The organism is Caballeronia eucalypticola, from assembly GCF_047608185.1.
In the GTDB taxonomy this organism is placed as follows: Bacteria; Pseudomonadota; Gammaproteobacteria; order Burkholderiales; family Burkholderiaceae; genus Caballeronia.
In genome coordinates, this window is the sequence record NZ_JBLKRU010000010.1 from 111,907 (window position 1) to 223,147 (window position 111,241).

Consider the following 111,241-nt stretch of genomic DNA (forward strand, 5'->3'; position numbering starts at 1 on the left):
ATCGACCTCGAAAATTGGCGCGTTAATGAAGGCGTATCCGGACCGCGTGGTGAACGTCGGGATCGCTCGAAATATATGGCGAGATATAGCGAAGGTCACTGCGGAGAATCCACGTGATCGGTCCGTTGCCCGGGCAGCGCCCTCACTTCGCCTAGCCGGTCTTCAGCACCACCCTGAAGCGCGCGGCGCCGCTCATCATGCGGTCATACGCTTCGGCCGCACGGGCGAGCGGGAACTCTTCGATCATTGGTTTGATACCGGCGAGCGCGCTGAAAGCCAGCGTGTCCTGTGAATCGGCTGACGTGCCCGACGGCCAGCCCTGCACCGAATTGCGCCCCATGATGAATTGTGCGACGGGCACTTCAACAGGCTCCTCGGAAATTCCGACCATGATGAGCTTGCCATTGAGACCCAGGCCACCGGCCGCGGCGCTCATTGCCTTGCCGCTCGTGACGGTCGCGAGAATCACGCGGGCGCCTCCGAGCGCCTGCAGTGCCCCGGCCACGTTTTCAACCTTGCTGTCGATATAGTGATGCGCGCCGAGCTGCTTCGCCAGCGCCGCCTTGTCCTGGCCGCGGGCGATGGCAACGGTGCGAAAGCCCATTTTCTGCGCGAATTGCACGCCAAGATGGCCGAGGCCGCCGATGCCGAGGATCGCGGCCACGTCGCCGGCGCGCACCGCTGTTGCGCAACGCGTTGAAAGTCGTAATGCCGGCGCATAGCAGGGGCGCGGCGTCGACATCGGACAGATCGTCTGGAATACGCGCCAATGCTTCGACCGGCGCGACCATGTACTCGGCGTAGCCGCCGTCGTAGCTGATGCCGGGCACCTGTGCGCGCTGGCACGCCACGAAGTCACCCCGGCGGCAAGGTTCACACTTGCCGCAGTGTCCGCCGTGCCAGCCGACCCCTACGCGCTGGCCGGCCTGCCAACCTTCGACGCCCGCACCCAGCGAATCGATCACTCCCGCGATTTCATGTCCAGGCACCCGTGGGTATTGCAGACCCGGCCACAAGCCATCTTTCGTCAGGACGTCGCTGTGACAGATGCCGCAGGCCTGGATCTTGATGAGCACATGGCCTTCGCCCGGTTCGGGTATATCGCGCTCGACCAGTTCGAGCGGCCCGCCGGCCTGTTTCACCTCAATCGCTTTCATGGTGCGCATGGTGTCTATCCTTCCGATTAATGACGCTATATTTTTGAAAATATTACGCCGATTGGCTGGCCCCTCTTCGAATTTCTATTTTGCAGTGCAAAAATGCGGAAGCCTGCGAGGACCCGCTGAGGCCGGACCGCAGCCGCTACTTGTGAATATCGGCTCTTAGTTGGCTTACGTCGCGTGTTGTAACGGGTAATGCGTTGTTGCCCCACGTCGTCCGGATGAACGTCAGCACCTGCGCGATTTCCGTGTTGGTCAGCTTGCCGGCGTAGGCTGGCATGTTCTCGCGCGGTGGCCCTTGTTGTGTGTCGGGGGAATTGCCGCCTTCGACCATCAAGCGCATTAACGAGGTGGTATCGGCGCCCAGCACGGCAGAATTGCCCGCGAGTTTCGGATATTTTTGCGGCTTGCCTTCGCCCTCCGCACCATGGCACTTCGCGCAAAACGAAAGATAAATACCCGCGCCGGGACGTTCGATGTTGCCCGTGCGCGCGGAGGCGGAAGTCTGGCGTGCCGCGAGGGATTGCGGCACGTAAGCGCCCGATGCTCGCTGAGGCGGCAAGCTCTTCAGGTAATGGGCGATTGCGTTGAGATCGTCGTCGTTCATGTATTGCGTGCTGTCTTCCACCACCCGGACCATGCTGCCGAACGTAACCAGTCCGCCGCCATGCCCCGACTTGAGGAACGCCGCGATTTCCGTCTCGTGCACGCGGCCGAGACCCGAGCCGGTGTCGCCAGTCAGGTTCGGCGCGAACCAGTGATCGTTCACGCCGCCAGTCAGATATTTCTCCGACGACTCCGTATAACCGCGTTCCTCAAACGCGGGACCGCGCGGCGTGTGGCATGCGCCGCAGTGCCCAAGCGACTGCACGAGATAAGCACCGCGGTTCCATTGGGCGTCATGCTCCGGATGCGTTGCATACGTTTCGTCCGGTGCGAAGGCGAGGTTCCAGAACGCGAGCGCCCAGCGCTGGTTAAAAGGAAACGGCAGGCGGGTGGGCGGCGGCGCTTTCGAGACCGGTTGTACGCCATGCATGAAGTAGACGTAGAGCGCTTGCATGTCGTTGTCATCGATCTTCGAAAAGGAGGGGTATGGCATCGCTGGATACAAGTGCTTGCCGCCGCGCGCGACCCCTTTGCGCAGAGTCCGGGCGAAGTCTGCGTAGGTGTAGTCGCCAATTCCATATTGCTTGTCGGGGGTGATGTTGCTGCTGACAATCGTGCCGAACGGCGACGCCATGCCTAAGCCGCCCGCGAACGGTGCGCCGCCTTGAGGTGCGGTATGGCAACCGGCGCAATCGCCGGCGCGTGCGAGGTATTCGCCGCGTGCGATCAGGGTTTGATCGACAGTCTGTGCGTGTGCGTTCTCTGTCAATAAGACGAGGCAAGCGAGCAGGGCGGCGGCGCGTTTCATCGGCATCACCACGGTTTGCATGGCGAGACGATCAACGCTGCCATGGCGGTCACGAGCAGTCCGAGAACGAACATCGGACTCGACAGGATGGCGACGCGAAACAGGAACCTCGCAGCCCGGCGGTCAGGGTCAGTGCCTCTACCACCCTGAGGCAGACCCCGCCAGCCCCGCCACGCGGCTGTGAGGCCGCCCAGTGCGACCGCCAGACATAGCAGGCTCACCGCGCCAATGTAAGCGTTCAGCGCATGCAGGTCCGGATACGCGAGCGGATTTTGGGCCGGGTAACAAGCCTGCGCCGCGAGCGCTTCGCACGTGCAGATCTGCACGATCCACGCGAGCGGTGCACCGAGTAGCGCGTAGAGCTGCTGCAGGGCATCCAGGATGCGTTCGCGGCGTGCCGGCACGGCGTGTCTCCTAGAGAACGTAAGGGCTGATATAAAGCGTCGTAAAAATAAACAGCCAGACGATATCCACGAAATGCCAGTACATGCCGCCGATGCTCAGGACGGTATGACGGCGATCATCGAAATAACCGAGTGCGGTCCAGGCGAGCAACAGGATTAGTACGACGAGTCCGGCGACCACATGCAGCATGTGGAAACCCGTGATGGTGAAATAGAGCGAGCCATAGAGGTGCGCCGACGGTCCGTACGGATGGTCGTGCCACTCCTTGAGTTGTACGCCGACGAAGAGCACCCCCAGCACGATCGCCACGCTCATCCACAGGACCGCCACGTTGCGTCGCTCCCGCTTGACCGCACGCTCCGACAACACGACAAACACGCTGCTGGCCAGTAACACGCACGTGTTGAATAGCGCGGGTCCCATCTTCGGCAAACCGTCGGGCGGCCACTTGCCGCTGCCTTGCGAGTGCAGGTAAAGGTAGCTGAAGATCAGGTAAGCAAACAGCGCGGCCTCGGTCCCGATCAGCGTCCACATGCCCCACCAACCGCCCGCGTTGCGTCCTTGACCGCCAACCGGCAAGGGACACTCCATGTCGATGACATCAGCCAAGCGTCTCTCCTCCAGGTTGACCGGGTTCACGTTGTCGAAGCGGCGCTTCAGGCCACATCCACGCGGCTAGCGAGATGGCGAAACCCGCCAGCATCGCCAGCGCGAGCCACCACACGTGCAGCAGCATCGCGGCAAAGATCAGCGTGGAGAACAAGCCGAGCAGGAACGGCGCGTACGAGTCGCCGGGCATCTTGAGAATGGCGTCGGGACGTCCATCCAGCGCGCGGGTGGCCAGCGCTTCGCGACCGTGATCAAGAATCAAACCTTCGTCGAGTTGCGTTCGCGGCCGCGATCGATCGTCGAGAAAGAGCCGCTCCTCCCACAGCGGATGCCCGCTTTCCACGACCGGAATGGTCGCGAAGTTGTAGGGGGGCGGCGGTGACGAAACGGACCATTCAAGCGTTGGGGCATCCCACGGATTGTCACCGGCTACGGGGCCACGCTTGTAGCTCCATACGAGGTCCGCGAGAAACATCAGCACGCCGGCCGCGAACACGAACGAGCCTATCGACGTGATCATATTGACCGTGTTCCAGCCCATGTCGCCGGAATACGTATAGATGCGCCGCGGCATGCCGAGCAGCCCCGCTATGTGCATCGGAAAGAAGGCGAGGTTGAAGCCGATGAACAAGACCCAGAACGTGAGCTTGCCGAAGCGCTCGCTCATCAGGCGACCGGTGAATTTGGGAAACCAGAAAACCACGCCGCCGATCACCGGAAACACGTTGATCCCGAGCAGCACGTAATGCAGGTGCGCGACGACGAAATAAGTATCGTTGAGTTGCCAGTCCAGCGGCACGGCCGCCGTCATCACACCCGACACTCCACCAATCACGAACAGCAACACAAAACCCGCGAAATAAAGAAAGGGCACTTTGAACACGGGACGGCCGGTCCAGATCGTCGCGATCCATGCGAAGGTGGCGACCGCACTGGGGATCGCGATCACCATGCTTGCGGAGCCGAAGAACGCAAGCGCCAGCGCGGGAATGCCGGTCGCGAACATGTGATGAATCCACACGATGAAACCGATCACCATGGTGGCGACCGTCGACAGCGCGACCGGCGTGTAGCCAACAAGAGGCCGGCGGCAAAAGACGGGCAGCGCATCCGAAACAATGCCCATGGCAGGCAGGACGACGGCATAGACCCACGGATGGGCGAACATCCAGAACAGATGTTGCCAGAGCAGCGGCCGGCCGCCGTTAAGCACATCGAAGAAATGCGTGCCGAACTGGCGGTCGAGCCAGAGCAGGAAAAACGCAAGGCTCACCGCGGGTACCGCGAGCAGGTTGCCGCCGGATGCCGTGAGCGTCCCCCATACGAGCACGGGCACGCGGTCTATCGACATGCCCGGCGCGCGCATGCGGATAAGCGTAACCACGAAGTTCGCCGAGCCCACGGTGGTCGACGCGCCGAGCAAGACCATGCCGAGCGCGTAGACATCAATGTTCGGCCCGGTGTTGTATTCGAGCCCTGAGAGCGGCACGTAGTTGAACCAGCCCGCGTTGGGTGCCTGTCCAAACGGAAAACTCGAATACAGGAAGATGCCGGCGAACAGGAACAGCCAGTACGAAAGCGCATTGAGGCGCGGGAACGCCATGTCGCGCGCGCCAAGAATGAGTGGCCACAAATAATTGGAAAATCCGGACAGCACGGGCAGCGCGTAGAGGAAGATCATCGTCACGCCGTGCATGGTGAATAGCTGGCTGTATTGCTCGGGTGTGAGCACGGTGGCGTCGGGGCGCGCGAGTTGCACACGCATAATCAACGCTTCCACGCCGCCCATCAGCAGGAACACGAAGGCGGTCACCAGGTACCGCAGGCCGATGCTCTTGTGATCGACCGTCGACAGCCATCCTCGCCAGCCCGGTGGTGCTTCCCAAATCTCCGCGAGGCGCTTTTGCCGGGCGCTTCCGAAGGGCACGCGGCCGCTCTCTGGAACACGGGCGTCGGCAGGCAGGTGGCTCATGAAGCGTCGCTCCTCGATGACTATTTGAGTGTCGCGAGATACGCGGACAAACTCGCCGCCTCGTCGCGTTTCAACGCAATGGAGGGCATCAACGAGTCGGGCTTGATGCGCTGGGCTTCCGTGATCCACGTGAGCTGATTCTGTACGGTGTTTGAAAGCGTTCCGGCCGCAATCAGCCGGCGTGAGTTCAGGTGTGTCAGATCCGGCGCCTGCGCGCCTTGTGCGTCCGTGCCGCGGATCGCATGACAGCCCGCGCATTTATCGAGGAAGAGGGTTTTGCCTGCGGTCACCGCGGCATCGGCCTGCATGTCCGGTACGCGCGCTTGTTGCGCCTGTTGTGCGCTCCATGCGGCGAAATCGGCGCGGCTCTCGGCGATTACTTCAAACGCCATGTGCGCATGCTGTGCACCGCAAAACTGCGAACATTGCCCGCGATACACGCCCGGGGCATCGGCTTGTAGCCATTGCTCGTTGGTCTGGCCAGGAATCGCCTGGGTCTTGCCGGCAAGCCTGGGTACCCAGAACGTGTGGATCACGTCGGCGCTTTTGAGCTTGAACCGCACGGGCTCGCCGGTGGGGATATGGATTTCGTTAGCGGTGACGAAACGCGCGGAAGCATCGGGCGCATCGTCATAGGTTACTTTCCACCACCAATCGTAGGCGGTCACCGTGATCGTCAGCGCAGGTGTTTCCGCCGGTGATGCGACCTGGTCAAGCGTGACTAGCGCATAGACCAGCATGGCAATCAGCACGGGTACGGAGACACCTACGCCGATCACGATCCAGCGCAATCCGTTCGCGCCGTGAGCGAGTTGCTGCAAAGGGGCGTCGGGACGCCGCCGCAGGATAGCGGCGCTCAGCAAGCCGCCGACAATCACGCACACCGCCACGCAGATTGCCGTGAAAATCCAGTCGAGCCGGAGCGTGGGTCCGGCGGCAGGCCCGGCCGCGTGGATGAAATAATTGAGCGGTGCGCCATCGCTCACGGGCACCTGAGATGCCACCCCGGCGAGCGGCATCTCAACTCAGCTTGGTCATAGCTGAGGACAAAGGGACGCAAACGTGGCGGCGGGAATGTGACATCGGGTAACTCCGGGCGGCATTGTCGAGTGGGATGGATCAATCCTTTAGCAATCGACGTGCCTTGGAGAACCATGATTTTTTTAAGGTTGTTAAGGACAGGAAACTAATCTCGTCAAAGGTGCGACTCCATTGACAGGCCTTTGCCGCGTGCCTACCATGAGTCATAAAACGTTGAGGAATTACATATAAAAATAATAAGCCCACGCGTTTCAGCGCGCTCAAAGGTTGCCTGCTCGAACACGCTTGATCGAGATCGTAAGGAAAATAGCTAATGACGCAAGACTATTCCCCAAGGCGGATGCGGCGGCTGGTCCTCGCATCCATTGGCGCTGGATTCCTCGGCACCCTCTTCATGGGCACTGCGGCAAGCGCCGCCTTGTCTTCGATCCGGGCATCCGCCAGTCATACTCCGCGTCTCGAAACCGTCGCCACCTTCGGCGACGACTTCCGGCTCGTCGGTATAGGGGTTTCCAGGCACGGACGCGTCTTCGCCACCGCGCCGGCATCGGTCAAGCGTTCCCGCTATAGCATGGTCGAAGTCGATCCGGCAACCGGTGCCCTTACACCCTTTCCCGACGAAAGCTGGAACGACTTCAAACCTGATGAAGATGGCGCGCATCAATGGATTTCGGTGCAGGCGCTATGGGTCGATGAACAGGACCACGTGTGGGCACTGGATTCGTCTTTGCCGTCGGTGGACCAGAGTCGTCAACCACCCAAGCTGGTCGAATTCGATCTCGCCACGCGCAAGGTCGTCCGCCAGTTCGACTACGAACATGTCGCCACACCTAAGGATTCGCTCAACGACATTCGCATCGACCTCAAGCACGGCTATGCCTACATCAGCAACGCAGGCAATGCGGGCGGCATCGTAGTCACAGACCTGAAAAGCGGTGAATCGCGTCTTTTGCTCGCCGGAGACCGGTCGAGCGTGTCGGACCCGGCGCAGCACCTGATGTTCGGCGACCGTATTGCGCGCAAGCTCGACGGCGGTGTGCTTACACTGCAAACCGACGGCATCGCGATTTCTCCAGATCGCGAGTGGGTCTACTATCGGCCCCTGACGGACCACCATTATTGGCGCATCCCCACAGCTGCACTGATCGACAAATCGCTGTCTGCGAAAGACCTTTCCCAACGCACGCAGTTCCTCGGAGACGGCGCGCTGACTGGAGGGCTGATCATGAGCGGAGCGGGAGTGTTATACGGTGGGGACCTTGAGAATCGTACCGTGGTCGCGTTCAATGTGATCGAGCGAGACGGCAAACCGGCACTTACCCAAAGTACGTTCGTGGATAAGCATCCACAGCTTTCGTGGGCCGACGGGTTTGCCATACAAAACGGCTACTTGTACATTGCGGATTCCCATCTGCATGAACTCAATTTTTCCAACGGTTATCCCCGCAAGGGTAAGTTTGCGATTTTCCGTGTTCGATTACCGAAGCAGCCCGACCATGCGCTGGCGGGGTGAGACCGGCCGCGCCAGTTTGTGCCGCAAATGCCGCACCGTCCGCGTATGGAGATATCTCAATTGCTTCTAGATCAAAGGCGGGGCACATCAAGAAGTGCCCGCATATCAAGTGCGGAGTTTGTCGAAGCAATTGATATGCCCCAGCCCCGATGATTTGCGAGCGGTGCGAGAGGCAACGATCCGCTTAGCAACCGTCTGTGTTCTCACTGGCATTGAGACAAGAATATGGATCGACCGGCGACAGCACCGCTCTTCGCGGCGTCTGGCTTCAAGGAGCTCTGGATTGCCGGCGGTGTCGCAAAAGCGATGCTTCGGCTCGAGCAGCTGGCAGTCGCATGATGGGCTTGGTCACTGTCTGCATTGGGACGTGGTCACTTGGAACGGTCATCGCCGGTGCGATGTCGGGCCCGCTAGGGTCTTTGGGCGCACTTGGAGCTTGAGGAGGATGCGGCCTTATTTGTCTCGGCCCGATTGCCGCGGCAGCCCGTCGCCGCGCAATTCAACCCGCATGTGATCATCATGGATATCTCCATGCCGGAATTCGACGGCTATCAAGCGGCGCTCGCGTTAAGAGATGACGTGCATACGAGAGAGGTTGCCATCGTTGCATTCACCGCATTCGACGAAGCCGAGGGACAGCAACACATCGTAGGCCACGAGTTCGACGCTTATTACCAAAAGGGACAGGCACCGTTGCGGCTTGCCACCTCGGTTACGCTTTTTGCCCATTGAAGGGTTGAGGTCGCCACGCTCAACGCGAATGCACAGCGTGTGGAACGGCAGTTGCTGCAACTCCAGCGTACGAGATCCTGATAACCGATTCTGGAGAAGTAAATGAAGACAACACCATTAGCCGCGCTGCTTGCCAGCTGCCTGATCGTAGGGGAGCCCTTGGCTCAAGCCCAAAACGCTACTGAAGCGGCTTCGACCACAGCGGCCAATCCTCTTTCGGACGCCGATAAAGCCTTTGTTCAAGCGGCGTCGAGTTCCTCGTCGACCGAAATTGACGCGAGCAAGCTTGCCATGACCCGGTCCAGCGACAAGGACGTCAAGTCGTTTGCCCGTCATATGATGATGGACCATACCAAGTTGACGGTGCAGCTGAAGATGGCGGCGCCCAAGGGCGTGGTCGTACCGAAGGACAATTCCGACACAGCATTGCTCGACTCGCTCAAGCCGCTGAAGGGCAAGGATTTTGACAACGCTTACATCAGCAAGGTTGGGCTGGAAGGCCACAAGCAAGCGGTGGACGCGTTTCAGAAGGAAGTGTCGGATGGGCAGAACGCCGACCTGAAGCAGGCCGCGCAGAAGGCACTCCCGACGATCCAGAAGCACTATCAGATGGCACAGAAGCTTGCGCAACAGAAGGGCGTGGCAGCTGACTAGAAAGATTGCCGCTAACTGCATTCGCCTGAAGTCTTTAAAAGAGGACTTTCCCATGACTCCAACCAGCCCGAGATACCGGTCAAGATGGGCCACGGCGGTGTTCGATCTGCTCAACCCGATCCCTTCCGGTCTCTTCGTAGGCACCCTGATCTTCGACATTCTTTACGCAAACACTGACAATGTTTTCTGGGCGAAGGGGGCGGCGTGGCTCGTTACCGTAGGACTTTTCTTTGCGATCGTCCCACGGCTGATCAATCTTGGCCACGTCTGGATTGGACCGCGCTACTCGGTAACGCGCATAGAGAGGCTCGACTTCTGGTTGAACCTGCTGGGCATCGTCGCGGCAATTCTTAACGCATTTGTTCATAGCCGTGATGCGTACGGAATAGTTCCGGAGAGCGTGATTCTCTCGGTGATCACGGTGGTACTACTCAGCGTTGGACACATTGCGCTCGCATTCGATAAGTTCCGTTTCAAGGAGGCGGCTCGTGAATAAGGTCATCTTGTGCAGCGTTATCGCGATCACCGGCGCCACCTTGATTAGCGGATGCAGTGAACGGGCCGAATATAACGATATGGCGCAGGCCGGAGCCAATCCGCCCTTGCCGAGCGCGAAGAGCTTCTTCACGCCGCCAATGCAAGTTCCGAAGTATGTCGGTTGGCAGAACGGAGAAACGCCTAAGGTTGCGGACGGCCTGAAGATCCAGAGCATTGCCTCCGGACTCGAACATCCGCGCCAGGTCTACTGTCTCCCCAATGGCGACATCCTGGTGGCTGAATCGAACAGCCCGGATGCGGAGCCTGTTACCTCGCCGAAGCAGTTGATTGCCGGGCTGGTAACAGGGCGCTCGGGCAAAAAAGGGAAGGGCGGCAATCGCATCACGTTGCTGCGCAAGCGCACTGACGGCAGTGGAGAATGGGACAAACATGTGTTCATCGATCACTTGCATTCGCCGTTTGGCATGCAGCTGATTGGCGACACGCTTTACGTGGCCGACACGGACGTAATACTTAAGTATCCGTACAAATCTGGCGAGACCAGCATGTCGTCTCCCGGCGTTGAACTTGCCGACCTTCCGGACAAGGTCAACCATCACTGGACCAAGGCGCTGCTCGCGAGCCCCGACGGCAAGAAGCTGTATGTTGGCGTGGGCTCGAACAGCAATGTCACCGAGAATGGTCTCGACGTCGAATACCGGCGCGCAAACGTACTGGAAGTCGATGTTGCGACCGGCGCCAGCCGCATTTTTGCGGCCGGGATACGCAACCCGACCGGGCTGCAATGGGAGCCGAAAACGGGACAGCTTTGGGCAGTAGCGAATGAACGCGACGAGATCGGCGCGGATCTGGTGCCGGACTATCTGACCTCGGTGAAAGACGGTGGTTTTTACGGCTGGCCGTACAGTTACTACGGCCAGCACGTAGACCGGCGGGTCCAGCCGCAGCGCCCCGACCTGGTCGCCAAGGCGATCAAGCCGGACTATGCCATTGGGTCCCACGTCGCACCGCTCGGGCTGCTGTTCTATACCGGTAGCGACCTGCCGGCGCAGTATCGAGGCGGGGCTTTCATCGGTGAACACGGCAGCTGGAATCGTTCGCCGTTAAGCGGTTATGCGGTCACTTATGTCGCGTTCGAGAATGGCAAGCCTGTGGGTGCACCAAAGCCTGTCGTCACCGGCTTCGCGTCCGATGACGAAAAAGAATTGCACGGCGCACCGGTCGGGCTGGCGCAGGACAAAGGCGGCGCGCTCATCATTGCCGACGACGTGGGCAATACCGTCTGGCGCGTGACAAAAACCGGCGGCTAGGGCTTAGGCACGTAACCCCACGACGGGGTCACGTGCCCGGATGGTTTGCCGGGCGCGGAGTGCTATTGGTTTTTATGGCCGGTTTTTATGACCGGGAAGCACTGCGCCTAGAACCTGCTTGGCGGTATCGATGATCACGTTGCCCTGGTCCGGGTCGCCCTTCATCAATGTCGATGCGAATGCCTTGGCCTGCGCGAGCGTGATATGCGGCGGCAAAGGGGCCACGTTCGGATCGGTCTTCACTTCGATGACGACAGGGCAATCCGAGGCGAGCGCCTCGTCCCAGGCGGTGCCCATCTTGTCGGCGTCGTCTACGAAAATTCCTTTCAAGCCGATCAGCTCGGCAAACTTGTGATACGCGACAGATGGAATGGCCTGAGATGCCTCGAACTTTGGGTCGCCTTCCATGACGCGCTGTTCCCACGTCACCTGATTCAGGTCCTCGTTGTTCAGCACCATGCAAATCCAGCGCGGATTCGCCCATTGCTTCCAGTATTTCGCCACGGTGATCAGTTCGGCCATGTTATTCATCTGCATGGCGCCGTCGCCAACGATGGCGATCACGGGCCGCTCCGGATGCGCAAATTTCGCCGCGATGGCGTAGGGGACAGCAGCGCCCATCGATGCAAGTCCGCCCGATAACGAACACATCATGCCGCGCTGGACCTTCAGGTCGCGTGCATACCAGTTGGCGCACGAGCCCGAATCGCTCGTGACAATCGCATTGGAAGGTATGCGCGGCGAAAGCTCCCACACGGTGCGCTGCGGATTGACGCCGCCTTTGGCCGCTTCGTGTGCTCGCCGGTCGAGCGTTTGCCACCAGTCCGCGGTCCAGCCTTCAATCGTCTTGCGCCAGCCGCGGTCCTGCTTTTCTTCAAGAAGCGGCAATAAGGCACGCAGGGTCTCAGCATTGTCGCCCACGAGGTTCACTTCCATGGGATAACGCAGGCTCAGCATATCGGCTTTGAGATCGATCTGAACGCCACGCGCCGCGCCTTCTTTCGGCAAGAACTCTGCATAGGGAAAGCCCGAGCCGATCATGAGCAGCGTGTCGCAATGAGTCATCAACTCATAACTCGGCTTGGTACCAAGCAGTCCGATGGAACCCGTGACCCACGGCAGATCGTCCGGAAGCACGGCTTTGCCCAAGAGCGCCTTGGCGACGCCGGCCCCGAGTTTGTCCGCTACGGCGATCACTTCATCGGTCGCTTTCAATGCACCCGCACCGACGAGAATCGCCACCTTCTTGCCCGCGTTGAGTACATCCGCCGCTTGTTGCAAGTCGTCGGCATAGGGGATCGTCTTCGGGGCACGGTAGCCCACGCCTGAATGCACTGTTCCATGCTTTCGAGCGGGCGCCTCGTACTCGAGATCCTGCAAATCGTTTGGAAGGATGAGCGCGGTGACGGTACGCTCGGCAAGTGCCACGCGCACGGCGCGATCGACAAGGTGGCGGACCTGCGAAGGAACGCTCGCTTGCTGCACGAATGCGCCGGCCACGTCCTTGAATAAAGATGCGAGATCCAGTTCCTGCTGGTAGTGCCCGCCAAGCGACGCGCGGGCTTGCTGGCCTACGATTGCCAGCACTGGCATGTGATCCATTCGTGCGTCGTAAAGGCCCGTGATCAAGTGAGACGCGCCAGGTCCTGACGTCGCAATACAGACGCCGAGCTCGCCTGTAAATTTTGCGTGCGCCGCTGCCATGAATGCTGCCATTTCTTCATGACGGGCCTGGATAAATTCAATTTTTCCATCAGCGCGATTAAGTGCGCCGAACACGCCGTTGATGCCGTCCCCGGGGTAACCAAAGATGCGGCGTACGCCCCACGAATAGAGACGATCGACGAGGAAGTCGCCAACAGTTGCGGCCATGGGATGCTCCAGGGAAAAGTGGCGGATACCGTCGCTACAGCAATGCGCATTCCCCGCTCGGGCGCTGCTTCGCTCAGAGCTTTGGCAGCGGCGTTTCACCCAACGTCCTGAAGCGGATCGGTCATTTGACCGATGCCGTCAAGGAAGATCGAATGCCATCATCCCTATCACTGTCCAGACGCGGTCGACACAATCTCAAAGGAGTTTCAATGGCTACTCATTCAACTGACACCACCCGCGTTCAAGATGAGCGGTGGCTCAAGCAATACTATTTTGCCCGTGCGGCGTTTTCTGTCGTGTGGGTCGCGCTCGCGTTCACTATCGGGCAGCATGCCACGATGATCGGAGCAGCACTGCTCATCGTCTATCCCTTATGGGATGCGGCGGCCAACTACGTCGACATGTCGCGTAGCGGCGGGATGCGCAAGAACCTTACCCAAGCTTTTAACGTCTTCGTTAGCGCAGCGATAGCGGTTGCGGTGATTGTTGTATTGAACGCTGACACAAGCCTGGTCCTCGATGTATTCGGAGTCTGGGCCGTGCTGTCCGGATTACTTCAGCTTGCCACCGCCGTTCGTCGCTGGAAGCGTTTTGGTGCGCAATGGGCAATGATTTTGAGCGGCGGGCAGTCGGCGCTTGCGGGCGTGTTTTTTATCGCGCAGGCCCATGCATCGGTGCCGCCTGCAATTATCAAAGTGGCCGGATATGCAGGGGTCGGCGCGATCTATTTCCTTGTCTCCGCCGTGTGGTTATCGGTAGGCCAATTGCGGCGCAAGTCGGCATCGGCGCATTAAGGAACTGGATTGCGGCGGCTGTGATCGTGTGATGGTGTGATCGTGTGATTGCGAGCGGACTGTGCAGACGCCCTGGAAGCTGAACGCGCTCTCCGCTTACCTGGAAAATAAGGCGCGCAGCGGCGACCCATAAGGGAACCCGCGAATGCGCCAAGCGTTGCGAGAAATGTTCAGCCATCCGTTTCCTTCAATACTGCCGTCGCCGCTTCGCACGCGCCGCGCAATTGTTCGCGCATCAGGTCTTGCACGCATTTATCGCCAGTGGAAATTGCGTCCTTGATCTTCACGGCTTGTTCAAACGACGCAAGCATCCGGCCGCCACGCGCCATCGCGATTCGTCGCAGGCGGCGTACCGGACCCATCAGGCTCGCGTGCGTGACCTGAAGCGTGCGGTTATCGGCTAAGGTCATCACGATCGAATAGAAACGGTCGAGCGCATCGACGTAGGCCGCAGGGTCATTGGCGCTGACATTAGCGCGCATCTCGCCGATCACGTCTTCCAGCTGGGCGCGCCCGAGCGTCGTGATATTTTCCGCGCAAAGCTGAACCGCGAGGCACTCAAGCGCGGCGCGCACCGTATAAATCTCCGCCACGTCGCGCAGCGTCACCGACCGCACAAACGCCCCGACGCGCGCGACAACCGTCACCAGACCCTCGCGTTCAAGCTGCGCAAACGCCTCGCGCATGGGCGTGCGGCTGACGTTCAGCTGCTTCGCGACCTGTACCTCCGACAGCCGGCTTCCCGGCGCCAGCACGCCTTCCACGATCGCTTCGCGCAACGCAGGCACCACTACGCCATCGCTCAGCGAGTCGCCGGACGCGTCGATCATGCGCATTTTCGAGTGATATTTGCGGCCGATCGCTTCGAGCGCTTGCTCGGGCACATTGGCGGGATTGTCCGCGTTGGCGAGTTTCATTGCAGGGACCATTGACTTTCCGTTGTTCGATGAATACGCTGTATACAGCTTATACAGGGTGATTATACAACAGGAGGCTGCTTGGACCACGCGCGCTTGCCGGACCCGGTCGTGATCGATCGATTGGGCGAAGTTTTAACGTTTACGCTGAACAATACGGCTGCCGGCAACGAAGTCACCGGGCCCATGTTCGACGCCATGATCGCTGCGCTGCGTAGCGAAGCAACGCTGCCCGCAGCCCGTGTGCTGCGCATTCGAGCACGCGGCGATGTGTTTTGCACAGGGCGCGAGCGCGCCGGAACCGACGCGGCGTCGATCCATCGAGAGGTATCGCGGCTGATCGAATTGAAGCGGCTATTGCGAGCATCGCCGATGATTTCGATCGCCGAAGTACAGGGCGATGCGCTCGGTTTCGGCTTCGGCCTCGCCATTCTTTGCGACTTCACGCTGGTTTCCGGCGGCGCGAAACTGGCCTTTCCCGAGATGCGCAAGGGCTTGCCGCCCGCCGCGATCATGGCGTATCTCGGCCGGTACGCACTCCCCAAGCACGTGTTCCCGATGGTTCTTTTCGGCGATCCGATCACGCCCGACGCCGCACTCAATGCCGGTCTTGTGACGCGCGTCTGCGCGCCCGACACGCTGCAAGCGGAAGCTGATGCGCTCACGGACCGGATCCTCGCACTCGACGACGCCGGCGCGCGCCAGTGCAAGTCCTTCTTCCAGAACGCCGAGGAAAGCTCGCTCGAACACAACTTCCGATGCGCGACTGAAACGCTGACGGTATCGGCGTTGCGTCTGATGGCATCGAAGTAACCGGTCATGTATTACGACAAACCCTCGATGGTTTGCAGGAGACGGAAATGAATGTGAATGCAGGCGCACGCCTGGACCGGCTGCCGGTATCGGGTTTTCACAAGCGCATCATGTGGCTGATCGGGATCGGCATGTTCTTCGATGGCTTCGATATCTACGTGGCGTCGACGGTCCTTGGCGCCACGCTGCAAAGCGGCTTTTCAACGCTCGGCCAGAATGCGCTGTTTGTATCGCTGACGTTCCTCGGCATGATGATCGGCTCGCTCGCGACCGGTTTTCTGGGTGATCGTTTTGGCCGCCGTTTCACCTATCAAACCAACCTGATGGTCTTCGGCATTGCGTCGCTAGGCGCAGCGCTGGCGCCGAACATGATGGTGCTGATCGCGTTTCGATTCGTGATGGGCCTGGGGCTCGGCGCGGAAAATGTCGTCGGCTATTCGACGCTGACAGAGTTCGCACCGCCTGCATCGCGTGGAAAAATGCAGGGACTGATGGCCGTATTCGTCGTTTCCGGATTGCCGGTGGCGGGCTTGATCGGACTCTTCCTGATCCCCGCAATGGGGTGGCGGGCGATGTTCGTGCTGGGCGGAATCGGCGCAATCGGCGTGTGGTATGCGCGTAAATCGTTGCCTGAATCGCCGCGTTGGCTGGAGTCGGTCGGGCGAAATCAGGATGCCGAAGCAATCCTCTCGAAGGTCGAAACCGAGGTGATGGCCGAACATGGCGGCACGTTGCCGGCACCATCGCCCAAGCCTTCCGTTGCGCCATCGCGCGCGCTCGGCTCGCTGTTTACCGGCGCGATGCTGCCGCGCATGATCGTTGGATGCGTGACGCTGGTGGTGATCAACACCTTGCTGTACGGATTTGTTACGTGGCTGCCGACGTTCTTCGTGCATCAGGGGTTCAGCATTGCCAAGTCGTTTGGATATGCGCTGGTGATGTCTATCGGCGCGCCTATTGGTTCGGGCATCGGTGCATTGACCGCTGACAGATGGGGGCGCAAGCCGACGATAATCGGCGCGTCGGTTCTGGCGATCATCTTCGGCGCGATCTATCCGTTCGTGAGCAACCCGATCATGTTGCCGGTTGTCGGCTTGCTGCTCGTGATCCCTATTTATGTGCTCGTGGCGTTGCTGTTCGCGATCTATGTGCCCGAGTTGTTTCCGACTGAAGTGCGCCTGCGTGCATCGGGTATCTGCAACACGCTCGGCCGAGGTGCGACCATCGTCACGCCGTTCATTGTCGTCGCGCTCTTCGGACATTACGGCGTGGTCGGCGTGCTTGCGTTGATGATCGGCCTGCTTGCCATTCAGATCGTGGTGGTGGCGTGGCTCGGTGTGGAACCGACCGGCCAGCGCCTGGAAGATATTCAGCCGACGGACGCGCCCGCGCGCCTCAATGTCGGCGCCGATACGCGGGTATCCCCGCTCAAGTAAATGGAGAAAGCAAGATGGATGCAGTGAATAAGCAGTTCCTGAGCGCGCAATTGTTCATCGACGGAAAGTTCATCGATGCCGCGTCAGGCGAGATCATGGACATTATCAATCCCGCCGATGGCGCCGCGATCGGCACGTTGTCGAAGGCGTCGGCGCAAGACGTCGACCGCGCGGTGCAATGCGCGCACAACGCGTTTGAAAGCGGCGTCTGGCGCGACATGCCGTTCCAGCAACGCGCGCGCGTGCTGAACCGTTTCGCCGATCTGTTCGAAGCCGACCTCGAGAACTTCTACAAGCTCGAGACGCTCAACAACGGCCGCCCAATCGTTGAAACGCGCGCGCAGATTTCGCGCTTGCCGCAGTTTTACCGATACTTCGCCGCGCTTGCGCTCACGCGACGCAGCGATGTGATTCCTATCGAAGGCCCGTATCTTTGTTATACGCAGCGCGTGCCGCTCGGCGTGTGTGCGTTGATGACATCGTTCAACCATCCGTTGATGATCTTGTCGAAGAGCCTCGCCCCCGCGCTCGCGACGGGCAATAGCGTCGTGATCAAGGCATCGGAACAAACGCCGCTCACGACCGTGCGTCTCGTCGCGTTGTTGCAGCAGGCGGGCGTTCCTGACGGCGTGGTGAATGTGATCAACGGTGAGGGCAAGGAGGCGGGCGCGGCGCTCGGGCGCCATCCGCTGATTGCAAAAGTCGTGTTTACCGGCGGCACCGAAGTCGGCCGCTCAATTGGCGAAGCGGCCGCGCAGACCTTCGCGCTGACGACGCTCGAACTGGGCGGCAAGGGGGCGGTGATCCTGTTCGATGACATGGATATCGATCGCGCGGTGAACGGCGCGGCGTTCGCGGCGTTTATCGGGGCAGGGCAGACTTGCGTATGCGGCGCGCGGTTGCTGGTGCAGGAGACCATCTACGAAAAATTCCTGGAGAAATTCCGCGCGAAGGTCGAGGCGATTCGCGTCGGGAATCCCGCCGATCTGAACACGCAATTGGGACCGGTTATTTCCGCGCGTTCGCGTACGCGCATTCTCGGCATGCTGGAACGCGGCATTGCGGACGGCGCGAAATTGCTCGCGGGCGGCGGCATTCCCCCGCATTTGAGCGAAGGTTTCTACCTGCAACCCACCGCGTTTTACGATGTCGATCCGAAATCGGAACTCGGCCAGGGCGAGGTGTTTGGTCCTGTCACGGTGATCATGCCGTTCAAGGACGAAGCGGATGCGCTTCGCATTGCCAACGATACCCAGTTCGGTCTCGCGGCGTCCGTGTGGACGCTCGACGTAGCGCGTGCACATCGCGTGGCGAGCAAACTGGTGTTCGGCATGGTGTGGATCAACGATCATCATCGGCTGGATCCGGCTTCGCCCTGGGGCGGTTTCAAGAATAGCGGCGTGGGACGTGAAACCGGAATCGAGTCGTTCGATCAGTTCAGCGAGCCGCGCGCCGTGACCGTCAACACGAGCGGCGTCACGGTCGACTGGTATGCCGACGATGGTCAGTTGAAGCGCCTTAATTAAGAATAAACGCGTTTTTTGCAGATGGCCGGTTCGACGGACCGGCCGCTCAGCGTTCAGCGTCAGCTCATTCGTGAACGGCGTGAGCTATAAGAAGCACGGGGTCCGCCGCATAGCGGCTCAATAGATTATTCGACCCTTTAGGCCCGGTCGTTGAAAATCGTCACGCCTACATTTCCGCGCGCTGTTCAAACGCAAAACGGGCTGCCTCCGCGGCTATGAGAGCCACTTCATGCGGGAGAAACCTTCCGTGTCAGGCGCGTAGCGCATCTTCTGGAATGCCGCTACCCGTTATCCCAAGTGCGGATATCAAGCAATTTCGGCGCCGAAAAGAAATGCAAGATCGGGTACTGGCTCCAGTCGAAATTCGGCATGTTGGGCGTATCGCATCGTGAACCATCGTTCGCTCCCGTGGCAGGATTCGAGTTGCCGGGTAGAATTGACGGCGATCGCACCTGCGTCGCTCGCCGGCAGCAAGTGTAATCAGTCACGCGTTCCAGCCACTCCAATAAACGAAATCACAAACGTATATGGCTGAGAACAATCCAAACTGAGACCTGGGAGTAAAGCCTTGAACGTCTTGTTTGTTGACGACAATCCTGCTTCGGCCGATGCGCTGGCCACGCTCGCGGCGGCGTTGGGACACGAAGCATCTGTTGCGTACGATAGTCAGGCAGCCATTGCCCTTGCGCGCAGCACGACTTTCGATTTGATCCTCCTGGACATCCAGCTTGGAGAGGCAGATGGGCGAGACGTTTGCGCAGACATACGGCGCGAAGGCTCTTCAAGGGATTCTCAAATTGTCGCGATGACAGGGCATGTTGGATTGGAGCAAGGTGTCAGTCTCGGCGACTTCAATGGTTACGTATTGAAGCCCCTTGAATTCGACCGCCTTGAAGAGCTGTTGACGTCGTAACCGATTACTCGGCCGCTACGCCCTTAGCGATGTTTTTCGCAGCAAGCCTTCAGTATTTCCGCAATTGGCCGATAACTACAGTGGTTGCCGAAAATCCAGCGCTTGATTCAAAGCCTGCGATTCGACGCACTTCGTTTAGGTCACGGGCGATTCGTCAACAAGCAGGCATTTTTCGGCAAGCTGTCGAACCGTGCTCGGCCGAATGAGCCGATGCCCAGCGGTAATCGAAACCCTCTCGGCGTTACGCTTTGTGCATCCAGGGCCTGCCTCAACGGTTAACCGTTCTATTAACCTTTACCAAATTTTTTGCGTAGAATCGCCGCCGCGATGCACCGGCGCAGGCCTTTCTCCACAGCAATGCACTTTGACCTTCTGACCCTCTATTTCCTCATCATCGGGACACTTTTCGCCAGTTCCGGGATGACGCTCTGGGAGCATCGAACGCATCCCAGACGCAGCAAGGAATTGAAAATACTCGCAGCAGGCTACGCCACGCTTGCCATCGGATGTGCGGCGGTAACGGTTCGCACCAAGTTGCCCGGTGCGACGGGCTCCGCCTTGAGCAACCTCGTTATCGTCACCGGCTATCTATTGGTCCTGCAAGGCGTTGCATCCTTAAGCGGCCGGCAATACCGTAACAGCTCCATCGCTTTGCTCATCTTGCTGGCGCTCACATGGGCCGTGGCCGGCGCGCGCTGGGCGGACTCAGTGTGGTACTACGCAAGCGCGATACCGATCGCGTTGGCCAGCGGCGTGACGTCTTTCGAGCTGCTGGGATGCGAGGGCATGAAATTGATGCCATCGCGGCACATCGCGGTGTTGGTGACGGGCATCCATACGCTCCTTTATGCTGCCAGAGCGTTCATCTTGCCGTTGCTGGCGACACGGTACGGGCGAGACGTGGTGTCGGTCGCCAGCAACGTTACGATGTACGAGGGCGTCCTGTATTCGGTTGTTCTGCCGATGACCCTGCTGAAGCTGATCCGCGAGGAGACTCATGGCGAGCTTCTGCGAGACTCTCAAACGGACTACCTGACCCGTCTTGGCAATCGCCGATGGTTTTTCGAAGAGGGCGCGCGCGTGATCCTCGATGCAGAACCACGTCGGCCGATCTCTCTCCTCGCATTCGATCTCGATCTTTTCAAGACCATTAATGATCGATACGGTCATAAGACGGGTGACGAGGTACTGAAAGTATTTGGCGACGTTGCCCGGAGCGTGGTGGGTCCGGATGCCATTCTTGCGCGCATCGGCGGAGAAGAGTTCGCTGCGCTGCTTCCTCGCCATGACAGCCTTCGCGCCAAAGACGTGGGCGAGACTGTCGTTAAACGATTCGCTGAGACGATCCCGCACAGGATTGACGGCGTCGCGATACAAGCAACGGTCAGCATTGGGCTCGCACAACTCGGTGCCGAAGCTCCCACGCTTGCCGACCTGCTGGCAGCGGCCGATGCGGCGTTATACAACGCGAAGTCGCTCGGCGGCAATCGGGTCGTATTAGCGCAAGCCGCCTCACGCGCGGCGCTTTCCTGACGATGGTGAGCGGCTGCAAATAAGGCACACCCGGTCGAAAATTCAAGTCAGCTACTAGCGAAACGGTGCCGCTGAAAGCGAAATGTATATAACGTCCAGTGGACACGATGCATCCCAAGGATGCTGTGTCGATTCAGACGCGTTCACCGCCCGCTTACTTCAGAAAGCATTTTTCGGAAGACACAGTCGCAAACCGTTAGTGGTATTGCGCACAGTTGCCCCGTTTCTCATCAAGTAGTATTCGGATGGTTTTTCGGGCCGGGCGGCGCGAAGCTATGGTCCTCGGAGTTCAACGGGTCCGTTTTACACCGCTTGTGTTTTCCTGCGCTAATCTCAAGTGTGCGGAGCAAATCCATGTTGACCGGTTCCTCCTCTGTTCAGGCTACGAAGCAATGGAGTACCGTCGATCCCCTCGCGGAATGTCGACGTGCGCTTCATAAAGAGGCGTTCGCAGCGCGTCATCCGCTCGCCGGCCATCCGCTATTTTCCATTGAGTCGCTGACAAAAGTGGCTGAAGAGGCGGCCAAGCGCAGGGACGACATCTATGTCGATGCCGGCGATCTCTCGCTTGCTGACAAATGGGGAACAACGCCCAGTCCCAACATGACGATCCCCGAGATCATCGACCGCATCGACACCGCGGGCGCATGGCTCGTGATGAAACATGTCGAGGCCAATCCCGCCTATAAAGCGCTGCTCGAAGAATACGAGGCCTTCGTGCGCGAGATTGCCGGACCGGAAGGCTCAAGACTCCTGAGCAACGCCGAAATGCTGGTGTTCATCACATCGCCGCGGCGCAAGACGCCTTATCATTTCGATTCCGAGGTCAATTTCCTGGTGCAGCTACAGGGGTCCAAGGACCTTTGGGTGTGCGATCCGATGGACCGCAGTGTGACCACTGAAGAAGAGATAGAGCAATATTATTCGGTCTCGATTACTGCGGGTACTTACAAACCGCACGCCGAGACGGTCGCCCGGCAATTCACGCTTCATCCCGGCGACGCAGTGCATATCCCGACCCACGCTGCGCATTGGGTGCAAAACCACGACAACGTATCTATCTCGCTCAGCCTCAACATGGAATTCCCGCATCACTATGGGGATACTTACCGTGCCAACCATCATCTTCGCAAGCTTGGGCTGAAGCCTCGGCCGCCGGGGACTTCGCAACTCGCTGACCGCTCCAAGCTCGCCGCGATGAAAGGCCTGCGGCAAGTAAAATCCCTGATCGCTCGCTAGGCTTTCTCCATTGGTCCATCCACCCAACGACGTCCGTGAGGTCGTGCTTGGGTGCGGTGAACGTCATACCATTTACGTTATTACTGGCGAAGCCGAAACCGGCAGTGATAACCTCACGTCCCCGTGAACACATACTGCAAAATGCGATGGCCTCGGGGGAAGGTTGAAGACTTGAAGGGTGAAGGCCGACACTCACCGGAAGCTCCGACCTTCGGGCGAGGCCTTGACTATTTCCCACACAACACACAGCCGGCATCATTGCTGCAGCTAGCTCGTTTCTTGGCCGCGATGTAAGCGCCAAAGGACGCCCGCGAAGCGTTTAACGCGCTTGTTGTCTTCAAAAAAGGAAGTGACGCGTTCACTCAAGCGGGTGCGAACACCACAGCCCCCGCACCCTCGATATGCGTGAAGCTTCGAAAGAACCGGTACTGAAGTTCGCCGACTGTTATCTGATTCGCACCGGACTTCGTCAAGGCAAGAATCTCATCAGCCAAGGCGGTCGTGATAGTCCCGCAGTTCTTCAAGTCGTTCCACTCACCCGCGGCCTCGCCCATTAGAATTGAAACGATGTCGCTCTCTCGCCGCATGACGATGCTCATTCCCTCGTCGAGCGAGCGTTCGAAGTATTTAGCGAACGTCAGCAGCGACTCTGGCGAGTCGTCGTGCGCACCGCTGGCCAAGTCAGGCGCAGTAGTCATCGATTCTTTCCCCTAAACGACCGTTGCAAGGACGAGCGTGTTTGTAGGCGCTAGTCACGGGATTCAACGCTGTTCTCGTCAGTGCACTCCTCGACGGTGGGCCTAGGTCGCGCCGCAGCTTTGTCGAAATCACCGCTCGCATCGCTACGCAGAATTTCTCTGCAGGCGCCGGCCAAACATCCTTATAAAGAAAAGAGTGCGGCCGCGGATTAGTGTGAGACAGCTTCCATTCTATCGGCGTTGTGCAGAGGCTGAACAGAAGTCTCCTGCTTGTCATCCGAAGACCACTTTGCGGCTTGCCGGAATTTTGTCCGGTACAGCCAATTTCGATTTCGCATCCCTGCTTGGAACTTTCCCTACCAAAGAACTTTACTGACGCACCGGCCAATACCTGGTCAGGCGGCGCGAGACGTTACTGCGCTTGCGATTGCCTTGGTCCGAGGTCATTACCCGGTTCGTCCGTCGTCGCTATCCATTACCAAAAGTAGCGCAAAGGGTACAGAAAATGTAGCTGGTTGACTCAAATTGGCGGGTTACTCTATTTTCAACGCAACAAAGAATGTCGAATCCGAAACCGACGGTGATTGATTTCGTAGTTAGCCCAACAATTCGATTTTTATTCGTCCATCCGTGATTCTATTTCGCTTGCGGATAGCTATCGGCGCAACTTTCCGGCTGCGCTGAATCCAGGCGCCATAGACGAAATTCTCACCGCTCACAATCTGTCCAGGATTTTCGGGCAAAAGAATGAGCGGGCAGCCGAGATGCTTCGGCAAGGTCGTGGAAGGAATGAGATTTTCGAGCAGACGGGCAGCATGGTCGCGGTCGATAACGTTAGTCTCGGCGTTCGGGCGGGCGAAATCTTCGTGATCATGGGACTTTCCGGCTCCGGAAAATCGACACGCGTGCGTCTCCTTAACCGCCTGATCGAGCCGACTTCGGGCAAGGTGGTCCTTGAAGGTCGCGATATCGCCCCGATGTCGACCCCGAATTGCGTGAAGTGCGGCGTCGAAAGATGGCAATGGTATTTCAGTCCTTCGCACCAGGCGGTAACGCTAAAATTGCGGCTTTAGCCCGGAATACGCCAATGTCTTTTGCCTCGCTCGGCCTGATTGATCCCTTGCTGCGTACTCTGCAGGACCTTAATTATCAGACACCTACGCCGGTGCAGGCTGAGGCGATTCCTGCCGTGCTCAGTGGCCGCGACGTCATGGCCGCGGCACAGACCGGCACGGGCAAAACGGCGGGCTTTGCGTTGCCGCTATTGCAACGGCTGGTGCAACACGGCCCGGCGGTGTCCAGCAACCGTGCGCGCGTCCTGGTGCTGGTGCCTACGCGTGAACTGGCCGAACAAGTGCTGCAAAGTTTTATCGACTACGGCAAAGGCCTCGGCTTACGATTTCTGGCCGCCTATGGCGGTGTGAGTATCAACCCGCAGATGATGACATTGCGCAAAGGCGTGGATGTGCTCGTTGCCACGCCGGGCCGTTTGCTGGATCTCAATCGCCAGAATGCAGTGCAGTTGGATCAAGTACAAACGCTGGTGCTGGATGAAGCCGACCGCATGCTGGATCTCGGCTTTTCGCGCGAACTCAACGCCGTCTTTGCCGCGTTGCCCACTCAGCGCCAGACCCTGCTGTTCTCCGCTACCTTTACCGACGATATCCGCGCCATGGCGGCGGCCATTCTGCGCAGCCCGGTCAACATCAGCGTCGGCTCGCCCAATGCCACGGCCAGCAAGATCAAGCAATGGGTAGTGACGGTCGATAAAAAAAACAAGCCTGACCTCTTTATGCACCTGGTGGCTCAGAACAACTGGGAGCATGCGCTGGTGTTCGTCAAAACCCGCATTGGCGTGGATTACCTGGCGGCCATGCTGGATGAAGCGGGTTATTCGGTTGACACCATCCACGGCGACAAACCGCAGCCCGCGCGCCTGCGTGCGCTGGAACGCTTCAAGAGGGGTGAGGTACATATGCTGGTAGCCACCGATGTCGCTTCGCGCGGGCTGGATATCGACGACTTGCCGCTGGTGATCAACGTTGATCTGCCGATCGTGGCGCAAGACTATGTGCATCGTATTGGCCGTACCGGTCGCGCGGGCGCGAGCGGTGTAGCGGTGTCCCTTGTGTGTGCCGATGAAGCGCCGCAACTGGCCGCGATCGAAGCGCTGATCCGGCAAACGCTGCCCCGTGAAGAAGAGCCGGGTTTCGAAGCGGAACACCGCGTGCCGCAAACCAGTGCGACAGGCCAGATTATCAAGAAACCCAAAAAGCCAAAGAAGCCGAAAGTGCCGGGCGCCGTGCAGGTGCCCAGCGATAAACCACGCCCGCAAAGTGGCGAAAACAAACGCAAGCCTGCGGTTCAACGCGCTGCGGCTGAGGATAAAGGCTCGAGCTTCGCCAGCGGTAGCCCATTCAACGTGCAGAAGCCACGCAGCAAACCGACTAGCAAGCCAGTTGCGGATTCACGTAAGCCGGCTGGCAAACCCGCTGGTGGCAGCGGCAAACGCTAACCTTGAGTTGAGGGGCGCGTGGAGTGAGTTGCCACGCCCGGAACCAAGGCGCGATAGCGTTACTTCGGCGACGGAGTCCCTTTCAGATCGGCGCCAGGCGGAAGATCGTTGACCGTTGCCGAACGCATGCGGAGCGTGCCCGCCAGCGTCGGCGTTGGCTTTACGTTGGCGTTATCAGGCACATCTTAGATCGTTGCTGCACGTGGCCGCAGTACTGCCAATGACGGGATTTTGACTCTCGCCACTTCACCGTTAGTTCGCTGCTGGCCGGAAAATTTGTATGTCCATACATCCGCCGACCGGCCATCCCAACGCTTATTGAACACTTTATCGATTCCATCGTTAACGACGACAGACTTAAAGATAGTCCACTCCATGGCTGCAGTTTTTCGGCAGATAAAATAGAGGCCCGACGCCGGGTGTGTAAAAAGCGCGGGGTCCCAGTAATCATTGATATTTTGCTCCGGTTCCCCGCGCGTTCTCTTATCGGCGTTGATGCTCTGGAGATGCTGAAATCCTGTTCTCGCGTAGGCCGCGTCATTGGCATACATTCCATTGGCGTCGTGACAGAACTTGATTGTTTTTGCAGGAGGATTGGCGTAGATCCGCAGGGAGCATCCATTCATGCCGGCGGTCAGCGCAATGGTTCCCACAGGTACGTCATAGTCAACGTCGCATTCGCCGACAGCTCCCGGAATGTAAGGGTACCAGTATGTGTTGCCATCACCACCCGGTGTCACTGTCAGAGCCGAGACCGCAGTAGAGTGCTCATAGTCAAGCTTCGTTGTAATGTTACGTTCACCCGTGAGCCCTAGCGCATCGTAGTGACGTCCGCCTCCCACAATACAAGGGCCGCCGAGGTTCGACGCACCCGATTGCCTGAAGATCAGCGATCTATTTGTCAGGGCGCCGGCCGGCGCGGATTGAAAAACCCGCCAGGCATTGACGGCACCTTCTTCTTCGCTTTGGTTCGTGAACATATATCCGCTCTTCGCTTAAGCATGATGTTGCGCCTCGTACAATCGCGTGCCGCCCTATGCAGGGTTAAGATAACTCGCTACAAGAATGAATTCGCCAGGCGTTCAAGGCGATGGCACGATCACATAATCCCTATTACTTCGGATAGCGTAATAATGTGTGATTCCTTGTACGGGCGTTGCGACAGCGAGAACGCACAGCGTGCTGTACTGAGAGAGGTTTCCGGACGCGTGATCAAGGAAATTGCCGATCATCCCTTTTGTGACTAATTCGTCGGCAAGTTGGAACCCGGGTGCATCCTTCATTTCGTTCCATCGCGTTTTGCTCGGCGCGTCGCCCGTACTGGTCTGAGCGGTATCCACATGGCAAACCCGCGCAGTACCCTGGTTGTTGTAGACAGCCATGGTGCATCCGGTGAATGGCCCGCTGATCGTCTGGCGTCCCTGCATGACCGCGTAGCTGATAGCGCCCGCAACGTAGGGCAAAATGTTCACCCGTTCGTCCCCGGTCTCATCGCTGAAAAAGATGATCTGTGTCCCGGACATCCTGTAAGTGCCGCGAATGCCTCTGTCCAGCTCGGCCGCGTCACCTCCAACAATACCCCCACCGTCAAGCAGGTCTGCAAGACCAACGAGCTTGGTTCCGACTGATATACGACTTGCAAGCATAGGTTCGTCCTTTCGGTTGAATGTGTATTGCGCGTTGTTGCATTTTTCCTTCCCGGCTATTAAAGCCCTGCTGATTCAACAGTTCACCATTGCGATCTATTCCACGTCGCAATGAAATCCCCTCGCGGCTACCGATGGAATAAGACGCATCGCCCGGCTGCTCCTTGGCGCATGAACAGCCGCTACCCGGAGATGCGATGAAAGCAAGAATGACCATCGACAACTTGTCGATTCCCTACGAGAGAATTACGACGGTAGGAGGGCGCCTATCGAGCGATCCTGCAGGTCATCACTTCGACCTGAGCTTTCGCGTGAACGTGACGCCGCGCAAGTTAGGCAAGTTGTCGGGCACGGACATCGAGAGCCCGGTGCTGCAATGGAACGAGCGCATTGAATGGTTCCGCTACGACGATGCAACCCGGCAGTGGGAGTTTGTCGGTGAAGTCGAGAAGGACATGTATGCGTTCAAGCCTGCCTCGAACACCTTCAGGATCTGGCATTCCTACCGGCATCTGATGGCGACGGACGATACCAACCGTCCGCCCGCCGCGCTCAAGGCGATGAAAAGCGATGAAGAGGCGAAGAAGTGGATTGCGGAGAACGGTTTCTCATGGAACCTGGCCATTCGCGACGTGCCCGCAATGGGAATCGCCGGCGGCTCGGGCGGCGGCGGTGGCGACAGTCTCGTGACCGGGGACACGCGGCGTCGCGTCATCTATTTCGATTTAGGATTTTCAGGCCACGCCGAGCGCGTCAGGCTTGTGCAGATCCTGGAGACGTTCAAGGGGCAACTCACCATTTGCCACCTGATTCGAGGCGACATACAGAAGGCGACGGTGGACCATCCGCAGAATCTCGACCGATGGCGTTTCCAGTTATCGAGCGGCGTTCGCTGAATCCAGATAAACATGGGACGCTTGTTTCATTCAGAAACATCTTTAGTGTGCGGCGCGTGAAAACCAGTGAAAACAAAACGGAATAAACCCGCTTTCAGGATGTTGTGTTGGGTAAGAGACGCGTTAATCAATGTCCGAATGCGTCTGAACCCGTTATCTAACCGAGCCGTTTTGAAGTTCCAAAATGACAAGTGAATTCATCACCCACACAGAATGGGCCGCCTGGTTCGAGGACATCTCCCCAGAGCTTGTTTGCGGCGCGGATCTCGAATACGACGCCTCTTTCCGGCTGTTGGAAGAAGCGGTCGACGGGAAGCCCGAAGCGGAATACGGCAAGACTGTAGTCGCTGCCGTGCCGCCCGACTGGATCGCGGCGAATACGTTGTGCGTCGAGTTGATGTCGTGCAGCCGCGACTTGAGAGTGGTTGCCTACCTGTCGCGGGCGCGTCTTGCCATTGAAGGCGTCGCTGGATTTGCCGACGCACTCGCGCTTGCCGATGGCCTGCTTGAACGTCATTGGAGTCACGTGCATCCGCAACTCGATGCCAACGATGGCAACGATCCTACGGCACGTATCAATGCGCTCGCGGCGTTCGTGGATACATCGGGCGTGCTGGCGGAATTGCTCGACACCCCATTGTTACCGCAGCTTCCATCGCAAACGTTGGCGCTCACGTTGCGCGAATGGTTCTACGCCAACGGCGATACGCCGCCGGTCGCCGCCCGCGCCGTCATGAGCCTTGCGGAAATCGAAGCGGCGATTGCAGCCTCGGTTGATCGCGCGGTATCGCTGAAGGCTGCATTTAGTGCGGCGTTGGCGCATGCGGAACGGATTGAAGTCGTGCTGGCGGAGCGCGTTGGCATGGCGCAGGCGCTGGACCTCGCTGCGTTGAAGGCGCCGTTGCGAAGAGGGGAAACGCTCATTGGCGATTGCCTGGAAAAATTGGGCATTGGTAAAACGCTGGAACCCGATGCGCTCGCGATCACGCAAGCATCGTTCGTGACCGACACCCCTGCGCCGGCAACGAACCAACTTGCCACGCGGGCCGACGTGATCGCCACGCTCGACCGGCTGTGCGACTACTACGCGCGCCACGAACCCTCGAGCCCAGTGCCGCTGTTGTTGCATCGCGCGCGTGGTCTTGTCGACAAGTCGTTCGTCGATTTGCTGAAGGACCTTGCGCCCGAAGGGCTGGCTCAACTGACCAGCGTAGTTGGAACGGCCGGCATGTCGGCACCCGAATAGCTCGTTCGATTCATTCACTGGAGAAGAGGAAGATGGCCAAGGAAAGCAGTCAGAAATTCATCGCACGCAATCGTGCACCGCGCGTACAGATTGAATATGACGTCGAAGTTTACGGCTCGGAGAAGAAGGTCAATCTGCCCTTCGTGATGGGCGTTTTATCCGATCTCTCGGGAACGCCCGAAGAGTCGCTGCAGCCGGTGGCGGATCGCAAGTTCCTCGAAATCGACATCGACAATTTTGACGAACGCCTGCGTTCCATGAAACCGCGTGTTGCCATGCAGGTCGAGAACACGCTGACGGGCAACGGCAAGATGGGCGTGGACATGACGTTCGAAAGCATGGACGACTTCTCGCCGGCGGCGATCGCCCGCAAGGTTGAGCCGCTTGCAAAGTTGCTGGAAGCACGCGGCCAGTTGCAGAACCTGCTGACCTATATGGACGGCAAGACCGACGCGGAGAAGCTGGTCAGCAAGCTGCTGGAAGATCCGGCTCTTCTCAGCGCGCTGGCGTCTGCGCCCAAGCCGCAAGCGTGATCCTGCACGCGTGAAGCCCGCCTAATTCCCTATCAACCCGCAAGCCAAGAGGAACGATCATGGCAGATGCCAGCGACAACATGCAGCAGCAAACGACCCACCCGGAAGAAGCGGAAACAACTGAAGCGGACGCGTCAGGCGAGTTCGGCCGGCTCCTGCAGAAAGCATTCAAGCCGCGCACCGACAAAGCCAAGGAAGCCGTGGAAAGCGCGGTGCGCACGCTCGCGGAACAAGTGTTGCAAGACACGCATCTCGTGTCCGATGACGCCCTCGCGACCATCGAATCGCTGATTGCGAAGATCGATGAAAAGCTCAGCGCGCAAGTGAACGTGATCCTGCATACCGAGCAGTTCCAGCAGCTCGAAAGCGCATGGCGCGGTCTGCATTATCTCGTGACGAACACGGAAAGCGACGAGACGCTCAAGCTGCGCGTACTCAATATCTCGAAGAACGACCTGCATCGTTCATTGCGTAAATACAGGGGCGTAGCGTGGGATCAAAGCCCGCTCTTCAAGAAGCTCTACGAAGAGGAATATGGCCAGTTCGGCGGCGAGCCGTATGGCGCACTGGTTGCGGATTACTACTTCGATAACAGCGGACCGGACGTCGATTTCCTGACGCAGATAGGCAAGATTTCGGCAGCGGCGCACGCACCGTTTATCGCCGGCGCCGACCCCGCCGTGATGCTGATGGACTCGTGGCAAGAGCTTGCCAACCCGCGTGACCTGACGAAGATTTTCCAGACCCCGGAACATGCTGCATGGCGTTCGCTGCGTGACTCGGACGACTCGCGTTATATCGGTCTTGCAATGCCGCGTTTCCTTGCGCGCACGCCCTATGGCGCAAAGACCAGCCCGGTCGAAGAGTTCGATTTCGAAGAAGATACAGCCGGCGCGGATGCATCGAAATATGCATGGGCGAACGCGGCCTACGCCATGGCGGTGAACATCAATCGTTCGTTCAAGACCTATGGATGGTGCTCGCGGATTCGCGGCATTGAGTCAGGCGGTGCGGTGGAGAACCTGCCGGTTCACGCCTTTCCAACCGATGACGGCGGCGTCGACATGAAGTGCCCGACAGAAATTGCGATCAGCGATCGTCGCGAAGCCGAACTCGCGAAGAATGGTTTCATGCCGCTCGTGCACAAGAAGAACTCCGACTTTGCCGCGTTCATTGGTGCGCAGTCGCTGAACAAGCCGGTCGAATATGAAGATCCGGATGCAACGGCCAACGCGAATCTCGCAGCGCGCTTGCCGTACCTCTTCGCTTGCAGCCGTTTCGCGCATTACCTGAAGTGCATTGCGCGCGACAAGGTTGGCAGCTTCAAGGAGAAGGACGACATGCAGCGCTGGCTGCAGGACTGGATTCTTCAATACGTGGATGGGGACCCCGAGAATTCGTCGGAGTTGACGAAGGCACGCAGGCCGCTTGCCGCTGCTGAAGTGGTGGTCGAAGAGGTTGAAGGCAACCCGGGTTACTACACATCGAAGTTCTTCCTGCGTCCGCACTATCAACTCGAAGGCCTCACGGTTTCGTTGCGTCTTGTCTCGAAGCTGCCTTCAGCAAAAGCCGCGTAAGTTTCTTTAGTTCCCGGACTCAACCCGAACGTTTGTCAATCGCAATAATATATTTAGGAACCCAAATCATGGCAGTCGATATTTTCTTGGATCTCGGTACAGTCAAAGGCGAATCGCTGGACTCGGTGCATAAGGACGAAATCGATATTCTCTCGTGGAGCTGGGGCTTGAGCCAGTCCGGCACCATGCACCTCGGCACGGGCGGTGGCGGCGGCAAAGTCGCGGTTCATGACCTGTCGGTCACCAAATACACCGACCGCGCGACACCTTCCATTGTCACGGCATGCACGACCGGCAAGCACTATCCGACAGGCAAGCTCACCGTACGCAAGGCCGGCGGAACGAAGCCGCTCGAGTACTACATCATCGAAATGGAAAAGGTACTCGTCACGAATTATTCGACCGGTGGTTCGGATGGCGAAGACCGTTTCACGGAAACCGTGACGCTCAACTTCGAAAAATTTCACGTTAGCTATCAGCAGCAAGATCCGACCTCCGGTTCGGCACTCGGCGGCGTGGTCGAGAGCAAATGGAACATCCCCGCTAACGCGGAGGCCTGATCGTGACGAAGCCGCAGACGATCGCGCGCAACGCAGGGCGCATCCAGCCCTCGCTGCTCGAACGGCTGACCGATCACGACCGCGACGCCACCCGCGAGGTGCGGGAGCAACGCACGAGTTCTGCGCGTGCGTTGCGGCAGAGCGTGATGCGCGATCTCGGCTGGCTCCTGAATGCGCGAGGTATCTCATCGTCGCAAGACGTCCGCCGATACCCGCATGTTGCGGACTCAGTGCTGAATCTGGGCTTCTCCGATCTTGCGGGCAAGAGCGCATCGAACGTGGATGTGGTGCAGATCGAACGCCTGATGGTCGACACCATTCGCGCGTTCGAGCCGCGAATTCTTCCCGGAACATTGCGCGTACGTGCCGTGCAGTCTGGAGAAACAACGGGTCAGCACAACGCCATTGCGTTCATTGTGGAAGGGGATCTGCATGCGCATCCCGTCCCGGAACGCCTTTATCTGCGGACCGAACTCGATCTCGAAGCAGGAACCGTCAACGTATCTGAGCAAGCGAGTGAACAAGCGAGGGCGAGCTGAAGGCTGACTCGAGGACTGACCCAACATCCGCGACGTTTTCTACAAGACCCCAACCATGAATCCAAAACTGATCGAGTACTACAGCCAGGAGCTTCAGCACGTCCGCGAGATGGGCGGGGAATTCGCGAAGGAATTCCCGAAGGTCGCGGGACGGCTCGGGCTTGAAAGTTTCGAATGCGCCGACCCTTATGTCGAACGCTTGCTGGAAGGCTTCAGCTTCCTCTCGGCGCGCGTGCAGATGAAGATCGATGCGGAATTTCCGCGCTTCACGCAGCATCTTGCAGAGCTTGTTTATCCGCATTATCTTGCGCCGACGCCGGCCATGGCGATCGTGGAAGTGCAGCCGGATATGACCCATCCGTCACTTGCAGAGGGCGTGCAGGTTCCGCGCGGCACGGCCCTGCATGGGCGTCTGGATGGCGACAGTTCCACGCGTTGTGAATTCCGCACCGCGCACGCCATGACGATGTGGCCGGTCGAGCTGATGGAAGTGCGCTTGTTCACCCACACGGGCACGCTGGCAGGCGTGGACGTGTCCTTGCCACGCGGCGTGAAAGCGGGCCTGCGTCTGCGTTTGCGCGCGCTGAACAACCAGAAGATCAGCGACATTTCGCTCGATAGCCTCGCGCTTCATCTGCGCGGCGGTGAAGGATTGCCGGCGCGTTTATATGAGCTCTTGCTTGGCTCAACGCTTGGCGTGGTTGCAGGAGGCAGGCTGATGCCGGCTTCCTCAATCCGGCCACTCGGCTTTTCCGACAACGAGGCCTTGCTCCCGGTCAGCAGTCAGTCGTTTCCCGGATATCGCTTGCTGCAAGAGTATTTCGCGTTCGCACAACGCTTCATGTTTGTGTCAATCGATGGACTCAAGCCGCACATGGCCCGTTGTGCAAGCGATGAAATCGAGTTGATCCTGTTGCTCTCGCGAGCGGACCAGACGCTTGAACAACTCGTCGATGCATCGCACTTCGCGCTTCATTGCACGCCGTGCATCAATTTGTTTCCGCGCCGGACGGATCGCATCACGGTGACCGGCGAACAGTTCGAGCATCACGTCGTGGTGGACCGCACGCGGCCGATGGACTTCGAGGTCTACCAGATTCAAGGCGTGACCGGATATCGCGCGGGCGGCGGTGCCGAGTTGCCGTTCCAGCCGTTTTATCGCGCGCGCGACATGGGTCTTCCCGATGCCGTCGACGGAGCGTTCTATCAGGTTCGCCGCGAGAAACGTCTGCCGTCATCGCGGCAAAGCGAACGCGGCGTGCGCTCCAACTACCTTGGCAGCGAGACCTTCATCGCGCTCGTCGATACAACGGACGCGCCGTATCCCGGCGAATTGCATCAACTCGGATTAAGCGTGTTGTGCACCAACCGCGACTTGACGCTGACCATGCCGCTAGGTAATTCGGCAACCGACTTCACCGTCGATCTCGAAGTGCCCGTGCTCAGCGCGCGGTGTATCGGCGGTCCGAGCCGGCCGTTGCCATCGTATGCGGAGGGTCCGGTTGCGTGGCGCTTGCTGAGTCATTTGTCGTTGAACTATGCGTCGCTCGTGGACAGTGACGACGGTCAGGGTGCGCGCGCCATGCGTGACCTGCTCGGCCTTTATGCACCAGCCGGCGACGTTGCCGCGGCGCGGCAAGTCGACGGTCTTCGTTCGATCAGTACACAGCCCGTGACGCGTCGTTTGCCGTCACGCGGTCCGATCGTGTTCGGCCGGGGTCTGGAGATCAACCTGCTGATCGATGAAACCGGCTTTGAAGGTGCAAGCGCGTTTCTGTTCGGCGCTGTGCTCGCGCGCTTTTTCACGCAATACGTGTCGCTTAATTCGTTCACGGAGACGGTGGTCACGAGCGCCACGCGTGGCGAAATCATGCGCTGGGCGCCGGGGAGCGGGTTATGCAAAACGCTGTGACCATTCTCGACCGGCTCGCGGCCGATGCAAAAAGCTTCGACTTTTTTCAGGCCGTGCGCCTGCTCGAATGTGCGTATCCGGGACTGCCGCGTGTGGGTTCGTCGTTGCGCGCGCGGGACGATGCCGTGCGTTTTGGCCAGGATCCCGACCTCATCTTTTTCCCGACAACGCTGCGCAATTTCAGCTTGAACGCAGAGGGTGGGAAAGCGCCGAAGCTGGTCGTGAATTTCTTCGGACTGCTGGGCCCGAATGGTCCGATGCCGACACATCTCACCGAATATATCCGCGACCGCATGCGTCACGCAAACGACCCGACCTTCGCGCGTTTCCTGGATGTGTTCCATCACCGCATGACGTCGCTGTTTTATCGATCATGGGCGGTGGCGCAACCGGCGGTCAGCCTGGACCGCAATAACGGCGACCGTTTTTCAGCGTACGTAGGCAGCACGTTCGGCCTTGGCGAACCGGCGCTGCGCAATCGCGACAGCATTCCTGATTTCGCGAAGCTTCACTTTGCCGGCGTGCTCAGCGGTCCCACACGTCACGCGGCCGGCTTGCGTCTGGTGCTGATGCGCTTTTTCAACGTTCCAGTCGACGTGGAGGAGAACGTCGGTCATTGGATCGACTTGCCGGCACGATCGCTGAGCCGTCTTGGCGCCGCCACTGATAGTGGCCGTCTGGGAATCGGCACGATGCTCGGCGCGCGCGCGTGGGACCGGCAGCACAAGTTTCGCGTCGCGCTGGGTCCGCTTTCGATGGCCGACTATCAGCGATTCCTGCCCCGCGGCACGAGCCTCGTGCGCCTCGCCGACTGGATCCGAAACTACGTGCGCGATCCGCTCGAATGGGATCTGAACCTGCAACTACGACGTGCAGAAGTTCCTCGTCTCGCTCTCGGACGCGAGCAGCGTCTTGGTTACACGACCTGGTTGTTATCGCGTCCCGCTGCATCGGACGCCAGGCAACTCCTACTCAAACCGCTCGGCCAGAACGGCCGCGTCAAGACTCTCGCACAGGATTAACCATGGCAGAAATTAGCCGCGCCGTGATGTTCGGCAAACTCGACACACTCAGTTACCGCGCGATGGAAAGTGCCACGACGTTCTGTCGTCTGCGGGGCAATCCGTATGTGGAACTCACGCACTGGCTGCATCAGCTGCTCAATCTACCCGACTCGGATTTGCATCGGATCATCAAGCATTTTGGCGTGGAGCCTTCCGCGCTTGCGCGTGATCTGACAGAAGCGCTGGATCGTTTGCCGCGCGGGTCAACATCGATCACGGATATCTCGTCGCAACTGGAAGAAGCCGTCGAGCGTGGCTGGGTGTACGGCTCATTGCTGTTCGATGCACCCAAAGTGCGCAGCGCCCATTTGATCGTCGGCGCGTTGAAGACGCCAGCATTGCGCAACGCGCTGCGCGGGATTTCGCGCGAGTTCGATCGCGTGAAACTCGATGACCTCGTGGATGACTTCGACGTTGTGCTTGCGGAGTCGCCGGAGAATAGTGACGTCTCTAATGCACCGTCAACCGCAGTCGTTACGCCTGCGGCCAATCAGGATGCGTTGCAACGCTTCACCGTCGACCTCACGGAACAAGCGCGCTCGGGCAAGCTCGATGCAATCGTCGGCCGCGACGAAGAGATTCGCCAGGTGATCGATATTCTGATGCGCCGCCGCCAGAACAATCCGCTGTTGACGGGTGAAGCGGGCGTGGGAAAGACAGCCGTTGTTGAGGGCCTCGCGCAGCGCATCGTGGCCGGCGACGTTCCGCCCATGCTGCGCGGCGTCACGCTGCGCACGCTCGATGTTGCATTGCTCCAGGCAGGCGCCGGCGTAAAGGGCGAGTTCGAAACCCGGCTGCGCCAGGTGCTTGAAGAAGTGCAGTCGGCGGAACACCCGGTGATTCTTTTCATCGATGAAGCGCATACGCTTGTAGGTGCGGGCGGCGCGGCCGGAACCGGCGACGCCGCGAACCTGCTGAAACCCGCGCTGGCGCGCGGCACGGTGCGCACAATCGCGGCAACCACATGGTCGGAGTACCGCCGGCACATCGAAAAAGATCCTGCGCTGACGAGGCGCTTCCAGGTCGTGCAAGTGCGCGAGCCCGACGAGGCGCGCGCCATTACCATGATGCGCGGCATCGCTGGCGCGCTGGAGCAGCATCACGGCGTGCAGGTGCTTGACGAAGCGATAGAAGCGGCCGTGCGCTTGTCGCATCGGTACATCCCGGCGCGTCAGTTACCCGACAAATCCGTCAGCCTGCTCGATACCGCATGCGCCCGCGTCGCAGTGAGTCAGCACGCGACGCCGCCAGCGGTGGACGACGCGCAGAAGCGCATTGCCGCGTTGAAGACGGAACTGGAAGTGATCGCGCGTGAAAGCCTGATCGGTATCGATACAACAGCACGTCACGAGGTGGGGTCAAAGGCGCTTGAAGAAGAGACCACGAGGCTGACGGACCTTACCGCCCGCTGGAACATTGAACGCGAACTGGTGAAGGACATCCTTGCGCGGCGTGCGCAACTACGTGATGGCGCACCGGGCGCAGACCTCGCCGCCCTCAGAACCCAACAGGCAGTGCTCGCCGGGCATCAGGGCGATGCGCCGTTGATCCTGCCGGGCGTGGATCGTCAGGCGGTCGCAGCGGTGGTTCAGGACTGGACCGGCGTGCCCGTGCTCAAGATGGTGAAGAACGATATCAACAACGTGCTGCGTCTTGGCGAACTGTTGGACCGTCGCATCATCGGTCAGGGCCATGCGACCGAGATGATCGCGCGGCGCATTCGCACATCGCGTGCGGGGCTCGACAACCCGGACAAGCCGGTTGGCGTCTTCATGCTCGCAGGAACGTCGGGCGTGGGCAAGACCGAGACCGCGCTCGCGCTTGCCGAACTGCTTTATGGCGGCGAACAGAACCTCATCACGATCAACATGAGTGAGTACCAGGAAGCGCATACGGTCTCGCTGCTAAAAGGTGCGCCTCCCGGTTATGTCGGCTTTGGCGAAGGTGGCGTGTTGACCGAAGCGGTGCGTCGGAGACCGCATAGCGTCGTGCTGCTCGATGAAGTGGAAAAGGCGCATCCCGATGTGCACGAACTCTTCTTTCAAGTCTTCGATAAAGGCTGGATGGAAGATAGCGAAGGGCGCTCCATCGATTTCCGCAACACGCTGATCCTGCTCACCACGAACGCGGGAACGGAATGCATTGCGCATCTGTGCCGCGATCCGGAGAACATGCCTGCGATGGAAATTATCGAGGAGCAATTGCATGCGGAACTGTTGCATACGTTCCCGCCGGCATTGCTGGGCCGGATGGTGACGATCCCGTATTACCCGCTCAGCAACGCGATGCTGCGCGCGATCATTCGCCTGCAACTGGGACGTGTGGCGCAGCGTGTCACGCGTACGCATCAAGTGCCGTTCACTTTTGATGAAGACGTGGTCGGCCAGATCGCCGTGCGCTGCACGCGGCTTGAAAGCGGCGGACGCATGATCGACGCCATCCTGACGAACAGTCTTCTTCCACGCATCAGCACCGAATTCCTGACGCGCGTGATCGATGGAAAAGCGCTTGCACGGGTGCACGTTGGCGTTGAAGCGGAGGAGTTCACCTATGCCTTCGACTAGCACTCGCCACGTCCGCATGGAATGCGCCGCGCTCGGCGATACAGCCGTGTTCATGCGCATGTCGACAACGGAAGAGCTCGGCCGGATGAGTGAATTTCAGCTTGCGTTTCTGAGCCCGAGCAACGACATCGATCCAGCCGATGTGCTCGGCCAGACCCTCTCGGTCACGCTCGATTATCCGGCTGGCGGCGAACGCCAGTTCAATGGCATCGTCACGACATTGCGGCTGATCGTTCCCGGCGATACCACCCATAACCGCATGGCACGGTATGAGGCCGTCGTGCACCCGCGCTTGTGGTTGCTGACGCAGTCGTCGCATCGGCGGTTCTTCTATCAGAAGACCGTGCCGCAGATCGTGAGCGCTGTGTTCGAACCCTTCGATATCGATTTTCGCAATGCGTGCAGCGCGAGTTATCCGGCGCTCGACCATTGCGTGCAGTATCGGGAAACTGATTTCGACTTCGTGAGCCGCTTGCTCGAGCGTGAAGGCATTCACTATTTTTTCGAGTACGCGGGCGGCAAACATACGCTCGTGCTGACTGATTCGAATAGCGAACACCGGCCCATTGCGCAGTACGAGACCATTCCGTATCAGGCATGGGACACGCCGCAGCAGGATGAAGAATGCGTGTACCGCTGGGTATCGGGCGCGACCTTGCAGACCGGCCGGTATGAAGTCAACGAGTACGACTTCGAGAAGGCGTCGGTGAGCAATAACCACGGTCTCGTGGCACGCGCGACGCGCGCCGCGCCCTTCGATCCCGCGCGTTACGTGATGCAGGAACATCTGACGGGCCACGTCAAGGCCGCGGATGGCGATCGCCTTGCACGGGTGAACGTCGAAATCCATCAGACGCAAAACGATTCCATCGATGCACGCAGCACATCGCGCGGGCTCATTCCGGGCGGCCTGATCCGTTTGCGCGTTTCCCCCGCGACCGCGCAGGATCGTCAGTACCTGATCACGCAGACCCGCGCGGAGATTGTCTCTGACGCGTATGTATCGACGAGCGACGGCACGTTGCCGCTCTTCGACTGCAGCTTCACTGCGATCCGCGCCGACAACACATTTCGCACCGCACGCACCACGCCGGAACCGCGCGTGGGTGGTCCGCAAACAGCAGTGGTCGTCGGTCCCGATGGCGACGAGATCCTCACCGACCAATACGGCCGCGTGAAGGTCCAGTTTCATTGGGAACAACTTGGCGCTTCATCGGGCGCGCAAAAGCTTGATCGATGTTGGGTGCGTGTATCGCAGAGCTGGGCGAACAAACGCTGGGGATCGATGCAGCTTCCGCGCATCGGGCAAGAGGTGCTGGTCGAGTTCATCGAAGGCGATCCGGATCGTCCGGTGATCACGGGCGCGGTCTACAACTCGACTAACATGCCGCCGTACGAACTGCCTGCGAACGCGGCCATCTCCACGCTCAAGAGCAACTCGACCAAAGGCGGCAGCGGTTACAACGAGGTGCGGCTCGATGACCGCAAAGGGGACGAACAATTGTTCTTCCATGCCGAACGCGATCACGAAACCTGGGTCAAGCACGACGCATTGATGAACGTCAGGAACGACCGGCATTTGAGCGTGAGCGGCAGCGAGTTCATCAAGACGACCGGCACGCGTAACGACACGGTGATGGGCAGCAGCAAGTCGAACGTGCTGGGCGGCGTGACGGCCGCGACCATGACGACGCATAACCAGTTCGTGGGCGAGGCGTATTCGCTGAATGCGGGCATGGCCGTGCAGATCAAGGCGGGCATGGCCGTGGAGATCGAGGCGACCGCCTCCATCGCGTTGCGCGCAGGAGCGTCGTACATCCTGATCGGTCCCGACACCATCGAGATGTCGAGCTTCCCGATACCCATCGGCCCCGGCATTCCGCCCGTTCCGGTGAGCGTGCCGCCACCGCCGCCGACCCCGCCCCGCGATGCCGACGACGGCTCGCGCAAGGTCGCCAAATAAGGAGATCGCATGTTACTGAATGATCCCAACGCAGCGAAACTGAAGCTGACGCTGAGCGGTGGCGAGACGGCCACGAAGCAGGTTATCGAATTCGATACCGCCGGCGGCACGCTCGGCCGTGCGCCTGAATGCACCGTCGTCCTCCCTGACACGCAACGCGCGATCTCGCGCGTACAAGCGCGCATCGATTGGCAAGATGGCGCTTTTATCCTGATCGATGCCGGCAGCAATCCCACGTTGCTCAATGACCAGATCCTCGATGGCTCGCGAGAGACGCAGCTTCATGAGGGCGATCGTTTGCGGATCGGCCCGTACACGCTTGACGTGTCGATCGAACACGATCTGCAGGACATGACCATGATGACGCGCCCCGAAATGGCCGCGCCATCCGTGCCGTTGCCGGAGAAACCGGACTGGGACGTGAAGCCCGCCGCAGCATTGATTCCGGATGACTGGAATGCGCCGCACGACGCATCGAAGGAGAGCCGCGCCGATACCCCTTTCACGCCCGATCCACTTGCGGCCACGCCGCTTTTGCGTGAACCCGCGCGTTTCGGCGTGAACGCGAATCAGGAACTGATCGATGCACTCGGTGCGGGCGACAGTCCGCTTGGAATCGGTCCTGCCAGACACGCGGTATCGCCGTTTGCGGTGTCGGGATCGAGCAAGGGTTTCGAGCATGTATCGCCGGAACGCGCGATGTCTTCGGTGCCTACGTTGCCGGTTGCGAACGAACCTTCGACGCTGCTCATTCCCGAGGACTTCGACGCGTTCATTCCACCGGTTGAAATGAAGGATGACGAACTATTGGACGAGACAGCCCCGTTGATCCCGGAGACGGAGTTTCTAACGAAGCCAGCGCCTCGGCCAAAGCCCATCGAACCGGCCAGCGAAAACGCCACCCTGACGGCGCTACTCGAAGGCCTCGGCATCGACGCAAGCACCGTCCGCCACATTCCCGTAGATGACCTCGCGCGTCTGGTCGGCGGCATGCTGCGTGTGTCAGTACAAGGCACGATGACCGCGCTGCGCTCACGCTCGATGGCAAAACGCGAGACGCGTATTGCCATGACGCTGATCGAAGAGCGCGATAACAACCCGCTCAAGTTCTTCCCCGATGTCGACATGGCGCTCACGCAAATGCTCGGCGCGCGCGGCGCAGGTTATCTCGCGCCCGAGGACGCGTTGCGTGAAGCATTTCACGATATCCAGGCGCATGAACTCGCCGTGGTCGCGGGCATGCGCGCGGCGCTTGAACACGCGATGTCGCGCATCGATCCGGTGACCATCGACAAATCGGTCGACCAGGCCAAGGGTATCGATGCGCTGCTCGGCAATCGCCGCGCGCGTCTCTGGCAGCGTTTTGTCGACACATGGGAACACGTGGCGCGTGACGCTGGCGACGATTTCCAGCGCACTTTCGGCGAGCCATTCAGCCGCGCGTATCAGGCGCAACTCGATGCGCTCACAGGCTCCGCATTCACCCGTCCAACCCCAAGCGAATAACGCCATGTACTGGAATAACAAAGTCATATGGTCCGAAGGCATGTTCCTGCAGCCCCAGCATCTGCAGCAACACGATCGCCACGTGCAGACGCAACTCGAAGCACGCGTTGCAAGCTTGCGTGCTTACGGATGGGGATTCACATCGGTGGAAATCGATGAAGCGCTGCTCAAGCTCGGCAAGCTCGCGCTGCGTTTTGCTGCGGGCGTTTTACCCGACGGCACGCCGTTCAATCTTCCCGCCGACGACGACCTCCCCGAGCCGCTCGATATCCCCGAAGGCACGGCGAACCTGCTCGTCGTGCTCGCGGTACCGGTGCGTCGGCCGGGCGCAACCGAGTCGGGCGGACCCGAGCGTGCGGATAACCTCGCGCGGTATCGGGCAGAAGAATTCGACGTCCACGACAGTAACGATCCCGACGCCGTCACCACGCTGCTGCAAGTCGGCAAGCTGCGATTGAAACTCGCGCTCGAACCGGACGTCGCGCATGCGCATGCATATGTGGGCGTGGCGCGCGTGATCGAACGCCTGAGCGATTCGCGTGTAGTGCTGGACGAAGAGTATTGCGCGCCGTGCCTGGACTTCACTGTTGCAGGCAAGCTCGCGCGATTTTCGACCGAGGTCAACGGTTTGCTCCAGCAACGCGGCGAAGCGCTGGCGGGCCGGTTGTCGCAACCGGAAGCCGCAGGCATGGCGGAGATTTCCGACTTCCTGCTGCTGCAGATCGTCAATCGTGCGCAGCCTTTGGTCGCGCATTTTGGATCGATGACCGGACTGCATCCCGAGGCCCTTTTCCAGGCCACTGTGCAACTCGCGGGAGAGCTTGCGACCTTCAGTCAGGCTAATCGCCGGCCGCCGATTTTCCCCGTATACAGACACGACAGGTTGAAGGAAACGTTCGCGCCGGTGATCGAAGCGTTGCGTCTTGCATTGAGCCGCGTTGCGGATCCGGGTGTTGTTTCGATACCGCTGGAGGAGCGCAAGTACGGCCTGCGCGTTGCCCTGGTCGCCGATCGCTCGCTCTTCGCGAACGCGACCTTCGTGCTCGCGGTGCGCGCGCAGGTCTCTATCGAAACGCTGCTGTCCGCGTTCGGCAGTCAGGTGAAGATCGGCGCGGTCGAAAAGATTCGCGACCTCGTCAACCTGCAATTGCCGGGCATCGGTTTGCGCGCGCTGCCGGTCGCGCCGCGCCAGTTGCCGTTCCATGCGGGCTTCACTTACTTCGAACTCGACGACAAAAACGACGGCTGGCAAGCGCTCAATGCATCGGCGGGAATGGCGCTGCACGTTGCCGGCGAGTTCCCGGGCCTGACCCTGGAATGCTGGGCCATCCGTCGATGAAACAAGGACACTGCAATGACTAACGACACGGACCCGACACTCGACGACTCGGATTTCCTCGACGCCGCGCGCACGATCATGATGCCGACACCCGGCCTCAGGCGCGAGCGCCCGGCCGCGGCGAAGGCCGCCGCTGCAACGCCGGCGCTGGCGCAGCTCGACGCCGCGCTAGATGGCCGCAATCCGCTCCTGCGCGCCGCGAACCCGCTGCTTGAACTGGCGTTGCCGCTGCGACGCCTCACGAGTCATCCGGACCTGGAAGCGCTGCGCACGCAGTTGATCCAGATGGTGCGCACATTCGAAACCAACGGCCGTGCGTTTGGCGTGCCCGATGCGCAGCTTGGCCCGGCGCGCTATTGCCTGTGCACGTTTATCGATGAATCGATTGCCGCCACGCCATGGGGCGCGGGCGTGTGGGGCCGGCGCAGCCTGCTGGTGACGTTTCATAACGAAGCATCGGGCGGCGAGCGCCTGTTCGTGATCCTGCAGCGTCTTGCGCAATCGCCGGCTGTCGATATCGATCTGCTCGAGCTGATCTACGTGATGCTCGCACTAGGTTTCGACGGACGATACCGCCTGATGGAAGGCGGCAAGACGCAACTCGACGTGATCCGCGAACGGCTCGAACAGATGATCCGCGCGCAGCGCACGCCGGTTGAACGCGCGTTGTCGCCGCACTGGCAACCCGCGCCGCGCGAACGCAAGCGCTTGCTGCAGTTCGTGCCGTTGTGGGTCGCGCTTGCGCTTGCTGCGTTCGTGCTCGTCACCGCAAGCCTTGTATTGAGCTTTCGCATCAACGACTTTTCGGACCCGGTGTTTGCCTCCATGCGTTCGATACGCGTGGCGCCGGCGCCCGTGCTCGCAGCGAAAGTCGATGCAGCGCCCAAGCTTGCCGCCACGCTTGCCGGTTTCCTCGCGCCTGAAATTGCGCAAGGGCTGGTGACGGTCGGCGATTCGGCGGACCGCACGACGGTCACCCTCAACAACACCGCGACGGGCACGCAATTGTTTGCATCGGGCAGCGCCGATCTCGATCCTCATTTTGCCCCGCTGATGCAGCGCATCGCGGACGCATTGCAGGACAAGCCGGGCAACGTGGTCGTGATCGGGCACACGGACAACCAGCGCATCATCTCGGCGCGGTTTCCATCGAACGTGGCGCTCTCCCAGGCGCGCGCCGATACCGTGCGCGCGATCATCGCCGCGCGTATCAATTCGCCATCGCGCCTGAGTGCGGAAGGGCGGGGCGACACCGAGCCGATCGCATCAAACGATACCCCCGCGGGGCGCGCGAAAAATCGTCGCGTCGCCATTGTGATTCTTTCGCCAGGAGCCGCGTCATGAAGTGGTCAAGCGGATTCAGAAAGCCGGTGGTCACGTCGTTCCTTGGCGTGATGGCGCTGGCGTTTATTGTGTGGTTTGAAGGACCGTTGCTTGCTTTCAACGGCAGCGAGCCGCTAGGAAGTGCAACCAGCCGATGGATCCTGATTGCGCTCATGTTCGCATGCTGGGCGGCGTATTTCGGCGCGCGTGCCTTGAAGGCGCGGCTCGCGAGCTCGAACTTCGTGCGCAGTCTGATTGCGGATTCGGTCGATCCGGCCAACCGCGAACCGAGCGAAGCGCGCAAAGCGGCAGACGCCGATCTCGCCATCCTGCGCACGCGCTTCGAGGAAGCGTTGAAGACGCTTCGGACCAGCGCAACGGGCAAGGGCAACAAAGGCTGGAAATCCTGGCTCGGCGCGCGCGGCCAGACCATTTACGACTTGCCGTGGTACATGTTCGTGGGTGCACCGGGTGCGGGAAAAACGACTGCGCTGGTTCACTCCGGCCTGCGTTTTCCGCTGGCTGACCGGCTCGGCGCACAGGCGATTGGCGGCGTCGGCGGCACGCGGCATTGCGACTGGTGGTTCACTGACGACGCGGTGCTTCTGGACACGGCGGGCCGCTTCACCACGCAAGACAGTCACGCCGAAGCGGATCGCGGCGCATGGCTCGGCTTTCTTGCGATGCTGCGAAAGTACCGTCCGCGCCGGCCGCTCAATGGCGTCATGGTGGTGGTATCGGCGGCAGACTTGCTGCAGCAGACCGACGCTCAGCGTGCCGCGCATGCGGCATCGGTACGTGAACGCCTGAGCGAGTTGAACAAGCAGCTTGGCATGCGTTTTCCGGTGTACGTGGTGGTCACGAAGAGCGACATGTTCTCTGGTTTCTCCGAATTCTTCGATGACCTCGGCCGCGACGAGCGCGAGCAGGTCTGGGGCGTGACCTTCCCGCATTCGCCCGAAGAAGAGATGGAAACTGCGGAAAACAGAGAGCAACCGCTCCAGCGTTTCCCCGGCGAATTCTGTCTGCTGCATCGGCAGCTTCAGGATCGCGTGCTGCAACGCATGCAGCAGGAAACCGATGTGCGCCGTCGCGCGTTGATCTATTCGTTCCCGCAGCAGTTCGCGGGTATCGAAGGGCCGTTGCAGCGTTTTCTCGACGATGCCTTCAGTGAATCGCGCTTTGATCGCGCCGCGTTGTTGCGTGGCGTGTACTTCACGAGCGGCACGCAGAGCGGCCGTCCGCTTGATCGCATGATGAGTTCGATGGCCGCGGCGCTCGGGTTGCAACGCGAAGTGCTGCTCGCCGATACATCGAGTGGACGCGCGTATTTCGTGAAGCGCTTGCTGCGCGACGTGATCTTCGAGGAAGCGGGTCTTGCGGGCGGCAACGCGCCTGTCGAACGCAGGCGTGCACGGTTCCAGCGGATTGCCATTGGCGTGGTGGGCGCTGTGTTGATTGCCGGGTTGATCGGACTGTTTGTCAGCGATCGTGCGAATCGCCGTTTCGTTGAAGAGAGCCGTCAGCAGATCGCAGCGCTTCAGCAGCGAGTGCAACAGACCACGCTCGGCGACGATCCGCTCGCGGTCCTCCCCGTACTCGATGCCGCCCGTGACCTGCCCGGCGGCGAAGCCGAACGCGAAACCCGCGGCGACGTCTGGTGGGCGAAACTCGGTCTCGATCAACGCGAGAAACTCGGCGCCGAAGCGCAGCGTGTCTATCAGCGCTTGTTGCGCCAGACCTTGTTGCCGATTGTCGTGCAGCGCATGGAAGAAGAGTTGCGCCGAGGCGATGCGAACAACGCCGCGCTGCAATATGAAGTGCTGCGTGCGTACCTGATGCTTGGCGACCCGGCGCACTACGATCCCGACGCATTGAGAAGCTGGGCCATGCGCGACTGGCAACGCGGTCCGTTGAAAACCGCAAGCGACGCGCAACGCGCGAGTATCGACCAGCATCTCGAGGCGCTCTTCCGCCGGGGACAGTTCGATTCAAACCTGCCGCTGGATCAAAACCTCATCGCCCAGGCGCGCGCAACGTTGAGCCGCGTGCCGCTTGCGCAGCGCTTGAACAGCCGCATCCAGCAGCAGCTTACGCAATTGCATCTGGCGGATTTTTCCATCGCCAAGGCCGCGGGGCCGAGCGGTCTGCTGGTGTTCGTGCGCAAGAGCGGGACGCCGTTGACGCAGGGTATCGATGGCGCTTATACGCAAGCCGGCTTCACCCAGTTCCTGCGCTTGCGGGAGATGACGCTCGCCAGTATCGCGAAAGACGACTGGGTCCTGGGACGCGCTGAAACGAAACCGGATGCTGCGGGTGTCGATGAACTGCGCACGGCGCTCACGCGTTTGTACTGCGAGGAAAGCATCCGGCAGTGGGACGGGCTGCTCGGCGATGTCGGTGTCGTCTCGTTCTCCGCACCCGATCAGGGCGCGCGCGTGGCGAACCTGATGGGTTCGCAGAATTCGCCGTTGCGTGCGCTGATTGAAGCGGCGTCGAGCGAGACCACGTTCGTCGCGCCTGTCGCAGGCACGGACGCCGGCGCCGGCAAGTTCGATGCCTTGCGCAAGAGCCTGGGTGGCGCAGGAGAGCAAACGCAACCCGTTGCAAGCACCGACAACGCTGCGCTCGTCAACACGCATTTCCAGGCGCTGCATGATCTGGCGGGCAAGCCGGGGGCCACATCGGGTGCGCCGATCGATGACTCTATCGGTGCATTAAAGGAAGCCGCCGCCACGCTGCAAGCGGTCGACTCTGCGCGCAAACAATCGCTACCCCTGCCGCCCACGAGTTCGCTTGACCGCTTGAAACTGCTCGCGCAAGGCGCACCCGCGCCGCTGGGCGCGGTGCTGCAAGGCGTGGCCGATAACGCCGATACCGTGCAGGTTCAAAGCCAGCGGGCCCAGCTTCGGGCACTGTGGGCATCGACGGTCGCGCCGGCTTGCCGGCAAGCGCTCGATGGCCGCTATCCGCTCGTGCGCACCTCCACGCGTGATGCCGCGCCCGATGACTTCGGCCGTATCCTCGCGCCCGGCGGCCTGATCGATGACTTCTTCCAGAAGAACTTGCAGAATCGCGTGGATACGTCGGGCGCGGTGTGGCGCTGGCGTCCGGAAGCGCGCTCGCTCGGTATTCCCGATGACGTCCTTGCACAGTTCCAGAACGCCGCGCAGATCCGCGATGCGTTGTTTCGCGACGGCGGCCATGATGTTTCGGTGCGGTTTTCGGCGAAGCTCGCTTCCATCGATCCATCCGTCAAGCGGTTCGTTCTCGATATAGACGGCGTCCAACTGGTCGCGACCGATAGCACGCCGGGCGCGACCGCCGCGTTCCAGTGGCCGAGCGGCAAGGGGACCGGACAGGCGCACGTGGAGCTCGATCCGTCATCGGCTGCAGCGCCGCACGCGGATGGTCCGTGGGCGTTGTTCCATCTGCTCGATACTGCTCGCATCGCGCCCGCAGGTCAGCCGGACCGTTTCAAGGCGGTCTTCGACAACGGTTTGGCATCGGTCGACCTCACGGCAAGCAGCATGGTCAATCCGTTTCGTGCGGGCGTGCTCGACCGCTTTCGTTGCCCGGCGCAACTATGAGGAAACCTGAAGAAGCCGGCACGGGCTTCTACGGAAAAGTGCGCACGCATGGCGACTTCGTGGGCCGCGGCTTGTCGCGCGGGTTTGTCATGCAGTGGGATACGTGGCTGCAACACGGGCTGTTGAAGGCACAAAAGCAGCGCGGCGATGCATGGTTGCAAGACTTCCTTGGCATGCCGTTATGGCGCTTCGCGATGAAACCAGGCGTGATCGATGACGCTGCATACGCCGGCGTGGTGATGCCGGGTATCGACGCAGTCGGGCGATATTTTCCATTTGTCGTTGCGCGGCCAATGGATCAGCGCGTCTTCCACGACTGGTTGCGCAGCAGTTCGGTCTGGTACGAACAGGCGGCGGGACTGGCGTTATCGACGTTGAAGGCGACGTTCTCGCTGACGGAGTTCGAGACCGGACTGGAACAACTTGGCAGCGGCGCCGAAACGCTCGTCTGGCGCGATACGTTCAAGCGGTTCTTGAGCGACGAGGGTGCGGCAAGCGTTTGGTGGACGAGCTCGCAGGGACAGCACAAGCATGAAGGAGCGCTTGATGCCGCACTGTTCCTGCGCCTGCTCGAAGGTTAATCGGAAGAGATGCCGAATTCGCGCCGTAATGCATGACTGTCTTTCGGATCTTGCACGGCGTTGAGCAAACGCTCGTAAAACGTGCCGGTATCAGGCACGTTCAAGGCGGCGCGCGCGACGATGACCCGTGCGATCGGCCCAAGGTAAGCGGCGAGCTTGAGCGTGGCGTCCTGCAATATCTCGGGCGAAAGGCTCACCTGAACTGCCGCCTGGTTCCCGGTCGTCGACGTCCGTTTGATACTCGATGCAACCCGCGACCCTTCCCCCGGCGTTTCCAGCCGCGTCAACAACGCGTTGAAATCGCGGCGGGCCGCCTCCGTTGGAAAATGCGCGGCAAGCCGCTCGCGCAACGCATTGAAGTCCGACGATTTCGCCGTCGCACGACGCAACAGGATCGTCGCGACCGGTCCAACATGGCTCGCCAGCCGCTCTTCGAGTTGTGCAATCAATTCAGGCGGCCACGCCATTGAAGGCTCGGTGAACACGGGCGCTTCGAGCAACGCAACCGGTTTTGCAAATGCAATCACCGTCTGGTCGCTGTCGTCGGATTGCGCTGCGCCGAGTGCGCCCATCAGCACATCGCGCCATTCTCGTGCTGAGGCGTAACGGTCTTCGGGCCGCTTGGAAAGCGCCTTCATCAACATCGCATCGATATAACAAGGCAAGTCCGGCACGCGTTCCGATGGCAGCATCGGCGTCTCGCTCAGCACTTGGCGCATGACCACGGTCGGCGTACCCGCGAACGGGCACACACCGGTGAGCATTTCGTAGAGCACGACCGCTGCGGAGAAAAGATCCGCGCGCGCATCGATAGTCTCGCCCGTGAACTGTTCCGGCGACATGTAGCTGGGCGTGCCCATCACCGTGCCGAGTTGCGTGAGATGCGAAGCTTCAATCCGTGCAACGCCGAAGTCCGTGATCTTGCATTCGCCGCGTTGCGTGATCAACAGGTTGGCCGGCTTGATGTCGCGATGAATCACGCCTTCCTGATGCGCGTAATCGAGCGCATCGAGCAGTTGCAGGAAGCACCCCAGAGCACGAGCCGGTTCAATGCGGGTTTGTGTTCTGGCATGCTGCGCGAGGCGCGCGGCGAGGCTCTCGCCACGCACGTATTCCATCGTGATGTATGCCGTATCGCCGGCTTCGCCATAGTCGTACACCGACACAATGTTCGGATGGGCAAGACGGCCGGCCGCGCGCGCTTCGTTCAGGAATCGCGCGGTCAGGTCGTGCATCGATCCGCCTTCGGAACCCGCCGGCAGCAATTCGTTGCGGATGGTTTTAAGCGCGACATGGCGCTCGATCTGCGGATCGAACGCCAGATAAACCACGCCCATCGCGCCGCGTCCAAGTACACGCTCGATGCGGTATCGGCCGAGTTCGGATGGCGTGCCGGCGGATGCGCTCATGATCAGTGCGCCCCTTCATCGAGGATCTTGAATGCTTCAATCAAACTCGTCCTCATGCGTCCGAACGATACCGCCAGCGAAGCAATCTCATCCGATCCGCCGGTGGGCAAGGGTGTTTCGGCGAGCTTGCCGAGACTCATTTCGTGGGCGGCGCGCGAGAGTGACTGGATCGGCCGCGTGATCAGGATGTTCACCATCACGTTCATCACGATCAGCACCACGGCGAACACAGCCGTCAGCGACAGCATGAACGTGCGCCAGACAGCGCGGCCACGTTCTATGGGTTGGGTCATCGGCACGGAGACGACCTCCGCGCCGATCACATCGTTCATGGTCCAGCCGAAGCCGTTCGCCGAGCCGTATTTATCGATCATGGTGGCGGGCGCCGCGCTCGGCGTGCTGTGGCATTGCATGCACGCAACGTCCGTAATGCGGCTCGGCCGCGCGAGGAACAACGTCGGGTTGCCCGAGGAAATACGCTGACCTGTCATCTGTTTCAGGTCGGGATGATCGTGCAGATGCGTGATGACATCGGTTTCCCAGTCGGTCGGCCGGTCACGCGGATTGGTCGGGTTGAGCATGGTCGACTTGTAGGAAAAGTTCGGGAAATCCTTTTGCAGCAGGTTCAGCATTTCGATAGCCGAAAACGCCGGAATGGACTCGGGCACGAACCGGTACTTGATCTGCGTGGCGAGCAGCGGTGTGACGTGGGTTGCGGTGTAGCTTTGCATCGATGCGGCCGCGCTGATCAGCACGTTGGCGTCGTGGACGGTTTCATCGAGCGCCTGCTTTTGCAACAGCCGGTCCGCGACCACGCCCGCCGCGCTCAGGCCGATTGCAAAGACGATGAGGAAGACGAGGTTGAACTTGGCGCTAAGAGAGAGTTTGCGTTTCATGGATGTTGATACAGTGAGTTCGCAGGCAGCGCGGCGGTGTTGACGCGAAGGGCTTGCAAGGCGCGTTGGCGGGCATCGGGGCGAGGGGGCGGGGGATACAGCAGCACGCGCCACTCGGGCAGCGCCTTGAGGTTTTGATCGACGGCACGGCGGAACGCCTGGTCCGTCAGGCGCAAGCGAAAACGCGCGGGGAAGCGCTTACGTGCCGGCAAGTCGCTGGCGAGCCACGCGGAAACATCGTCGTAGGTAACGGCGCGCAGCGGCTTGACGGGACTGTCATGCGCGGCCGGCGCGACGGGCAGGCGCTGCAGGGCATCGCGGAAAGCGACGGGCATATCGGTGAGAAAAGCGCTCGATGGACGCGGCGCAATCTGCGGCGGCGCGCTCACGGTCACATAGGCAAAGCTCCCGGGCGTGATCATGCTTTTACGCGCGGAGACGGCCAACGTTTGCGTGCCGCTTTCGCTGAATACGGCGATGGTCGACTTGTCGCGATCCGTGCCGGGCAGCGCTGCAACCACAACCGCGGCGCTCGCCGTCGTGTTCGTACCAAGCTCGATTGAACCTCGTTCGGTATCGATATCGAGCGCCTTGCAGGGCGCAGTCGCGCACGGATGGGCGACCTTCAGCCAACCATCGAGCAGGGCTACGCGCGGGCCCGCCTGCAGCAACACGCGCGTTTGTGCGCCGAGCGCGAGCAGGTTGCCTGCATCGTCCTGAAGCTGGACGACACCGCGCGGCGGGGATGCGATCAGGTCATCGTCACGCAGCGCTTCGCCCACGCCCAACTGATAGACGTTGGCTGCGCGAATGACGGTGGCGGGTGCGTCGGCGCTGGTGATCGTCCAGGCGGCTTGCGCTTGCGAGGCCGCGAGCAAACACCCGCACGTCAATACACCACGCAGCACGCGTTTGACCAGCCGACGGGAGAGCAACAGAAACAGGAAGTATTCGAGGCGATATCTCATGCGCTCCGCTGTGTGTTAATGCGCCGCGAGCCAGGAAATGGCCGGCGCATTAAACACAACAGCGAAGCGACGAAATTATTCCGCGCTTGTTAGACGGGCTTGTCAGGCGCGCCTGTCAGATAGCGGGGCGGCTGCCGAAGGAGGTTTTCGCCGATGCCAAAAGCGAAGCGCTCAGCGCGCGCGAGTCGTCACGGCTGAACAGCGCCGGGGACTGGCTGCTTGCGATCTGCTTGCCGAGCGCGGCCAGGTCGACGCCTTGCGGCTGCCCGATCAGCGCATAGCCGAGTTCGGCCTGGCGCCAGGTGACGACGGTCATCGATGCCACTTTTTGATCTGCCACCGCAGCGTCCGGCTTGACCTCTTTCATCACGCACAGCGCAATGGGGGCGCCTTCCTTGGGCAAATACACGATCTGCACGAGCGGCTTGTTATTGAAGCGCAACCGCTGCACGCGTTTGAACGTCAGCCCTGCCGCGCTCAAATCGGGAATGCGCAGCGCGAGGCCGTCGTCCTGATGGATTTCGTTGACGGTCTTGATGGACAGGTCGGTATCGCTGGTGACGTTGGCCACCGTCTCGCGTGAATACAGTTGCTGGTAACTCGCCGCAGCCGTGACCCATGGCGACACGCCCGTTCCTACCGATGCAATGGAAGCCCCCATATTCGATGCGGGCCCTGCACTCGGTCCGAGGCGCAACACGAGTCCGCACGCGAATGCGCCGCCAAGAAACGCCACGGCAAGCCACGCTGGTGCAATGCGCAGCCGTGAACGAATGGCCGATGACGCAGGGCTTCCGGGCGCACGTTCCACTACGGGATCATTGACGCTGACATCGGGATGCGTCGTCTGGCTGTCGGATCTGGCCTTGGCTGCTCGCGCCATTTCCTCGATCTTTGCCGTGAGACTGGCGGGAACCGGCGGCAATGTCTGCCCGGCAAATGCATCGCGATAAGGCAACCGCGAAGCCTGCAAGAGCGCGACGCGCTCGGCCACGTCGGGAGAGGTGCGCAGTTCGCGCTCGACTTCCTCGCGTTCGTGCAACGGCAGTTCGCCGTCAACGTAAGCCATCAGCAGGATATCGTCCGATTTCATAAGACTTAAGCAGTTCGCTTTCGCTGATGATTTATGTTTTTATTTCTCTCGTGCCCTGAATTGCATTTTCCCAATGAACAAAGTTTTTTCATTTGGAATGGCAATCGACCTTTGAGGACTCTACTAATCTTCACAGTTTCCAAGGGCCAATTTATAAAACAAACCAGGTCACCCGTACAACCAGAACAACCACCCGTTGCGCTCGCCGCAAAGCCCGGCGAGGAGCTGGGCGCATCAAATTACACCGGTACTAATTGAAGAACACCCGAGGCAGCAACGAAATTCCATATCTGCCGCATCTAAATCAACATTGGTGAGCGTCGCGTTTTATCGCGCAGAACAGACCTGTAACAAGTGTAACTGTGATCTGGGGCAGACGCTTAATGGATGTTTCTTACGGTGTTTCTTGCTCACCACATCTTGTGAACCGCAGAGACTCAACCAGCCAATGGTTCGGGATGCATCACAGAAGCCGCATCGCTGAAAAGCTGCTCCACCTCGCGGTTCGAGATCTGTTTGCCGAGCGCATTCATGTCCACGCCATCGGGTTTGCCGATCAGCGCATAGCTCAATTCAGCCTGACGCCAGGTCACCACACGCATGGAATCGACATCCTGACTTGCAACCCCCTGGTCCGGTTTCACGTCCTTCATCACGCAGAGCGCAACGGGCTCGCCTTTTTCAGGCTGATAAACGATCTGCACCAGCGGCTTGTTGTTGAAACGCAGGCGCTGCACGGTCTTGAACGTCAGGCCGGCGCTGTGCAAATCCGGAATCCGCAACGCGAGACCGTCTTCGCGGCGGATGTCGTCCACCGTTTTCGACGATGTTTCCGTCGTCTCGTTCACGTAGGCCAGCGTGTCGCGCGTGTAGAGCTTCTGGTAGCCCGTGGCGGCCTGCACCCACGGCGACAGGTTGCTTGCAGCCATCGAACTGGACTCGCCGTGGTTCAGCAAGGGTCCGGGGCGCAGGAACATTCCGCCGAAAAACGCACCCGCCACGCACGCAGCAGCGAGCCATGCGGGAACGGAACGCATGCGCGAGCGAACCGGCGCGCCGGCTGGTGAGGGCACGGCATTGTCATTGACTGCGGGTGCAGCGGCGTGCGCACGCGCCATGGCTTCAATCTTTTGCGTCAGCGAATCAGGCACGGGCGGCAAATCCTGCGCAGCGAATGCGCCCCGATAATCCACGCGCGACGCCTTCAGCATCTCGACCAGCTCAGCCGCTTCGGCCGACGCGCGTATGTGTTCCTCGACCTCGTGGCGCTGGCCGGGCGGAAGTTCGCCGTCGACATACGCCATTAACGTTACTTCATCGGTTTTCATGCAATTGAGTCCTTTCGCGTCGCCGGGGCTTTTGGCTTCGGTTCGTGCGAGCTGAACTGCGCGCCGACGGCTTGCCGGGCGCGCGATAAGCGGCTCATGACGGTTCCGATAGGAACCTCGAGTACATCTGCAGCTTCCTGATAACTCAGGCCTTCGACCGCGACCAGCAGCATGACCACGCGCTGTGCCTCGGGCAGGCGTTCCACGGCGTTGATGATCTGGCCGTGCATGAGTTGCGTTTCCGGGCCTTTATCCACGGGGTCGGCGATGTTTTCCAGGAAATCGTCGTCCCACTCCATGCTGGAACGTTTGCGCACGCTTCGCGCCCGCAATTCGTTGATCCAGGTGGAATGCACGATCGAAAACATCCAGCTTAACGGGGCCGTATCGGGCTGCAGCTGGTGCGCCCGTTCCAGCGCGCGCAAACACGCGCGCTGCACGAGATCCTCGGCGTCGTGCCGGTCGCCCGATATGCGCAGCGCAAAGGCCCACAAGCGCGGCAGCATGTCGGGAAGCATGCTCGGTAAGTCTGCACCGTTCATCGAACGAATATCTCCTGGTACCAGTGTCCTGTCCGAATGCTGCCAGCAGCATGCACGCGAGATCTGCGTGAAACGAACCGCATAGTTTAACTTGCAATCGGGCATTTCGCCGCAGACTCGTTCGGCATGCCGCACGGTTTTATCGCCGGGAATTTCCTGGCTGCGCTGCCTGCGCTTCTTCGCGTGTACGGCGATTGAAAGAAACAGCATACGCCGATGAGCGCGCGGCCAGCAGCGGATCGTCCGACGGTTCGATTCCAGCCGGCAACACCAGCGGATCGAAGTTGATATCGCGGCAGGCTCCATCGATCTGCGATTCTGCCTGGTCGATCACCACCACGCCCGCATCCACGCGATGCAGCTCCCGCTCTTGCGGCCAGAGGCGGGTGGCGTCGGCGGTCGGATCGCCGGGCGCGGCCGGCGTGATCATCAGGTGCCAGCGAACGGGACCGCGCACGAGACGCTTGCTCAAATCGTGCGCAAGGAAGTCCGGATCGCGCGTGTCGATTGCAGTGACAGACTGGTAGGCCGCTTCGGGCACGACGCTCCATCGGACGAAACGGGTGTTGCCTTGGGCGTCGGTGAACCTGAACGCGTTGATGCTGAAATAACTCGCGTTATAAAAATTCGATGACGCCGGGTGTTTCGCCAGCCATTCGTGAAAAGCCCTTGTTTCAGGATGTTTTTCCAGAAACCTCTCCATCTTCGCCGGGTCCACGCGGCCGCTGGCGGCGTCGGGCTGCAATGCGGCCAATTGCTGATACAGCGCGTCGGGTGTGCTGACGGCGAAGATTGGCACGGAGTTCATCGCGGTGCGCCATTCTTCGCCTTGGGGCAAGGACATTTTCAGTGCGAAGCTGCGGACCGGCGCATCGGCATCCTCTTGGGTCGGATCGCTTCCGGGCGCTGACAGCCGGCCTATAAAGGGAAAAGAGCCGCGCTTGAAGACACTCGCGCGCGAAAGTTGCGCGCCCCCGCCGTTGCTGTCGAAGTGGCCGCTCACGCATAACCCTTTTGCATGATTGCGCCGGAAGCCGGGGTGTTTGCGCGTTGTCGATTCGAACACGTCTATCATTCGCGCGGCCGTCAGCGGAGGAGGAACGAATGGCCAGTAGATCCAGCCGGCAACCCATGCGAACGAACCCGCAACGACGCCAAGCGTCAGCGCAATGATTGCATAGGCGGCGACAGGGCGCAGGTACGGCGCTTTGGTCATCGAGGGTTTATGTGCCGGTCAGGCAATGATAAGAGAGACAAAATGCCATGTTGCTACACGTGCGGTTCGTGGCTGCGGTACAAAGCATACGAGTGTGGAGGAAGCTGCTGCATTGGATCAGTGCTTCATGGCGCCTTTTACTTAACGGACCCGGTAATTGGAATGAATCCGGGGAAAGGCAATCCGTGAAAAGGCGCATTATGCCAGTCAGCCGCGAAAGAAGCAGCGCGCTAACCGCTAAGGGGGCTCATTAACGGAATTAATTAGGATTATTTAGCAAAATGGCGTCCGCGGAATGCCGCGAGTAAGGGCACCGCGTTCCTGGAAGCATTTTACTGCGCTCAAGTCCTGGTCTATTTTTTGGTCCGAGTTGCGGATAGAAGCCAGTTGCCGATCGCAGCAGATTCGCTGATCTATAAGAACGACGCGTCGTCATTCGTCATGGCGACGACGCGAATTCCGTGCGGTGTTTTACCGCGAGTGCGACTTGAACGCCTCGCCGCCGATGCCAGCGTGATCGACCGCTGCAATGCGGTTGCGGCCATTATCTTTCGCCTGATACAACTGGGCATCGACGAGATTGATGAACGCCGTTGCGTCCATTCTTTCGGTTGGCACGATCGTGCCGACACCAAAGCTTGCTGTCACGCATTGGTTATGCGGCGAACGTACATGCGCAATGGCTTCTTCCGCTATCAGCGCGCGGCAGCGTTCGGCGATTCTCACGGCGTTTTCAGCAGGGGTGTTGGGGAGGACCAGAATGAACTCCTCGCCGCCGAAACGCGCAAGAAAGCTGTCCGATCCTGCCGCTTCACCCAGTATGCGCGCGACGTGTTTCAAGCATGTGTCGCCTTGCAGATGGCCGTAGTAGTCGTTGTAGGATTTGAAGAAATCTATGTCGACCATGATCAGGGAAAGTGGCGTGCCCGAAGCTTTCGCTGCGGACCATTCACGTGCCATGACGCCGTCGAACATGCGGCGGTTGCCTGCGTCTGTCAAGCTATCGTGGAATGACAGTCTTTCCAGTTCCTTTTGCAACTCCGCGAGCTTTTCTTCGGTGCGCTTGCGTTCGCTGATATCGAACATGAATCCGACCAGTGAGTCGACTTCGCCGTCCGCGTTGCGTACCACGTGCACGACGTCGCGCAGCCACACGTAACCGCCGTCGCGTGTGAGCGCGCGATAATCGGCTTCGTGATCGGTGCCGGCCTTGGATTGCGTGACGCAGAAGTCGACAACCGATCCGCGGTCATCCGGATGCATGCGTTCAGCCCAGTCGTTGACGTCCTTCCAGCTCGACGGCGGCCAGCCTAGCAGCGATTCGATCTGCGGGCCGATGTACGCAAATTTCATCGTCGCCCAGTCGATTTTCCACGGGATCGCTTTGGTGGATTCGAGCAGCGTCCGGTAGACGCCGCTGTCGTCGTCGCCGAAAATCCGGGGCGGCGCGGCGGGGGTTCCGTCGTGCGGCAGGAAGGCGGCCTTCAGGTTGCTTGGGTTGCTTTGGTTGCTTGCGTTGCTGTCCGGATTGTCTTGGCTGGTCATATGGCGGTGGCTTTCGTTATCCTTGGCTTCGCGGTTGCAGAAATCGATTGTCGCTATTGACAACAGCGGGCACGTGTTTATTTTCGAGGTTAGCCTGCGTCCTCTTAGCGAGACTCGAGGAATGTACACCCGCTATATTTAGTACACGGCTAAAGAAGCGCTTGGCGGCGGGTATTATGGCCCCGCTTTTGCACAAGGTTGTAGGGTTCGGCGCCACAGTCGTCGCCTGCTCGCCACACCATCGGCTTTTGCGGATGTCGGGTCGCTTGATTTGGACGCCCTTGAGCGGAGCCGTCCATGGACCTATCGAATCACCCGGCGATGCCTAGGTTGGCGGCTGTCCGTGAGGCGTTACACCGGACGCGTGGTGATTTCCATTTCGTTGGAACCCTTCCTTCTATAGACCGCAGCGTACAAGAAGCACGTCATTAGGAACGCGCCAATGATCAAGTATCCGGCCATGCCTAAGTAATCATTTAGACCGCTGATCCGGGCCCAGAATGCACCGCTAAGCCGCAGCTTAGCGCCAGCAACTGCAAAGCCTCGAACCAGCTTGGCGGCCTGACGGTAGGGTAGATGGGACGCCAGTCAAGTAGACGAAAATGGTCGCCCACAGCCTGGTTCACTCTCGTGATGAGTCCACTCTCCCGCACATTGAGCGAGTGCTTGTCCGCCTAGGCCGTCACAACAAAATCCAGCATAGCTTTCATGTGAACAGGACCGCTTCCCGCGAAGCGCGGATTCCAGCCCGGTCCTTTCGCGCTGCGCACGAAGGACTGCGTGTCCGAGTCGAGGATGCCATAAATGACTTCGGCGACGATGCGTCCGCCGACCCAGCCGAGCTGAGTCAGCGCCCCCGGGCCGTTGAGCAGATCGTTCTCGGAAAAAATGCGGCTCCCTCCGCCGGTCACAGTATCGAGAATGGGCGCCTGCGCTTCGGCCAGAACATGGAACCAGAGCGGCGTGTCCTGCTGAAGGTCGGGATCGATGGGTGTCCATTGGAACGCCTGCGACGCGGGATCGGTATCGTTGTCCGGCCGTTGGTCCGTTTCTACCCGGACGACAAGTCTGTCAACGGCAAGCGGCCCTTGACCCTTTCCGTGTGCCTGGAGCTTCTTGGCCACGGTCTGGCCGTTCACGAGCTGGTAGGCGTTACCGCGCAGCAGATTCAGCAACGCGAGGGAAGGACGGTCCGGATTCGGCAGCTTGTCGTGTACGAGCGTCTTCGCTTCGCTTGTTGCGCCCGAGCCGGCCACGCCAGGCGGCAGCACGGTGAGCGGATCGACCAGCGTCGGGTCGAGCTTATAAGCGAATTGGAGCCGAACTTCAGGGTGGGCGTGTCATCGGCCGCTGTTCTGTCCGTATCGATGACTTCCTCGCCCAACACTTTGCACGTCAGGAACTATTTGATCGATGACCCGCTGATTGCCGAGCGAATTTTCAAGTGCGAAGGCCAGATTTGCCTTTTGTCCCAACACCGTTGCGGCAAAGTCCTCCACCATCAATTGATATTGGTCAACGTCGCCAAATTCCATGGTGTGTGTCTGACCTGTTTCATCGGAACGATGGCGAATGTGTGCAGGACCGTAGATTCCCGGATTGAAGGGGGCATCTACACTCAACCATCCTTTTGTTCCGTGAAAAATCATGTGCTGGCGGCGCGACATTTGTGTGCCGCAGTAGAACGTCATTGAGAATCCGGGGAACTGGGCGGTGCAACGGGCGAACCGGTCTGTGCCGAAGCGAGGATCGAGCAGAATCTCGGCATGAACACGAGAAGGTTCGAGGCCCGTTGCAAGCCGCGTGGTCACGACCGGGTAGACACCAATGTCGCGAACTCCACCTCCGCCTAGCGCAAGATTGTTCTTGAGCGCGTTGGGATCGTCGTTGAAGTAAGTGAACGATCCTTCAATCAGCGTGAGTTCACCGATCATTCCCTGAGCAAGGCTGTCGCGAACAAAAATCCATTGCGGATGATGCGCCACCATGAATGCTTCACCGCATACAAGCCCGGTTTGGTCGCGCAAGGCGATCAATTCGAGCACCTCCTTGGCGTTCATTGCAATCGGTTTCTCGCACAGCACATGCTTGCCCCCGAGCAAGGCCTTCTTGCACCATTCGACATGGCTGGCCGTTGGCAAGGGGATATAGATCGCGTCCACGTCGCTGCTCTCGATCACCTCATCGTAACTGGTCAAGACGCGGTCGATGCCATGCCTTGTCGCGAAAGCCTGTGCGCGGGCCTGGTCACGGCTCGCAACTACGGTTACCCGGCCGTTCGACGAGCGTTGCATAGCCGGTGCTACAGCGTTGTCGGCAATTTTTGCAGCGCCTAATATGCCCCAGCGAATCCTGTCAGTCATTGCTGTATCCGTGTTTTTGGTCGTTTAACGCTGCACCATCAGCAGACGGTCTGCAGACGTTCAGCGCAGAGTGCGAGCACTTCATCCGGCTCGCGTTGCCACCAGTTTTGCGCCGAAAAAATCTCGACTTCCACTAAGCCGTCGTAGCCGGCACGCTCGACGCATGACCGCACTGCGGGCAGGTCGATGACACCGTCGCCCATCATTCCGCGATCGAGCAGCATGTCATTTGTTTCGTGGAGCCAGTCGCACACGTGATACGCCAGGATGCGGTCCGCCAGCCCGGTTTTTGCAATGGATGCCGTCAATTCCGGATCCCACCAGCAGTGGTAAACATCAACGGCGACGCCGATAAAACCCGAGCGCTCCGGGTCCACCGTTTCGCACATGCTTAATGCCTGCGCGAGGGTGTTGACCACGGCACGGTTTGCTGCATACATCGGATGAAGCGGCTCAAGTGCAAGGGGCACACCGTACTCGCGTGCGGTTTCCAACAACATCGAGATCCCATCGGCCACTTGGGATCGCGCGCCTTCCAGATCGCGGCTACCGGGTACAAGTCCACCAACCACCAACACGAAACAGCGAGCTCCGAGCACAGCCGCATCGCGCAATGCGGCCCGGTTTGCTTCGACGTTCGCGCTGAATTCGGCAAACGTTGCTGCTGGTAGATAAGTCGAGCGGCAATAGCCTGTCACGCTCAGGTCGAGCGCCTTGATCTGGCGGGCAAGCCGCGGGACGTCGCCTCCCTCGACTTCCCGGCGCCACGGCGCGATTCCGCCAAAGCCCGCCCGGGCGATGCGGTCAATCGTATGGCTGAGTGGCTCCCGATGGCCCAGTGTTGCGGTATTGATGGAGCACAGGTCGAGTCTTCCCTGTAGGTTTCTCATGAGTTTCCAGATCGATATCGAAGACGAACAGCCCTTGCATGCCGTCTTCCAGTGCCTCAAGAAGGCGGGCCCCAATGGCTTGATGCGTCGGATGTACCAGATAAGCGAAGCAGTCGTCGCGGCTCGCGAAATCCATCGTGAAGCCGTCAGAGAACGTCATGCCATAGCCTTCCGGCGATACGTTGGGTCCGCACTGGAAATTGGTGAAGGCAATCCCAGGCACTTCCGTCAGCCGCCGGATTTGCTCGAAGAACGCGAGGCGGCGTTCCGGCGTCACTTCGCTGCGGAACCGGCAAAACACCATATGCCGTACTGGCCCTCCGGATCGAGCCATTGTCAGTCTCCGCATCCTAGCGGCGCCATGACTTTTCGAATGCGAGTGATCGCATCGTCCGGATCGCACAGCAGGCCGGCTTGGTCGGCCAGGCGGAATACGTCGGCCAGGTAAGCCGGCGGACGCATACCGTGGTGACCGCCCGGCATGAAGAAGTGATCCTGGAAGCCGTTCAGGTACGCGAGGAAAACCACGCCCGTTTTGTAGTACTGCGTTGGCGGTCGGAAGATATGTCGCGACAACGGAACGGTCGGCGCAAGCAAGGCGTTGTAGGTCTCGAGGTCGTTATCGGCGAGCGCGGCCAGCGCTTGCGATGCGGCGGGCGCGATGGCATCGAAGATGCCAAGTAGCGCATGCGAATAGCCGGCCTCGTCGCCTGCGATCAGGGCCGGGTAGTTGAAGTCGTCGCCGGTGTACATCTTCACGCTGGAAGGCAGGGCTCGCCGGAAGCTGATTTCTTTTGCGTCGTCGAGCAGCGAGATCTTGATGCCGTCGACATGGTCGATACTGCCGCCGATCACGTCCAGACAGACCTGTGCCGCGCTTTCGTAGTCCGGCGTGCCCCAGTAGCCCGCAAGCTCAGGGTCGAACATCTCTCCGAGCCAGTGCAGGATCACCGGTTGATCGCACATTGCGAGCACTTCACGATATACGCGAAGATAATCGTCAGGAGAACGTGCTACTCTCGAAAGCGCGCGGCTCGCCATCAGGATGACGCGTCCTCCCAGGCGTTGCACCGCTTCGAGTTGATCGGCGTATGCCCGGATCACCTGATCGCAGTTCGTGACGGATTCAAGCGCTACGTGATCGGTGCCGCAGCCTGATGTGATCAACGCGCCAGGAATGTCCCGTGTTCCTTCAATGCTGCGTGTGATCAGTTCGAGTGCGGTGCTCCAGGGCAGGCCCATGCCGCGTTGCGCGGTATCCATGGCTTCAGCAATGCCAAGACCTTGTTGCAACAGGTAACGCCGGTATTCAAGCGTGCGCTCCCAGTCGATCGCGGGCGCAGCATTCAGTTCGCCGGCGCGCAACGGATCTGCCACCACATGGGCAGCCGAATAAGCAATGCGGGTGAAAGGCCGCGCGGGTGCACGCACGTCGAGCGGCACGCCTTCAACACGATACGTTTCCATCGTGCCGGGCGCAGTGGGAAGTTTGAGTGTGAGGTTCATGTGCGGATCAGTATTTGGTCACAAGCAGACCACCGTCGATACGGATGGCCTGTCCAACGCTGTAGGGGAGGCCGCCGGTCGCAAGCGTGCGCACGGTGGTCGCCACTTCCTGCGGCGTGCCCCAGCGTTTGATCGCGGTGAGGCCCTGGTCGATTTGCGCGTTATAGCGTGCACGTGATGGTGCAGTCATTTCGGTTTCGATCAGACCAGGCTGTACTTCGTAGACGCTTACGCCGTGCTCCGCGAGGCGCAATGAGAACAGCGTGTTTGCCATCGACAACCCCGCCTTTGACACGCAATACTCGCCGCGCAGAGGCGAAGCGGCGACTGCATTTGACGAGGTGATCGTGATGACGCTCGGATGAGGCGCGACGCTGGTTATCGAGCGGGCCAGCAGGTGTTTCGCGAATGCCTGGGTCAGGAAGAAGGTGCCGCGCGTGTTCACGGCGATGCAGCGGTCGAAGCTCTCGGGCGTCACGTCGAGCAGGTCGCCGCGCGACATGACCGATACGCCCGCGTTATTGACGAGGCAATCGATCGGACCGGCGAGCCGCGCTTCAATATCCAGCAGCGTGGCCTGATGCGAGCCGATGTCGGCGAGATCGGAGACAACGGGAATCGCCTGAGCGCCGGTCCGTCTGACCTCGGCGACGGCCTGGTTGAGTTCATCGGATGCCACGACATCGGTGAGCGCGACATCAAATCCGGCGCGGCCAAGTTCGATCGCAATCGCCCGGCCGATGCCGCGCCGGCTGCCCGTGACCAATGCGATAGGGCGTGCGTTCATATCGAGGCTCCGTTGGCGATCAGGTCGCGGGCAATGATGGTGCGCTGAATCTGGTTCGTGCCCTCGTAGATCTGCGTGATTTTGGCGTCCCGATACAGACGTTCGACTTCATAGCCGCGAATGTAGCCGCTGCCGCCAAAAATCTGCACCGCGTTGGCGCTGTGCTTGACCGCCGTGTCGCCGGCAAAACACTTGGCCATCGAGCAGGCGATGCTCGCCCGGTCGCCGGTTTCGAGTCGTTCAGCGGCATCGAGCACCAGCAGGCGCGCGGCTTGAATATCTTTCGCCATGTCGGCGAGCATCCACTGGATTCCCTGAAAGTCGGCGATGTGGCTGCCGAACTGCTTGCGTGTCTGGGCGTAGTCAAGCGCGGCCTCGAGTCCCGCCTGCGCGATGCCGACGGCGAGCGCGGCAATGCCCACACGCCCCTTGTCGAGCACGCTCATCATGATGTGAAAGCCGCGGCCTTCCTGCCCGAGCAACGCATCGTGCGGGAGCTTTACGCGCTCGAAATGCAGTTCACCCACCTGTGAGGCGCGCTGGCCCATCTTGTGTTCCTTCGGGCCTTTCGAAACACCCGCCAGATGGCAATCGACGATAAAGATGCTCATGCCGCGCTTGCCCGCCGATGGATCGGTGCGTGCCAGCACGAACGCCAGGTCAGCGACCGGCGCGTTGTGGATCCAGAGCTTGGCGCCACTCAGTTCCCAGCCTTCGGCCGTGCGCGTGGCGGTGGTACGAATGCCGGACACGTCGGTGCCTGCATCGGATTCCGTGATGCAGTACGCGGGTCTGAGCTGGGCGCGCAGCAATGGCGCCATGTACTGCGCGCGCTGGGCTTCGGTGCCGTGCACGCTCAGCAGCGTGCCGACCAGTTCGAGCAAGCCGCACTGATCTGCCACCGACGCATAGCCTCGCGAGAGCTCTTCCATTACGAGCGCGTACGTGGTGACGTCGAGTCCGGCACCACCGAAGTCCTCGGGCACCGTGATGCCGAAAAGACCTAGTTCGCCCATCTGCTTATAGATCTCTGCGGGGAAGCGCTCTTCGCGATCAAGCGCTTCGGCCAGCGGGCGAATCACCTCTTGCGCGAACCGTCGGGTGGTCTCGCGAATCTGTTGGTGGGTTTCTGAGAGTCTCATGCTGTCTCCGTCTTCATGATCGATACGTGTTTGTGCGTGGTGTGCGCTACTGTCGCAGGTAGGCCGCGCGTCGCGCATGCCGCTTGAATTACGTGATTTCCTGCGCCAACATTCGAATCAAGTAACCATCTGGATGGTTATTTAAAACCAATGAACGAGTGATGTCAACGAGCTTTAAGGCCGAATTCCTTGACCCGTTTCATCCCGGGCTCCGGCTCGTGAAGGTAAACCCGAGCGTCAGGCATATCTTCTTGAATTCCACGATTTCCTGTGCCAACATTAGCAACAAGTAACCATCTGGATAGTTATTTAAGTTCGGCGGATGATTGCAATCGACGAGCTTTGGTCCGAATTGATTGGAGGGTAGATTGAAAAACTGGATGCAAGCCGAAGACGCGGTTGAACAGATCTTCGATGGGGCGACGATTGCGCTGGCCAGTAACGGCGGCGGTTTGCTCGAACCGGACGCCGTGCTCGCGAAACTCGAGCAACGGTTTCTCGCGACCGGCCATCCGCGCGATCTGACGGTGGTCCACGCGCTTGGAATTGGCGACGGCAAGGGCAGCGGCTTGGGACGTTTCGCGCACCCCGGTATGGTTCGGCGCGTTATCGGCGGCCATTGGAGCTGGTCGCCGGCCATGCAGCAAATGGCAAAGGACAACGCGTTCGAAGCCTATAGCTTCCCCGCTGGAGCAATTTCCACCCTGTTGCGGGAAATTGGCGCGGGCCGTCCGGGCCTGGTCACCCACGTCGGCTTGCGTACCTTCGTCGATCCGCGGATCGATGGCGGCAAGATCAATGCGCGCGCGACGGAAGATCTCGTCGAACTGATCGAGCTTGATGGCCGCGAATACCTGCGCTACAAGCCTTTCAAAGTCGACTTTGCGATTTTGCGCGGTTCATCCGCGGATGCGGGCGGCAACGTCACGTTGCGTCGCGAGCCGGCCGATCTCGACGTCTACGCTGCAGCGCTGGCGGCGCACAACAGCGGCGGCCGCGTGATCGTTCAGGTCAGGGAACGCGAGCCGGCAGGGTATGTGCCTGCGCGGCTGGTTCGCATTCCGGGCATCCTCGTCGATACGCTCGTCGAGACGCCGGCGCAGGCGCAGTGCGCCGTCGCCGATTACGACCCCACGCTAAGTGGCGAATCGCTCGGAAGTATTGCCGACGGCTTCTATGAAGTGCCTACGGGTATTCGTCGCATCATTGCCGCGCGCGCAGCGCTGGAACTGCACGAGGGCCATTCAGCGAACTTTGGTTTCGGCATTCCCGGCGGAATCCCGGGCTTGATGGCGCAACAGGGGCGGCTTGGCACATTCTGGGGATCGGTTGAGCAGGGCATCCACAACGGCGCAATGCTCGACGGCCCGATGTTCGGCTCTGCACGCAACGCAGAAGCGATCCTGTCGAGTGTCGATCAGTTCGATTTCTACAGTGGCGGCGGAGTGGACATCTCGTTTCTCGGCATGGGCGAGATGGATGGTCAAGGCAATATCAACGTATCGAAGCTCGGGGCAACGGTGGTAGGCCCGGGCGGCTTCATCGACATTACTCAGGGCGCACGAAAGATCGTCTTTTGCGGCACGTTCGAGGCAAAAGGCCTTCAGGTCGAGCAGGCGGGAGAGCGCCTGAGTATCCTGTCGCCCGGCAGTGTGCCCAAACTCGTCGATCGCGTGCAGCACATTACGTTCAGCGGTGAACAGGCGCGCATCGCCGGCCAGGAAGTCCTTTATGTAACGGAGCGTGCTGTGTTTCGCCTGGAAGCGGCGGGGGTGCGGCTGATTGAAGTAGCGCCGGGAATTGATGTTGAGCGCGATGTGCTTGCGCGCATGGCGTTTCGTCCGCTGGTGGACGACGCGCTGCTCTTGCAATCGAAGCAGTCGAAGGTGGCAAAGGTGGCTTGAGGCCGGATGAGGAAAGTGATCGCCGCCACGCTGCGATCCGGTCCGGCGCGGTGTATCACGGGCGCAGCAGCCGGAGCACCGTCTCGATGTTGAAGTCGAGCCTCGCTTTCAATGCGTCCTTACTCATGAAGTCGAAGTCAAAGATCAGGCCGCTCGTGTAACGATTGGTCAGGTAGTAATAACCGACTGCAGCCATGGTGATGTGGAGTTGCCGGACGTCGACACCGCTGCGAAAGACTCCGGCTTCAATACCGCGATCGAGTATGCGTTGCAACATGGAAATGAAATCATGATGCAGTTCCTTGAACCGTTCGGACTTCTTCACATGGCGTGCCTTGTGAAGGTTCTCGCTGTTCACGAGCGTCATGAACTCAGGATGCTTCAGGTAGTAGTTCCAAGTATGCGTGGTGAGCGCGACGATCGCATCCTGGGGCGAAAGATGATCGAGGTCGAGCTTGAGTTCTGCCATGCGGATGTCGGCATAGGCGTCTTCGAGCACGGCCACGAACAGCTCTTCCTTGCTTCCGAAGTAGTGGTAGATCATCCGCTTGTTGGCCTTGGAGCGCGTCGCGATGGCTTCGACGCGAGCGCCGGCCAGGCCAAGTTTCGCGAACTCCATTTTCGCGGCTTCGAGAATGCGTGCTCGTGTGACCTCCGGATCTCGCTGCCTGGGCTGGCGCTCGACAGTCGCTGTAGCAGGTTTCGAAGCGCGACGTTGAGTGATGGTTTCAGCGGTCATAGGGTCGTGAAAGTAGGAAGGGCGGGGCGACTGCCGGTTGACGTCATCTGGGGTGACTATAAACCAGAAGCGGGTTGCTAGGAAGTAACCGGATGGTGCAAAATCAGGCCAATGACAGAGCGAATCAGGCCAGCGACAGGACGGTAACAGCGCGACGCCGCTGTCGTCGATCCGAGATGGTTAGAGCGGCACTGAAGGAATTTCACACTTGGAGGCAGGAATGAGAGATTTGAGCGAACTGGCAGCCTCGCTGCGCTTACCGTCCGAACCGGTCCGTACGCCGATGTTCATAGACGGCAAGGACTATGCAGGCGCGACTGGCGAATGGGTGTCGCGCAAGAGCCCAGGGCACGGCGTGCCGGTCACCGCCACGTCGCGGGCCTCCAGGGGAGACCTGGACATGGCCGTCGCGGCCGCACGGCGCGCCTTCGACGATGGCCGCTGGTCCCGGCTGTCCGGCGAGCAACGTGCAGCGGTACTGTTGAAAACGGCGAGCCTGATCCGTGAGAACGTAGAGACGCTGGCTTATCTTGAGACGCTCGAAAGCGGTAAGCCGATCGGACAGTCGCGCGGCGAGGTCACCGCAGCTGCGGGTATTTGGGAATATGCGGCGGGCCTCGCGCGTGTCGTGCACGGCGATTCGCATGACACGCTGGGAAACGATCTGTTCGGTCTTGTCGTGCGGCAACCGGTCGGCGTGGTGGGCATCATCACGCCATGGAATTTCCCATTTTTCATTCTTTCCGAACGTCTGCCGTTCGCACTGGCGGCTGGCTGCACCGTGGTGGTCAAACCCGCCGAACTGACTCCAACGACGACGCTCAAGCTCGCCGCCTTGCTCACCGAAGCAGGCCTGCCCGATGGCGTGGTCAACGTTGTAACGGGGCTGGGGCCGGTGATTGGGCAGGCACTCGCGGAGCACATGGATGTGGACATGATTTCGTTCACCGGCTCGACGCCGGTAGGACGTTCGGTCCTCACCGCGGCCGGCGGCAACATGAAAAAGGTGGGGCTCGAGTTGGGCGGCAAGAATCCGCAGATCGTATTCGCCGATGCCGATCTCGACGACGCCGCGGACGCGATTGCCTTCGGAATCTCCTTCAACGCAGGGCAATGCTGTGTGTCGGGCAGCCGTCTCGTCGTGCACCGCTCGGTTGAAGAGGAACTCGTCGAACGCGTGAAGGCGGTGCTCGAAAAGGTGAAGGTGGGCGATCCGCTCGACGCGTCCAATCATGTCGGCGCGATTGTCGAAGCACGCCAGTTTGACAAGATCCGTGGCTATATTGACGCCGGCCGGCGCGACGGCGCGCAACTTGTTTGCGGGGGCACCAGCAGCAATGAGGGCGATAAGCTATTTATCCAGCCCACGGTGTTTCGTAACGTGCAACCCGGCAGCGCGCTCGCACAGGAAGAAATTTTCGGGCCGATACTGGCGGTCACGCCGTTCGACACTTTTGAGCACGCAATCCACCTTGCGAACGGCGTGGCCTTCGGCTTGGCTGCCAGCATCTGGACGCGCGACTTGCAAGGTGCAATCAAGAGCTTCCGTGAGGTACAGGCGGGCCGGATCTGGGTGAATTGCACCATCACGGGCGGCCCGGAAATGCCGATCGGCGGTGTCAAGCAGTCGGGCATCGGGCGCGAAACGGGGCGTTACGGCGTCGAGGAATACACCGAACTAAAGTCGGTGCATATCCAGCTCGGCAATCGCCCGCGCTGGATTGCCTGAAATGCGTGAGCCGTCTGGTGGTGCCTGAACCCGGGCGGCCGCGCAGAGCCGCGCGAAACGTGAGTGCCGCGTTACAAGCGCGTGGCCACAAAATACAGTATCGGAGACAGCAATGTATGACTATGTGATCGTAGGTGGCGGCGCTGCGGGTTGTGCGTTGGCGGCTCGCCTGAGCGAGGACGCAAACATCCGGGTGCTGCTGCTTGAGGCCGGCCCGGCCGACACCGACCCGTACATTCATATGCCGGTGGGGTTCTTCAAGATGACCAGCGGCCCGTTGACATGGGGTTATCACACTGCGGCGGTGGCGGAAACACAGAAGCGGCAGATTCCCTTCGCCCAGGGCCGCGTGCTCGGGGGCGGCGGTTCGATCAATGCGATGGTCTATACGCGCGGCCAAGCTGCCGACTATGACGGCTGGGAGCGCGATGGCTGCACCGGTTGGGGCTTTCGCGACGGCGTTCTTCCGTACTTGCGCCGCATGGAAGACAACGAGCGCCTGTGTAACGAGTATCACGGCGTGGGCGGCCCGCTCGGTGTGTCGGATCTGATCACGGTCAACGAGTTGACGAAGGCTTTTGTCCTCGCCGGGCAGGAAGCAGGCATGCCGCACAACAGTGACTTCAACGGTGCGCAGCAGGCAGGCGTCGGCGTATATCAGGTGACGCAACGCAATGGCAAACGCTGCAGCGCGGCAGTGGGCTATCTGCGCGATGCGCGCCCAAGACCCAATCTCACGATTCGCACCGACTGCCTTGTGTCACGCGTGGTGATCGAGAACAGCCGTGCAGTGGGTGTTGAGTTTGCGCCGCGCGGCGAACGCGCGAACGTGGAAATCGCGCGCGCCGAACGTGAGGTGATCGTCACTGCCGGCGCGATAGGTTCGCCGAAGCTGCTGATGCTCTCCGGCATCGGCCGTCCGGAGGATCTGGAGCGGGCGGGCATCAAGCCCGTGCATGCGTTGAGCGGTGTCGGTCAGAATCTGCAAGATCACTTTGACATCGATATTGTCTACGAACTCAACGGTCCTTATAGCCTCGACAAGTACGCGAAGAAGCACATGATGCTGCTTGCCGGCCTGGAGTACAAACTGTTCAACAAAGGGCCGGTCACGTCGAACATAGCTGAAGGTGGCGCGTTCTGGTATTCGGACAGCAGCGTGCCGACACCGGATCTGCAGTTTCATTTCCTGCCGGGGGCGGGTGTCGAGGCCGGCGTGCCGCCGGTGCCGTCAGGTTCGGGCTGCACGCTCAATTCATATTTCCTGCGGCCGCACAGCCGGGGCAGCGTCACGTTGCACAGTGCTGATCCGGCCGATGCACCGGTGATCGATCCTGCTTACATTCGTGATCCTTATGATCTCAAGGTCGCCGTCGAGGGTATCCGTCAGAGCCGCGAAATCATGAGTCAGGGCGCGTTGCGCAAGTACATCAAGAGCGAGCACTTCCCCGGAGGCAAGGTTCGTTCGCAGGCTGAGTACGAGTTGTATGCGAAGCAGTACGGGCGCACCGGCTATCACCCCGTGGGTACGTGCAAGATGGGCGTCGATGAAGCATCGGTCGTTGATCCGCAACTGCGCGTACATGGCATCGTGGGTTTGCGAGTCGCGGATTCGTCAGTCATGCCGCGTATTGTCAGCTCGAACACGAACGCTCCCACGTTGATGATTGCCGAGAAGGCCGCTGACCTGGTCCGCGGCCGGGTGGCGCAACCGTCCCACGTGTCGGGGCGGCTCGCGAGCACCGCAGGTCACAAGAAGCATGAAACAGCGGCCGCCTGAACACGGTCACCACACAGGAACAAGGAGGCTCGCACACAGTGCAGCCTTCCCGTTTCCAGTAAATATCTGGTTATTTATCCATCCCTGATAACAGGGTTTTTTGCTCGGAGGAGACATCATGTTCAAACAAGACCAGCGCGCAGGCGTTTCACGACGCGACTTCATCAAACTCGGCGCAGGCGCCGCCATCGCCGTGGCTGGTGGCGGGGTGTCGGGTCTTTCGTTCGGTGCAGAGCAGACCACGCTCGCCTGTTCGTTTCGCTCACTGACCAACCCCTACTACACCGCATTCAACAAGGGCGCCCAGAACTTTGCCAAAAGCGTTGGGCTGCCCTATGTGCCGCTCACCACGGAAGGCAGCTCGGAAAAAGGTATTGCTGACATTCGTGCACTGCTGCAGAAGACAGGCGGCAACCTCGTCCTCAATATCGACCCGAACGATTCCGCGGACGCAAGGGTCATCGTCGAGACATGCCAGAAGGCCGGCGCGTACGTGACAACGATCTGGAACAAGCCAAAAGACCTGCATCCGTGGGACTTCAACCCGAACTACGTCGCGCATCTTTCATTCGATGGCGTGGCATACGGCGAGGCGACCGCGACCGAACTGTTCAAGGCCATGGGCGGCAAGGGCGGTGTCGTGGCGCTCGGCGGTATTTTCAGCAACGTGCCGGCCATTGAACGCAAGGCAGGGCTGATGGCCGCGTTGAAGAAGTTTCCGGGTATCGAGTTGCTGGATTTCCAGGTTGCCGACTGGGATTCGCAAAAGGCTTTCCCGATCATGCAGGCCTGGCTGACTCGCTTCAACTCGAAGGTGAAGGGCGTGTGGGCAGCCAACGACGACATGGCGCTCGGCGCGATCGAAGCGCTCCGTGCCGAAGGACTCGCGGGTCAGTTGCCGGTGTCCGGAATGGATGGCACCACGCCCGGCCTCGCGGCCGTCAAGGTGGGGGAACTCGTGACAACGGTCGACTGGGACCCTTATTGGCTGGGCGGCATTGGCCTGTCGATGGGTCTTCAGGCGAAGAGCAAAAAGGTCGATGTCGCGACCTTGCCCAAGGACCAGCGCGAGTCGTTCTGCAAGGCGACGCTCGTGACGAAGCTCAATGTTCAGACGGTGATTGCCCGCGAGTCGGCGCCAAGCATTGACTGGACCAACCTTTATGCCCGAGTGGCGGGACCCGTGGTGTATCGATGAACAAGCTCACCGCAGCGCCTACCCGGCAGGCCATACGCTTACCAACAACCGGGACCCGGTTCGTTTCGACGCGCGCACTGGTACGACGATTTTCGCCGCTACTGGTTCTCCTGGCGCTTGGCGTATGCATCGGCGCGTTCAATCACGATTTTTTCGACCCGATGAACCTGTCGAGAATCGCGATCGCCGCCGCCATCCCGCTCACCATCGCACTGGGTGGAACCTTCGTCATTCAGCTCGGCAGCATTGATTTGTCGGCGGAAGGCATTGTGGCGGTCTCGGCCATTACCGTGTCGATGCTCGTTGAGAACTCGTACAACGACAATCACTTCGGGCTGTGGGTGCTGGCGGTGGCGATTGCCGCGGGGGCGGTCCTGGGGCTTACCAACGGCGTGCTGCATGTGTTCCTGCGCATCCCGTCGTTCATCACCACGCTGGCGGTCGGTTTTGTCGCGTCGGGGATCGGAACGGCATGGTTGTCAGGCAATACGATCCGCGTCAGCGACACGGCGCTGCGTTCGATCTCGATCACGCGCTACTTCGGCCTGCCGTTATCCGTGTGGATCGCGGTGCTGTCGCTTGGCGTGGCGTGGTTCATCTACCGGCATACGCTGTTGGGTCGTCACACCCTGGCTATTGGCGGCGGAGAGGATCTCGCCCGCCTGAGCGGCGTGAGGGTCAGCCGTGTGCGCATCGCCATATTCGCGCTGGCCGGCGCCTTTTACGGGGTGGCAGGCATTCTCTCCGTCGCGCAATACGGGCAGGGTCATGCGCTCATAGCCAATGGGCAATTGTTCGTCGCCATTACGGCAATCGTCGTAGGCGGAACATCGCTCGCCGGCGGCAACGGCAGTCCGATGAACACGCTGATCGGCACGCTCGTGGTGGTGGTGCTCGCCAACGGCATGGTTCTGCTCGGCGTGCCTCCCTATGTTCAGCAGGGGATCCAGGGAGTCCTGATTATCGTCGCCGTTACGTTAGCGCTTAATCGCTCGCGTCGGCGCATCGTCAAGTAAGTGCCGGAGAATAGACATGCTTGTACTGAAGAACGTCACCAAACGCTTTCCCGGCGTGCTTGCCCTGGACGATGTATCCATCGAAATCAGGCCGAACGAGATTGTTGGCCTGATCGGCGAGAACGGCGCGGGCAAGTCCACGCTCATGAAACTGCTCACGGGCGCGTACCACCAGGACACCGGCGAGATCATGCTCAACGGCCAGCCGCTTGTGATTCGTAACCCGCGCGACGCCACTTCGAAGGGCATCGCGATGGTGTACCAGGAACAGTCGATCCTGCCCAACCTGACCGTTGCCGAGAATCTGTTCCTGGGTCGCGAAGAGGACTTTGTTAGCTTCGGGCGCCTGAACTGGACGAAGCTCAAGCGCGCTGCGCGCAAAGAGCTTGCGACGGTGCATCTGGACGTCGATCCGCTGACGCTGTGCGAGGACCTGTCGTTTGGTCAGCGCCAGATGGTGGAGCTGGCGCGAGCCCTTTCGCTCGCGAGCCGGACCGGCGGCACGCCGGTCATTCTTCTCGATGAACCCACCTCGGTACTCGAGGCCGCAGAGATCGAGATTCTGTTTCGGCTCGTGGGCGAACTCAAGTCGCGCGCTTCGTTCGTGTTTGTCTCGCATCGGCTGGACGAACTCTTGTCGCTTAGCGACCGCGTGTACGTGATGAAGGACGGCAAGGTGGTCGCCGAAATGCCGGCGGCCAGTGCGTCAGTGGCGAAGCTGCACGAATTGATGGTGGGCCGTTCGATGCACGGCGAGTACTACCGCGAGAACCTGCAAAAACCCTGTCGCCGCGAGGTGGCGCTTTCGGTGAGCCACGCATCGCTTGGTCACGCGTTGAACGATGTGTCGTTCGAGGTCTGTAACGGCGAGGTGTTCGGCGTGGCGGGGGTGGTCGGTTCAGGTCGCGAAGAACTCTGCCGCGTGATCGCGGGGCTCGAAAAACTAGACAGCGGAGAGGTGATCGTGGGCACGACTCGTCTCAGGCCGCAGGCGACTCATGCCGTCGCGCTCGGGATCGGATACGTCCCGCGCGAGCGAAAGGTGGAAGGGCTCGTGACCCAGATGAGCGTGGCTCAAAACCTCACGTTGCCGCGTCTGGGCGCAGTCAGCCGCGCCGGTATTGTGCAGAAGGCGGGCGAACGCTTGATTGCGTCCGAGTGGATCCAACGTCTGCGGATCAAGACGCCAGGCCCTGACGCGTCCTGCCGCAACTTGTCAGGCGGCAATCAGCAGAAGGTGGTGCTGGCGAAATGGCGCTTTGCGGGCAGCCGGATTCTCGTGCTCGATCACCCCACGCGCGGCCTGGATGTTGGTGCGAAGGAGGAGGTCTATCAGCTCATCCGCGAATTGAGCGCGGAGGGCGTTGCCGTGGTGCTCACCGGCGACACCCTCGAAGAAATTCTCGGTCTCAGCCACCGCGTGATGGTGATGCGCGACGGGCGCGCCCAAACCATCCTGCCGTGCGTTGTCGGGCAAAAGCCCTCGCAGGTCGAAATCGTAGAACACATGGTCTGAGGTCAACATGCCACATCTGAACGCAACTCTCAAAGCGAAGCTTGGCGAAAACGCGCCTTTCGTCGCCCTGGTCGCACTGTATTTGCTGATTGAAATAGCGCAGCCAAGTTTCCTTGCGCCGTCGACGCAGCTAGGCTTGCTGGCCGACAGTTCCACGTTGTTCATCATGGCGGCCGGCACGACGTTCGTGGTGCTGCTCGGCAGCATCGACCTGTCATTGCAGGCGGTCGCGTCGCTCTCGAGCGTGATCGTCGCCATGTTGCTGCCGCGTTATGGCGCCTTGGCGGCAGTGATTGCGCTCGCCGCGTCGTTTGGGATTGGCTTGCTGAGCGGTGTGATACAGACCGTGCTAAGGATTCCTTCATTTATTGCGACGCTCGCCGTGGGCGGGATCGCATCAGCGGCTGCGCTGACGCTATCGGGTACGCGCTCGATCGGGATCAGCGACGAGATGCGCAACGCGTCGCTTGGCTGGACCACTGGTTCCTCGTTCGGCGTGCCGCACGAGATCCTGCTCGGCGTCGCGGTGTTCGCATTTTGCCTGTTCCTGCATCGCTCGACCGTGTTCGGGCGGCACGTTGATGCCATAGGCGCGGGCGAGCCTGCGGCTATCGCGTCGGGCTTGCGTGTGCCGCGGACCAAGTGCCTGGTGTTCGCCACGTCGTCGTTTTTTGCCGGGCTCGCTGGCGTTGTGATGGCCGGACGCCTGGGTAGCGGATCGCCCACGCTGGCGAACCAGTTCCTGCTGCCCGCCATTGCCGCGGTGATTGTCGGCGGGACTGCGCTAACCGGCGGATCGGGAGGCATTGCGCGAACGCTGGTCGGCGCGTTGCTGGTATCGGTTGCGCGAGTTGGCATGACCTTTGTGGGTATCAGCGTGTTTGCGCAGCAGATCGTGTTCGGGGTGATCCTGATCATTGCAGTGACTGTTGCCTTCGACCGCTCGAAGGTACTGATCATCAAGTGAATTCTGATCCGGTTGCTTCTAGCCGGTTTTTATTGAGGGAGTTGTTGCAGATGAAAATTCTGGTGCCAGTCAAGCGTGTGGTTGACTACAACGTGAAGGTACGCGTGAAATCAGACGGTAGCGGCGTGGATGTCGCGAACGTGAAGATGTCCATGAATCCATTCGATGAGATCGCGGTGGAAGAGGCGGTACGTCTGAAGGAAGCGGGGGTAGCGTTGGAGGTCATTGTCGTGTCTTGCGGCGTGACGCAATGCCAGGAAACGTTGCGCACGGCGCTGGCGATCGGCGCGGATCGCGCAATCCTGATCGAGTCATCAGAAGAGTTGCAGCCGCTCGCGGTGGCAAAACTTCTGAAGGCGCTGATCGACAAGGAACAGCCATCGCTGATTATCCTCGGCAAGCAGGCCATTGACGACGATTCGAACCAGACGGGCCAGATGCTGGCGGCGCTTGCTGGATTGCCACAAGCCACCTTTGCGTCAAAGGTGGTGGTGGCCGACGGCCGGGCAATCATTTCGCGTGAAGTCGATGGCGGGTCGGAAACGCTGTCCCTGAGCTTGCCAGCCGTGATTACCACGGATCTGGGTCTGAATGAGCCGCGTTACGTGACGCTGCCCAACATCATGAAAGCGAAGAAAAAGCCACTGGAAACGTTCAAACCCGTAGAACTGGGTGTTGATGTGACACCGCGCCTGAAGATCCTGAAGGTTGTCGAGCCGCCGCAACGCGCGGCTGGTGCGAAAGTGCCGGATGTAAAGACGCTGGTTGAGAAGCTAAAGAGCGAAGCCAAGGTGTTGTGAGGAGATGGACGAAATGACGAATCTGGTAATTGCTGAACACGATGGTTTATCGATCAAGCCCGCAACGTTGAACACGATTGCAGTCGCTCAAAAGATGGGTGACGACATTCACGTGCTGGTTGCGGGTCACAACGCGCAGGCTGCAGCGGATGCAGCAGCGAGAATCGCTGGTGTTTCAAAGGTGCTGCTGGCCGACGCCCCGCAACTCGAAGCGGGTCTGGCGGAAAATATCGAAGCAACGGTGCTCGGGATTGCGAGGGACTACACACACATCCTTGTGCCGGCCACCGCCTATGGCAAGAATATCGCGCCGCGCATTGCCGCGAAGCTGGACGTCGCGCAGATCAGCGACATTACTGCAGTGGTCAGCGCCGATACCTTCGAGCGCCCGATCTATGCAGGCAATGCGATCGCGACAGTTCAATTGACTGATCCGATCAAGGTGATCACGGTCCGCGCAACCGGTTTCGACGCCGTTGCAGCAGAAGGCGGCAGCGCAACGATCGAGATAATCGAAGCCGCACCAGACACCGGCCTGTCACGGTTCGTGAACCGTGAAGTGACGAAGCTGGACCGTCCGGAGCTTACGTCGGCGAAGATCATCGTTTCGGGTGGCCGCGGTTTGGGCAACGGCGAAAACTACAAGAAGGTTCTGGAACCGCTAGCCGACAAGCTGAACGCAGCACTGGGGGCATCGCGCGCCGCGGTCGACGCGGGCTTCGTGCCGAACGACTATCAGGTTGGCCAGACCGGCAAGATCGTCGCGCCGCAGTTGTACATTGCCATCGGAATCTCGGGTGCCATCCAGCATCTGGCGGGCATGAAGGACTCAAAGGTCATCGTAGCAATCAATAAGGATGACGAAGCACCGATCTTCAGCGTTGCCGATTATGGTCTTGTCGGCGATCTGTTCGACACGGTGCCCGCGCTGACCGCGTCGGTCTAACGCGATCCCTAATCCCAACAGGGACGCCAGAATGCACAAGACCCGAATTGCAATCGTAGGCGTCGGCCTCGCCGCCACACCCCACGCGCTCGCGCTCAACGACCTGCGCGACCAAGTAGAAGTGGTTAGTGTGGTGGGCCGCTCGCGTGAACGGCTCGAGCCATTTGCGCATCAGTATGGCTTCCCACTCGGTGAATCGTACGAGCGTGTGCTTAAAGATCCCGGTGTCGACGCCGTTCTGATCTTGACGCCGCCGCACACGCATCTCGATCTTGTCCTGCGAGCTGCGGCAGCGCGCAAACATGTGTTGCTTGAAAAGCCGCTGGACATCTCGACTTCACGCGCTGAAGTTCTGGTGCAAGCATGCTACGACGCTGGCGTGCGTCTCGGTGTCGTGTTTCAGAACCGTTTCCGACCTGCCGTGCAGCGGCTTGCTGCTTTGGTTCACGGCGGCGCGCTCGGTCCGCTCGCTTATGTGGGACTCGATCTGCGCTGGTGGCGTCCGCAGTCTTACTACGACGAACCCGGCAGGGGCACCTATGCTCGCGATGGCGGCGGCGTACTGATGACGCAAGCGATCCATTCGCTGGATCTGCTGATGTGGCTGGCGGGCGACGTGTCGTCCGTGACGGGCATAACCGCGACGACCTTGTTGCATTCGATGGAAGCTGAGGACTTCGCAAGCGCCGCCCTCAGATTTGAAAGTGGCGCGTCCGGTTATGTGCTTGCGACCGCCGCGGCGTTTCCCGGCTTTCCTGAACGCATTGAAGTGGCCGGCAAAAACGGCACGGCGGCGCTCGAAGGAAGCGCTCTGCGCGTGGTCTTCCAGGATGGCCGCACCGATGAATTTCGCGATCCGTCTTCTTCGGGCTTCAGTGCGAAGCCGATGGACTTTTCTCATACCGCGCATCGTGAGTTGATCAAGGATTTTTGCGCGGCTATCCGCGAGGATCGGGCACCTTCCATTGTTGGCGAAGACGCACTGCGCGTGCAACGGTTGATTGAACGTATCACGCTTCGGCACGGGGGCACATCCTGATGCAGATCGACGGAGACACAAGGATCGTCGCTATCGTGGGCGACCCCATCGGGCAGGCGAAATCGCCCGAACTGTTCAACGCGCTGTTCGAGCGGCACGACGTCAATGCCGTACTGATTCCGCTGCAGGTCCCGCCCGCGAAACTCGGTGCTGTACTCGAAGGCTTGCGGAGCATCGTCAACCTGGCGGGCGTGGTCGTTACCGTGCCGCACAAGATTGCTGCAGCCGCTTACGCTGCGGACTTGTCCGAGGCGGCCCGGCAGACCGGCAGCGTCAACTGTCTGCGCCGGGAAGCGGACGGCACGTGGGCGGCCGCCATGTTTGATGGCGTCGGCTTTGTGCAGGGACTCCATGCCTGCAACCATGTGGTGCGCGACAAGTCGGTGCTGCTTGTTGGAACCGGCGGCGCAGGCGCGGGAGTCGCACACGCCCTGGTCGATGCGGGAGTCGCGTCGCTTGATCTGTTCGATAGCAACACCCAATCGCTGCAACGCCTGGAAGATGCACTGCGCTCGCGTCGCACGTCTACGCTGATCCGCCGAAGCGCTCCGGTCGCGCAGGCGACACACGATCTGATCGTCAACGCGACGCCATGCGGGATGCGCACGAGCGATCCGCTACCGATCGATTTGACTGGAGCGAGTCCGAACGCAGTGGTGGCGGACCTCATCATGAAACCCGCACAAACGCGCCTGCTTGAAGACGCCTCGGCGCGCGGCCTCGCTACGCATCCGGGCCGTCATCTACTCGAAAGCTCGGTGGACGTGATGGCCGCTTTTCTGCGGCTTATGCCCTGATCATGTACGCGCCAGGGCCGCTGCAATGACGCAACTGTAAGTGCCTGATCGAAAGTTGCACAAAGCCGCAGGAAGTCAGGGAAAACCCGCTTGATAGATGTTTCGCAGCGGCCTAATATCATTTCTAAGTAACCATCTGGTGAGTTACTAAAGTTTGGATCGGATGGGCAACTGAACTCATGGAAACAACTACTTCGCACAGGCCGGGCAAGCGCCAACTCTGGTCGACACAGGAGACAAGGAATGGATCCAGTAGCAAAACGTAAATGGCCGCGCTCAGGGCTCGAAACCACTGTGATGGGTTTTGGCGCTGCGCCGATCGGCAATATCTTCAGGCCGATCAGTGAAGAGGATTCGGCCGCCTTGCTCAAGGCAGCGTGGGACGCAGGCGTGCGCTACTTCGACACCGCCCCCATGTACGGCCACGGTCTAAGCGAAGCGCGCTGCGGGCAGGGACTGCGCTGGTATCCGCGTGAAGAGTTTGTACTGTCGACCAAGGTTGGACGCATTCTGAAGCCGCGCAAGCGCGCCGAGATCAACTTCGCTCCGTGGATTGACGGGTTGCCGTTCGAACCTGTTTTCGACTACAGCTATGACGGCACGATGCGGTCGATCGAAGACAGCCTGCAGCGGCTCGCGCTGGAACATATCGACATTGCGCTGATTCACGACATCGACGTATTTACACATGGCAAGCGTCAGCCTGAGATGTTCGAGGCTGCCATGGCTGGTGCCTCGAAAGCACTGCTAAAGCTTCGGGACGAAGGCGTCGTGAAAGCGGTGGGTCTTGGTGTCAACGAGTGGCAGGTCGCACACGAAGCGATCCGCCGGCAAGATTTCGACTGCCTGCTGCTGGCGGGCCGCTACACCTTGCTCGAACAGGATGCGCTGGACGGTTTCCTGCCCCTGTGCGAGGAGCGGCAAGTCTCGGTGATTCTCGGGGGCGGTTATAACAGCGGCATTCTGGCAACGGGTGCGGTGGCAGGTGCGAAGTACAACTATGCACCTGCGCCTGAAGTGATCCTCGAACGCGTGCGCAAGATGGAGCAGGTATGTCACGAATACTCGGTGCCGCTCAAAGCGGCGGCGCTGCAATTCGTTTTGGGTCATCCTGCGATCCCGACCAACATTCCCGGCGTGCGAACGGTCGCGCAGCTGGAAGACAACCTCCAAACCTTCAGGGCTGACATTCCACCCGCGTTCTGGGCCGAGCTGAAGCGCCGCGAACTGATCCGCCAGGACGCCCCGACTCCTCAACAAACCTGACTGAAGAACCTGGCCGGGCTGGAACGAACTGTCCGGCTCGCCACCCGCCTTCCAGCCTCACCGCCGCGGTTCGCCATGCGGCAGAGGCGATGTCGTCCTTGCGTTTATCGACAGAGAGAAAGTCATGAAAGCTGCTGTACTCGTTGCGCCGAAGCAGTTCGAGTTGCGTGACGTGCCGATTCCTGAATGCGGCGCGTCCGATGTGTTGATCAAGGTAGAGCGCTGCGGTATCTGCGGCACCGACCTGCACATCTATCACGGCAACTACTCTGCTGATCGCCTGCCATTGATTCCGGGCCATGAATTTTCGGGGACGATCGCGGAGATGGGCTCAGATGTGCAAGGACTGCGCGTCGGCCAGCCGGTAACGGCCGATATCAACCTCGGTTGCCGCAGCTGCTTTTACTGCCGCAAGAATGAAATTCTCAATTGTCCGCAGATGGTTCAACTCGGTATTCACGTGAACGGCGGCATGGCTGAATACGTGCGGGTGCCGGCCTATGCCGTCGTTCCGTTGCCGGCTGCGATGTCGATCGAAGAGGGCGCGATGGTCGAACCGCTCTCATGCATCGTGCGTGCGTTTCGCAAGAGTCATTTGCGGCTGGGAGAAAGCGTGCTCGTCATCGGTGCAGGGCCGATCGGCCAGATGCATTTGCAGCTGGCGCTGCGTTCGGGCGCGGCACCGATCATCGTGGCCGAGCCTAACGCGCAGCGCGCGCAACTCGCGAAAGACCTCGGCGCGGATTTTGTCGTGGCCGACGCTGCGCAACTGGAAACCGCCGTGCGGGCCGCAACTGATGGCCGCGGTGTCGACGTCGCGATTGAGAGCGTCGGTTCGACTGATCTCTATGAAAGGGCGCTGGCGTTGATCCGCCCGGGCGGGCGTGTGATCGCATTCGGTTTGGCCAAGCCGGGCCACACGTTCCGAATTTCAGCGCTTGATTTCGTTCTGCGAGAGCAGGGCGTGCAGGCAAGTGTGGCAGGAATGGGCGACGACATGCACGAGGCAGCGACTCTACTCGGCTACAAGCGTATCGACGTAGCGCCGTTTCTCACTACGATCTATCGGCTCGACGATGTCGAACACGCATTCGCACGTCTCGCGGAAGACAAGAGCGTGCTGAAGATCCAGTTGCAAGTCGCCTGAGCGACCTATCTTCTCGCGTTGCCAACTCAAGAGGGGCGCCATGAATGCACTTGAAGTTAGAGGAATCAGCAAGGCTTACCCCGGTGTCCGCGCCCTTGATCAGATTGCCTTCGCGTGCAGCAAGGGGTCGGTCCATGCACTGGTCGGTGAGAACGGGGCAGGCAAATCGACGCTCATCAAGATCCTGAGTGGCGCCATTGCTCCAGACGAAGGTGAATTGCTGCTGGACGGAGAACCCTATGCGCCGGAGTCACCTGGTAAAGCGGCCGCAGCAGGCGTATCGACCATCTACCAGGAGTTCAATCTGATACCCGGATTGAACGTCGCAGAAAACATCTTCCTGGGGCGCGAGCGCGTCGGAGGCGGACTGCTTGAGAGCAAGTCCATGCGCCACGAAGCACAGGCGCTGCTGGAGCGTATTGGCGCGCCAATCGATGTCCGCCGGCGTGTCGGTACCTTGTCTGTCGCCGAGCAGCAGCTTGTGGAAATCGCCAAGTCGTTAGCCGTTTCCGCGCGTGTGCTGATCATGGACGAACCATCGGCAACGCTATCCGACCACGAAATGACATTGCTTTATAACGTGGTCAGAAAGCTCTCTAGCGAGGGCGTGACAATCATCTATGTCTCGCATCGGCTGGATGAAATTTTCGACCTCTGTGACACCTGCACGGTGATGAAGGACGGGCGCTCCGTGTGCACGCGGCCCGTCGCAGAACTTAACCGGGAGTCGTTGATCCGGCTCATGGTGGGTCGTGAACTCGATACACGCTTTCCAGAAAAGCGGCCGGTAACGACCGGCGAGATCGTGCTTGAGGTCGAGGGTCTGCGTCTGGAAGAACGGGTGCGGGACATGACCTTTAGCGTCCGTGCGGGGGAAGTGGTGGGTCTTGCCGGACTCGTTGGTGCAGGCAGGACAGAGGTTGCCAGAGCAATCTTCGGCCTCGAGAACATCGCCGCTGGCCGCATCTCGTTCCGGGGCCAAAGCCATCGGCCGCAATCTCCGTCGCAGGCTATCGCGGCGGGCATTGCGCTTGTTCCGGAAGATCGCAAGTTGCAAGGACTCGTGCTGGGCTTGAGCATTCGCGAGAACGCCATCTTGCCCACGTTGCGCAGCATCTGCCGGTTAGGTTTTGTCGAAAGCCGCAGGGAACGGGAACGGGTCGCAAAAGTCTGCAAGCAACTAGCGGTATCGGCCTCGAGCGTGGAAGTGCCGGTCGTGACGCTTTCCGGTGGCAACCAGCAAAAAGTGGTCTTCGGCAAATGGATGGCGAGTTCCTTTTCGCTGCTGATTCTGGATGAGCCAACACGCGGCGTAGACGTGGGCGCGAAGACCGAGTTTTATCGGCTCATTGATGAAATTGCACGATCAGGTAAAGCAGTACTCCTGATTTCTTCTGAATTGCCGGAATTGATCGGTATGGCGGATCGCATTGTCGGCGTCCGCGACGGCGTGGTCACGGGTGAGGCCATGGCGCTCGGATCAACCGAAGAGTCCGTTCTACAAATGATTGCGAGGTAATCATGGCCCTGGCCAAATCACTACCGAATGTTAATTCCAGCGAGCGTTTCTCCAACAACGCATACCATCGTATCGAACTGTTTCAGCGGTACGGCATCCTGGCAATTTTTCTGTTGCTCTGCGTCGCAGCATCGTTGTCGTCACCGTTCTTTCTTACTCCTGACAATCTGCTAAACGTAGTGAGACAAGTGTCGGTAGTTGGTCTGACTGCCCTGGGCATGACATTCGTCATCCTCACCGCTGGCATCGACCTGTCGGTCGGGTCGATCCTCGCGTTGACGACGCTTGCTGTTGCGGGCCTTAAACCGTACGGGCCTGTTGCATCGCTTGCCGGCGGACTTGCTGTCGCTCTGGCCTGCGGCTGGCTGAACGGTTTCATCACGACCAAAGGACGCATCCAGCCGTTCATTGTCACCCTCGGCATGATGACGGCGCTCGTTGGTGTCGGTCTGGCTTATTCCGATGGCCAACCGGTGATCGGCGTGCCTGTTTCACTCGGATGGATTGGCCGCGGCCGGCTCGGCGGTATTCCGGTGCAAGCCATCCTGTTCATCCTGATGGCGCTGGCCTCGGTCGTGATCCTGAAGAAGACACGCTACGGGCGGCATGTCTACGCGGTGGGCGGCAACGTTGAAGCGGCGCGCCTCTCGGGTGTCGCTGTTGATCGGGTACGGGTGATCGCGTACTGCTTGTCCGGGTTCTTCGCCGGACTCGGCGGCATCGTCATGGCGGCGCAATTGAACATTGGGGAGGCCAATCTCGGCAAAGGCCTCGAACTCGACGCAATCGCGGCGGTCGTCGTTGGCGGGACGAGTCTTGCCGGCGGCGCGGGCGGGATTGGCGGGACGATCATCGGTGTGCTGCTGATCGGCGTGCTCAACAACTTGCTCAACCTTCTTAACATCCCGGCTTACACACAGTTGATCGTGAAGGGCGCAATCATCGTGATAGCCGTCCTGATTCACGCTCAGCTCAGCCGTTCCAGGGGCCGATAGGTACCCGACACACAGGAGACGAAATGAAACACTCAACCATTGCGCATGCCTTGACTGCGGCGACACTGTTGTTCAGTGCCATGGGTGCGGCGTGGGCCGCGCCGGACACAATAGGGCTGTCGCAGGAGAGTCTGGACCACCCCTGGCTCGCAAATCAGCGCAAGCAGATCGAAGCAGCTTCTAATACTGCTGGCGTCAGGCTTCTTGCCACTGACGGACAGGGAAATGTAGCGACTCAGATCGCCGGCATTGAGGATATGCAGTCGAAGGGGATCAAGCTGCTGCTGGTTCAGGCGGGCAAGGCGGAGGGCCTGCGTCAGGAGTTGCAGAGTCTGAAAGAACGCGGCATTCCGTACATGTTCGTTGGCAAGCCAATCGAAAATGCTGGCGCAATCACCATGGTCTCGGGAGATAACCGCGGGCTGGGTGCCGACGCCGGGCAATTCTTTGTCGACAGCCTGGCTCAGAAGAACGGCAAGCCCAAAGGTAATGTCGTGGTTATTGAAGGCATTCCCGGGGACGAGACATCACTTAATCGGGTCGGCGGTTTTTTGTCCGTCGTGAAGAAATATCCCGACGTCAAGATCGTTGCGTCGCAGCCTGGCGATTACCGTAGGCCCAAAGCGTATGAGGTCATGCAAAACATCCTTCAGGCGCATCCGCAAGGCACGATCGACATGGTGTTCGCCGCGAACGGTGAGATGGCGCTTGGCGCGATCCAGGCGATCAAGGAGAGCGGGCGGTCCAAGGAGATCAAGGTAACCGGGCTCGACGGGCAGAAAGAGGAGTTCGACGCAATCCGGGCGGGAGATGAATCGGCGACATGGCTGTATCCGCCGGCCGGCACTGAAGGCATGGCCGTTGCGCTCAAAATTCTGAAAGGCGAAAAGGTACCGCCCAAAATTGTTTTGCCGACGGTGCGCGTGACGAAGGAGAACGTCGACACGGTCAAGCCAGCGTTTTAGTTTCGGACCCTGGGACTTACGCGCTGCTTTTGTAGCAGGGACGTCGAATTGATCGACCTTCAAACTGGTGTCGGCAAACGGAAATGCGAGATGAAATCATATGGCATGGAGCACGTAGGCTTTACGGTCCCTAACCTGGACGAAGCGGTCCGTTTCTTTGAGAAGGCTTTTGGGGCAGTCACTATCCTGGAAACGGGCCCGGTCGTTGCGGATAACGCGTATATGGCTCGGCGCCTGGGTGTTCCCGAGCATTGCCGCATCGAAAACATCAAGGTGCTGCGCTGTGGAAGCGGCGCAAACCTCGAGCTTTTTGAATACTCCGGTGAGACGCAGCAATCCGCGCTCAAGCGCAATAGCGAAGTGGGCGGATTTCACATGGCCTTCCAGGTCGACGATGCCGTGGCCGCTGCGGACAACTTGAGAGAGATAGGTGTGGACGTGCTGGAGGGGCCGACGTACGTCGAGTCCGGACCGATGAAAGGGCTTACGTGGGTTTACCTGCGCGCTCCGTGGGGGCAGTTCCTCGAGGTGGTGAGCCGAAGCGGCCCACCGGGATATGAAGAGGCGGGAGGCCCAACCCTTTGGGCGCCGCAAGCCGCCTAACAATTCGATCCTCAAGGAAGGGGCGGCCTTCGTCGAATTTTCGGTTGATATATCGAGTTGACGCCGGAGGAAATTATTCCGCGGCACACGAGGCTGTTGCCGCGTTCTAAAAACATCAATCGGCCTCTATCGGAGCAATTCCTTGGGCAGTATTTTTTATCTGGAAGTAGGTGACGAAGTCGTTTTGACGAAAGAGGTCACGGCGGGTGCCATCGACGACTTTGCGCGACTGAGCGGCGACTTCTCTCCAGCTCACATGAGCATGGAGATCATGTCCAGATCGCCCTACAAAACGCGTATCGCGCACGGGGCCCTGCTCGTCGCGTGGATGTCGCATTGCTCGACAGAGGTAGTGGAGCGGCTATCGGGACTGCGCGACGCAGGCGAGACGCCCGTCTCACTTGGATATGACCGGGTTCGCTTTCTCAAGGCTGCGCTTATCGGTGACACGCTGACTTATACGTATCGCGTGCAGAGCGTCGATCTGGAGAGGCGACGTGCCGTGTCCAAGCTGGAGGTGGTCAATCAAGCCGGTGAACTGGTTTGCGTCGCCGAACATATCCTTAAGTTCGTCCCGCTGATCGACTGATCGCCATATGGCGCCACGGCTTCTATTCCTATGCAACGGCATGGCCCGCACGATATTGCAAGCCGCATCAGTTGTTGGCCTCTATGCGGCCCGTGTTCTTCAGGCGGATCAAGCCCGATATCCTCGGTGCTTTCCCGTTAACTTTTCACATGAGGATGGACGCGCGCCGTCTAAATCGATATGGACATCACCCGAGACCTTCAGCAGATCGCACAACAGGAAAAGCTGCTCGTCGTTCCGCGCTTTGACGCCGATTCCGGTTGGGAAGTTGGAGCGCACTTGCACGAACTCGCAATAGATCGAGGACTCCCGATTGCGATCGACGTGCGCACTTTCGGTCATTCTATTTTCTATAGTGCTCTCGCCGGCGCGACTCCTGACAATGCAGACTGGGTACGCCGCAAAAGTAACAGCGTCGCGCAGTTTCGATGCAGCTCATACGCGGTTGGCCTGCGTCTGACAGAGTCCAATTCGACGCTCGCCGACAAGTTTGGCTTGTCCAACGCTGACTACGCCTCACACGGCGGCGGTTTTCCTCTGACTGTGCAAAGCGCCGGAGTCATTGGTTCGATCACGGTCTCCGGTTTGGCGCAGCGCGATGATCACGAGCTGATCGTCGAGGCGTTATGCGCATTGCTTGGCCAGGATTACGCAAAACTCGGGCTTCCGCATGAGGACAGCGAATAACAACGTCCGCTCGGATTTTTGAGCGGCTTTCATCTTGCGGACGCCGCTGTGGTCAAACCCGGTGGGGGCTGCAACAGTCGGATTTAGCGAGCATGTTTTAGCGCCGCGGCAAAATCTCCCTATGACTCGTCGGCCCGAAGGCTCGTTCTCATGTCCAGCTCCAACATCCTCTTGAGCATTGACCGTCACGTCGCGACAATCACGCTTGACCGCGGGGCACGGCACAACGCCCTGACGATGGCGATGCTCGCAGATGTCGATCTTGCGCTCGCCAAGATCGAGAATGCGAGAGACGTACGCGTGGCAGTATTTCGCTCGACCAGTCCGCGCTTTTTTTGCAGCGGCGCCGATATCGAAGAGTGGGGGGATATCGACCCCGAAGGAATGGGGAGCCGTTTCATCCGGGCCGGGAACCGCGTCTTCCGGCGTATTGCGGAGCTCGACATCCCGACTATCTCGGTGCTTTCTGGCAGTGCGCTTGGCGGTGGATTGGAGCTCGCGCTGTCGTGTGACTTTAGATACGCGTCCACCAGTGCGATGCTCGGATTTCCAGAAGCGTCCGTCGGTGCGATTCCAGGCTGGATGGGATGCCAGCGACTTTCCGACCTGGTCGGCGCCGGCCGTTCGCGAGAGCTCGTATTGCTCGGTGAGCCGATTACGGCCGCGCGAGCCGCTGTGTGGGGGATGGTCACTGAGGCATTGCCGCGAGAGCAGCTTGATGCGCGTGTGGCCGAAATCTGCGCTCTGCTTCAACGTCGGTCCAGTGCGTCTCTTTCCGTCGGCAAGCGGCTATTGCGCATGGTCGAATCAGGGCAGGCCGAGCTTGCGCATGAATTCGCCGCGTCTGTGTGTAAAGCCACGCCCGACGCCCTGGAAGGTGTGAGAGCCTTTCGAGAAAAGCGGGATGCTGAGTTCGGCTGAACGCTGTTCGTTGCGGAACGGTTATCCGCCGACCCAGTCTCCGCTCAGCCGGCCGCAGCTCCTGCGTCTTTTCCGATCAATATCCGGTTGACTACGTCGAGGAACGCTTGCACGAGTCGTGCAGCCTTCCGCTCGGCGAGGCAGGCCACATGCGCGTGAGTCAAGACCCTCTCGCCGTCGATCGAAAGCTTGCGCAGACGCGAGTCGTCGACATGCTCGCGCTCAGATACCGCCGCTATTCCAAGTCCAAGAATAACCGCTTCGCGCACGGCCTCGCGGCTTCCTACTTCGAGCTCGAAGTTTGGCTTGATGCCGTGCTGCCTGAACGCGTCTTCCAGCGCCTTGCGGGTCGTTGAACCTGGCTCTCGCATGATCATCTGCTCGTTGCGGAGTTCTTCAAGGGTAACGCGTCGGCGGCGCGCCAGCCGATGCGTCGCCGGAACGATGATAACCAGCGGATGCTGCCGGTAGGGCACGTAGTGAAGCCGGGTATCGGTACCGTACTGCGCCAGGACCGCAACATCCGTTTCATAGGACAACAGGCCGCGCACGGTTTCCTCTGAGTTACCGAGCCGGATCGATACATGCAATCCCGGGTAGCGAAGATGAAACGCCGCGATGATTTCCATGGCGTGTAGCGGACCGACTGCGCCCACCCGGATGATTCCAGTACCCAGGCCCGCCGATTCCTTCAGGAAGTCGATGGCCTCCTGTTCGTTACCGAACATCCGCTGGGCGATTGCAAACAGGGTTTCCCCTGCAGCGGTCAGGATGATCCGCCGGCCGCTGCGATGGAACAGTTCCACCCCGTAGCTCTCCTCCAGATCCCGCACCTGCGTTGTGACAGTCGGCTGGCTGACGTGCAGTGCACGCGCGGCGGCAGTCACGCTGCCGTGCTTGCCGACGGCGTAGAACGAGCGCAATTGAGTGAGTCGCATAGATTCGTTGAATACATCGACAAAAATATTTGTATTTTTACTATACATCGATGTTTCCCATAATTCATCCGTATCAGATGCACCACGAAAAGAGAGGGGACTATGAACGGTGTTTTTTTGAATCCAGTAGAGGTCCATTTCGGCCTCGGTTGTATCGAGCGCTTGCCTCAGGTTCTCGGAGATCGCCGCGCCGTCATCGTGACGTTCCCGGAAGCGGCGCAAATCGGTCTCGTGCAGCGCGTGCGTGCGTTGTGCGGCGATAGCGTGGTCGCGGTGATCGACGATGTACAGCCGAACCCGGACGTCACTCATCTCGCCGGGCTGTATCGCGATTTTTGGCAGAGATATGACTGGCAGAGTCATGAGCATTGCTCGGTCATCGTCGCGATCGGCGGCGGCAGCGTGCTCGACACCGCGAAAACCCTGATGGTGGGCACCGAAAGCGGCGATTTCGCGGAGTTGCTGGCATTACTCGACACAGGGAAGCCGTTCACGCCACCGCGCGTGAAGTCGCTGATAACGGTTCCGACCACCTCGGGCACCGGTAGCGAAGTGACACCGTGGGCAACGATCTGGGACCGTACGATCAAGCAGCGCAAGTATTCGTTGCAGCTCCCGCAAACGTGGCCGGAGGCCGCGATCGTCGACCCGGAGCTTACGCTTTCGCTGCCGCTTTCGGTCACGGTGCAAAGCGGTCTCGACGCGCTGTCGCACGCGCTCGAAGCGATCTGGAATGTCAATGCGAACCCCATCTCCGACGAATTCGCCGTGTCGGCCGCGCGCGACATGCTGGCCACGCTGCCGGCACTCGCCGCGAATCTGCAGGACCGGACACTGCGCGAGCGGGCCTCGTTAGCAGCGCTTAAAGCCGGGCTCGCATTCTCGAACACGAAGACTGCGCTTGCTCATTCCATTTCGTATGAGATGACAATCCACCACGGTCTGCCTCATGGAATCGCGTGTTCGTTCACGCTGCCGATGGTGCTGGATCTCGCGCTAGGCAAGAACGCCGGGCGCGACGCAGTGCTTGCGAAAATCTTCCCATGCCGGCTAGCCGATGCAGCCGCTTACCTGACCGGGTTTCTTGAATCGCTCGGCGTACGCACGTCGTTTTCGAGTTATGGCGTGACTGCCGAGGAGTCGGACAGGATGATCGCTCACGCGTTGAGCGGGCCGCGGGGACGCAACTTCATCGCCACGGGTGTTTGACGGGGCGGCTGCAGGACAGTGGCTGGAATCAGCATCAGCGTATAAAAATCGAGGAGAAAAGCACAGGCCGGGTTCGCACCGGTGCATCTTGCAACACAACAAAAAGCCGCATTAAAGGCAAGTGCCGAGGCAGCGGACGTCAAGTGGCGTCAGGGGCCCGGCAACTATCAGGAGACAAGCCATGGAAGCAGTGGAAATCGCAGGAGACATGCCGGCTGCCGTCAGTGTCCGGTCTGTGAAGTCAGTTGCCCTAGCCAGTCTGATCGGCACGACCGTCGAGTGGTATGACTTTTTCCTCTACGGCACGATTACCGGACTCGTATTCGACAAGCTGTTCTTCCCAACGGGGAACGCATTCGTTTCCACCATGCTGGCTTATACGGTCTACGCGGTCGGTTTCGTCACCCGTCCGCTTGGCGGTGTGATCTTCGGCCATTTCGGCGACCGGTTCGGGCGCAAGCCTTTGCTGGTGCTTACGCTTTCCATCATGGGCGTGTCCACGTTCCTGATCGGCGTCCTGCCAACCTACGCCTCGATCGGCATCTGGGCTCCTGCTTGCCTGCTGTTGTTGCGGCTGCTGCAGGGCATTGGTCTTGGAGGCGAGTGGGGCGGCGCCGTGTTGATGGCTTTTGAGTATGCGCCTCGCGAACATCGCGGCCTCTATGCATCGTATCCGCAGATCGGGCTTGCAATTGGCCTGTGCCTGAGCAGCGGCGCGGTGGCGGTACTCACGACCTGGCTGACTCCCGAGGCCTTCCTGCAATGGGGCTGGCGGGCCGCTTTCATGGCCAGCATCCTCCTCGTTGGCGTGGGCATGTTCATCCGGTTGCGCATTGTCGAAACACCCGCGTTTGCGAAGATTCGCGACACTCACGCGGTTGCGAAGGTGCCGGCGCGAGAGGTATTTACCGACTACCGCAAGAACGTGTTCCTGGGTTGGGGCGCACGTTATATCGATGGCGTGATTTTCAATACTTACGCCGTGTTTGCGCTGAGCTACCTCGTTGGCATCCAGCGTTACGCGAAGTCGGCGGTGCTCGTCGCGGTGACGCTTGCCGCATTGGTGCTGATGTTCATGATTCCGGTCGCTTCGCGCCTGTCCGACCGGATCGGCCGCCGCAAGGTGTTCGGCTGGGGCGCAGTGGTCTGTGGCCTGAGCGCGTGGCCGGCTTTTGCGGTTTTTCACTACACGAGCAGTCTCATCGCCGTGACCGCCACGATCGTGATCGTACTCGGAGTGATCTATCCGTTTGTCTACGGACCGGAGGCCGCGATGTTCTGCGAATTGTTCGATACGCGGGTTCGTTATAGCGGCATCTCCATCGTGTACCAGGTGTCGGGCATTGTCTCCAGTTCGATCACGCCGCTCGTCGCCATGGCGCTTCTGCACTACGGCAACCTGCAGCCATGGTGGATTGCGCTGTACATCGCCTGTGTGGGGCTGCTCAGCGCTGTCTGCACGTACTTCATCCGGCGCACGTTCTAATCATTCGCTTTCCTAAATGACTATAAAAGACCGTAAAGGACCTTCGACATGAATCCACTCTCCAGCATTGCGGTCAATGGCCGAAGCTATGACTTGCCGCGCCAGCCGACGGTTATCGTGTGCATTGACGGTTGTGAGTATGACTATCTGTATCGTGCGGCCGCAGCGGGCGTCACGCCGTTCCTGAGCAAGCTGCTCGAAAACGGTACGGCGCTGCACGCGCAATGCGTGCTGCCGTCGTTCACCAACCCGAACAACTTGTCGATCGTATGCGGCGCTCCGCCAGCCGTGCACGGCATCTGCGGGAACTACTTCTACGACCGCGACGCGGATGAGGGCCGCGGCCGCGAGGTGCTCATGAACGACCCGCGTTATCTGCGGGCCGGCACCCTCCTGGCAGCCGCGGCCGAAGCCGGCTCGCGGGTAGCCGTGGTCACGGCGAAGGACAAGCTGCGCGCATTGCTTGGCCATGGTCTGCGCGGAATCTGCCTGTCCGCGGAAAAAGCGGACGAGGCCACCGTCGAGGCGAACGGTATCGACCGGGTGCTGGAGCGCGTCGGCATGCCGTTGCCCGAGGTGTACAGCGCGGACCTCTCCGAATTCGTCTTCGCGACCGGCGTGTGGCTGCTCGAAAACGATCGCGCGGATCTGATGTATCTGTCGACAACCGACTACGTCCAGCACAAGTTTGCCCCGGGTACCGATGGCGCGAACGCGTTTTACGCAATGATGGACCGGTATCTGTCGCGTCTGCACGAACTGGGCGCGGTGCTCGGCATCACTGCGGATCACGGCATGAACGCCAAGCACGATCCGAAGACGGGCGAGCCGAACATCATCTATCTGCAGGATCTGCTCGACGACTGGCTGGAATGTGGCGTCAATGACGGTGGCGTTCGTGTGATCCTGCCGATCACGGACCCGTATGTACGCCACCACGGAGCGCTAGGCTCGTACGCGACGGTGTATCTGCCGGCCGGTAACGACGGCGTCGCGCTACGTGAACGGCTCGTACGACTTCCGCACATCGAGGCGGTGCTGACCCGCCGTGAAGCTTGCATGCGTTTCGAATTGCCGCCTGATCGGGTAGGGGATCTGGTCGTCATCAGCGACAAGTCGTTCGTGCTCGGCAGCAGCGCTGCGGCGCACGACCTTTCCGGACTGACGGTGCCGTTGCGTTCACACGGCGGATTGTCGGAGCAGACCGTGCCGTTGCTGTTCAACCGTCCGCTCGCGCGAACCGTCGAAGGCCGGACCTTGCGCAATTTCGATGTATTCCATATCGCGTTGAACGAACTTCAGGAACAACCTGCCGTTGCATATCTTCCGGAGCAGCACGCATGAACTCTATCGATCTCAAACCGCCGCAGTTCCGCGAGGAGGCTCTGCGGATCGACGGCAACAGGTTGACGCGAGACCGCGTGATCGAGGTGATCAACCCGTACACCGGGGACGTGGTAGGCACCGTAGCGAAGGCTTCAGTCGATGATGTACGCATGGCGTACGAGGCGGCCCTTCGATACAAGCCGACACTGTCGCGCTTTGAGCGCGCGTCTATTCTCAATCGCGCCGCAGAACTGCTGCGCACCCGGACCGAAGAGGCGGCGGCGCTCATCACGCTGGAATCGGGGCTGTGCCTGAAGGACTCTCGCTACGAGATCGGACGCGTGGCAGATGTGTTCAACTTCTCCGCGAGCGAGGCGTTGCGTGACGACGGCCAGGTATTCTCGTGCGACCTGACGCCTCACGGGAAGAAGCGCCGCGTCATTACACAGCGCGAGCCGCTCCTCGGGGTCATTACGGCGATCACGCCGTTCAATCACCCGATGAACCAGGTGGCGCACAAGATCGCGCCGGCGATCGCCACCAACAACCGTACCGTGCTGAAGCCGTCGGAAAAGGTTCCGCTGTCTGCTTACTATCTGGCGGATCTGTTGTACGAAGCAGGGCTGCCGCCGCCGATGCTCCAGGTGGTGACCGGCGACCCGGGCGAGATTGCCGACGAGCTGATCACGAACCAGAATGTCGCGCTCGTGACCTTTACGGGAGGCGTCCCTATCGGTAAATACATCGCCGCGCGGGCCGGCTATCGGCGCGTGGTGCTCGAGCTCGGCGGCAATGATCCGCTGATCGTGATGGACGATGCTGATCTTGAACGTGCTTCTGAGCTTGCGGTGCTCGGTTCGTACAAGAATTCCGGGCAACGCTGCACGGCCATCAAGCGAATTCTGGTGCAGCGGACGGTGGCTGATCGCTTCACCGAACTGGTGGTCGAGAAGACCAGGGCCTGGAAGTGCGGTGACCCGGGAGACGCCGACTCCGACATGGGTACGGTCATCGACGAAGCAGCTGCGTCGCTGTTCGAAGCACGGGTCAATGACGCGATTGCACAAGGCGCGCGCCTGCTGACCGGCAATGAGCGTCGCGGTGCGCTCTTTCCGCCGACCGTGCTGGACCGCGTCACACCGTCGATGGAACTGGTCGCGCAAGAAACGTTCGGCCCGGTCTCGCCGATCATTGCATTCAACGATCTCGACGATGCCATCCGGATAGCCAACGGCACAGCCTATGGCTTGTCGTCGGGCGTCTGCACGGACAGCCTCGATAATGTCACGCGTTTCGCGAATGAACTCAACGTGGGAACGGTGAACGTCTGGGAAGTGCCCGGCTACCGGATCGAGTTGACGCCGTTCGGCGGCATAAAGGATTCGGGGCTGGGCCATAAGGAGGGTGTCCAGGAAGCGATGAAGAGCTTCACGAACGTGAAGACCTTTACCTTGCCATGGGGCTGACACGGGGGAGAACGCGATATGCCGGGGACTATCGAACTGATTGCAAGGCTGCTTTTTGCTGCGGTGCTGGGCGGCGTCATCGGCTTCGAGCGAGAGCGGTTTGCGTTTCCGGCCGGTCTGCGCACGCATATGCTGGTGTGCGTGGCCTCGTCTCTCGTGATGATCGTTTCGGCGTTCGGTTTCGAAGACACCCGCTCGATGCCAAACGTCGCCCTCGATCCATCACGCGTAGCGGCGCAGGTTGTGTCGGGAATCGGATTTCTCGGCGCTGGCGCGATTCTGCTGCGCGGCGAGGTGGTGCGCGGGCTGACGACGGCGGCAAGTGTCTGGGCCGTCGCAGGGATCGGGCTCGCGGCGGGTGGCGGGCTCTATGTGTTGGCGCTGGCGGCAACAGTGATCATCCTGACGACGCTCACGTGGGTCAAACCGATGGCGCGCCAGTTGCGCACGAAAGGCAAGCTGCGTCGGGAGCTGCGCCTTCAAGTGGATCGGGGGGCGATCACGCTGCCGGTGTTGTGCCGTGTATTCGGTGACGACGGGCCTCGTATCAGACAGATCCGCGTAAGCGAGGACGGCGACAACGAACAGCAGGAACTGATCACGATTTCGTTGTCGCGCATGTCGACCGTCGAGTTTGCTGCTTATCGCGACATGCTTTGCGATTTGATCGGCGTGCGTGAGGTCGAGGAAATCGAAGTGCACTGACGGGGAAATTACTCATCCTATCTTGCCCAAACACGACATTTCTATTTAGCGTCATCTTCGAACGCGATATAGCAGGGCGTGGCCGCCGTATCAAAGATTCCGTTACGTATCGTTCATCGACTCTCCAACCGCTATCAACGGATCGTAACCGCTATCCTCGCGAGCCGGTACGGCTGCCGCGACGCGGGGCGAGCCGTTCACGCCGCCTCGCGCGTGGGTCCAGGACCACAAATCGGCGGGCGACAATGCCTTCGAGAACAGGAAGCCTTGCAGCTCGTCGCAACCGATCGTACGTAAGATGCGGGCCTGATGCTCGCTCTCGACACCCTCGGCGACCACGCTCAGGCCCAGTTCGTGGCCAAGCTCGATGATCGCCCGGATGATGGCGAGATCCGCGGGGGCGTCGAGCATGTCGAGCACGAACGCACGATCGATCTTGAGCCGGTCAAGCGGAAAGCGGTTCAGATAGCTGAGGCTTGAGTAACCGGTGCCGAAATCGTCGAGCGATAGCTTGACCCCGAGCGCGCGGATCGCGTTGATCGTGGCCAGATAGTTCTCCGCGTTATCTATCAGGACGGTCTCGGTGATCTCAAGTTCGAGACGCCACGGGTCGACGCGATGCCGCGCGAGACTGTCAGCGAGCGTCCCGATCAGGTCCGGCCCGCTCAGCTGGATCGCTGACACGTTGATCGAGACGCGCACCGGCATCAGTCCCTCCGCATCCCACGCGGCGACCTGCCGGCATGCTTCTTCTATCACCCACGCGCCGATCGGAATGATGAGCCGCGTATCTTCCGCGACCGGAATGAACTGCGCGGGCGACACCTTGCCGATCTGCGGGCTGTTCCAGCGCAGCAACCCTTCGACGGCTACCAGTGCGCCCGTGTGCGCATCGACGCACGGCTGGTACTCGAGCCGGAACTCGTGCGTCGCGATGGCGGTGCGCAGGCACGCTTCGAGTGTCAACCGGTAGCGGGCGCGTTCGGCCATGTCGGGCGTGAAGAACTTGACAAGATTGCGTCCCGCCCCCTTCGCTTGGTACATCGCTGCATCGGCATTCTGCATCAGCGTCTCGATGTCCTCGCCGTCGTCGGGGAAAAGTGCCACGCCGACGCTGCACGACACCTGTAGCGTGTGGCCGTCGAGTTCGTGCGGCTGGCGCGCCAGCGGCAGCAAACGCTCATCGATCGTGCGCATGACATCAGCCGCGTTGCTGACGCCGTTCAGGATCACGGTGAATTCGTCGCCTCCGAGGCGGCTAACCGTGTCTTTGCTGCGCACGGCCTGCAACAGGCGCCGCGAGACTGAGCGCAGGAGGTTGTCGCCGATGTGATGGCCCAGCGAATCGTTGACGTTCTTGAAGCGGTCGAGATCGATGAACAGCACTGCGATGCGCTGCTCCGTGCGGCGCGCGTTGCCGAGCGCGATGGCAAGGCGCTTCACGAACAGCTCGCGGTTCGGCAGCTCCGTCAGCACGTCGTGCTCGGCAAGGAACTGGATGCGCGCCTCGCTCTTCTTGCGGTCCGTGATGTCGATCAGCGTACAGATGTAGTGAGACACGTTTGCGCGTCGATCGCGTACCGCGCTCAGCATCAGCCACGCCGGATAGTCGCTGCCCGCGCGCCGCCGCACGTGCGCTTCGCCATGCCATGCGCTCAAGCGATCGACGGAATCGATAACGGTCGGGAAAATGTCGTCATGCTCCTGCGCGCCGAAGAGAAAAGCGGGTTCCCGGCCCGCCACGTCGTCGGCACGATACCCCGTCGCACGATAGAACGACGCGTTGGCAGTCACGAGCCGTCGCTGTGCATCGAGAATCAGGATCGCCTCGGATGACGCCTCGAATACCTTGCCCCACAGCTCGAGGCGTTGCTCCATCAGCTTGATCTGGTTGATCGGCGTGAATGCGGTCAACACGGCGTCACGTCCCTGGAAGTTGAAGCGCCGCGCTGACAACATGGCCCAGGTGGGTTCGCTGGCGGCTTTCCAGTGCACCTCGAATTCGTCGACTGCCTCGCGATCGGAGAGTTGCTGGAAGAAACGCGCGCGAACCTCGGAGTCGAGACCGAAGGCCCACGGGTCGACCGTGCAGCCATTCAGCCAGTAAAGTGCGGGCTTGTTCACGTGCAGCACCTCGTGCCCGGGGATCGCCGTGACGACCATCGGCACGGGGGTCGCCTCGACGAGCGCATGCTGCGCGGCCGACGCGCGCGCTGTCGCCGCGAGTTCCTTCTGCACGTCGCGCTCGCGGTCGAGCTGCGCGAGCATGTCGTTGAAGCCACGCACGAGCTGGCCGATCTCGTCCTGGCTATGCCAACTGGCACGCAGCGAATGGTCGCCCGTGCGCCGCACCGTGTCCATCACGCGCGCGAGCTGGCGCAGTGGCCGCGAGATCTGCTGTGCGACGAAGTACACCATGCTCAGGATCGCGCACAGCAGAAATAGCGCTGTGCCGAGATGCAGCCACATCCGCTCAAAGAGGCCGCGCACGCGCTCACGCAGCAGTCTTTCGAGCTGATTGCCGGTCACACTCCACGCGTCGCTCACGCTCGCCACCACGCGCTGTTGCGCGCCATCGAGCGCGGCAAGCGTGTCCACAGCCGAGCCGGCATCGACCGCGGCGCCGGCCACACGGCGATACGCGTCGATCGCGGCGAGCATGCGCTCGACCGGCGGCCCAATCGTACCTGCGAGCAGGGCGTTCGCGGCCGACGCTTCGGCATAGTCGGAACGCAGCCCCTGCAATACTGCGTCGAGCTGCCCTTCGAGCACGAGGTAGCGGGTGCGCATCTCGTCACGGCTCATCGGTTTGGCGCGACGGCTCGCGCCGGCATCGTGCAGGTGCCGGCCGATTCGGTTGATGTCGCCAAGCAGCTCTGGATAGCGCAGGATCGACAGCGACATCGAATAGTAGCTGTCGAGGTCCGGGTCTAGAATCAGGTTCGACTGGTTGCCGACCCGCGTCACCAGTTCGCGTGTCGCTTCAAGGCCACCGTCCACTGTCGCGGCGCTGGCTTGCGGCATCGCACTGGCCGCAAGCGAGGCGAGCACGCGGGCATTGAGTTCGGCGCTCTGCATGTTCGCGCCATAGCGGCGCTCCGCGTCGGTCAGCTGGTTCGCCGTCCGTTGCAATCGATCGGTCGTCTGATGCTGTCCGGCCCCCGCAAGTGCAAAGTCGATGAGCGCGTCATGCGCAGCCGCGACGTAGGCATTGCCGATCAGCTCCTTGTCGGAGAAGTCAATCGCGATGTACTTCTCGTGGATCAGGATGCCGCTGATGTACAGCACCGCGCTCAGGTCGAGCAGATAGATCAGCAACAGCTTGCGGCCGACGCGAAGGCGCGCGAGGAACCGGAATAACAGGTTGCGTTTCATGGGTGCTGCCGCTCGACTGCGAAGCGTTCGCACCGGGCGCCGTAAACGAGACGTTTCACTGCGTTTCTCCGTGCGGGAACCTCGGACCCAGGTCAGGTTTGAAGTCGGCCCCCAATCACGCTATCGACCAGTTTAAGAACTTCTTTAGCCTCTGCTTAAAACTCCCCAACACGGTGCCGGAAACGCGACATTACGGTGCGAACATACCCATTACGGATTGGCGTAGCGTTGTTCGAGAACGGGATGACCACACCACAGCCACCTGAGCCAGCGAGCGGTCATTCCACGGATTTCCCTCTCGGGATTGAGGGGCCTCGGTCAACGCCATCCGAACTTGTGTAGTCTTGCTGCGCCAACAGCGCCGCGAAAATCCCGCGTCTGAACTAAGGATAAGCAAGATCGCCCGGGCCACGTGGCGCTATTACGGAGTCTGTACAAATCGCTATATCCGGATATATATTACGGTGTCATGCTCCGGTTCACCTCGGTCATCTGAAGCGAGAAGTCCTATGCGTGTTCAACCATTTGTTCGTGCCCAGCCGCTCACTGCGGAGTACATGAAACAGGATGCATCTGAGCACGTGCCCGGCAGCGACGGCCAGCGCGCGCGGCTGGCCGACCTCGATTCATATATGCACTGTTCGGTGATCGGCACCTGTCTTGCCAACGCCGATCTACGCGACATCGTTGTGCGCTTTTCGGCGTTCGACTTCCGTGAGGCGAGCGACTTCGAGGTGCATCATGCCGCGCTACAGATCGCCGCCGAAGGCGGCCCGGGTGCCGACGCTCTGCAGGAGGTATTGGACAATCGTTACAAGACGGAAATCTGGCGCTTCGAAACGGCGCGCAATGAACATGAGTTGCGTCAACTGTGGAGTGCGGTGCACCGAAGCGGCGATACGGCTGGCGCTTATTGGGCGCTGATGACGCATCCGCGCGCGACATGTGAGTTGCGCCAGCGTGTTGTAGGCGAGTTGCACGGGCTAACCTATCTGGTGACAAGTCCGTCATCGGCGTTCAACGCCGAGTGATCGAGTCTGCCGCACGCCGCGATCGTAGCCTCTGCTATGCAGTTGAAAGCGAGTCGATGCAACGCGCGCGCTCTATTAAGTGTTGCTGGTAAACGCGTTTGAATTTTGTTAACTTTCGGCGTCGCCATTACGCCGGGGTACCGATGAAGTGTGTCGTAGAACTGACCGAAGCCGAGGATCAGACGTTGCAACAGCTGTGCGTGAATCACAAACATCGCGACGCTCGCACCCGGGCCGCAGGCGTGCTGTTGCTCGGACGCAGGGTCAAGTTGACCGAGATAGCCTCCAAGCTTGGCGTGAGCGGCCAATCCGTTTACAACTGGGCGCACGCGTGGCGAGAGCAAGGGGTTTGCGGCTTGCTCACGGGGCATAAAGGCGGTCGTCCCCGCGCGCTATCCGAAGGCATGCTGGCCACTGCGACGGAAGTCGCACGCACGGAGTCCATGACGCTGGGGCAAATCGCAAGACACATTGAAGTCGTGCATGGCGAGCCAATGCCGTGCGCGCTGGAAACCTTGTCGGTCGCCCTTCGGCGAGAAGGCTTTTCCTTCAAGCGCAACCGTTTCTCGCTCAAAAAAAGCGCAACCAGGAAGACTTTGAGATGAAATCCGCCACCCTGGGAAAACTGCAATGTGCCGCTCGCGCCAACGCAGTACGCCTGGTCTATTTCGATGAAGCGGGCTTTGCCGCCTCGCCTCCGGTGCAAAGAGCGTGGTCACCGCGCGGCCTGCCTCATCGTGTCGAACCACGCTTGCATTGCAGGCGCTCGGTGCTCGGCGCCCTCGACTTCGGAGCCAACGCGTTGACTCACCATGTCACGAGCTCATCTATCAAAGGCGGCGCTGTCATTGAGTTCCTCGAGCAGATCGCCCTGCAGGGCGATGAGCGTCCGACTGTGGTGGTACTGGACAACGCTTCGATCCATCATGCAATTGATCCTGAAGTGCATGAGCGCTGGCTACGCGAGCATCGCATGCAACTGTTCTATCTGCCGCCATACAGTCCCGAACTCAATCTCATCGAGATCGTCTGGAAGCAGGCCAAATACCATTGGCGTAACTTCGTCACCTGGACGAAGGAAACTATCGACGACGAAGTCCGCAGCCTGCTCGGTGCATACGGCATCAAATTTCAAATCAATTTCGCCTGAACACTTAATTGCGGCTCTGGAATCGATCGGCGCTGCAAGACCGGCACCTGATATTTGGCGGCGGTTATCTCCGCGAGAATGGAGATCGCCATCTCCGCCGGCGTGCGCGAGCCGATGAAGAGGCCCGTCGGTCCCTGCAACCGGTCGACCTGAGCACGTGTCAGATCGAATTCCAGCAGACGTTCCTTGCGTTTTTCGGTGTTGATGCGGCTGCCCAGCGCGCCCACATAGAAAGCAGGTGATTTCAACGCTTCCATCAAGGCCATGTCATCGAGCTTCGGATCATGGGTCAGCCCGACAATCGCGGTATGAACATCAATTTGCAGTTCGGCGATGACATCGTCGGGCATGCCGCGCGACAGCGTGATGCCAGGTACCTCGAACGATGCGCCAAACTCTTCGCGTGGATCGATCACGACAACCTTACTGTTCAGCACGGCGGCGCGATCCATACCGCCGAGCGTCGAGCCTTCGGTCATTGAACCCAGCGTGACGATCACCGCATCGCGCGGCCCGACGGGGATCGAAACGCTACGCCCCTTGCGCTCGCAGACGATTCCCTCCACGCGCGTTTCGCCATTGGCTTCGTTGAGCACCAGATCACTCACACGCGTGCCGAACTGGAACTGGACACCACGGTCGTCGAGCCATTTGCTCAGCGGCCGGACCATCGAGTCGTATTGGTTGTAGACCGTGCGCATGATCCCGTGCAACTGGTTGAACCCCGACACCATGTGCACGAAGCGCAGCAGGTAGCGCTTGAATTCAACCGCGCTATGCCACGGCTGGAATGCGAAGGTCGTGCACCACATCAGCCAGAAGTGGGTCTTGAAGAAGGCAGGGGAGAAGTGGTCCGCTATACGGCTGCGGCCGAGCAGGTGCTCCGGTTCGATCGCGAGGCGTTCGAGCGTGAGGATGTCTCGTTCAGTGAGCCCGAACTCGGGTTTGTTGATCCGGTGGCCGTCGCGTACCAGACGAGACTTCGACGAAGTCTTCATCGTTTCATTCCAGTCCAGGATTTCCTGCGTGACCGTCTTGCTTTCATCGAGCGTAGGGATCGATGAAAACAGGTCAAACGTACATACGTACTTGCTCTCGAGCATGCGGCCGCCCGGCAGTACATAACCTTCTTGCGCCGAGCCCGCTGCGTCCAGACTTCCGCCTGCCACGCCAAGCGCTTCGAGGATCGTGATATTGCGGCCCGGAACATCGGCATCGCGGATCAGGAACGCGGCCGCGGCCAGCGATGCAATGCCGCCTCCCACCAGATAGAACTTGCTGTCTTCGGAGAAGAACGGCTTGGCCGTGCCGCCCGTGTACGCACGTTGCATGGAATCACCCTCGTTGAGATTGTGTCGAACGATGTTGACCGACGGGCAGGAAGGCACCGCTTTGAAAGGTAGCGGTCCCACTTAAACCGGGGTTGATACAGATCAACGAGCGGGGCGATGCGGTCCCTATGCTGAAACAGGTTAAACGTCGAAGAGCCTTGGCAGACGCACAGACGTAACACCGCCGGCACACCAGCAGCAGGGAGAAAACACTCACGGACCAGACGCATAGCAGTTTGCCGCTCAAGCCCGTTGCCGCCGATACGGTCATTGCTCAACCTGCCGCTCAACCCGGAGGCCGCAAGCTGAGCTTGCCGCTTCTTACGGGCGTTGTGATCGCCTCGATGATCGGCGGCGGCGCTTTCAATGTACATAACCGCAGTTTCCTGACGCTGATCGAATACACGCCACGTCAGATTCGCTACCTGCTCGACCTGTCGCGAGATCTCAAACGCGCCAAATACGCCGGCACGGAAATCGCGCGGCTGGTGGGCAAGAACATTGCGCTGATCTTCGAAAAGACCTCGACTCGTACGCGATGCGCATTCGAAGTTGCGGCTCATGATCAGGGTGTCCATGTCACCTATATCGATCCGGGCGCGTCCCAGATCGTTCATAAGGAGTCGATGAAAGATACCGCCCGCGTACTTGGCCGCATGTACGACGCGATCGAATACCGGGGCTACGGGCAGGAGATCGTGGATGAACTCGCCAAGTACGCAGGGGTACCCGTGTACAACGGGCTCACTGACGAGTTCCACCCGACGCAGATGCTCGCCGACGTGCTGACCATGCACGAATTCAGCAACAAGCCCATCCATGAAATCAGCTACTGCTATATAGGCGATGCCGATAACAACACGGGCAATTCGTTGATGATCGTGGGCACGAAGCTCGGCATGGACATACGCCTGTGTGCACCGCGCCGATTGTGGCCGCACGATGACCTGATCGCGCAATGCCGTACGTTTGCCGCGGCTAGCGGAGGTCGTTTGACGCTAACGGAAACACCGGCGGAAGCGGTGAAGGGTGTCGATTTCATCTATACCGACGTCTGGGTATCGATGGGTGAGCCGTTCGAAAAATGGGGCGAACGAATCGAGGAGCTGCTGCCTTTCCAGGTGAATGCGTCCTTGCTTGCGGCCAGCGGCAATCCGCGTGTGAAGTTCATGCATTGCCTGCCTGCGCTGCATGACACGAAGACAGAAATTGGCAAGCAGATCGGCGATAAATACGGCTTGCTGAATGGCGTGGAAGTGACGGACGACATGTTCGAATCGGACGCATCGATTGTTTTCGAGCAGGCGGAAAACCGTCTCCATACGATCAAGGCTGTTCTCGTCGCCACGCTGGCCGAGTGAGGAGAACGCAATGCTGATGGTGATCGCATTGGGCGGTAACGCGTTGCTCAAGCACGGTGAGGCGGTCAGCGCCGAAGCGCAGCGCAACAACGTGCGGATCGCTGCCGCACAACTCGCGAAGGCAGCGGCCGGCAACGACCTCGTGATCGTGCACGGCAACGGACCACAGGTTGGCATGCTCGCGCTGCAGGCGGGCAGCTTCCCGCTCGACGTCCTCGATGCGGAAACGGAAGGCATGATCGGTTACATGATCGAGCAGGAAATGCGCAACCTGCTGCCTGCGGGACGGGCTTGCGTGAGCTTGCTGAGCATGGTTGAAATGAGCGCGTCCGATCCGGCTTTCGAACACCCCGACAAACCGATCGGGTCCAGGTACGCGGTCGCCGAAGCGGCGGTTGCATCGCAGGGAAAAGGCTGGACCGTGACCGCGCAAGGCGACAAGTTACAGCGTGTCGTACCGAGTCCAAAGCCGGTGCGCATGCTCGAGATAGAGCCTGTACGCTGGTTGCTCGAACACAGTTGTGTGGTGATCTGCGCGGGGTGCGGCGGGATACCGGTAGTCGCCGACGCAGAAGGGCGGCATCGCGGTGTCAAGGCAGTGGTCGACAAGGACCGCAGCGCTGCGATGCTCGCGGCCGAACTGAAGGCGGATCTGTTCGTCATCGCGACTGACGTGCAAGGGGTTTATCTGGACTGGCGCAAGCCGTCGTTGCGCTCGGTCGCCCGTGCGAATCCAGCAGCGCTTGGCGAGCTGGCTTTCTCGGCTGGATCAATGGCGCCAAAAGTCGAAGCCGCGTGCGATTTTGCAAGCCGCACGGGTCGGCGCTCGGTCATTGGTGCGTTGAGCGACATCGAGGCAATGATCGCCGGCAATGCCGGGACATCGATCGATGCAACGGCGGCCGGCATTGAAGAGGCCGTAGCTACGCAGCCGTCTTGATGAGCGGCTTGACCTCGGCACCGGGCAGATCACGTCCGGCGATCGCAAGCGCGAGCGGCGGATTCAGGCTGTCGACCATTGTCTTCCATCAATCCTCAATAAGAAAATGCGGCATCGGCCCAACGAAAACTTCGACACGTTCGACTTGACGCAGATCAACTCTGCCGAAGCAGATACCGCTACGGTCTTTTTAAGTCGCTGTTCCACGGGCAAGCCATAACGGCCGCGACGCGTGGGCTCGTGGTTCTAGCCCCTGACGCTCTCACGAAAAACATCACCCTCGGCGCCGAGTCATTCGGGTTTTGAAGAAGACTCTCGCATTGATTCGTACACGCCGCTGTAAGGCAAGCATACTGACCTGAAGGATTTTCATGGACACTCGCTCCAGGACTGTTTCCACCGGCAACCCCATGCTCCCGCAGCAACCGGTCGCCCACTCTGCCGCGGACGCTTTTCGCGTGCTGGACTACACGAAGGAAGCAGCGATTGCTCGTTTCACGGGTGGTCTGTCCCCTGCCGCGCAATCACTGGCTTTTGCCGACTGGTTCATCCATCTCACGTCGGCGCCCGGAAAAAGGGCAGAGCTGGTATCGCTAGCCGCCGCGAATGCAGGGCAGATTGGTGACTACGTGTTTCGCAGTCTGACGGGTCACGCTGCCGCGCCACTTGCGGAGCCCGCACCCGGAGACCACCGCTTTCGCGCTGAGCTCTGGCAGACCGAGCCTTATCGACTTTTGCAGCAAACGTTCCTGCTGACCGAACAATGGTGGCAGGCCGCGACTCGTGACGTGCCGGGCACGACGAAACATCACGAAAACGTCGCGGGTTTCGGCGCACGTCAATTGCTCGACATGGTTTCGCCGACGAATTCGCCGTTCACCAACCCTGAGGTTGTACGGCGAACCCAGGCCACGCTGGGCGCCAATCTTTTGCAGGGCGCGTGCAACTTGCTCGAAGACGCGCGACGCGAGGCGAACGGCCAGCCTCCCGCCGGCGTCGATCAGTTCAAGATCGGCGTTACGCTCGCGGTGACGCCTGGCAAGGTGGTCTTTCGCAACCATCTGATTGAGCTCATTCAGTACAGTCCCACGACAGAAAAGGTCTTCGCAGAGCCGATCCTGATCGTGCCTGCATGGATCATGAAGTACTACATACTGGATCTCTCACCGCACAACTCGCTGATCCGCTTCCTGGTCGGCCAGGGCTACACGGTGTTCTGCATTTCGTGGCGCAACGTGGGCGCAGAAGACCGGGACCTGAGTCTTGAGGATTACCGCACGTCCGGTGTCATGTCCGCGCTTGATACCATCGCCGAAATCGTGCCGGACCAGCGAGTCCATGCGGCGGGTTATTGCCTCGGCGGCACACTGTTGTCAATAGCCGCAGCGGCGATGGCGGGTGTCGGCGACGAACGGCTCGCATCCGTATCGCTCCTTGCCGCACAAACGGATTTCACGGAACCCGGCGCGCTGCAATTGTTCATCGACGACAGCGAGGTCTACTTCATCGAAAGCATGATGTGGTCGAAGGGCTATCTTGATACCAGCCAGATGTCGGGCGCGTTTCAGATGCTGGAGTCGAACGACCTGATCTGGTCGCATGTCATTCACGACTACATGCTGGGCGATCGCACGCCCATGTTCGACCTGATGGCGTGGGACGCCGATTCGACCCGCATGCCGTACAGGATGCACTCGGAGTATTTGCGCAAGTTATTCCTCGACAACGACCTCGCGTCGAGCCGGTATCAAGTCGACGGACGGCCCAACTCGCTGCGCAACATCCGCGCGCCAATGTTCGTGGTCGGCACCGATCGCGACCATATCGCGCCGTGGCGCTCGGTCTACAAGATCCACTACCTGTCCAGCACGGAGATCACGTTCGTGCTGACGAGCGGCGGCCACAATGCCGGCATCGTCAGCGAACCGGGTCACGCGAACCGGCAGTTCAGGATTGAATACGCAGCGGCGGCGGATCTTCGCGCCGGCCCGGAGGAATGGATCGCTGCAGTTGAGCCGCGCGACGGTTCATGGTGGACAGCATGGACCGCCTGGCTCGCCGGCCGTTCGGCGAAGGAGCTCGTCGCACCACCACACATGGGGCTCGCTGCTGAAGAACCCGTGACCCTCGTCGATGCACCCGGCACCTACCTAGTTCAGGACTGAGAGCGACCCATGGATGACAACCTCCTTCACAACCGCACCTTCGACGAACTGACGATCGGCGAGTCGGCCTCGCTCGTACGCACCGCCGGGCTCGACGATATCCAATTGTTTGCAGCCATGTCGGGCGATGTCAATCCCGCCAACGTCGATGCGGCTTTCGCCGCTCACGACATGTTCGGTCATGTCGTCGTGCAGGGCATGTGGACGGCGGGGCTCATCTCTGCGTTGCTGGGCACGAGACTGCCCGGACCGGGCACGATATATCTCGACCAGAACCTGCAGTTCCGCCATCCGGTCGTACCTGGCGATGTCGTGACTGCGACGGTGAGCGTCAAGGAAAAACGCACGGACAAACGGATCGTGCTGCTCGATACGCGTTGCACCAACCAGCGGGGCGACGTGGTCCTGATCGGCCTGGCAACGGTGATTGCGCCGGCCGAGACTATCGTATGGCCGCGGATCGCCCCTCCAAATGTCTCGGCGCGAAGCCACGGTCGCTATGACGCTTTTATCCGCGAAGCCCAGGCCATGCCTTCCCTGCGCACGGCGATCGTGCACCCGTGCTCCGCGGAGGCGATCAAGGCCGCGATCGAGGCCCGCAACGAAGGGATGATCGATCCCGTGCTGATCGGCCCGGAAGCGAAGATTCGTGCGGCCGCCGAACTGGCGCAAGTGAGCCTCGCCGGAGTGACGATCGAGGCGGTCGAACACAGCCATGCAGCCGCTGCGCGCGCCGTCGAAATGGGCGCGGCGGGGAAGGTCGCAGCCCTTATGAAGGGCAGCCTGGAAACGGACGAATTGCTCGCGGCGATCGTGAGTTCGGCGTCCGGCCTTCGAACCGGGCGGCGCATCAGCCATGTCTACGCGATGGACGTGCCCGCCTATCCCAAGCCCTTGTTCATCACCGATGCCGCTGTCAATGTCACGCCCTCACTAGAACAGAAGCGCGATATCTGCCAGAACACGATCGACCTGCTGCATCTGCTCGGCATCGAGCAGCCGCGAGTCGCTGTGCTCGCCGCGGTGGAACTCGTTAATCCGCGCATGCAGACCACGCTCGACGCGGCCGCGCTCACCGTGATGGCTGCACGCGGCCAGATTAGCGGCGCGATTGTCGACGGCCCGCTTGCCTTCGATAACGCCATCAGCGTGGCAGCGGCCACGACGAAGGGGATCGTCTCGCCGGTTGCGGGGCAGGCGGACATCCTGTTGGTACCCGACCTGGAGGCGGGCAACATGCTTGCCAAGCAATTGATGTACTTTGGCGGAGCCGATGCCGCCGGGCTGGTACTCGGCGCGCGCCTGCCGATCATCCTGACCAGCCGCTCTGACAGCCTGCGCGTGCGGCTGGCGTCGGTTGCGCTGGCCAGGATAGTCGCGCAACGCACGCTGCTCAGCATGTCGTTGCCATCATGAGCGCTCCGCTGTTGCTGACCTTCAACCCCGGCTCATCGTCGATCAAGATCGGGCTGTTCAGCGTCTCGTCCAATGGCGCGACGAGGATTGGCCAAGGCATGATCGACTTCCGGCACGCGCCGCTGTCGCTGCGTCTGGAGAACGATGGCGTCGTTCACGACATCGGGTTGAAGGCAGTCGTCACAGAAAACTTGCACGAAGTGCTGGACGAAACGCTCAATTGGTTTGCGACGCACTTTTCGCTGACGGATCTGGTCTCGGTGGGGCATCGCGTCGTGCATGGCGGTGACACTTTCTCCGGACCGGTTGCCATCACCGATGAAACGCTTGCCGTGATTGTCCAGCTCACGCCGCTCGCACCGTTGCATCAGCCGCAAAGCGTGCGGCTGATTCGTGCGATTCGACACCTTCGGCCTCACCTCGTGCAGTCGGCCTCATTCGACACCGCGTTTCATCGCACGCAAACGGATCTCGTGCGCCGCTTCGCTCTGCCGCGCCATTTCTTCGATACCGGTGTCAAACGTTACGGCTTTCATGGTCTCTCGTATCGCTTTATAACCGGCGCGCTCGCGCGTCAGTTTCCTCAGCTTGCCCATAGCAAGTTGATCGCGGCACACCTTGGCAGCGGCGCGAGCCTGTGCGCGATGAACGCAGGCGAAAGCCGCGACACCAGCATGGGATTTTCGACCCTTGACGGCATTCCCATGGCCACGCGCTGCGGCGCGCTCGATGCGGGCGTCGTTCTTCATTTACTGCAGCAGCAAGGCTTGAGCGCAGCAGCGATTGAAAAGATCCTGTACGAACAGTCCGGCTTGCTCGGCGTTTCGGGCATCAGTGCAGACAGCCGCGAACTCGCGGCCAGTACGCGGCCAGAAGCGCGTGAAGCGCTCGAGCTCTTCGCGTTTCGAATCGCAGGCGAAGCAGCTCGGCTCGCGACCACGCTCGGTGGCCTGGACTGCCTTGTATTCACCGCCGGGATCGGCGAACACCAGCCTGAGGTCCGTGCTGCGGTATGCGGGCGTCTCGCGTGGATCGGCGTCGAACTGGACGACCACGCGAACGCCGCCAATGCGACCATTATCAGCGCTGCTGGCAGCCGCGTGACCGTGTTGGTGCTCGCGACCGACGAGGAGCAGATCATCGCGGACGAAGCTATTTCCATTCTTCATGACCCGGGAGCAACAGCATGAATGGCATCATCGATCTATCCGGAAAACGTGGTCTGGTCGTTGGCATTGCTAATGAACACAGCATCGCCGCAGGATGTGCTCACAAGTTCCGCGAGCCCGGCGCCGATCTCGCGATCACCTACCTTAACGAAAAAGCCGAACCGTACGTGCGCGCTGTCGCCGAGACGCTGCCGGCCGCCCTCATCATGGCGTGCGACGTGAGCGTGCCGGGTCAGCTCGAAGCCGTCTTCGAGCGCATCAAGCGGGAATGGGGAAAGCTCGACTTCGTGCTTCATTCGATCGCCTTCGCGCCCGGTGCCGATCTTCACGCGAGCCTTGTCGATTGCTCGGCCGAGGGCTTCGCGCTCGCGATGGATGTGTCCTGCCATTCATTCATCCGCATGGCGAAGCTGGCGCTGCCGCTGATGACTGACGGCGGGAGCCTGATGACGGTGAGTTTCTACGGCGCCGAGCGGGCAGTCGACCATTACAACCTGATGGGTCCGGTCAAGGCTGCGCTCGAATCAAGCGTGCGTTATCTGGCGGCCGATCTCGCGACTCGCAGGGTTCATGTTCACGCCATCTCCGCCGGCGCGGTGATGACCCGCGCAGCGTCCGGGATTGACCACTTCGATGCGCTTCTCGACGAGGTCCGCGCACGCACGCCGGCGCAACATCTGGTCACGATCGAGGAAGTCGGGCGTATCGCGGCCGTGCTCGCCAGCGATGCTGGGATGACGTTGACCGGTTCGACCATCTACGCCGACGCCGGTTTTCATGTGGTGGCCTGACGGGCACGGAGAGGTCTCGGAAAAGTGAGGAGTTGAGAGACGAACTAGATTGATATGCCAGGCGATGCTTATATCGCCGAAGCAGAATTGATTATAGGGGGGCGACTTGCGGCATTCCGTGCGCTCAAGATCGGCCGCTCATTGCCTGCCAGTCACAGACCCGCTTATGCCGACTTTCGACCGGTAGTCTGCTACCAGTTGAGTCTCAGTCCGGCCTCTTTTGCGCGATGCCGATCGTCGTCGTCCGCATGCAGGTATTCGCTGGTCCTCGAGATCGATGTATGACCGAGGTTATCCCGCACGTATCGTAAATCGACTTGACCATCCATCATGCGAGAGCCCGTCGTGTGCCGCAGCCAATGAGCCGACGCCTGGCGCAATCGTTCCGTTGCGCGTTCATGTGCTTCGCCAGTTGATTGGAGATGGTCGATTGCGTTGTCGAACACCTGTTTGATGATGAGGTGCACGGCGCCGCGCGGCAGCATTCGGTGTGTGCCACCGATCGGCAACAGCCGCGGTGTCGTTTCGCCGCCATAGGGCAGGGGAGCGAGACCGTAGTGTCGGCGATAGCGGGTCAGCTCCGCCACGAGTCAACGCATGCACGCTAAAGTCAGTATGACTTCCGTGGAAGTAAGGGCTGGCCCCACAGGAAGAGTTGAACCGCGCGGGTTAGCATAAAGCCAGAGCCGTAAAAGTGAGGGCGAACCGCTCACTCGAAGTGTTCATTTACAACCCGGAGGCCAGCATGCAAAACGTTAGCACATTGTTCGTCGGACTGGATGTTCATAAGGATTCCATCACCGTCGCTTACGCGCTGGACGGCGGTGAGGTGGAGGTGCTGGGCAAGATCGGCACCACTCAGGCCGATCTTGATCGTCTGTGCAAGCGGCTGTTGTCCAAGGCCAAGCACGTGCGTGTCGTGTATGAGGCGGGCCCCTTTGGCTACGTCTTGCAGCGGCGCCTGAGCGACAAAGGCATCCAGTGCATGGTGTGCGCCCCCACGCAGATACCGCGCAAACCCGGCGATCGCGTGAAGACCGACCGGCGCGATGCCATCAAGCTCGTGCGCTCGCTGCGCGCCGGCGATCTCAGCGCCGTCAACATCCCCACCGTCGAAGACGAAGCGTTTCGCGATCTCGCCCGAACCTGGGCAAAATCGCGCGACGAGCTTAAGCGCGCGCGCCAGACACTGAAGGCATTTTTGCTCTCGCACGGCGTGCGCTACGTGGGGGTGGCCAATTGGGGACCGGCGCACCGCAACTGGTTAAGCAAATTCTCGTTTGGCAACGAGTGGCAGGATTTCGCGTTTAACGAGTTACGCCGCGCCATCGAGGATCGGTTTGCACAATGCCAGCGTCTGGAATCGGCCATGCGCGATGCCGTGCCACGCTGGGGCTTTTATCCCGCCGTGCTTGCTCTGCAATCGATGCGCGGTATCCAGTTCACCGCTGCCGTGGGCTTGCTCTCGGAGTTAGGCGATTTGAGTCGCTTTGCGCACCCCCGACAGTTGATGGCCTGGCTTGGCGTGACGCCCTCGGAGTATTCCTCGGGAGGCAAACGGCGCCAAGGCGGTATCACGAAGACCGGCAATTCCTTTGCCCGCAAACTGCTCATCGAGGCGGCCTGGAGTTATCGGCATACGGCCAAAGTGAGCCCCGAGATCCAGCGTCGTCATGAGGGCTTGCCAAAGGTTATCGTCGATCGGGCGTGGGACGCGCAGGTGCGCCTGTGCCGGCGCTATCGAAAGCTGGTGGCGCGCGGCAAAAGCACCAATGTGGCCATCGTCGCGGTGGCTCGCGAACTGGCGGGCTTCATCTGGGACATCGGCCGGTTGGGCATGGCGCAGGCGAGCCCGCGCTCGGAGTAAGGCAGGTGAAGGCAGCAAAAAAGCAGTTCGCAATGAAACGGTAGTTTCCTGAAGGCGGCGTAGCCCGGTATTCGAGTTATCCGCGTCATTTCTTGGCAACGGTTCATTCCGACTTGCGCACAAAGCTAGCGGCAGACTCACGAAACGGATCTCTGTAATGCGGTAACCAACCCGCGAATATCAGCCTGATTCACCGTCGAGTTTTACTGCTACGCCGCCCTCAGGAAATTGCAGCGCCCACTCGAATATGAGTGAAATAAAAATCTGAACATCGACGCTTGACACGGAAAGTCATATCAGAAAT

The 111,241-nt window shown here is 60.2% G+C and carries 93 protein-coding genes and 2 pseudogenes; 64 read left to right on the plus strand and 31 right to left on the minus strand.

Annotation, left to right across the window (positions count from 1 at the left end; translation table 11 throughout):
* Positions 1–151 precede the first annotated feature (151 nt).
* The 6 genes and pseudogenes from ACMX25_RS14265 to coxB form a co-directional block, all read right to left on the minus strand.
* A pseudogene (locus ACMX25_RS14265) lies at positions 152–1,166 on the minus strand (alcohol dehydrogenase).
* Positions 1,167–1,302: 136 nt separating this feature from the next.
* Positions 1,303–2,574 carry a c-type cytochrome gene (locus ACMX25_RS14270; RefSeq protein WP_414950592.1) on the minus strand — a complete coding sequence of 424 codons (1,272 nt, stop codon included), beginning with the start codon at positions 2,572–2,574 and terminating at the stop codon, positions 1,303–1,305.
* A gap of 5 nt (positions 2,575–2,579) precedes the next feature.
* Positions 2,580–2,978, minus strand: a complete 399-nt coding sequence (locus ACMX25_RS14275) for a hypothetical protein (protein ID WP_414950593.1) — start codon at positions 2,976–2,978, stop codon at positions 2,580–2,582.
* Positions 2,979–2,988: 10 nt separating this feature from the next.
* Positions 2,989–3,570: a cytochrome c oxidase subunit 3 gene (locus ACMX25_RS14280; protein ID WP_414950693.1), complete on the minus strand. Its 582-nt coding sequence runs from the start codon at positions 3,568–3,570 to the stop codon at positions 2,989–2,991.
* Between the two features lie 10 nt (positions 3,571–3,580).
* Positions 3,581–5,560 carry a cytochrome c oxidase subunit I gene (gene ctaD / locus ACMX25_RS14285; protein ID WP_414950594.1) on the minus strand — a complete coding sequence of 660 codons (1,980 nt, stop codon included), beginning with the start codon at positions 5,558–5,560 and terminating at the stop codon, positions 3,581–3,583.
* A 20-nt stretch (positions 5,561–5,580) separates the two neighbouring features.
* A complete protein-coding gene (gene coxB, locus ACMX25_RS14290; protein WP_414950595.1) occupies positions 5,581–6,579 on the minus strand; it encodes a cytochrome c oxidase subunit II in 999 nt (332 codons plus the stop codon).
* A 335-nt stretch (positions 6,580–6,914) separates the two neighbouring features.
* Between coxB and ACMX25_RS14295 the strand changes: the two genes are divergently transcribed.
* The 5 genes from ACMX25_RS14295 (at position 6,915) to ACMX25_RS14315 (ending at position 11,308) form a co-directional block, all read left to right on the plus strand.
* Complete coding sequence (locus ACMX25_RS14295; RefSeq protein WP_414950596.1) at positions 6,915–8,114, plus strand: L-dopachrome tautomerase-related protein; 1,200 nt, start codon at positions 6,915–6,917, stop codon at positions 8,112–8,114.
* A gap of 429 nt (positions 8,115–8,543) precedes the next feature.
* Positions 8,544–8,846, plus strand: a complete 303-nt coding sequence (locus ACMX25_RS14300; protein WP_414950597.1) for a response regulator — start codon at positions 8,544–8,546, stop codon at positions 8,844–8,846.
* Positions 8,847–8,948: 102 nt separating this feature from the next.
* The gene (locus ACMX25_RS14305) at positions 8,949–9,500 is read left to right on the plus strand and encodes a DUF4142 domain-containing protein (RefSeq protein ID WP_414950598.1); all 552 of its coding nucleotides are present in this window, start codon (positions 8,949–8,951) and stop codon (positions 9,498–9,500) included.
* A gap of 52 nt (positions 9,501–9,552) precedes the next feature.
* Positions 9,553–9,996 carry a DUF2231 domain-containing protein gene (locus ACMX25_RS14310; protein WP_414950599.1) on the plus strand — a complete coding sequence of 148 codons (444 nt, stop codon included), beginning with the start codon at positions 9,553–9,555 and terminating at the stop codon, positions 9,994–9,996.
* 79 nt (positions 9,997–10,075) lie between these two features.
* Positions 10,076–11,308: a PQQ-dependent sugar dehydrogenase gene (locus tag ACMX25_RS14315; protein ID WP_414950694.1), complete on the plus strand. Its 1,233-nt coding sequence runs from the start codon at positions 10,076–10,078 to the stop codon at positions 11,306–11,308.
* Between the two features lie 72 nt (positions 11,309–11,380).
* On the opposite strand, the gene ACMX25_RS14320 is transcribed toward ACMX25_RS14315, so the two are convergent.
* Complete coding sequence (locus ACMX25_RS14320) at positions 11,381–13,180, minus strand: thiamine pyrophosphate-requiring protein (RefSeq protein ID WP_414950600.1); 1,800 nt, start codon at positions 13,178–13,180, stop codon at positions 11,381–11,383.
* Positions 13,181–13,389: 209 nt separating this feature from the next.
* Between ACMX25_RS14320 and ACMX25_RS14325 the strand changes: the two genes are divergently transcribed.
* Positions 13,390–13,974, plus strand: a complete 585-nt coding sequence (locus ACMX25_RS14325) for a DUF308 domain-containing protein (RefSeq protein ID WP_414950601.1) — start codon at positions 13,390–13,392, stop codon at positions 13,972–13,974.
* Positions 13,975–14,144: 170 nt separating this feature from the next.
* On the opposite strand, the gene ACMX25_RS14330 is transcribed toward ACMX25_RS14325, so the two are convergent.
* Positions 14,145–14,903 carry a GntR family transcriptional regulator gene (locus ACMX25_RS14330; RefSeq protein ID WP_414950602.1) on the minus strand — a complete coding sequence of 253 codons (759 nt, stop codon included), beginning with the start codon at positions 14,901–14,903 and terminating at the stop codon, positions 14,145–14,147.
* A 69-nt stretch (positions 14,904–14,972) separates the two neighbouring features.
* Here ACMX25_RS14330 and ACMX25_RS14335 point away from each other — a divergent pair, with 69 nt between their 5' ends.
* From ACMX25_RS14335 to ACMX25_RS14360, 6 genes are all read left to right on the plus strand, one after another.
* Entirely contained in the window at positions 14,973–15,704 is a 732-nt protein-coding gene (locus ACMX25_RS14335; RefSeq protein ID WP_414950603.1) for an enoyl-CoA hydratase/isomerase family protein, read from the plus strand.
* A gap of 47 nt (positions 15,705–15,751) precedes the next feature.
* Positions 15,752–17,140: an MFS transporter gene (locus ACMX25_RS14340; protein WP_414950604.1), complete on the plus strand. Its 1,389-nt coding sequence runs from the start codon at positions 15,752–15,754 to the stop codon at positions 17,138–17,140.
* Between the two features lie 14 nt (positions 17,141–17,154).
* Complete coding sequence (locus ACMX25_RS14345; protein ID WP_414950605.1) at positions 17,155–18,666, plus strand: aldehyde dehydrogenase; 1,512 nt, start codon at positions 17,155–17,157, stop codon at positions 18,664–18,666.
* Between the two features lie 577 nt (positions 18,667–19,243).
* Entirely contained in the window at positions 19,244–19,579 is a 336-nt protein-coding gene (locus ACMX25_RS14350) for a response regulator (protein ID WP_414950606.1), read from the plus strand.
* Between the two features lie 357 nt (positions 19,580–19,936).
* Entirely contained in the window at positions 19,937–21,112 is a 1,176-nt protein-coding gene (locus ACMX25_RS14355; RefSeq protein WP_414950607.1) for a GGDEF domain-containing protein, read from the plus strand.
* 354 nt (positions 21,113–21,466) lie between these two features.
* The gene (locus ACMX25_RS14360; protein WP_414950608.1) at positions 21,467–22,351 is read left to right on the plus strand and encodes a cupin-like domain-containing protein; all 885 of its coding nucleotides are present in this window, start codon (positions 21,467–21,469) and stop codon (positions 22,349–22,351) included.
* Positions 22,352–22,713: 362 nt separating this feature from the next.
* Here the strand turns inward: ACMX25_RS14360 and ACMX25_RS14365 are convergent, their stop codons facing one another.
* Complete coding sequence (locus tag ACMX25_RS14365) at positions 22,714–23,049, minus strand: hypothetical protein (protein WP_414950609.1); 336 nt, start codon at positions 23,047–23,049, stop codon at positions 22,714–22,716.
* Between the two features lie 701 nt (positions 23,050–23,750).
* On the opposite strand from ACMX25_RS14365, the pseudogene ACMX25_RS14370 reads away from it, so the two are divergent.
* Positions 23,751–24,091: pseudogene (locus ACMX25_RS14370) on the plus strand (ATP-binding cassette domain-containing protein); the annotation flags it as partial.
* Positions 24,092–24,136: 45 nt separating this feature from the next.
* Positions 24,137–25,564, plus strand: a complete 1,428-nt coding sequence (locus ACMX25_RS14375) for a DEAD/DEAH box helicase (protein ID WP_414950695.1) — start codon at positions 24,137–24,139, stop codon at positions 25,562–25,564.
* A 185-nt stretch (positions 25,565–25,749) separates the two neighbouring features.
* On the opposite strand, the gene ACMX25_RS14380 is transcribed toward ACMX25_RS14375, so the two are convergent.
* Both ACMX25_RS14380 and ACMX25_RS14385 read right to left on the minus strand, forming a co-directional pair.
* The gene (locus ACMX25_RS14380) at positions 25,750–26,544 is read right to left on the minus strand and encodes a hypothetical protein (protein ID WP_414950610.1); all 795 of its coding nucleotides are present in this window, start codon (positions 26,542–26,544) and stop codon (positions 25,750–25,752) included.
* Positions 26,545–26,646: 102 nt separating this feature from the next.
* Positions 26,647–27,210, minus strand: a complete 564-nt coding sequence (locus tag ACMX25_RS14385) for a hypothetical protein (RefSeq protein WP_414950612.1) — start codon at positions 27,208–27,210, stop codon at positions 26,647–26,649.
* A gap of 197 nt (positions 27,211–27,407) precedes the next feature.
* Here ACMX25_RS14385 and ACMX25_RS14390 point away from each other — a divergent pair, with 197 nt between their 5' ends.
* The 15 genes from ACMX25_RS14390 (at position 27,408) to tagF (ending at position 48,403) form a co-directional block, all read left to right on the plus strand.
* Positions 27,408–28,106 carry a hypothetical protein gene (locus ACMX25_RS14390; RefSeq protein WP_414950613.1) on the plus strand — a complete coding sequence of 233 codons (699 nt, stop codon included), beginning with the start codon at positions 27,408–27,410 and terminating at the stop codon, positions 28,104–28,106.
* A gap of 184 nt (positions 28,107–28,290) precedes the next feature.
* A complete protein-coding gene (gene tssA / locus ACMX25_RS14395) occupies positions 28,291–29,352 on the plus strand; it encodes a type VI secretion system protein TssA (protein ID WP_414950614.1) in 1,062 nt (353 codons plus the stop codon).
* A gap of 32 nt (positions 29,353–29,384) precedes the next feature.
* On the plus strand, positions 29,385–29,885 hold the full coding sequence (tssB, locus tag ACMX25_RS14400; RefSeq protein ID WP_414950615.1) for a type VI secretion system contractile sheath small subunit: 501 nt from the start codon (positions 29,385–29,387) through the stop codon (positions 29,883–29,885).
* Between the two features lie 59 nt (positions 29,886–29,944).
* Positions 29,945–31,462, plus strand: coding sequence for a type VI secretion system contractile sheath large subunit (gene tssC, locus ACMX25_RS14405; protein ID WP_414950616.1), 1,518 nt, complete (start codon positions 29,945–29,947; stop codon positions 31,460–31,462).
* Between the two features lie 68 nt (positions 31,463–31,530).
* Positions 31,531–32,022: an Hcp family type VI secretion system effector gene (locus tag ACMX25_RS14410; protein ID WP_414950617.1), complete on the plus strand. Its 492-nt coding sequence runs from the start codon at positions 31,531–31,533 to the stop codon at positions 32,020–32,022.
* A gap of 2 nt (positions 32,023–32,024) precedes the next feature.
* Positions 32,025–32,561: a type VI secretion system baseplate subunit TssE gene (gene tssE, locus ACMX25_RS14415; protein WP_414950618.1), complete on the plus strand. Its 537-nt coding sequence runs from the start codon at positions 32,025–32,027 to the stop codon at positions 32,559–32,561.
* A 55-nt stretch (positions 32,562–32,616) separates the two neighbouring features.
* Positions 32,617–34,473: a type VI secretion system baseplate subunit TssF gene (gene tssF / locus ACMX25_RS14420; protein ID WP_414950619.1), complete on the plus strand. Its 1,857-nt coding sequence runs from the start codon at positions 32,617–32,619 to the stop codon at positions 34,471–34,473.
* Complete coding sequence (tssG, locus tag ACMX25_RS14425) at positions 34,458–35,495, plus strand: type VI secretion system baseplate subunit TssG (RefSeq protein WP_414950620.1); 1,038 nt, start codon at positions 34,458–34,460, stop codon at positions 35,493–35,495. The genes tssF and tssG overlap by 16 nt, the downstream gene beginning before the upstream one ends.
* Positions 35,496–35,497: 2 nt before the next feature.
* Complete coding sequence (tssH, locus tag ACMX25_RS14430) at positions 35,498–38,101, plus strand: type VI secretion system ATPase TssH (RefSeq protein ID WP_414950621.1); 2,604 nt, start codon at positions 35,498–35,500, stop codon at positions 38,099–38,101.
* On the plus strand, positions 38,088–40,064 hold the full coding sequence (locus tag ACMX25_RS14435; protein ID WP_414950622.1) for a type VI secretion system Vgr family protein: 1,977 nt from the start codon (positions 38,088–38,090) through the stop codon (positions 40,062–40,064). Before tssH ends, ACMX25_RS14435 begins: the two co-directional genes overlap by 14 nt.
* Positions 40,065–40,073: 9 nt before the next feature.
* A complete protein-coding gene (tagH, locus tag ACMX25_RS14440; protein WP_414950623.1) occupies positions 40,074–41,570 on the plus strand; it encodes a type VI secretion system-associated FHA domain protein TagH in 1,497 nt (498 codons plus the stop codon).
* 4 nt (positions 41,571–41,574) lie between these two features.
* Positions 41,575–42,909, plus strand: coding sequence for a type VI secretion system baseplate subunit TssK (tssK, locus tag ACMX25_RS14445; RefSeq protein WP_414950624.1), 1,335 nt, complete (start codon positions 41,575–41,577; stop codon positions 42,907–42,909).
* 15 nt (positions 42,910–42,924) lie between these two features.
* The gene (gene tssL, locus ACMX25_RS14450; protein WP_414950625.1) at positions 42,925–44,253 is read left to right on the plus strand and encodes a type VI secretion system protein TssL, long form; all 1,329 of its coding nucleotides are present in this window, start codon (positions 42,925–42,927) and stop codon (positions 44,251–44,253) included.
* Positions 44,250–47,822: a type VI secretion system membrane subunit TssM gene (gene tssM, locus ACMX25_RS14455; protein WP_414950626.1), complete on the plus strand. Its 3,573-nt coding sequence runs from the start codon at positions 44,250–44,252 to the stop codon at positions 47,820–47,822. Before tssL ends, tssM begins: the two co-directional genes overlap by 4 nt.
* The gene (gene tagF, locus ACMX25_RS14460; RefSeq protein ID WP_414950627.1) at positions 47,819–48,403 is read left to right on the plus strand and encodes a type VI secretion system-associated protein TagF; all 585 of its coding nucleotides are present in this window, start codon (positions 47,819–47,821) and stop codon (positions 48,401–48,403) included. The genes tssM and tagF overlap by 4 nt, the downstream gene beginning before the upstream one ends.
* Here the strand turns inward: tagF and ACMX25_RS14465 are convergent.
* From ACMX25_RS14465 to ACMX25_RS14535, 15 genes are all read right to left on the minus strand, one after another.
* Positions 48,400–49,812, minus strand: a complete 1,413-nt coding sequence (locus ACMX25_RS14465) for a serine/threonine-protein kinase (RefSeq protein WP_414950628.1) — start codon at positions 49,810–49,812, stop codon at positions 48,400–48,402. The two genes, tagF and ACMX25_RS14465, sit on opposite strands and share 4 nt — an antisense overlap.
* A 2-nt stretch (positions 49,813–49,814) precedes the next feature.
* Complete coding sequence (locus ACMX25_RS14470; protein ID WP_414950629.1) at positions 49,815–50,708, minus strand: c-type heme family protein; 894 nt, start codon at positions 50,706–50,708, stop codon at positions 49,815–49,817.
* Positions 50,705–51,676 (minus strand): hypothetical protein, encoded by a 972-nt coding sequence (locus ACMX25_RS14475; RefSeq protein ID WP_414950630.1) that lies wholly within the window; start codon positions 51,674–51,676, stop codon positions 50,705–50,707. The genes ACMX25_RS14470 and ACMX25_RS14475 overlap by 4 nt, the downstream gene beginning before the upstream one ends.
* 115 nt (positions 51,677–51,791) lie before the next feature.
* On the minus strand, positions 51,792–52,769 hold the full coding sequence (locus ACMX25_RS14480; RefSeq protein WP_414950631.1) for an anti-sigma factor family protein: 978 nt from the start codon (positions 52,767–52,769) through the stop codon (positions 51,792–51,794).
* Between the two features lie 437 nt (positions 52,770–53,206).
* Positions 53,207–54,097, minus strand: coding sequence for an anti-sigma factor family protein (locus tag ACMX25_RS14485; RefSeq protein ID WP_414950632.1), 891 nt, complete (start codon positions 54,095–54,097; stop codon positions 53,207–53,209).
* On the minus strand, positions 54,094–54,639 hold the full coding sequence (locus ACMX25_RS14490; protein ID WP_414950633.1) for an RNA polymerase sigma factor: 546 nt from the start codon (positions 54,637–54,639) through the stop codon (positions 54,094–54,096). Before ACMX25_RS14490 ends, ACMX25_RS14485 begins: the two co-directional genes overlap by 4 nt.
* A 139-nt stretch (positions 54,640–54,778) precedes the next feature.
* The gene (locus ACMX25_RS14495; protein ID WP_414950634.1) at positions 54,779–55,855 is read right to left on the minus strand and encodes a catalase family peroxidase; all 1,077 of its coding nucleotides are present in this window, start codon (positions 55,853–55,855) and stop codon (positions 54,779–54,781) included.
* Positions 55,856–56,326: 471 nt separating this feature from the next.
* Positions 56,327–57,400, minus strand: a complete 1,074-nt coding sequence (locus tag ACMX25_RS14500) for a sensor domain-containing diguanylate cyclase (protein WP_414950635.1) — start codon at positions 57,398–57,400, stop codon at positions 56,327–56,329.
* 674 nt (positions 57,401–58,074) lie between these two features.
* Positions 58,075–58,671 (minus strand): peroxidase family protein, encoded by a 597-nt coding sequence (locus ACMX25_RS14505; RefSeq protein WP_414950636.1) that lies wholly within the window; start codon positions 58,669–58,671, stop codon positions 58,075–58,077.
* Positions 58,672–58,740: 69 nt separating this feature from the next.
* Positions 58,741–59,763: a Gfo/Idh/MocA family protein gene (locus ACMX25_RS14510; RefSeq protein ID WP_414950637.1), complete on the minus strand. Its 1,023-nt coding sequence runs from the start codon at positions 59,761–59,763 to the stop codon at positions 58,741–58,743.
* Between the two features lie 38 nt (positions 59,764–59,801).
* Complete coding sequence (locus ACMX25_RS14515) at positions 59,802–60,653, minus strand: sugar phosphate isomerase/epimerase family protein (protein ID WP_414950639.1); 852 nt, start codon at positions 60,651–60,653, stop codon at positions 59,802–59,804.
* Positions 60,568–60,987 (minus strand): Dabb family protein, encoded by a 420-nt coding sequence (locus ACMX25_RS14520; RefSeq protein WP_414950640.1) that lies wholly within the window; start codon positions 60,985–60,987, stop codon positions 60,568–60,570. Before ACMX25_RS14520 ends, ACMX25_RS14515 begins: the two co-directional genes overlap by 86 nt.
* A gap of 2 nt (positions 60,988–60,989) precedes the next feature.
* Complete coding sequence (locus tag ACMX25_RS14525) at positions 60,990–62,159, minus strand: dihydrodipicolinate synthase family protein (RefSeq protein ID WP_414950641.1); 1,170 nt, start codon at positions 62,157–62,159, stop codon at positions 60,990–60,992.
* Between the two features lie 7 nt (positions 62,160–62,166).
* The gene (locus ACMX25_RS14530) at positions 62,167–62,946 is read right to left on the minus strand and encodes a 3-ketoacyl-ACP reductase (protein WP_414950642.1); all 780 of its coding nucleotides are present in this window, start codon (positions 62,944–62,946) and stop codon (positions 62,167–62,169) included.
* The gene (locus ACMX25_RS14535; protein ID WP_414950643.1) at positions 62,943–64,088 is read right to left on the minus strand and encodes an acyl-CoA dehydrogenase family protein; all 1,146 of its coding nucleotides are present in this window, start codon (positions 64,086–64,088) and stop codon (positions 62,943–62,945) included. The genes ACMX25_RS14530 and ACMX25_RS14535 overlap by 4 nt, the downstream gene beginning before the upstream one ends.
* Positions 64,089–64,468: 380 nt before the next feature.
* Between ACMX25_RS14535 and ACMX25_RS14540 the strand changes: the two genes are divergently transcribed.
* On the plus strand, positions 64,469–65,992 hold the full coding sequence (locus tag ACMX25_RS14540; RefSeq protein ID WP_414950696.1) for an acyl CoA:acetate/3-ketoacid CoA transferase: 1,524 nt from the start codon (positions 64,469–64,471) through the stop codon (positions 65,990–65,992).
* Between the two features lie 55 nt (positions 65,993–66,047).
* On the opposite strand, the gene ACMX25_RS14545 is transcribed toward ACMX25_RS14540, so the two are convergent.
* Positions 66,048–66,731, minus strand: a complete 684-nt coding sequence (locus ACMX25_RS14545) for a TetR/AcrR family transcriptional regulator (RefSeq protein WP_414950644.1) — start codon at positions 66,729–66,731, stop codon at positions 66,048–66,050.
* Between the two features lie 220 nt (positions 66,732–66,951).
* Here ACMX25_RS14545 and ACMX25_RS14550 point away from each other — a divergent pair, with 220 nt between their 5' ends.
* The 19 genes from ACMX25_RS14550 to ACMX25_RS14640 all read left to right on the plus strand — a co-directional run bounded on the left by ACMX25_RS14550 (position 66,952) and on the right by ACMX25_RS14640 (position 87,211).
* Complete coding sequence (locus tag ACMX25_RS14550) at positions 66,952–68,460, plus strand: aldehyde dehydrogenase family protein (protein WP_414950645.1); 1,509 nt, start codon at positions 66,952–66,954, stop codon at positions 68,458–68,460.
* A gap of 112 nt (positions 68,461–68,572) precedes the next feature.
* Positions 68,573–70,240 carry a GMC family oxidoreductase gene (locus ACMX25_RS14555; RefSeq protein WP_414950646.1) on the plus strand — a complete coding sequence of 556 codons (1,668 nt, stop codon included), beginning with the start codon at positions 68,573–68,575 and terminating at the stop codon, positions 70,238–70,240.
* Between the two features lie 118 nt (positions 70,241–70,358).
* Positions 70,359–71,438: a sugar ABC transporter substrate-binding protein gene (locus ACMX25_RS14560; RefSeq protein WP_414950647.1), complete on the plus strand. Its 1,080-nt coding sequence runs from the start codon at positions 70,359–70,361 to the stop codon at positions 71,436–71,438.
* Complete coding sequence (locus ACMX25_RS14565) at positions 71,435–72,454, plus strand: ABC transporter permease (RefSeq protein ID WP_414950648.1); 1,020 nt, start codon at positions 71,435–71,437, stop codon at positions 72,452–72,454. Before ACMX25_RS14560 ends, ACMX25_RS14565 begins: the two co-directional genes overlap by 4 nt.
* Positions 72,455–72,470: 16 nt before the next feature.
* Positions 72,471–73,970, plus strand: coding sequence for a sugar ABC transporter ATP-binding protein (locus tag ACMX25_RS14570; protein ID WP_414950649.1), 1,500 nt, complete (start codon positions 72,471–72,473; stop codon positions 73,968–73,970).
* A gap of 7 nt (positions 73,971–73,977) precedes the next feature.
* Positions 73,978–74,937, plus strand: coding sequence for an ABC transporter permease (locus ACMX25_RS14575; protein WP_414950650.1), 960 nt, complete (start codon positions 73,978–73,980; stop codon positions 74,935–74,937).
* 50 nt (positions 74,938–74,987) lie between these two features.
* A complete protein-coding gene (locus tag ACMX25_RS14580) occupies positions 74,988–75,737 on the plus strand; it encodes an electron transfer flavoprotein subunit beta/FixA family protein (protein WP_414950651.1) in 750 nt (249 codons plus the stop codon).
* 13 nt (positions 75,738–75,750) lie between these two features.
* Entirely contained in the window at positions 75,751–76,683 is a 933-nt protein-coding gene (locus ACMX25_RS14585; RefSeq protein WP_414950652.1) for an electron transfer flavoprotein subunit alpha/FixB family protein, read from the plus strand.
* Between the two features lie 31 nt (positions 76,684–76,714).
* Entirely contained in the window at positions 76,715–77,722 is a 1,008-nt protein-coding gene (locus tag ACMX25_RS14590; protein ID WP_414950653.1) for a Gfo/Idh/MocA family protein, read from the plus strand.
* Entirely contained in the window at positions 77,722–78,519 is a 798-nt protein-coding gene (locus ACMX25_RS14595; RefSeq protein ID WP_414950654.1) for a shikimate dehydrogenase family protein, read from the plus strand. The genes ACMX25_RS14590 and ACMX25_RS14595 overlap by 1 nt, the downstream gene beginning before the upstream one ends.
* 243 nt (positions 78,520–78,762) lie before the next feature.
* Positions 78,763–79,785: an aldo/keto reductase gene (locus ACMX25_RS14600; protein WP_414950655.1), complete on the plus strand. Its 1,023-nt coding sequence runs from the start codon at positions 78,763–78,765 to the stop codon at positions 79,783–79,785.
* 124 nt (positions 79,786–79,909) lie between these two features.
* Entirely contained in the window at positions 79,910–80,932 is a 1,023-nt protein-coding gene (locus tag ACMX25_RS14605; RefSeq protein WP_414950656.1) for a zinc-dependent alcohol dehydrogenase, read from the plus strand.
* A gap of 40 nt (positions 80,933–80,972) precedes the next feature.
* Positions 80,973–82,451, plus strand: coding sequence for a sugar ABC transporter ATP-binding protein (locus ACMX25_RS14610; RefSeq protein ID WP_414950657.1), 1,479 nt, complete (start codon positions 80,973–80,975; stop codon positions 82,449–82,451).
* Between the two features lie 2 nt (positions 82,452–82,453).
* Positions 82,454–83,446, plus strand: coding sequence for an ABC transporter permease (locus ACMX25_RS14615; RefSeq protein ID WP_414950658.1), 993 nt, complete (start codon positions 82,454–82,456; stop codon positions 83,444–83,446).
* A 23-nt stretch (positions 83,447–83,469) separates the two neighbouring features.
* Positions 83,470–84,411 carry a substrate-binding domain-containing protein gene (locus tag ACMX25_RS14620; protein ID WP_414950659.1) on the plus strand — a complete coding sequence of 314 codons (942 nt, stop codon included), beginning with the start codon at positions 83,470–83,472 and terminating at the stop codon, positions 84,409–84,411.
* Positions 84,412–84,501: 90 nt separating this feature from the next.
* Positions 84,502–85,014, plus strand: coding sequence for a VOC family protein (locus ACMX25_RS14625; RefSeq protein WP_414950660.1), 513 nt, complete (start codon positions 84,502–84,504; stop codon positions 85,012–85,014).
* 142 nt (positions 85,015–85,156) lie between these two features.
* Positions 85,157–85,603 carry a MaoC family dehydratase gene (locus ACMX25_RS14630; protein ID WP_414950661.1) on the plus strand — a complete coding sequence of 149 codons (447 nt, stop codon included), beginning with the start codon at positions 85,157–85,159 and terminating at the stop codon, positions 85,601–85,603.
* A gap of 180 nt (positions 85,604–85,783) precedes the next feature.
* The gene (locus ACMX25_RS14635) at positions 85,784–86,290 is read left to right on the plus strand and encodes a heme-degrading domain-containing protein (RefSeq protein WP_414950663.1); all 507 of its coding nucleotides are present in this window, start codon (positions 85,784–85,786) and stop codon (positions 86,288–86,290) included.
* Between the two features lie 150 nt (positions 86,291–86,440).
* Positions 86,441–87,211, plus strand: coding sequence for an enoyl-CoA hydratase/isomerase family protein (locus ACMX25_RS14640; RefSeq protein WP_414950664.1), 771 nt, complete (start codon positions 86,441–86,443; stop codon positions 87,209–87,211).
* 44 nt (positions 87,212–87,255) lie between these two features.
* Here the strand turns inward: ACMX25_RS14640 and ACMX25_RS14645 are convergent, their stop codons facing one another.
* Positions 87,256–88,287, minus strand: coding sequence for a LysR substrate-binding domain-containing protein (locus ACMX25_RS14645; protein ID WP_414950665.1), 1,032 nt, complete (start codon positions 88,285–88,287; stop codon positions 87,256–87,258).
* Between ACMX25_RS14645 and psrA the strand changes: the two genes are divergently transcribed.
* From psrA to ACMX25_RS14670, 5 genes are all read left to right on the plus strand, one after another.
* Positions 88,252–89,358 (plus strand): iron-containing alcohol dehydrogenase PsrA, encoded by a 1,107-nt coding sequence (gene psrA, locus ACMX25_RS14650; protein WP_414950666.1) that lies wholly within the window; start codon positions 88,252–88,254, stop codon positions 89,356–89,358. The two genes, ACMX25_RS14645 and psrA, sit on opposite strands and share 36 nt — an antisense overlap.
* Before the next feature lie 181 nt (positions 89,359–89,539).
* Positions 89,540–90,844 (plus strand): MFS transporter, encoded by a 1,305-nt coding sequence (locus ACMX25_RS14655; RefSeq protein WP_414950667.1) that lies wholly within the window; start codon positions 89,540–89,542, stop codon positions 90,842–90,844.
* A gap of 48 nt (positions 90,845–90,892) precedes the next feature.
* Positions 90,893–92,188, plus strand: coding sequence for a phosphonoacetate hydrolase (gene phnA, locus ACMX25_RS14660; protein WP_414950668.1), 1,296 nt, complete (start codon positions 90,893–90,895; stop codon positions 92,186–92,188).
* The gene (gene phnY / locus ACMX25_RS14665; RefSeq protein ID WP_414950669.1) at positions 92,185–93,636 is read left to right on the plus strand and encodes a phosphonoacetaldehyde dehydrogenase; all 1,452 of its coding nucleotides are present in this window, start codon (positions 92,185–92,187) and stop codon (positions 93,634–93,636) included. Before phnA ends, phnY begins: the two co-directional genes overlap by 4 nt.
* 18 nt (positions 93,637–93,654) lie before the next feature.
* Positions 93,655–94,341: an MgtC/SapB family protein gene (locus ACMX25_RS14670; RefSeq protein WP_414950670.1), complete on the plus strand. Its 687-nt coding sequence runs from the start codon at positions 93,655–93,657 to the stop codon at positions 94,339–94,341.
* A 102-nt stretch (positions 94,342–94,443) separates the two neighbouring features.
* Here ACMX25_RS14670 and ACMX25_RS14675 read toward each other — a convergent pair whose 3' ends face one another.
* A complete protein-coding gene (locus ACMX25_RS14675; RefSeq protein ID WP_414950672.1) occupies positions 94,444–97,716 on the minus strand; it encodes an EAL domain-containing protein in 3,273 nt (1,090 codons plus the stop codon).
* A 557-nt stretch (positions 97,717–98,273) separates the two neighbouring features.
* Between ACMX25_RS14675 and ACMX25_RS14680 the strand changes: the two genes are divergently transcribed.
* The 3 genes from ACMX25_RS14680 (at position 98,274) to ACMX25_RS14690 (ending at position 99,897) form a co-directional block, all read left to right on the plus strand.
* Positions 98,274–98,747 (plus strand): hypothetical protein, encoded by a 474-nt coding sequence (locus ACMX25_RS14680; RefSeq protein ID WP_414950673.1) that lies wholly within the window; start codon positions 98,274–98,276, stop codon positions 98,745–98,747.
* A 143-nt stretch (positions 98,748–98,890) separates the two neighbouring features.
* On the plus strand, positions 98,891–99,352 hold the full coding sequence (locus tag ACMX25_RS14685; protein ID WP_414950674.1) for a helix-turn-helix domain-containing protein: 462 nt from the start codon (positions 98,891–98,893) through the stop codon (positions 99,350–99,352).
* The gene (locus ACMX25_RS14690; RefSeq protein WP_414950675.1) at positions 99,349–99,897 is read left to right on the plus strand and encodes an IS630 family transposase; all 549 of its coding nucleotides are present in this window, start codon (positions 99,349–99,351) and stop codon (positions 99,895–99,897) included. Before ACMX25_RS14685 ends, ACMX25_RS14690 begins: the two co-directional genes overlap by 4 nt.
* Here the strand turns inward: ACMX25_RS14690 and ACMX25_RS14695 are convergent.
* The gene (locus ACMX25_RS14695) at positions 99,879–101,228 is read right to left on the minus strand and encodes an oleate hydratase (protein WP_414950677.1); all 1,350 of its coding nucleotides are present in this window, start codon (positions 101,226–101,228) and stop codon (positions 99,879–99,881) included. The genes ACMX25_RS14690 and ACMX25_RS14695 overlap by 19 nt on opposite strands.
* A 344-nt stretch (positions 101,229–101,572) precedes the next feature.
* Here ACMX25_RS14695 and ACMX25_RS14700 point away from each other — a divergent pair, with 344 nt between their 5' ends.
* The 6 genes from ACMX25_RS14700 (at position 101,573) to fabI (ending at position 109,070) form a co-directional block, all read left to right on the plus strand.
* Positions 101,573–102,589 carry an ornithine carbamoyltransferase gene (locus ACMX25_RS14700; RefSeq protein ID WP_414950697.1) on the plus strand — a complete coding sequence of 339 codons (1,017 nt, stop codon included), beginning with the start codon at positions 101,573–101,575 and terminating at the stop codon, positions 102,587–102,589.
* Positions 102,590–102,599: 10 nt separating this feature from the next.
* Positions 102,600–103,529: a carbamate kinase gene (locus ACMX25_RS14705; protein WP_414950678.1), complete on the plus strand. Its 930-nt coding sequence runs from the start codon at positions 102,600–102,602 to the stop codon at positions 103,527–103,529.
* A gap of 371 nt (positions 103,530–103,900) precedes the next feature.
* Complete coding sequence (locus ACMX25_RS14710; protein WP_414950680.1) at positions 103,901–105,694, plus strand: PHA/PHB synthase family protein; 1,794 nt, start codon at positions 103,901–103,903, stop codon at positions 105,692–105,694.
* Positions 105,695–105,703: 9 nt separating this feature from the next.
* Entirely contained in the window at positions 105,704–107,110 is a 1,407-nt protein-coding gene (locus ACMX25_RS14715; protein WP_414950681.1) for a bifunctional enoyl-CoA hydratase/phosphate acetyltransferase, read from the plus strand.
* A complete protein-coding gene (locus tag ACMX25_RS14720) occupies positions 107,107–108,300 on the plus strand; it encodes an acetate/propionate family kinase (RefSeq protein WP_414950682.1) in 1,194 nt (397 codons plus the stop codon). Before ACMX25_RS14715 ends, ACMX25_RS14720 begins: the two co-directional genes overlap by 4 nt.
* A gap of 8 nt (positions 108,301–108,308) precedes the next feature.
* Complete coding sequence (fabI, locus tag ACMX25_RS14725) at positions 108,309–109,070, plus strand: enoyl-ACP reductase FabI (RefSeq protein ID WP_414950698.1); 762 nt, start codon at positions 108,309–108,311, stop codon at positions 109,068–109,070.
* A 191-nt stretch (positions 109,071–109,261) separates the two neighbouring features.
* Here the strand turns inward: fabI and ACMX25_RS14730 are convergent, their stop codons facing one another.
* The gene (locus ACMX25_RS14730; RefSeq protein ID WP_414950683.1) at positions 109,262–109,657 is read right to left on the minus strand and encodes a tyrosine-type recombinase/integrase; all 396 of its coding nucleotides are present in this window, start codon (positions 109,655–109,657) and stop codon (positions 109,262–109,264) included.
* 158 nt (positions 109,658–109,815) lie between these two features.
* On the opposite strand from ACMX25_RS14730, the gene ACMX25_RS14735 reads away from it, so the two are divergent.
* The gene (locus tag ACMX25_RS14735) at positions 109,816–110,937 is read left to right on the plus strand and encodes an IS110 family RNA-guided transposase (protein ID WP_414949685.1); all 1,122 of its coding nucleotides are present in this window, start codon (positions 109,816–109,818) and stop codon (positions 110,935–110,937) included.
* The last annotated feature ends 304 nt before the right edge of the window (positions 110,938–111,241 follow it).

Excerpts from the sequence above, each read along its gene's own strand:
- ACMX25_RS14520 (WP_414950640.1), bottom strand. The coding sequence starts at position 60,987 with ATGGCTCGATCCGGAGGGCCAGTACGGCATATGGTGTTTTGCCGGTTC.
- ACMX25_RS14410 (WP_414950617.1), top strand. The coding sequence starts at position 31,531 with ATGGCAGTCGATATTTTCTTGGATCTCGGTACAGTCAAAGGCGAATCG.
- ACMX25_RS14670 (WP_414950670.1), top strand. The coding sequence starts at position 93,655 with ATGCCGGGGACTATCGAACTGATTGCAAGGCTGCTTTTTGCTGCGGTG.
- ACMX25_RS14510 (WP_414950637.1), bottom strand. The coding sequence starts at position 59,763 with ATGACTGACAGGATTCGCTGGGGCATATTAGGCGCTGCAAAAATTGCC.
- ACMX25_RS14435 (WP_414950622.1), top strand. The coding sequence starts at position 38,088 with ATGCCTTCGACTAGCACTCGCCACGTCCGCATGGAATGCGCCGCGCTC.
- ACMX25_RS14655 (WP_414950667.1), top strand. The coding sequence starts at position 89,540 with ATGGAAGCAGTGGAAATCGCAGGAGACATGCCGGCTGCCGTCAGTGTC.
- ACMX25_RS14545 (WP_414950644.1), bottom strand. The coding sequence starts at position 66,731 with ATGACCGCTGAAACCATCACTCAACGTCGCGCTTCGAAACCTGCTACA.
- ACMX25_RS14625 (WP_414950660.1), top strand. The coding sequence starts at position 84,502 with ATGAAATCATATGGCATGGAGCACGTAGGCTTTACGGTCCCTAACCTG.
- ACMX25_RS14340 (WP_414950604.1), top strand. The coding sequence starts at position 15,752 with ATGAATGTGAATGCAGGCGCACGCCTGGACCGGCTGCCGGTATCGGGT.
- ACMX25_RS14575 (WP_414950650.1), top strand. The coding sequence starts at position 73,978 with ATGCCACATCTGAACGCAACTCTCAAAGCGAAGCTTGGCGAAAACGCG.
- coxB (WP_414950595.1), bottom strand. The coding sequence starts at position 6,579 with ATGCCGCTCGCCGGGGTGGCATCTCAGGTGCCCGTGAGCGATGGCGCA.
- ACMX25_RS14385 (WP_414950612.1), bottom strand. The coding sequence starts at position 27,210 with ATGCTTGCAAGTCGTATATCAGTCGGAACCAAGCTCGTTGGTCTTGCA.
- ACMX25_RS14485 (WP_414950632.1), bottom strand. The coding sequence starts at position 54,097 with ATGAAAACCGATGAAGTAACGTTAATGGCGTATGTCGACGGCGAACTT.
- ACMX25_RS14605 (WP_414950656.1), top strand. The coding sequence starts at position 79,910 with ATGAAAGCTGCTGTACTCGTTGCGCCGAAGCAGTTCGAGTTGCGTGAC.
- ACMX25_RS14600 (WP_414950655.1), top strand. The coding sequence starts at position 78,763 with ATGGATCCAGTAGCAAAACGTAAATGGCCGCGCTCAGGGCTCGAAACC.
- ACMX25_RS14675 (WP_414950672.1), bottom strand. The coding sequence starts at position 97,716 with ATGAAACGCAACCTGTTATTCCGGTTCCTCGCGCGCCTTCGCGTCGGC.
- ACMX25_RS14620 (WP_414950659.1), top strand. The coding sequence starts at position 83,470 with ATGAAACACTCAACCATTGCGCATGCCTTGACTGCGGCGACACTGTTG.
- ACMX25_RS14330 (WP_414950602.1), bottom strand. The coding sequence starts at position 14,903 with ATGGTCCCTGCAATGAAACTCGCCAACGCGGACAATCCCGCCAATGTG.
- ACMX25_RS14565 (WP_414950648.1), top strand. The coding sequence starts at position 71,435 with ATGAACAAGCTCACCGCAGCGCCTACCCGGCAGGCCATACGCTTACCA.
- ctaD (WP_414950594.1), bottom strand. The coding sequence starts at position 5,560 with ATGAGCCACCTGCCTGCCGACGCCCGTGTTCCAGAGAGCGGCCGCGTG.
- tssF (WP_414950619.1), top strand. The coding sequence starts at position 32,617 with ATGAATCCAAAACTGATCGAGTACTACAGCCAGGAGCTTCAGCACGTC.
- ACMX25_RS14515 (WP_414950639.1), bottom strand. The coding sequence starts at position 60,653 with ATGAGAAACCTACAGGGAAGACTCGACCTGTGCTCCATCAATACCGCA.
- tssH (WP_414950621.1), top strand. The coding sequence starts at position 35,498 with ATGGCAGAAATTAGCCGCGCCGTGATGTTCGGCAAACTCGACACACTC.
- ACMX25_RS14465 (WP_414950628.1), bottom strand. The coding sequence starts at position 49,812 with ATGAGCGCATCCGCCGGCACGCCATCCGAACTCGGCCGATACCGCATC.
- ACMX25_RS14635 (WP_414950663.1), top strand. The coding sequence starts at position 85,784 with ATGGACATCACCCGAGACCTTCAGCAGATCGCACAACAGGAAAAGCTG.
- ACMX25_RS14495 (WP_414950634.1), bottom strand. The coding sequence starts at position 55,855 with ATGACCAAAGCGCCGTACCTGCGCCCTGTCGCCGCCTATGCAATCATT.
- ACMX25_RS14610 (WP_414950657.1), top strand. The coding sequence starts at position 80,973 with ATGAATGCACTTGAAGTTAGAGGAATCAGCAAGGCTTACCCCGGTGTC.
- ACMX25_RS14315 (WP_414950694.1), top strand. The coding sequence starts at position 10,076 with ATGGCGCAGGCCGGAGCCAATCCGCCCTTGCCGAGCGCGAAGAGCTTC.
- ACMX25_RS14535 (WP_414950643.1), bottom strand. The coding sequence starts at position 64,088 with ATGAGACTCTCAGAAACCCACCAACAGATTCGCGAGACCACCCGACGG.
- ACMX25_RS14550 (WP_414950645.1), top strand. The coding sequence starts at position 66,952 with ATGAGAGATTTGAGCGAACTGGCAGCCTCGCTGCGCTTACCGTCCGAA.
- ACMX25_RS14345 (WP_414950605.1), top strand. The coding sequence starts at position 17,155 with ATGGATGCAGTGAATAAGCAGTTCCTGAGCGCGCAATTGTTCATCGAC.
- ACMX25_RS14735 (WP_414949685.1), top strand. The coding sequence starts at position 109,816 with ATGCAAAACGTTAGCACATTGTTCGTCGGACTGGATGTTCATAAGGAT.
- ACMX25_RS14705 (WP_414950678.1), top strand. The coding sequence starts at position 102,600 with ATGCTGATGGTGATCGCATTGGGCGGTAACGCGTTGCTCAAGCACGGT.
- ACMX25_RS14615 (WP_414950658.1), top strand. The coding sequence starts at position 82,454 with ATGGCCCTGGCCAAATCACTACCGAATGTTAATTCCAGCGAGCGTTTC.
- ACMX25_RS14480 (WP_414950631.1), bottom strand. The coding sequence starts at position 52,769 with ATGAAATCGGACGATATCCTGCTGATGGCTTACGTTGACGGCGAACTG.
- ACMX25_RS14555 (WP_414950646.1), top strand. The coding sequence starts at position 68,573 with ATGTATGACTATGTGATCGTAGGTGGCGGCGCTGCGGGTTGTGCGTTG.
- ACMX25_RS14685 (WP_414950674.1), top strand. The coding sequence starts at position 98,891 with ATGAAGTGTGTCGTAGAACTGACCGAAGCCGAGGATCAGACGTTGCAA.
- ACMX25_RS14560 (WP_414950647.1), top strand. The coding sequence starts at position 70,359 with ATGTTCAAACAAGACCAGCGCGCAGGCGTTTCACGACGCGACTTCATC.
- tssK (WP_414950624.1), top strand. The coding sequence starts at position 41,575 with ATGTACTGGAATAACAAAGTCATATGGTCCGAAGGCATGTTCCTGCAG.
- phnY (WP_414950669.1), top strand. The coding sequence starts at position 92,185 with ATGAACTCTATCGATCTCAAACCGCCGCAGTTCCGCGAGGAGGCTCTG.
- ACMX25_RS14375 (WP_414950695.1), top strand. The coding sequence starts at position 24,137 with ATGTCTTTTGCCTCGCTCGGCCTGATTGATCCCTTGCTGCGTACTCTG.
- tssL (WP_414950625.1), top strand. The coding sequence starts at position 42,925 with ATGACTAACGACACGGACCCGACACTCGACGACTCGGATTTCCTCGAC.
- ACMX25_RS14360 (WP_414950608.1), top strand. The coding sequence starts at position 21,467 with ATGTTGACCGGTTCCTCCTCTGTTCAGGCTACGAAGCAATGGAGTACC.
- tssG (WP_414950620.1), top strand. The coding sequence starts at position 34,458 with ATGCAAAACGCTGTGACCATTCTCGACCGGCTCGCGGCCGATGCAAAA.
- tssC (WP_414950616.1), top strand. The coding sequence starts at position 29,945 with ATGGCAGATGCCAGCGACAACATGCAGCAGCAAACGACCCACCCGGAA.
- ACMX25_RS14640 (WP_414950664.1), top strand. The coding sequence starts at position 86,441 with ATGTCCAGCTCCAACATCCTCTTGAGCATTGACCGTCACGTCGCGACA.
- tagH (WP_414950623.1), top strand. The coding sequence starts at position 40,074 with ATGTTACTGAATGATCCCAACGCAGCGAAACTGAAGCTGACGCTGAGC.
- ACMX25_RS14365 (WP_414950609.1), bottom strand. The coding sequence starts at position 23,049 with ATGACTACTGCGCCTGACTTGGCCAGCGGTGCGCACGACGACTCGCCA.
- ACMX25_RS14710 (WP_414950680.1), top strand. The coding sequence starts at position 103,901 with ATGGACACTCGCTCCAGGACTGTTTCCACCGGCAACCCCATGCTCCCG.
- tssA (WP_414950614.1), top strand. The coding sequence starts at position 28,291 with ATGACAAGTGAATTCATCACCCACACAGAATGGGCCGCCTGGTTCGAG.
- ACMX25_RS14530 (WP_414950642.1), bottom strand. The coding sequence starts at position 62,946 with ATGAACGCACGCCCTATCGCATTGGTCACGGGCAGCCGGCGCGGCATC.
- ACMX25_RS14280 (WP_414950693.1), bottom strand. The coding sequence starts at position 3,570 with ATGGAGTGTCCCTTGCCGGTTGGCGGTCAAGGACGCAACGCGGGCGGT.
- ACMX25_RS14310 (WP_414950599.1), top strand. The coding sequence starts at position 9,553 with ATGACTCCAACCAGCCCGAGATACCGGTCAAGATGGGCCACGGCGGTG.
- ACMX25_RS14490 (WP_414950633.1), bottom strand. The coding sequence starts at position 54,639 with ATGAACGGTGCAGACTTACCGAGCATGCTTCCCGACATGCTGCCGCGC.
- ACMX25_RS14715 (WP_414950681.1), top strand. The coding sequence starts at position 105,704 with ATGGATGACAACCTCCTTCACAACCGCACCTTCGACGAACTGACGATC.
- phnA (WP_414950668.1), top strand. The coding sequence starts at position 90,893 with ATGAATCCACTCTCCAGCATTGCGGTCAATGGCCGAAGCTATGACTTG.
- ACMX25_RS14680 (WP_414950673.1), top strand. The coding sequence starts at position 98,274 with ATGAAACAGGATGCATCTGAGCACGTGCCCGGCAGCGACGGCCAGCGC.
- ACMX25_RS14580 (WP_414950651.1), top strand. The coding sequence starts at position 74,988 with ATGAAAATTCTGGTGCCAGTCAAGCGTGTGGTTGACTACAACGTGAAG.
- psrA (WP_414950666.1), top strand. The coding sequence starts at position 88,252 with ATGAACGGTGTTTTTTTGAATCCAGTAGAGGTCCATTTCGGCCTCGGT.
- ACMX25_RS14475 (WP_414950630.1), bottom strand. The coding sequence starts at position 51,676 with ATGAGATATCGCCTCGAATACTTCCTGTTTCTGTTGCTCTCCCGTCGG.
- ACMX25_RS14700 (WP_414950697.1), top strand. The coding sequence starts at position 101,573 with ATGATCGGCGGCGGCGCTTTCAATGTACATAACCGCAGTTTCCTGACG.
- ACMX25_RS14590 (WP_414950653.1), top strand. The coding sequence starts at position 76,715 with ATGCACAAGACCCGAATTGCAATCGTAGGCGTCGGCCTCGCCGCCACA.
- ACMX25_RS14355 (WP_414950607.1), top strand. The coding sequence starts at position 19,937 with ATGCACTTTGACCTTCTGACCCTCTATTTCCTCATCATCGGGACACTT.
- ACMX25_RS14270 (WP_414950592.1), bottom strand. The coding sequence starts at position 2,574 with ATGAAACGCGCCGCCGCCCTGCTCGCTTGCCTCGTCTTATTGACAGAG.
- tssM (WP_414950626.1), top strand. The coding sequence starts at position 44,250 with ATGAAGTGGTCAAGCGGATTCAGAAAGCCGGTGGTCACGTCGTTCCTT.
- ACMX25_RS14470 (WP_414950629.1), bottom strand. The coding sequence starts at position 50,708 with ATGAAACGCAAACTCTCTCTTAGCGCCAAGTTCAACCTCGTCTTCCTC.
- ACMX25_RS14525 (WP_414950641.1), bottom strand. The coding sequence starts at position 62,159 with ATGAACCTCACACTCAAACTTCCCACTGCGCCCGGCACGATGGAAACG.
- ACMX25_RS14540 (WP_414950696.1), top strand. The coding sequence starts at position 64,469 with ATGCAAGCCGAAGACGCGGTTGAACAGATCTTCGATGGGGCGACGATT.
- tssB (WP_414950615.1), top strand. The coding sequence starts at position 29,385 with ATGGCCAAGGAAAGCAGTCAGAAATTCATCGCACGCAATCGTGCACCG.
- ACMX25_RS14380 (WP_414950610.1), bottom strand. The coding sequence starts at position 26,544 with ATGTTCACGAACCAAAGCGAAGAAGAAGGTGCCGTCAATGCCTGGCGG.
- ACMX25_RS14695 (WP_414950677.1), bottom strand. The coding sequence starts at position 101,228 with ATGCAACGTGCGTACACGGGCGGCACGGCCAAGCCGTTCTTCTCCGAA.
- ACMX25_RS14500 (WP_414950635.1), bottom strand. The coding sequence starts at position 57,400 with ATGACCAGCCAAGACAATCCGGACAGCAACGCAAGCAACCAAAGCAAC.
- ACMX25_RS14720 (WP_414950682.1), top strand. The coding sequence starts at position 107,107 with ATGAGCGCTCCGCTGTTGCTGACCTTCAACCCCGGCTCATCGTCGATC.
- ACMX25_RS14645 (WP_414950665.1), bottom strand. The coding sequence starts at position 88,287 with ATGGACCTCTACTGGATTCAAAAAAACACCGTTCATAGTCCCCTCTCT.
- ACMX25_RS14390 (WP_414950613.1), top strand. The coding sequence starts at position 27,408 with ATGAAAGCAAGAATGACCATCGACAACTTGTCGATTCCCTACGAGAGA.
- ACMX25_RS14595 (WP_414950654.1), top strand. The coding sequence starts at position 77,722 with ATGCAGATCGACGGAGACACAAGGATCGTCGCTATCGTGGGCGACCCC.
- ACMX25_RS14690 (WP_414950675.1), top strand. The coding sequence starts at position 99,349 with ATGAAATCCGCCACCCTGGGAAAACTGCAATGTGCCGCTCGCGCCAAC.
- ACMX25_RS14585 (WP_414950652.1), top strand. The coding sequence starts at position 75,751 with ATGACGAATCTGGTAATTGCTGAACACGATGGTTTATCGATCAAGCCC.
- tagF (WP_414950627.1), top strand. The coding sequence starts at position 47,819 with ATGAGGAAACCTGAAGAAGCCGGCACGGGCTTCTACGGAAAAGTGCGC.
- ACMX25_RS14325 (WP_414950601.1), top strand. The coding sequence starts at position 13,390 with ATGGCTACTCATTCAACTGACACCACCCGCGTTCAAGATGAGCGGTGG.
- ACMX25_RS14305 (WP_414950598.1), top strand. The coding sequence starts at position 8,949 with ATGAAGACAACACCATTAGCCGCGCTGCTTGCCAGCTGCCTGATCGTA.
- ACMX25_RS14320 (WP_414950600.1), bottom strand. The coding sequence starts at position 13,180 with ATGGCCGCAACTGTTGGCGACTTCCTCGTCGATCGTCTCTATTCGTGG.
- ACMX25_RS14570 (WP_414950649.1), top strand. The coding sequence starts at position 72,471 with ATGCTTGTACTGAAGAACGTCACCAAACGCTTTCCCGGCGTGCTTGCC.
- ACMX25_RS14295 (WP_414950596.1), top strand. The coding sequence starts at position 6,915 with ATGACGCAAGACTATTCCCCAAGGCGGATGCGGCGGCTGGTCCTCGCA.